The following is a 115,343-nucleotide window of genomic DNA, read 5'->3' on the forward strand; positions in this document are numbered from 1 at the left end:
CTTTTTTGTTCATCGTCTGTCTATCCTTCCCGTTAGGGGTCAATGATAAACAGTTACACAGATTTAATTACAGTCTCTTTACTGAGCATGTGGATGGTGGCAATTCTAGGGCTGGCAGCGCTACGTTTTACCTCTGCTCGACTATTTGAACGTGCGACGCCGGTTCAGAGAACATCATCTATTTGGCTGTATCTGCTATTTGCTTGTGCCTGCTTTTCAGGTTCTGTGCTGGCGTTTTTCGCGATTGTATTTATCCCTGATGAAGCTTTGCGTCAGCAGTTATTGCTGTTAGGTCTGTTATCCATTGTTGCCATCTCATCCAGTATTGCTTTTGCAGTAAATTTTTGGTTGTTTGTCTGTTATGTGATTTGTGGGTTTTTACCCATTATTTACCTGTATTTAAGCGCAGACTCTGAGCTACTGAATGGTCTTGGATTATTACTGCTGATGTACTTGGTCGCAATGACTGCGGCTGTTACACAAGTGAATCGCTTATTGCGCTTGGTTTTACAGCATCGCGCTAAAAATCAGGAGCTCATCCGCACCTTACAAAGATCACAGCAAGAGACCGATGCTGTAAATATCGAGCTGACACAAGAAATTGCTAGCAAACACCTGGTTGAGCAACAGTTATTAACCGTGCAAGCGGGCTTAGAGCAACGTGTGAACAGTCGTACCCTCGAGTTAAAAGATGCATTACAGGCATTGGGGAAAAGCCAAGAACGTTTAGAGCTGGCTTTGGATGTCAGTCAGTTAGCGCTCTGGGACTGGGATTTGGTCAGTGATGAGATTCATCATACTCGCACCAAAGATATTTTTGGTTTAGATGATGATCAGGTTCGTGGTGTGCTCAGTGATTTGCGGCCTCTATTACATCCTGATGATTTACCTGTGCTGCGCAAAGCAATGACTGAGCATATGAAGCAGCGTACTGAAGGTTACATCGTTGAGTACCGCATCAAGCATCATGATGGTCATTGGGTGTGGATTGAAGACCGTGGTCAGGCTGTCGAGCGCAATGCTCAGGGCCGAGTGCTGCGAATGCTCGGAACTCGCCGTGATATCTCACAAAGCAAGAAACACGATGAGCAACTGCTGTTAGCCTCAAGTGTGTTTGATGCGAGCACTGAAAGTATTGTGATTTTAGATCCGCAGTATACAATTTTAGCGGTTAATCAAGCCTTCATAATAGTGACAGGTTTTGCTCATGAAGAAGTCTTAGGTCGCTCTATTTTTTCTTCAGATTTACCTGATGAAGTACGTCGACAGTATCAGCTGATTCGCTCAAGCATCGAAGAACATGGCAGCTGGCAGGGTGAGTCTGTTGCTGTACGTAAAAATGGCCAGATTTATCCACAATGGCTACAGATTCATATTGTGCGTGATAAAGAGGGGCATATTACCCATATTATCGGCTTTTTTACTGATTTGACTGCACGCCGAAAAGCTGATGAACGCTTAAATTATCTGACCCAATACGATGAGTTAACGGGACTAGCAAACCGGGCTTTATTCCATAAACATTTATATCAAGCCGCTGAGCATGCACGCCAAACCAACAGCCCGATGGCTTTACTGCATATTGATTTGGATCGTTTTAAAGTACTCAACGACAGTCTTAGTGTGGAAGTTGCTGATCAAGTTTTACGACATATTAGTCGTCGACTGACGCAGTTATTACCTGAGGCCAATACTGTCGCGCGCTTAGGTGGTGATGAGTTTGCAATTATTCTAGATAGCTATGTATCGATATCGAGCTTGGCGCGTTTAGCGACATCAATTTTATCGCATATTCGTATACCGTTAACGGTCGCTGATAACGAGCTGATTATTAGTGCATCCATCGGTATTAGTATCTTGCCTGATAATGCCCGCGAGCCGACTACATTATTGAGGCAAGCGGATATGGCCATGCAGTATGCGAAGCATTTGGGTGGTGATAATTTTCAGTTTTACAATAATCAGTTGCAAGCCAGTACTTTAGAGCGCTTACAACTGGAGCAGCAGTTACGCCGTGGCATCGACGAAGGGCAATTGCAGGCTTACTATCAGCCTAAAGTAACCTTAGCTGATGGCGCTGTGCGTTCGGCGGAAGCATTGGTCCGCTGGAACCATCCGCAACGTGGTTTGCTGGCACCGGGAGAGTTTATAGCGTTAGCAGAGGAAACCGGCTTAATTGCGGCCATGACTGAACGAGTATTAGATCTGGCTTGTCGACAGGCAGTTTTGTGGTTGCAGCAAGGCATGCCTATTCGTGTGTCAGTGAATGTCTCAGTCGCTCATGTGCGACAAGGTAACTTAGTGACTGTGGTGCAGCATGCTTTAGATAAAGCGGGGTTACCAGCCTACTTGCTAGAGCTTGAGTTGACTGAAAGTCAAATGTTAGAAAACGCACCAAATGTTATTGCCACCTTTAAAAAGCTACGAGAACTTGGGGTGCACTTATCTATTGATGACTTTGGCACGGGTTATTCATCGCTCAGTTATTTAAAACGTTTCCCTGCCAATAGTGTAAAAATTGATCAAAGCTTTATTCGTGATCTGACCAATAATGAAGAGGATGCCGCCATTACTCGAGCCATTATTACCATGGCTCATGGTTTGAACTTGTTGGTGATTGCCGAAGGGGTTGAAACGCAGGCGCAAATAGATTTCTTAAAAAATAATTTGTGCGATGAAGCACAAGGTTATTTCATCGCTCGACCTATGCCAGCTGAGCAACTGACTGAATTTCTTGTCGCACTTGAGCATAGGGTTGAAGTCTGAGTCCTAGTTGATTTGACTCACTAAGACTCAGAGCTAAAACGTCTTACGCGCCGCGGGTGTTACCACTGGTCAGGTTACGCATCAGCAGTGCATGTTCTAGGTTTACGTTTTCTGGGATGGGGATAAACAGCACATGGCCATCGCCCGGAGCGTCATCGCGGCTTTTGCCTTTTTGATCTTCGATGTATTTCAGATCAAAAGTGATGTTGCCTTGAGGTGTCATTAACTCAATCGAGTCTCCGACCGCAAAGCGATTTTTCACAACCACTTCAGCTAAATCACCACGACGCTCACCAGTCATTTCACCGACAAACTGCTGGCGCTCAGAGATCGAGTAACCGTACTCGTAGTTTTGGTATTCATCGTGCACATGGCGGCGTAAGAAACCTTCGGTGTAACCACGGTGTGCTAAAGATTCCAACGTATCCATCAATGACTTATCAAAAGGACGGCCCGCGACGGCATCATCAATGGCTTTGCGATAGACCTGTGCCGTACGCGCCACATAATAGTGCGACTTAGTCCGGCCTTCGATTTTTAATGAGTGTAGGCCCATCTGCACCATGCGCTCCACGTGCTGAACAGCACGTAAATCTTTGGAGTTCATAATGTAAGTACCGTGCTCATCTTCGGAGACGGCCATATATTCGCCTGGGCGCTGAGCTTCTTCCAGTAGGAAGACTTCTTTGGTGGGTGCGCCAACACCGAGGATAGGTTCAGCGGCTTGCATGAGCGCTGGGTCTGCATGCTGTACAGCTGCAATCGGCTCGTACTGATGCACGATATCGCCTAACTCGTTTTCTTTGGCTTCGTGGGTTTTATATTCCCAACGGCAGGCGTTAGTGCATGAACCTTGGTTGGGGTCACGCTTATTGATATAACCAGAGAGCAGGCAACGGCCGGAGTAGGCCATGCACAATGCACCATGGACAAACACCTCAAGTTCCATTTCGGGCACTTCATGGCGAATCTGCTCAATTTCATCCAATGACAATTCGCGCGATAAAATGGCGCGGGTCAAACCTTGACTATGCCAAAACTTCACGCTGGCATAGTTGACTGCGTTAGCTTGCACCGACAGGTGAATATTCATCTGCGGGAAATGTTCACGCACCAGCATAATCAGACCAGGGTCCGACATGATCAAGGCATCAGGGCCCATCGCAATCACAGGCTCTAAATCTTTAATAAAGGTTTTTAATTTGGCGTTGTGCGGTGAAATATTCACCACTACATAGAATTTCTTACCCTGCGCATGGGCTTCATTAATACCGATGGCCAGATTGGCATGGTCAAATTCATTATTACGCACACGCAAGCTGTAACGCGGTTGACCGGCATAGACTGCATCAGCGCCATAAGCAAAGGCATAGCGCATGTTTTTTAGTGTGCCAGCAGGTGACAACAGCTCAGGACGAAAGAGGGTCGACATAACAAAACTCAAGAAAATATAAATATTTGACTATTCTACCAGCCATTAACTGCCCAAGCGTAGTGCTTGAGGCAATTAATAACCAAGTAAACTCGTGGGACTTATAAGGCAGCGTTTTATTTGACTAAATCACGCTGCCTGCAGCATGCCCACTGGCCCATGCCCACTGGAAGTTAAAACCGCCTAAGTGACCACTGACATCCAGGACTTCACCAATAAAATATAAATTATCTTGTTTCTGCGACTGCATGGTTTTCGAGGAGACTTCTTGGGTATCTACACCACCGAGGGTAACTTCTGCGGTGCGATAACCTTCGGTGCCGGAGGGTGTGAGTTGCCAGTTATTCAGCCGCTCACCGATTTCAGTCAACTGTTTAGTGTTGTATTGCTTGAGTGGCGTATTAGTAAACCAGTGCTCGCAAAGCAGTTGTGCCATTTTGCGAGTAAAACATTCGCTGAGTATGGTTTTCAGCTCAAGATTAGGATGCTGCGCTTGTTGCTCCAGCAGCCAGGTGCTGGCATCTCGATCGCTCAGTAAATCAATGCCGATACTGTCACCGGGTTGCCAGTAAGACGATATTTGCAAAATAACCGGGCCACTGAGTCCGCGGTGAGTAAAAAGTAGATCTTCTTTGAAACTTTGACCATTGCACTGCACCACGCAATCATCCACCGCGGTGCCTGATAAAGCCGTGCAGAACTCTTTTAGCTGTGGGTCGGTCATCGTAAAAGGGACTAAACCGGCGCGGGTTGGCAGGATTTTGTGGCCAAATTGCTCAGCGACTTGATAACCAAAACCGCTAGCTCCGAGGGTTGGAATCGACAAACCACCGCTGGCAATCACTAAGGATTGACATTTAAAGGTTTGCTTATTGCATTGCAGAGTAAAACCATCAGCGTGCGCTTGGATAGTATTGACTGGCGTGTTGAGTTGAATGGTCGCGCCAGCATCCGCGCATTCACTCAGTAGCATCTCGAGAATATCGCTGGCTTTATTATCACAAAATAATTGCCCAAGTTTTTTTTCATGATAAGCAATCTGATGCCGCTGCACCATTTCGAGAAAATCCCACTGGGTGTAACGCGCCAGTGCCGACTTACAGAAATGCGAGTTATTTGAAAGAAAGTTATCTGGCTCAGTGTACATATTGGTGAAGTTACAGCGCCCACCGCCAGACATGAGGATTTTTTTACCGGCTTTATTGGCATGATCAAGCACCAATACGCGACGGCCACGCTGGGCTGCGGTCAGTGCACACATTAAACCGGCGGCTCCAGCTCCCACAATAATTACATCCACAGCTTGCACAGTTCGACACCTGAAAAATAAAAATTAAGTTTAACGGCTTTAGCTCGCACAGATGTATAAATCGATTGTTTCTCAACTGGAGAACAGCAATAGCGCAGTATGGCACACGCAAATATTTACAGTCCGCTCTTTGAAGTAGCCCAAATCTGCAGGTCGCAGGCATGGTCAGCTCATACGGTCATGCTAATCCAGCTTGAGGAATGTCCTTATCCTTAACTATGCAAAACAAACTGCCCAGTAAAGCAAGCGCCATCTTGGCCGTCTTCGGTCAAAATACGGCTGCTTAAACTGATCCGTGCTTTACCGTGACGTTGATACATATTGAAAAAACGAGTCCAAATTGCCTCATCTGGTGCATCACAAATAACGGCTGCATTCTTGAATACCGGTAACGGATAATCAATTTGTCCTGCCTGAACCACGATATGTGTGGTATTTATACCTGCATCACGAAGTCGCAAGTGCAACCAGCCCCAGCAAGCGAGAACCCCTGCGCAATAAAGACTACCGCCAAACATCGAATCTTGATGGTTACGGTTTTCAGTCAAAGGTAGATATAGCTGCAAGCGTTGATCCTGCCAGTCATGTACTGCAATGGCCAGCGCAGACGTTAAAGGAATATCGTGAGCAAATACCTTGGCTAAATGCTGGCAAGCACTGGAGTTCGATGGGCTGGGCATAGTAGTCCTCGTTGTGTTCAATATATAAAGCCAGACGTTAGGCTGCGTACAGTAGTCACTGAGTGATTATAAATGCACAAAGTGCCATACATCAGTGACGATAAGCGGTGAACAATTGTCAAAGTTTTAAATTAACGGTTCTCTACAGGTTAGAATTAAAAATCATGTTGTATTGTTTTGTTGATAAAAAGGAGATGCGCTTGTGGATGCTATAGCAACCAATAGTATATTTTTTGTTGGTGGGTTGTTAGTTGCTATCAGTATTCTGGTCAGCTCGGTGTCCTCGCGTGTCGGTATTCCTATTCTGGTTATTTTCATGGGCGTTGGCATGATGGCCGGTACCGATGGTGTGGGCGGTATTGTCTTTAATGATTACTCCTTAACCTATTTAGTCAGTAACTTGGCCTTAGCTGTTATTTTGCTTGATGGTGGGATGCGCACTCGAGTGGCTACCTTCCGCGTGGCGCTCTGGCCAGCCCTGTCTTTAGCGACTTTTGGCGTGATACTCACCGCAGGCTTAACCGGTTTAGCGGCGTCTTGGCTGTTTAATTTAACCCTGTTAGAAGGTTTGCTGATTGGCTCGATTGTTGGCTCGACAGATGCCGCTGCGGTGTTTAATTTGCTCAATGGTAAAAGCCTCAACGAACGGGTCGGTTCGACCTTGGAGATTGAGTCGGGCAGTAATGATCCGATGGCGATGTTTTTAACCGTCACCTTAATTGCCATGTTGGTCGCTGGTGAAACCAGTTTCAGTATGGATTTTTTTAGCAGCCTAATCCGCCAGTTTGGTCTGGGTACGTTATTGGGTCTGGGTGGCGGCTGGTTATTGCTGCAAATTATTAATCGCATCACCGTGGCTGATGGCCTCTATCCACTGCTGGCAGTCAGCGGCAGTATCATGATTTATGCCTTTTCTGGCGAAGTTGGCGGCAGTGGTATTTTAGCAGTGTATGTCTGTGGCATGGTGCTGGGTAATCGACCCATTCGTAACCGTCACGGCATTCTGCACATGTTTGACGGCCTAGCTTGGCTCAGCCAAATTGGTATGTTTTTAGTGTTGGGATTGCTACTGACACCGCATGAGTTACTACCGATTGCGGTGCCAGCTTTATTGTTATCTTTGTGGATGATCTTGTTTGCTCGTCCATTGTCGGTGTTTTTAGGACTCTTACCGTTTCGCGGCTTTAATACGCGTGAGCGAGTATTTATTTCCTGGATTGGCTTGCGTGGTGCGGTGCCAGTTATTTTGGCGGTGTTCCCGTTGGTGGCTGGCCTGCCCAATGCGCAACTGTTCTTTAACGTGGCCTTCTTTATTGTGCTGGTATCGCTGTTGCTGCAAGGCTCGACTTTGTCTTGGGCTGCACGTAAAGCTAAAGTTGATCTGCCGCCTGCGCCCGTACCGATTTCTCGGGTGGGTTTGGAAATTCACGCCACCAGTCAGTGGGAGTTGTTTGTTTACAGTTTGGGCAGTCAAAAATGGTGCATTGATGCGCAGTTACGTGAACTTAAAATGCCGAAAGGCACTCGAATTGCAGCACTGTTTCGTGATAACTGTTTATTGCACCCTAGCGGTAGTACACGTCTTAAGGCCGATGATATTCTATGTGTGATTGGCCATGAAAATGATTTGCCTGCGTTGGGACGCTTATTCAGTAAAGCGCCGCAGCGCGGCTTAGATATGCGCTTCTTCGGCGACTTTGTTCTCGAAGGTGATGCGCAATTGGGTGCGGTTGCTGATGTGTACGGTTTGCAACTGGGTGAACTCAGCCCGCAGTTGAGTTTAGCTGAGTTTATTACTCAAGCAGTGGGTGGCGAAGCAGTGCTAGGTGACCATATTGAATGGCAGGGTTTGACGTGGGCCGTGGCACTGATGGAAGCTAATAAGGTCAGTAAGGTTGGGGTGAGATTCCCTGAAGGTAAGCGTCCTGAGTTGCCTGTTTTTTGATGCTGGCGCGCCTCATATAAAGCACTGCATGGGTAGGCATAGTGCTGTATTGCTTGAACTCACGGGAATATCCTAAGCCGATGAAATATAGAAAACTGTTACTGATGCTGTCAATGATTTGCTGTCTAGTAGGCTTGCCGTTAAGCGTGAGCTATGCTGCTCTAACGGCCAGTGATATGCGCCAGGCACTCACTGATCTCCCAGCGCGTAAACTACCAGAAGCTGAACAACAAGCGGCGCAACAAGCCTTAGAGCAGGCTTTAGCTTGGCTTGATATCGTTGAGCGCACTGAACAAGCTCAGCAACAGTTGCAAGAGCAATTGGCTGGTGCTCCTAAGCAGATCGCTGAAGCGCAGCTGGCTTTGCAACGCCTGTTGACCACTCCGCAAGATGACCTCAGTAAGCGCCTTGCGCAGGCGTCAGTAAGCGAACTTGAGCATCTTTTATCGGAACGCAACCTACAGTTAAGAGCACTGCAGAAAGAACTGAGTGATGCTAATAGTCTAATTGTTACCGCACAAACTCGACCAGAGCGTGCCCAAGCGGAAATCAGCGGTAATCAGACGCGCATTCAAGAGATCAATGCTTTGCTGAAAACAGCAAAAGAGGGCAGTAAAGTTTTCAGTAATGAAAGAATGAGTGCGCTGAAAGCGGAACTATTGGCCTTAGAAAGTAAAAACAATTTACGCCGTGCTGAGTTAGCCGGTAACAGTGTATTGCAGGAACTCGGTAGCCACCGCAATGATTTTTTATTAAATAAGGTGCGTCGACAAGAGCAAGATATTCTGGCTTTGCAATCGTTACTCAATGAAAAGCGTCAAGCTGATTCTGAAAAAACCGTAGCCGAATTATCACTGGAAGTGAGTAAAGCCGGTTCAGACAGTTTGTTATTGCGCGAAAGCAGTTTGAATTTAAAACTGTCCGACTATTTGCTAACGATCACTGAGCGCCGTAATCAGCTCACCCAACGTAATTTACTGGTGCGCCAACAGCTCGATAGCGTCCAGCAAACGGATCAGGCGCTTGAGGAGCAAATCAGTGTTTTGCAGGGCAGTTTGTTATTAGCAAAAATTCTTTATCAGCAAAAACAAGCGCTGCCACAGTTAAGTTTTGACCGTACCTTGGCTGATCAAATCGCTGATACGCGTTTATATCAATTTGAACTGCGCCAGTTGCGCGACACCGTCAGCCGTCCGGATGAGTATGTGCAAAACGCGCTAAAAGATGCGCAGCCGAGTGATGAACAGGCCACTATGCGTGCAAGCTTGTTAGATTTAGTACGCTCGCGGGCGGAGTTATTGGATCGTTTAAACCGCGAGCTTAATGCCTTCTTAAGCGAATCTATTACTCTGCAGCTCAATCAAAAACAGCTGCAAAGTATGACTGCTGCGCTGCGTCTGACTCTTGATGAGCAGATGTTTTGGATTCCTAGTAATAAACCTTTGGATTGGGACTGGTTAAAAGCTGCACCTGCGCGCTTACAGTATCAACTCAGTTCGGTGTTATGGTCAGTTGAAATCAGTCAAATATGGCAGAGTTTAGTCAAGCAAGCGTGGTCGTTTATTCCACTGTTGCTGATGCTATTGTTAGCGGCTTGGAAGCGCTCAGCGATTTTACAAGCACTGCGTAATTTACATGCGGATATTGGTCATTTTCGTAATGATAGTCAGCTGCATACACCGCGAGCAATTGTTTTAAATCTGCTCTTAGCCTTACCAGGCACGATTGTTTTAGCAAGTATTGGGTGGATGCTCCAGGCTGATGGACAGGGGCATAATGTCGAGGTGGGTCGTGCTTTCTGGGGGATGGCGCAGGTGTGGTTGGTGTTTTATTGCGCTTACCGAATACTCGCTCCCAATGGCATGGCCTTGTTACATTTTCGCTGGCCGCGTGCACAAGTCGTCTTCCTGCAACCGCATATCCGCTCGTTAGGCTTAACTGCGTTACTGTTGACTGCGGTGGTGACTATTGCTGAAGCCCAACCCGCTGCGCTCAGTGAAGATGTGATCGGTATTGTCTTGCTGATGATTTGTTTGCTGCTATTGTCTTGGATTATGGGACGCCTGCTGTTGCGTCGTTACAGTAGTGATAACACTTCAGTATTTAGGCGCTTAATTGGTTTAGTGGTCGTGCTCTTGCCACTGCTGTTTGCTGCCGCGTTGATCTCAGGCTATTACTACACTGCACTAAAGCTTAGCGGACGCTTGCTGGACACCTTATCGTTGGTGTTGATTTGGGTACTGTTAGAAGCCGTGTTAGTCCGTGGTCTGGCCTTGGCCGCACGTCGATTAGCATGGAAGCGTGCTCAAGATGCTAAGCAAAACCAACCTAAAGAAGGCCTCGATGGTGAAGTGGCGACAGAAGATATGCTCTTGGATATTACACAAATTAATGAGCAGTCATTACGCTTAGCACGTCTGATTTTGTTGGGAATGTTTTTTATTAGCTTGTATTGGGTGTGGGCAGATTTATTATCTTTATTTGCTTACCTAGACAATATTACACTCTATGAAAATGTTGGAAGCAATGGTGCCGCGGTGCCGATCAGTCTGCGTGATGTCTTGGACGCAGGGGTGATTATCTTGATCACCTTTGCCTTGGCGCGTAACTTGCCGGGCTTATTGGAAGTGTTGTTTTTATCGCGCTTACAGTTAGCTCAAGGCAGTGCCTATGCAACCACTACACTTTTATCCTATGCCATTGCTGCTACGGGTTTTGTCGCTACTTTATCCGCATTAGGGGTCAGTTGGGATAAATTGCAGTGGTTAGTCGCTGCATTATCAGTGGGGTTGGGCTTTGGCTTACAAGAGATCTTTGCCAACTTTGTTTCCGGTTTGATTATCTTATTCGAACGTCCGGTGCGGATTGGTGATGTGGTTACCATTGGTAACTTATCGGGGACTGTCAGTCGGATTCGGATTCGCGCCACCACCATCACTGACTTTGACCGTAAAGAAATCATTGTTCCAAATAAAGTGTTCGTCACCGATCAGCTCATTAACTGGTCGCTTTCTGACACTATTACCCGCGTGATTATTAAGATTGGCGTGGCCTATGAAACCGATTTAGATTTGGCGCGTAAATTGATACTACAGGCCGTTCAGGAAAACCCACGAGTGATGCGTGAGCCAGCTCCGCTTGTGCTTTTTCTAGGGATCAGCGCCAGCACTTTCGATCATGAGTTGCGCTTTCATGTGCGTGAGTTGGGCGATCGTAACCCGTCTACCGATGAAGTTCTGAATCGCATTGTGTTGAGCTTTCGCGAGCATAATATTGAAATGGCCTTTAATCAGTTGGATGTTTTTATTAAAAACACTGATGCTAAAGAACAGCCATTGCTTCACATACCAAACAATCCGCTTACTGATAATCAAGCCCCCACAGCCTAAGTGCTGTGCAGAGCTGGAGTGCCTATCCGATGAAAAGCCTAGACACCCTTGAGTTTGACGCACGTTTTGCGCGCTTAGGTAATGCATTTTCTGCCGTTGTTACACCCTCGGCGACAGAGCATCCACAAATGGTTATTTGTAGTGCTGAGGCTTTAGCCTTGTTGGATCTTCCGCCCAGCACGGCAGATGATAAACGTTTGCTGCAGTTGGCCAGCGGTGAGTGGCATTGGCCGCACATCGAGCCGCGCGCCATGGTCTATTCTGGGCATCAGTTTGGCGGCTATACACCGCGTTTAGGTGATGGTCGTGGACTGCTATTGGGCGAAGTACGCAATAACGCAGGAGAACACTGGGATGTGCATTTAAAAGGCGCGGGACTGACGCCTTTTTCACGCAGCGGTGACGGTCGCGCAGTATTGCGCAGTAGTATCCGCGAGTTTTTAGCCAGTGAGTATTTATATACTTTAGGTATTCCTACGTCCCGTGCTCTGTGTGTGACCGACTCCCAGACTCAGGTCTGGCGTGAGCAGCGTGAAACAGCGGCGACCTTATTACGTCTGGCTCCGAGCCATATTCGCTTTGGTCATTTCGAGTATTTCTATTACAACCAAAAATATACCGAGCTCGAACAACTGCAGACGCATGTTTTGAATGACTTGTATCCTGAATGCTTAACCGCGGATCAACCTTTGGCTGCAATGCTCAGCGCAGTCGTTAAGCGCACAGCAGAGACAATTGCTTTGTGGCAGGCGTATGGTTTTTGTCATGGCGTGATGAATACCGACAATATGTCGATTCTCGGGCTGACCTTTGATTTTGGTCCCTATGCTTTTTTAGATGATTTTAAACAGGCGCATATCTGTAACCACTCTGATAATCATGGCCGTTATGCCTTTAATCAGCAGGTGGCTGTTGGTTATTGGAATCTTACTGCGTTGGCAGAAACCATGACGCGTCATCTGCCGGTTGAACGCTTACAAGATATTTTGGATGACTATGCCGATATCCAGCAGCAGGCTTATTTGCAAGCCATGCGTGCGCGTCTTGGCTTGATCGATAAGCGTGCCAGCGATGCAGCATTGATTGAAAAACTATTATTGCAGCTTAACAATAGTGCTGCGGATTACACGCTGTTTTTTCGCCGCTTGGGTGAGTTGCCGGTAGCTGAGGCACTAACAAGCATGGCTGATGAGTTTATTAATCGAGCTGCGTTTGATGACTGGAGCAGTGAGTTTATTGCGCGCACTGCCAACGATGCGCGGACTCAAGAGCAACGACGTACGCAGATGCATGCGGTGAACCCGCTGTATATGCTGCGCAATTATTTGATCCAAATCGCCATCGAAGCCGCTGAAGACGGTGACTATGCACCGCTGCATCAATTGCATCAGGTTCTTAGTACACCTTTTATCGAGCAAAGCGGCTGCGCAGAGTACGCGCAGCGTCCACCGCAATGGGGCAAGCATCTATCTATTAGCTGCTCTTCATAAGCGCAGTACCGGGTTAAAGTGCCATCTGCGAATGCTCATCTATAGCACCGCAGATGGCTATTAGGTACAGTTGTGCTCCTCTTACGCTTCTTTATAAATAGCAAAATTTCGCTATGGTTTTGCTGTCTTTAGCCGATTTTTAACGACATTTTTTATTGCACACAAATTTTTACTGTGACAGGGTTACTTTTTCGTAAGTGCGTACCCGTGACCAATGGCTGCGTTTTTTTGCATATTGCTGACGGTAAATATGTCTCAAACTGACTGACATTGGCGCTGAAAATTGAGCATAGATAAAGGAGCTCCTACTATGACCTCAGATAAAACGACCACAGATAAGTCGTCTAAAGTTTCTACCATCCTTCTTCCTGTATTTGTCCCTTCGGTCCTGGTCATCGTACTGATGGTGGTTGGTACCATGAGTAACCCTGAAAGAGCAGGGGCGTTGTTTGCCGATGTCTTGGCCTATATCACCACCACTTTTGGCTGGTTTTATATGTTGGCTGTGGCGATTTTCTTGGTTTTTATTGTTTCAGTGGCGTTTAGCAGTTGGGGCAATATCAAGCTCGGACCTGATCATGCCGAGCCTGAATACAGTTTCTTTGCTTGGTTTGCCATGCTCTTCTCTGCGGGTTACGGGATTGCCTTATTGTTCTTTGGTGTCGCTGAGCCGGTCTTGCATTACGCCTCACCACCAACAGGAGCAGCACTTACCGTTGATGCAGCGAAGCAAGCGATGCAGATTGCCTTCTTTCACTGGGGTTTCCATATTTGGGCGATCTACGGTTTAGTCGGTCTATCGTTAGCTTACTTTGCTTTCCGTCACGGTTTGCCGCTGTCGATGCGTTCCACTTTGTATCCGCTGATTGGTGAAAAAATTCACGGACCCATTGGGCATACCGTCGATACTTTTGCGATTTTGGGCACCATGTTTGGTATTGCCACCTCGTTGGGTTTATCCGTGGCGCAAATTAACGCCGGACTGAATTACTTATGGCCGTCGATACCGGTTAATACCACAGTACAACTGATTGCCTTGGTGGCGATTACCGCCTTGGCCACCTTATCGGTGGTGGCCGGTATGGATAAAGGCGTGAAGCGCTTATCCATTCTGAATATTGTGTTAGCTGTTGCGTTGATGCTGTTTGTTTTTGCCGTCGGTCCAACAGTCTTTATTCTCAATACCTTTATGGAGAATACGGGTAGCTACTTGAGCAATATTGTTGAACGCACTTTTAGTTTGCAGGCCTATACCTCGAGTGACTGGATTGGTAACTGGACGCTGTTTATCTTTGGCTGGACCATTGCCTGGGCGCCGTTTGTGGGACTGTTTATCGCCAAGATCAGTCGTGGTCGTACCATTCGCCAGTTTGTCGTTGGTGTAATGGTGGTGCCAACTGTCTTTACCTTTTTATGGTTCTCAGTATTTGGCGATACCGCACTGCATCTGATTATGGTCGATGGTTATAGCGAGCTGATTGGGCAAGTGCAGAACGACCATGCGGTGGCGCTATTTAAGTTATTTGAGCTGTTGCCCTTCACTTCGATCGTATCGTTCTTAACGATATTTTTGATTATTACCTTCTTTGTGACTTCATCGGACTCAGGTTCAATCGTGATTGATTCACTGGCATCAGGTGGTGTGACACAGACGCCGGTTTGGCAGCGTGTGTTTTGGGCTTCAATGCAGGGCCTCGTGGCTGCGGCCTTGTTGTTAGCTGGTGGCTTGAGCGCCTTACAAACAGCCAGTATTGTCAGCGCCTTGCCCTTTGCTGTGATTATGCTGATTGCTATGGTTGGCATGTGGCGTGCCTTGATTATTGAAGGGCATCAAGAGATGAGTCTGAGCCAGCATATGCAGTCCACTCCAGGCGGTTATAAGTCGGGTCCAGGTTATTGGAAAAAACGATTAGCCAACTTGGTTGATTTCCCGCAATGCGAAGCAGTAGAAAAATTTATTCGTACCACTGGTATTCAAGGTATGAAAAAAGTTGAGCAGGAGCTGGAAGCAAAAGGCTGGGTGGCTGAAGTTATCTTTGATGAGCAAAACTTGCGCGCGCAATTTCAAGTATTTCAGGAAGGTAAGCTGGAGTTCATTTATGAAATTCGCTTACGTGCTTATGCCATGCCTGACTTTTCATTCCCGATAACCACTGGCAAAACGGACGATGAGCAGTACTACCGCGCTGAAGTGTTCTTACGTCGCGGTGGTCAGGCCTATGATGTGTACGGTTATGATGAGCAAGATATCATTACAGATATTCTTGATCAGTTTGAGAAGTATCTGCACTTCCTGCATATCTCACCTGGCATTTTGCCGTGGAATATGGCCGAGCATGACGATGACTTGGTGGGGCATGGTGAAATTGGCGATGAAAACGCGCCATCACCTGTACCTGCATCTGCCGTGGAAATATTAGGCAAGCCGCTGTAAGACGGGGGAGTCTTTAAGTAATCTGTAGGTGTGCAATCATGACTGCACACCTACAGCCAGACGTAACAAAAAAGGCGGCCCTGATCAACAGTGCCGCCTTTTTTGTACCCTGATTTTTACCAGCTAAAAATTTCCCACGATGGAATACGTAATTCTGGCTTGTCGGCGCGGATTCAGATGTAAGGCTGCATTTTGCACTACTGGGATAGCGCTGTAACTAAATGGAGCTCGCTTGCCGTAGCAAAGACGTAATATCCATTTTTGCTTACGTCGGCTATAAAATAATCTATTGAGCCCGCCAGTATTGCGGTCATGATAGTGGGTTTAGGGTGTTTACTGAGACTTGGCTGGTGTTTTATACAAAACGAACTGTTATCTGTCAGATAGAAAATAGTTGAAAAAATAAAAATAAAAAAGGCTACTTATTGAGGTGCTTATGAACTCAAGGAAAAGCTTAGGATTAGTAGATACAGAATCAGCAAATAAAAATATTAAACTACTGCGCTCAAATGATCTTGATGAAACGCGGAGTTTAGTGGCTTCTGTTTTTTGTGAGCATAAGTTGCTAGTGAGACATAATGCATTATTAGACTACAGTCATGAACACTTTAACATTGGTGCGATTAGCTTAAGTAATATGAGCTATGGAGCTTATGTAAATATTAAACCAGGACCGCTTGAGAGCTTCTATTTGATCCAGCTTCCGGTTGAAGGTAATGATTTAACTCGTATAAATGGAGTTGAGCACTTTAGTGATAAATCTAATGGTACTGTCCACTCTCCGCAGGAATCCCTAGAGATGAGCTGGAGCCATAATTGCCGTAAGTTGGTTGTTAAAATAGATAAGGAGGCACTCGAAAGGCATGCTGCTAATATTTTCGGATGCCGTATTCCTGGGCAGTTAAGGTTTTCTGCAGATATGAGTTTGATACAACCTTCTGGAATAGCTTGGAGCGGTGCTATTCAACATTTATATGCAGAAATACAAAGCTCTCCTCAGTTATTTGATTTGCCGCTAATTAGGAGCCAATTGGAGCAAAATATAATGACAACGCTCCTTGCTTGGCATCCGCATAATTTTAGTGATTTACTTAAGGACAATAGTCCGAAAATATTACCGAGGCACTTGAAAAAAGCAACGGAATTTATGCAGGCTTACCCCGATCAAATCATTACTATCGAAACCTTAGTTAATATAACTGGTGTTAATGGACGAACATTATTTTATGGCTTTGCAAAATTTCTTGGATTAAGTCCGATGCGTTATCTGCTTGATGTGCGCTTGCAGCGTGTGCATCAGGATCTGCTGGACCCTAGTCAGCCGAGAAATGTCACCGATGTGGCTACTCGCTGGGGCTTTTATCAGCTTGGACGAATGGCTAACGACTATAAAAAGCGTTACGGCGAGAGCCCAAGGGATACATTAATTCGCGCGCATTAAGAAGATAAGTGCATTTTCAGCACAATTGTTGCAGTGAGTGAATATCAGCAAAGAATCCAGTGCTCCATATTGATTTATGTCAAACAGAAGTTGGCCTTAAATTGATAACGGAGTACGACGTCATGAGAACAATAACAATAATTGGTGCTGGACAAGCTGGATTACAACTCGGAATTGGTCTGTTAAAAAACGGTTATACGGTTAATATCGTTTCGAACCGTACTGCTGAGGACATTGCAAAGGGTCGCGTGCCTTCAAGTCAGTCGATGTATGGTATGGCGATCGACATTGAGCGAGATTTCGGGCTGTCATTTTGGGACGATGAGTGCCCAGCGGCGAATGGCTTATATGTGCGTGTTGGTTTTGAAGCGGACGCATTTATGGTTGACTGGAAAGTTAACTGGAAAGATGTGAATTTAACGCCGGTACAAGCCGTTGATCAAAGAATAAAAATGCCTCGCTGGATGGCGGAGTTTGAAGCACTGGGTGGCCATTTAATTTACCAAGAAGCGGGCATCGAAGACCTTGAGTTTTATGCCGACTCTAGCGATCTAGTGATTGTCGCCAGTGGTAAAGGGGACATAAATAAACTCTTCCCACGCGACGATGAACGCAGTGAAATCGATAGGCCACAAAGAAAAATTGCCCTCACCTATGTGCATGGCATGCTGCCAGAAACAGACCACAGCTCAATTAATATCAGTATCCGCCCCGGTATCGGTGAGTATATTAATTTCCCTGGCTTAACGCATTCGGGCCCTTGCGACATTATTAACCTAGAAGGCGTTCCAGGTGGACCAATGGATTGTTGGGATGATGTTAAAACTCCGCAAGAGCATTTACAGCGTGCCGTTGATTTAATCCATGAATTCTTTCCATGGGAAGCGTATCGCTGCAAAAATCTAACCTTAACCGATGATCTCGGCATTCTAGCGGGTAGCGTGACACCCACTGTCCGTAAAGCTATCGGTGTTCTTCCTTCTGGACGCACAGTGCTCGGCATGGCTGATGTGCTGGCTCTAAATGATCCAATGACAGGGCAAGGATCCAATAATGCCAGTAAGTGTGCACATGTTTATTTAGCAGCCATTATTAAGCATCAAGACCGAGCCTTTGATGACGAATGGAAGCACGATACTTCTGAGCAGTTTTGGTCCTATGCGGGATCGGCTGCCAAATTAGTCAACAGCTTTATTTTGCCACCGACTGACAATCTATTGCGTGTGGTTACTGCTGGTAATGATAACCAAGCACTGGTTGAGACGCTGGCGAAGGGTTTTGATGATCCACGAACCTTAGCGCCTTGGTTTTATGATGCAGATAAAACTGAGAAACTTCTTAAGAGTCTTGCTTTGGCAAAGGCGTCTTAATATGAAAACTTATCGATCAACTCACCTTGGCAGCCTGGTGCTTTTAGCGCTAGCGGCTACACCCTTTAATGCTGCTTTAGCAACGCAAGGCACGATGCCTCATGGTTATGGTGTGAAGTCTGAAGGTATGGGTGGGGTTGTTTTGGCCTTACCTCAAGATTCCTTGGTTTTAGCATCCAACCCTGCAGGTATTGCCCGCTTAGGCAACCGCGCTGATGTTGGAGCAGCTTTTCTCAAGGTGGATAATGGTACTGAGTTTGCCGGAACAACCTTTGATGGTTCAAGAGATAAAAACCTCTATGTGATTCCTCAATTTGGTGTGAATTATAACCTTGATGAAACCAGCAGTGTTGGCCTTGCAGTGGTCGGTAACGGCGTAGGCACGGCTTATGGCAGAGACAGTAATATTGGCGGATTATTAAAGCCTAAATCTGAATTCCAACAAATGGTAGCAACACTGGGTTATGCCAAAAATGTGACGCCTGAGCATAGCTTCGGTATCGGTGTTCTATTAATCAGACAACAGTTAGAGATCAGAGGAACCGGCAGTATCGGCTTGCCGGAAGGCAAAGATGACTCGTATGGCTATGGTTTACGTCTGGGCTACTTAGGCAATATTACCGATGACTTAACGCTCGGTCTGAGTTATGCAACCCGTGGTTATATGTCCAAGCTTAAACGCTTTAAAAATCTGCTGGCCGAGGGTGGGGATTTAGATCTACCGTCTAATTACGGTATTGGTTTAGCCTATAAAAATGGCCCTTGGACGCTTGCGGCTGATGTACAAAGAATATTATGGAGTGATGTTAACGCCTTTGGTAATCGCGGTGTTACTAGGGCTTCGGGTGCCCCTGGCGACAGTAATGGTCCTGGCTTCGGTTGGCGTGACCAGACTGTCTATAAAGTGGGTGTTGCTTACGAGATCAACCGCAAGCTGACTGTACGTGCTGGCTATAACGATGCCAATCAACTCCTGCATAGCCGCGATGGCTTTCTCGGGACCTTGGCCCCAGCAGCGAATCATCGACATATTACTGTCGGTAGTACCTATACATTCGAAAATAATAACGAACTTTCAATAGCCTATGCCCGATCCTTTAAAGATAAGGTTTCTGGTCAAGGTGCTGCGCCTGATGCTTTGAGCTCACCCTATATGGGACAGCATTGGCTCTCACTCAATTACAGCTATCTGTTCTAAAAGGAGACTACAAATGATTGATCAAAAATCTCTTCGTGCTGCATTAGGGCATTTTGCGACCGGCGTAACCATAGTGACAACACGTGATTGTGCTGGTCAACCTGTTGGCATGACAGCCAGTAGCTTTAATACTGTCTCATTGGATCCTCCATTGATTTTATGGAGTATTGGGCGCAACGCTTATAGTTATTCTGCTTTTTCTAAAGCAGAACACTTTGCGGTGCATGTGTTGGGCGATGAACATCAGGAATGGTCGAATCGTTTTGGGCGCAGCTCAGAAGAAAAGTTCAGTGGCTTAGATGTCTGTGAGGGTTTAGGCGCTGTGCCGCTGCTGTCTAATTGCCCTGCTCGCTTTGAGTGCAGTGTTGAGCATCGCTATGATGGTGGTGACCACACCATCATTGTTGGCCGTGTGTTGCGTATGGAGCATGTAAAGGATAATGAAGTGAAGCCGTTATTATTTCATTGTGGTCGTTATGCAGTGCTTGCTAACGCTGAATAAATGATCAGTGTCAGCTGTTGTAACTCATGGCATCAGAGTACAGCGGGCCGCTCAGCATAAGCATACAAGATCGATAAAAAAGGCGCTCAATTGAGCGCCTTTTTCGTTAAGTCATTATCTGTTTATTACGACTGATTCGAGAGTTAAACTCAAGCTCAGCTCCCTTACCAGCTAAAAATTTCCCACGATGGAATACGTAATTCTGGCTTATCTGCGCGGATAAAGTTGCCATCACTGCCATCGGCACGCACTAAAAAGTATGGCTTACCTTTTTTAGGCGTTACTTTTACCGCGTATAAAAAGCCATTAACACGGTATTCTTCAACAGTTTTATCGCCCTTTTGTACAATAGTGACATCAGGTTCGCCGCTCACTGATTCCTCGGCAAAACCAATTAGAGGGCAGCCGAGCAAGATACCGGCTAGGGTTAAGCGCTGTAGAGTAGTACGCATAGTCTTTATCCTTTATCGACTGAGTTGGCTTTGTATGGGTTGTAGTTTAGCAAGAGCCTTGCTGCTCGTGTTGAGGATATTAGCCAGTAGGGAAGCTTTGTTGCGTGGTTGACAGACTTAACCCGGTTAAATCAACAGTTTCGCCGCTAATAAGAACTGCTAGTAGCATTGAGGTATAGTAAAAATTGCATCCATAAGCAGTGATTGCTGAGGGAGATGAAGATGACTGATTTGTTACGTAAACAACTATTAATTGTTGCTCACACGCCATCGAAAAATTTACAACGTATGCTCGATGCCATACTGGCGGGGGCACGTCATGCGGATATCGATAATGTCGATGTGCAGCATGTCAATCCATTACAGACTGAACCTGAGCATGTGCTGGCTGCTGATGCGATTATTCTGCTGACGCCGGAAAATCTCGCCTACATGAGTGGGGCGATGAAGGATTTTTTCGATCGATGCTACTATCCCGTTCTAGAAGAGAAACAAGGTTTAGCCTGTGCCTTAGTGGTGCGCGCCGGACATGATGGTACCGGTACTTTGCGTGCGCTCAATACCATTCTTACCGGTTTACGCTGGCAGCAAGTGCAAGAGCCGTTGCTGTGTAAAGGCCCGTGGGATGAGGCGTTTTTAGCGCAATGCGAAGAGTTGGGGATGTCGCTAGCAGCAGGTTTAGAGGCGGGTATTTTTTAGTTTATTGCAGTACTGTGTCGCCCTGAAGGGACGACCTACAACGTATGAGCTGCAAGGACTCGGGTTGTAGGTCGTGGCTTTAGCCCAAAAGGTTACTTACAGGGTGATATAAATACCAGTCGGTTTGCCCTGTGCATCCAGTTGCAACACCTGCAAACTGCCTTTCTTCTCTGGCCCCATTCCCGGTGAGTTCATTGGCATACCAGGCAAGGCTAGACCTTTAATGTCCGGCTGTTCGGTCAGCATCTTGTTGATCGCTGCGACCGGTACATGGCCTTCAACCACATAGCCTTCAATTTCTACCGTATGGCAACTGGCTGCTTGCGCGGTGCCTAAGCGTTGCTTCACCGGGGTCATATTGGCGTGGTCGATTTGGGTGACGTTAAAGCCGTTGTCTTCTAAATAGTGCGCATACTCAACGCAGCAACCACAATTAGGGTCTTTGTGCAGGGTGACGTCGATGGGTGCAGCCACTGCTTGGCTGGCGAATAAGCTGAATGCACCGATTGAGATCAGACGAGTGAATAATGTTTGCATGGTCGTACTCCGTAATTAAAAAATGATGAATTAATTAACTCGAAGTCGTCTTGGGTGGCTGCGTGAGCGGAGTAATGTCTCTGGAGCTGAAAAAATAAGACAGCAGGCTTGAGCGCACTGTGTTGGGCTGAAAAATGGGCAGTGCTTGCTGGCTGACCAGCGCATACAGGCAACAGTGGTGCACAGTGCCGGCACAATCAGCATCACAATCAATCACCACAGAGGCGCTTGACTCATGCTGGCTGTGCATACTGCTGGACTGCGCTGCTGACATAGGCTGTGCGAAAGCGGCCGGCAGCGATAGAAAAATTAACAGCAGCAACATCAGCACAGTGCAAATGTTGCTAGACAGCAGTGCCGCAAGGCGTTGCATTAGGTTGGGCTCGCTAATGGGCTGTTGGCTTGTGCTAAGCCGTCAAGAATCGAACAGGCCGGCTCATCATCGCCGTGGCATTGATCGACTAACCCTGCGAGTTGCTGGCGCATGCTTTGCAAATGCATAATATCTTGATCCAGTTCGGCCATATATTGCTGCGCTAAGGCTTTAACGTCAGCGCTGTGTCGATCCGTATTCTGCCACAAGTCGAGCAAGGTTTTAATCCGCTCTAAAGAAAAACCTAAATCGCGCGCACGTTTAATAAAAAGCAGTTGCTGCACGCCGCTCTCATTGTAGAGGCGGTAACCGGCGTCGCTGCGTGGTGCTGTGGCCAGCAAGCCGGTTTCTTCATAGTAGCGAATCATTTTGCGGCTGACGCCTGAAGCGGCAGCGGCTTCGCCGATATTCATATGGCCTCCAAGGGTGCTGTAAAGCCGCGTAAACGTAGCGCGTTACTCACCACAAAGACGCTGGACAGCGCCATCGCACCTGCAGCCAGTACCGGTGAGAGCAGCGTGCCATTGAAGGGGTAGAGAATCCCTGCAGCCACTGGAATCAAGGCAATATTGTAAGCAAAGGCCCAGAATAGGTTTTGGCTGATATTGCGTAAAGTAGCTTTAGATAAGGCCAGCGCATTGATCACTCCAGTTAAATGCCCAGACATCAGCACTACATCGGCTGCGTCCATGGCAATGTCAGTACCTGTACCTATCGCAATGCCCACATCAGCAGCAGCCAAGGCTGGCGCATCATTAATACCATCGCCGACATAGGCCACCTTGCCATATTTTTCTTGCAGGGCTTTCACTGCCTCGACTTTAGCTTCGGGCAGTACTTGCGCCACCACATGATCAATGCCCAACTGCTTCGCAATGGCGTTGGCGGTGTATTGGTTATCACCGGTAATCATCGCCACCTGTAGACCTTGCTTATGCAGATGGTCAATCGCTGCTTTACTGCTGGACTTGATTGGGTCGCTGACCGCCATCATCACTGCGAGTTGACCATCAATCGCCGCGTACATCGGTGACTTGCCTTGCTCACCCAATTGCTGGGCTTGTGCGGCAAAGTCATCGGTGCTGATATCCAAACTGTGCATAAAGCGGTCAGCACCAATTTGTATTAGCGTGTCGTTGACTGTGGCTTGTACGCCCATGCCAGTGATGGATTGAAACTCGTTAATGGCTGGAATGTGCAGCTCACGTTGTTCAGCCGCTTGCACAATGGCCAGCGCGATTGGGTGCTCGGACTGTTGCTCAACTGCAGCCACCAGAGCCAGAACGCTGTCTTCTTGTTGACCAGCGGTCACGGTAAAATCAGTGAGCTGCGGTTTACCTTCAGTTAGGGTGCCGGTTTTATCCACCGCTATGACTTTGACATCTTTGAGCTCTTGCAGCGCTTGGCCTTGGCGAAACAGGATACCCAGCTGTGCAGCACGTCCGGTACCCACCATAATCGAAGTAGGCGTAGCCAAACCCATGGCGCAAGGGCAGGCAATAATTAACACCGCCACCGCATTGACTAGAGCCAAACTCAGCGCTGGCGAAGGGGCGAAAATCATCCAGACAATAAAGGTCAGTAACGCCGCAACCATCACGGCTGGGACAAACCATAAGGTCACCCGATCGACCAAACCTTGAATCGGCAGTTTACTGCCTTGGGCTTGCTCAACCAGACGAATAATATGCGCCAGTACGGTATTAGCACCGATCTGTTCAACCTTCACCTGCAAGCTGCCGGCTTGGTTGACTGTGCCACCAATCACTTTGGCATCGGTTTCTTTTTCTACTGGCAGCGGCTCACCGGTGAGCATGGATTCATCGACGAAACTTTTTCCAGAAACCACTACGCCATCTAGGGCAATGCGCTCACCGGGGCGGATGTCTAAGATTTCGCCCGTACGGATTTCTGCTACGGGCTTATCAAGACTTTTACCATTGACCAGCACGCGCGCTTCACGCGGCTGTAGGTTGATTAAACGTTTGATCGCATCTGCCGCATTGCCTTTGGCGCGCGCTTCCATATAACGCCCGAGTAAAATTAACGCGATAATCACCGCCGAGGCTTCAAAGTACACATTAACTGTCGACTCGGGCAGCAGTGACGGGATAAAGGTGGCAATCAATGAGTAACTGAAGGCCGCTAACGTACCCAGGGCAACCAAGGAGTTCATATCCGGTGCAAGACGGCGCAAGCCGTGCCAACCCATGATTAAAATTTCGCGGCCGGGACCAAACAACACCAGCGCGGCCAAGATAGCCTGCACATACCATAGGTGTTGAGTGTTAAACGTGCGCTGTAAAAAATCATGAAACGGCGGGATAAAATGCGCACCCATTTCTAAAATAAATAAGGGTGTCGCAAATAAGAACGCGTATTTTAATTTCGTTTTCAGTTGCGTTTGTTCAGCTTCTTGGCGGGTATTCAGGTCATCGGCTTTGCGCTGATTATCGGCCAGTACCTTGGCCGGATAGTTGTGCTCAGTCAGCCATTGGCTAATGATCTCTGGGTCTTCGCCTGCGAGCAGTTGTACATGCGCTTGCTTGGTCGCTAGATTGACTTGGTAGCTGATGGCAATCGGGCTTTGCGCCAAGGCTTTTTCAATACGCCCTACGCAGGAGCCACAGTTCATGCCGCTAACCGCGTAATCAAAACCATGCAATGGCACTTGATAACCGCTTTCTTCTACCGCCTCTACCAGCGTTTTTAAAGGTACGGGCTCGGCTAGGCTGACAATCACTTCACTGGTGACTAAATTCACGACAGCTTGTTCAACACCCGCCACTTTCAGCAGGCCGCGTTCAACTCGACCTGCGCAGGATGCGCAGGTCATGCCGCGAACAGGAATTTGAACGGTCTGTAAGTTGGTCATGGTCATCACTTCTGCGATTGAAATCAGCTTATACGATAAACCTTACCATCAGGTGAAGGTCAAGTGGCAAGTCTAGTATTCAGTAAAGAGCAGAAAATGTTGGCGGGGCGTTGGATCAGTGCAGCAGTCACTGCGGTGTATTAGGCGCAGTGACTGTGCTGTGTATGGATGCGGTGTTACTTTATTTTGCTAGGTTTTTCTTCGGGTTCGTCTTCGTAGCCAGTGATCATCGGTTTAATCATACTGAAAACAGTCTTACCCATAGTCGCCATATACACGTGAGCAATCACAAAAATTAACATCGCGAAAGCGGCAGCAGTATGCACTAGAGCAACGTTTTCTAGGCTTAACCAGCCTAGCCCCCAGTCCGCCCACTGGTTATAAAACAGATATAACAGGCCTGATATCCAGATAACCGGAGAGATACCGAGCTTAAAACCTAAGTAGGCTAAGCGCTGCAGGGGGTTGTGCTTCGCTTGTGTAGTGGCGCGATACGGATGTTCTGCGCCGGTAAAGGTGCCGATTAAGTAGTAATACGCCACTGCACCCAGCTTGTCGGTGGTGGGTATATATTGACGCCATTCACCTGTAGTGATGTGCCAGAATATCGCCAGAATCCATAAGACAATCAGTGCATAAGCGGCCAGTTCATGTAGTTTAGCCGCAGTACCAAAGCTGAAAACCTCGTAACTGCCGTGGATTTCAAAGCCAGTAAACATTAAAAAAAAGATCAACCCCGCTTGGCACCAGTGCCAGAAGCGTTCAAAGCGCTTGTAGATCATGATCCGTTTCATTAGTTTTTTCTCCTACGGCGAGCCAAGAAACGTCCAGCAGCATGCGCCAAGCTACCGACTAGTGTGAGTAGGGCAATGCCCCAGCCTGCGCGATCAAGCCAAATACTTCTGTCTCTGCCAGGCATATAAAAATCAGTAATGGCGGCCAGACGTCCATCACGAGCATGACAAGAACTGCATTCAAGGGCATTTTCGGCTGGTGCGACCATATGCGTGATAGGCCAATGCATTTCCGTTTCTATAAATTGAAACTCACCGCTATAAGGTTGGCCAGCAAATTCAGTCCCTGCTTTGATTGATTTTGCCCAGTCAAAGTTGCTCCAGAGCGCCGTATCGTCGTCTGCGCTGTAAACGTGATTGACGAGTAAGTGCTTCAGAATCGGATCGTAAGGTTGCTTACCGTACATGATTTTAAACGGCCAAATACGCGAGTCTGGATTGTCATGACTGCCTTGTATTTTGTTTATTTGCAGCGGTAGCTGGCTGTCATCGATGGTGTCGTCACGTAATGTATAGCGTGCTTGACCATCGAACCAGCGGTACTCAGGCACCACGTTCTCGCCATGACGGAAGCTACCCTTAGTGCTTAAGTATTCAAGGTTGCCATCTTTGTCGCGAATGGTTTGTGGTTTGCCGTCTTTATCCAACTGTCCTGCTGTTGACCAGTCCCACCAGATTTTGGTGGCAACACCACCGCGTGCAAATTCAGGAATATGACAGGTCTGGCAAGCCACTTGATCGACGTGATCATTCAATTTAGACGATTGGTGTGGTACCGAGCCGTGGCAGGATTCACATGAGGCGCGAGTTTGGTCAGTATGTCCGGGTACATCAATACCTTGGGTATCACGGGCATTGGTCAGATAGCGGCTGCCGGTCACACTGTGCGCGGAGGTGGTATGACAGTCGGCACAAGCTAAGTTAGCACCGTCTTTCGACATATGCACATCAAGCGCGCGCGGAGCAGTCAGTAAAGAGGAGTCTAAATCACCGTGCTTAACACCATCACCACCACCGCCATAGAAGTGGCAACTGCCGCAGTTGCGGCTGCTAGTGGCGCCTATATTGCGCGCTATTTTTGCAAGGTCAGTTTTTCGAGTCAGCGACTTGTCGAGTGGATCAACAAACTCATATATAGGGTGGCCGGCAGCGATGGGTGATTTCTTATAGCCACCAGTGGTGTCATGGCAAATAAGGCAGTCTACGTTACTGCCATCAGTTGGCGGTAGCTGGCGCATATCATCCCAACCATAACCGGTATGACAACTGGTACAGAACGGCTCATTGGATGTCGCTGAACCGCAAAAACTATTGATTACATTGCGTTTACCGAGTATTTGTCCTGTTTCTGGATGCTTATATTCCCATGTCCAGTGTGTTGTTTCTTGCAGTTGTTTAGCTGCCTCAGTGTGGCATTCTAAGCAGGCCTTAGTCACTTCGGGCCCTGAGGTAAAAGGCCCTTGCAGTTGTTTAAATTGGTTATGATCGGCCGTTGAGGGGGCTGAGCGGTCCAATGCCATTGCTGGCAGAGTGCCAAGCATCAGTAGCATGATCGTAGTGATCATCTGCCACAGAGATAGACGAATCAAATACGTCCTCATAGAGCCTCCCTTGACTCATCAGTTGTTCATTTTTTCGCTGGCTATAGGCCGCAAGGATCAGTGCTGCAACATTAGGCTGCTAAATCGGTGGTTTGCATGGCACTGTCATAACCTCTAGTGGTCATTACAGTGCCATGCATGTCAATCTAGAGCGGCGTGTTGATACTCGACATGCAGGTGTTTTTTTGTGTGCAATACAGTATATCATAATGTATAGTATTTTGAAGAAATTAAAACTAATGCTTTAGTGATAAGTGGAATATAGGGTGCCATCAAGTTCTGAAGAGTGGCGCGTTGATGCATGAATCTTATCGTTTGGCGTTAATTTTATTTTTGCGGTAACCAAAGTGCCGCTTGCATTGCGCAAGTGCCTAAAGAGGAACATGTTATGACGCAGACCTCAAACCCATCTTCAAATATAGTGCAAGCTGTTCTGCCAGAGCGAGCAGGTAAACCAGAGCAGGCAGTGGTTATTGTGACCAGTGCTTCACTACAAACACAAGGTATGGCCATGGTGTTATCGCGTGCTATGCAAGAGCAGGGTATGCAGTTAACTATCCTTCTGTGTGATAAAGCGGGTGACCTAGCCATTCGTGATTACCAGAGCGCAACAGCATTGGCGCCGAAGGGTATGAAGCCTGAAGGTTTGTTACAGCAAATCATTGAGGCGGGCGGCCAAGTGGCTGTTTGTGCACTTTACCTGCCCAATAGCGCCTATCAAGAGCAGGATCTACGCACCGGTGTCAGTGTCGCCCAGCCTGCAGCAATGGCACAAATGATGCGTTGTGAAAATAGTAAAGTGTTTAACTTTTAATGCTCACACAGAGCTAAGTCAAGGCTGACTTTGGTACGTACTACACAGTTTAGCTGTGTTGTGTTTATGCGGCTGTTGGACGTCCTGATTGGCCTGATCCTTTAGGAGATTTTATCACATGCAATTCACTCTTTTTATGGACAAGTATCCTACTCATCACTTGGATATTCTTAAAATCGATACAGTCTGCACGTCTGTGGATGAGATTATTAGCTTTTTCCGTGACAAAGTTGAAGCGGATGCACGCGCTTGTTTTATTGCTGAGTTTGATCATTATGCGCACACCAGTTCGCTGCCAGATGGTGAAATTGCTGAGAATATTAAGGCTGCTAAGAATTTAATATTTTGTTTTGGTCTTAAACTGCCAAATCCCTTGGCGATGGCTCCGCGGCCTCGTTCGATTGGTGTTTGTGAACTGGATGATCGTTTTGCCATTAGTTTTCTAGAAGCGCCTAATCCTGCTATGCATCAAATCATGTTGGATTGGGTGGCTGATTTAGAAAAATCTAAAACCCCAGCTTAATTAACGATGCGTGCAGGCGCGGTTTTATATCAGCCAGCAAGTCAGTCGGCGTTGCTTTGGCGCTAGAGGCTTAACTATGCGTTGCGAATAGTTATTGTGGCGGTGTGATAGTCACGCTGTAGGCATCAGCTAAATGGATTGATACAGGCTTACTTGGCGAAACTCTTCAGGTTCGGCAAGATCAGGCAGGGTTTCCCCATATAAAATGTGTTTTTTCATAAACAGTGGGTGTTGAAAATTACGTTGCCTAGAGTCAGCAATAAAGATTTTCTGGGCAACGTCAGGAAAACGTTCGAGTAGTGTTAGATTGGCTGCATCGTAAAGCAGATCAGCAGCAAACAAGAGGTCGTAGGCTACCGACTCGCTAAATAAGTCTGCGCTGTAGCTCAACTGCAGTTGATTAAGTTCGGCATTGGCGCGGCAGGCCTGCAGCGCGACGGGATCTAAATCACAGGCAACAGCGTGACTGGCACCGGCGAGCTTGGCTGCTAAAGCGACAATGCCGCTACCTGCACCGACATCAATCACTCGTTTCCCTGCCACGTGTTCTGGATGCTGCAAAATCCATTGGGCCAACGCCAAGCCGCTGGCCCAGCAAAAGCACCAGTAGGGTGGCTGGTCGAGCAGTTGCTGAGTTTCTTGCGGACTAAACTGGCGCTGCATGCTGCTGGGGTCGATCAGCCACAGCTGCAATGGCAGCCCAGGTAATCGGCTGGCAACTAACTGTGCATCGCTGACTATTTTTTGTAAGGCGCTATTAAGCGGTGTAACTAGGGTGTTGGGCACTGAGTGTTCCGCTGGAGTCTATTTAGCTAATAGTTTACCGCGTATTATGAGCCAATTTCCCAAAGACTAAGAGTATTTAGCAGTATTATAAATGGATGCCTATGTTTTTTTCGTGGCTGGAATTGATCGTGATATAAGTAACTTACTGCTGAGCGTATTACAGTAACCCCTAACACCGCTTAGCTGTATGGAAACATTAAAAGAGCTGAACTAATGAGATGTTTAGCACCTAACCCTAGGGTAGAGATCATCCTGCAAGACTCTGCTGTTAATCAGTAACAACTGTTAAGAATAAGCAATAGTGTAAATTATGCTCTATTGCTATAGGAGAGACTATGTTGAGCAACCTGTCACTAAAATTTGCCGGTTTGGCATTCGGATTCATGTTGGTCGTAGGCTGCCAACATCAAGGTGCAGGACCATCGTCAGATGCTGCGAATGGTAAAAAATCAGCAGAGGTGTCTGCAGTAACCCCTGCACAGCGCTCACAATCGAGTCAGCAGCAGTCGACAGAACAGGCTGAGCAGACGCTGATTACCGTGCACTTGGCTCAACTGAAGGCGGAGCCTGAGTTATTAACTGTGGATTTAGGTGAAGATAAAAAACTCTACGCTTTGCCACAGCCAATATTTACTCAAGAAGATATGCAAGGTGTTACCCCAGTCATTGCTAAGGATGGTAAAAGGTTCATTATCTTTGATATGACTGAACAAGGTCGGGCGAAGCTATCTGAGGTGAGTACACGAGCCAAAGGTCATTTTTTATTAATCAGCGTGAAAAGACAACTGATTGGCGTAGCAAGAATTGATCAGCCTATGACTGAAGGTAAGTTAGTCATGGCGACTGAAAATGCTGAGCATGCTCAGCAAGTTATGCAGTTGCTGCGTTAAATAAAATTTCTGGACTTAATAAAAGCCCCAGCCTCTTGAGCTGAGCCCAAAATGCTAGGCTTTTTTATATGTGTTTCCTGAGCGGCGTAAACACTTGGCGAGTGAGGATTACGCGCTCGCCAAGTGTTGGTTTGATGTTGTAGTGTGGCGTGCTAATAAAGTTGGTAACAAATCTGCTCGCTAAGCCGCATTTTATCGTCTTGAAAAAATCGCATGAAAAAATAAAGTTGGTAACTTTTGGTGCCCTGATGAGATTTTTTGGATAAAAGCGTACTAATAAAGTTGGTAACCTTTAGCGCGTGTGAATGAGTAAGGGTAAGACATCATCGCTGAGTTAATATCAGCTGCTTATTTTGGGTATACGGATTTAATGGTTGATGGGGCACCTTCACCCCATCAATCTGATACCACCCTCAGATGGTTGATAGATCGACTCCGTAGTTGAGTTCCTCTGCGAAGTCCGGCAGTCCGTAACCGATGGTTTTCTTGTAGAAAGGAGAGACCTTCGCAGTCGGTGCCTTCTTCTTGTGCTTCGTGGTGTAGAGCATTCGTGCCCGCATCACCTCGAAGGAGTAACCGCGCCCTTCACGGTTCTTGTCCTTGGCCAGTCGGTTGATGGGCTCCGTGTAAGCGTTGGTGACGGGCATGTCCGTCTCGAAGTAGGTCATGGTCTCTTCGCGCCAGTTTCCCACTGCCCTGACCAGATCGCTCCAGACTTCCTTTTGGCCCTTCGGGATGGTGGCTATCCACTCGTCCAGGGCGGCTTCTGCCTGGAGCCGTGTGGTGGCGTCCCAGATGCCGTAGAAGCGCTCCTTGTGCTCGTAGGCGGCCAGCAGTTGCGGGAACGCGCCTGTCCAGGTCTCCATGATGAGGCGCTCCCGGTCTGAGACTTCGTGAGCGCGTTTCAGCAGGATTTTCCGGTCTCCCTTGAGAGTCCGGCTCTGGGACGGTTTCAGCTCCTTTCTGAGGCCCTTGCGCACTCTCTCTAGGGCATCGTTGGCCATGCCACCACATGGAACTTATCGACCACGATACGGGCCTGGGGCAGCACAGCCTTGACCGCTGCCCGGTAGGGGTTCCACATGTCCATGCTGACGATCTCGACCTTCTGCCGGTCTTTCAGCTTCATCAGGTAGTTGGTCACCACGTCCTGGCGGCGGGTGGCCAGCAGGTCGAGCAGGGTTCGCTCCTCAATGTTGGTCAGAATGCAGCGGTAGCGCTTGTTCAGGTATAGCTCGTCAATGCCCAGGATGCGGGGCGTCTCGAAGCGGTGCCAGCGCCCCAGGAACTCGGCGCGGGCGTTGAAGATGTCGCGCACCGTCTTCTCGTCCAGGCCGGTCTGTGCCGCCACAAAGGTGTAGGGGTGGTTGAAGGATTCCTTCTCCACGTACTCATGCAGCCGCAGTGTCATACGGAATCCGTCCACCATCTCCGGTAGCTGGGGCCTGAATGTTGTCTTGCAGGCCCGGCAGGTGTATCGGCGGCGGACCACCCAGGGGTCGTCTCAGAAAACGGAAAATAAAGCACGCTAAGCCGGTTGCAGAGGCCGTAGCGGCCTGAACTTCCCCGCGCCGATCTTGGCGCTGCTGCGCCATAGGTAATCACCGGTCAGGTTGATGTGCTCCCAGCCGAGTGGCGACAGGTACTGCAATAGCGAGTCATCGACGGCATGACCATTGCCGCGCAACGCATGCGCCGCACGCTCCAGGTAGACCGTGTTCCACAGCACGATGGCCGCCGTCACCAGGTTGAGGCCGCTGGCCCGGTAGCGCTGCTGCTCGAAACTGCGGTCACGGATTTCACCAAGGCGGTTGAAGAACACGGCACGGGCCAGCGCATTGCGCGCCTCGCCCTTGTTCAGCCCGGCATGCACGCGGCGGCGTAGCTCGACGCTTTGCAGCCAGTCGAGGATGAACAGCGTGCGCTCGATGCGGCCCAACTCGCGCAGCGCGACGGCCAAGCCGTTCTGGCGCGGGTAGCTGCCGAGTTTCCTGAGCATCAGCGAGGCCGTCACCGTGCCCTGCTTGATCGAGGTGGCCAGCCGCAGGATTTCGTCCCAATGGGCGCGGACGTGCTTGATGTTGAGCGTGCCGCCGATCATCGGCTTGAGCGCGTCATAGGCGGCATCGCCCTTCGGGATGTAGAGCTTGGTGTCGCCCAGGTCGCGGATGCGCGGCGCGAAGCGGAAGCCCAAGAGGTGCATCAGGGCGAAGACGTGATCGGTGAAGCCCGCCGTGTCGGTGTAGTGCTCCTCGATCCGCAGGTCGGATTCGTGGTACAGCAGGCCGTCGAGCACGTAGGTTGAGTCGCGCAGGCCGACATTGACCACCTTGGTGTGGAATGGCGCGTATTGGTCGGAGATGTGGGTGTAGAAAGTCCGTCCTGGGCTGCTGCCATATTTTGGGTTGATGTGCCCCGTGCTCTTTGCCTTGCTAGCGGTTCGGAAATTCTGTCCGTCCGATGATGATGTGGTGCCATCGCCCCAGTGCCCGGCAAAGGGATGCCGAAACTGAGCGTTGACCAGTTCAGCCAACGCTGTCGAGTACGTTTCGTCGCGGGTATGCCAGGCTTGCAGCCAAGCGAGCTTCGCGTAGGTCGTGCCGGGGCAGGACTCGGCCATCTTGGTCAGGCCCAGGTTGATCGCGTCGGCCAGGATCGTGGTCAACAACAGGTTCTTGTCCTTGGCCAGATCGCCCGATTTCAAGTGCGTGAAGTGCCGGGTGAAGCCCGTCCACTCATCGACTTCGAGCAGCAGTTCGGTGATCTTGACGTGCGGCAGGACCATGGCTGTCTGGTCTATCAGCGCCTGCGCGGTGTCGGGCACCGCCGCATCCAGCGGCGTGATCTTCAAGCCCGACTCGGTGATGATGGCATCCGGCAGGTCGTTGGCTGCCGCCATGCGGTTGACGGTGGCAAGTTGTGCTTCCAGCAGCGTCAGCCGCTCATGCAGATATTGTTCGCAGTCGGTGGCCACGGCCAGCGGCAATTCGCTGGACTGCTTGAGGCTGGTGAACTTCTCGGGCGGTACCAGGTAGTCCTCGAAGTCCTTGAACTGGCGTGAACCCTGCACCCAGATGTCGCCCGAGCGCAGGGAGTTCTTCAACTCGGACAGCGCGCACAGTTCGTAGTAGCGCCGGTCGATGCCGGCGTCGGTCATCACCAGTTTCTGCCAGCGCGGCTTGATGAAGCCGGTCGGTGCATCGGCTGGCAGCTTGCGGGCGTTGTCGGTGTTCATGCCGCGCAGCACCTCAATGGCATCAAGCACGTTTTTGGCGGCGGGCGCGGCCCGCAGCTTGAGCACGGCAAGGAATTCCGGTGCATAGCGGCGCAGGGTGGCGTAGCTCTCGCCGATGCGATGCAGGAAATCGAAGTCATCGGGTTGCGCGAGCTTCTGCGCCTCGGTGACGCTCTCGGCAAAGGAATCCCAGGACATGACGGCCTCGATGGCGGCAAACGCATCGCGGCCTGATTGCTTGGCGTCGATCAGCGCCTGACCGATGCGCCCGTACAGACGTACCTTGGCGTTGATGGCCTTGCCTGACGCCTGGAACTGCTGCTGATGCTTATTCTTGGCAGCGTTAAACAGCTTACCCAGGATGCGGTCGTGCAGGTCGATGATTTCGTCGGTGACGGTGGCCATGCCCTCGGTGGCCAGCGCCACGAGAGTGGCGTAGCGCCGTTGCGGCTCGAATTTGGCCAGGTCGGCGGGTGTCATCTGGCCGCCCTCGCGGGCAATCTTGAGCAGGCGGTTCTGGTGAACCAGCCGCTCGATGCCGGTAGGCAGATCGAGTGCCTGCCATGCCTTGAGGCGTTCGATGTGTTCCAGCATATGCCGCGAATTTGGCTTGGCCGGAGACTGGCGCAACCAAGCCAACCAGGTCGTCTTGCCGTTGTCCCGGCGCTTGAGCAGATCGTCGAGGCGGCGGCGATGCGCGTCCGCCAGTGGTTCGGCCAAGGCGTCGTAGATGCGCCGGTTAGCACGGGTGATCGCCTCGGCACTCGCCCGCTCGACGGCGTTGAGGGCCGGATTGCCGAATGCGACCGATTCGGTCAGTTCGATCTCCAGAAGCTCGGCGGGCAGGGCCATATCGGCCAGCACCCGCTTTACCTCGTCGTCGAACGTTGGCCCAACCTGGCTGGCGGACACATTGACGGCAAGACGGAACGGTTGCCATGCCGGTCCTTGCCACTTGTGCATCTGGCGACAGGCCTCGCCCAGCACCCACGCGCCTATTTCCGGCATCAGGCCGAACGACTCGGCCAGCGGCAGGAACTGGCCGGGCGGCAACAGGCCAAGCCTCGGATGCCGCCAGCGCATCAACGCTTCCGCGCCAGCGATCCGGTGATCGCGCAGATCGACCAGCGGCTGGTAATGCAGGTCAAGCTGTCCGCGCGCCGCCGCCTGCGCCAACTCGGCCGCCGTCCATCCGGCGGGCTGCGAACTCGTCATGATCCGCCCCGGAAGGCGCGCAGCAGCCGCGTTACGGCCAGAACGAACAAGCCGGTCAGCGCGAGCGCGGCAACACCCCAATGCTCGCCAAGGAAGGCACCGGCGGTCGTCCCGGCCAGCACGGCGGCGAGAATCGGCAGATGGCAGGGGCAGGTCAACACGGCCAGCGCACCCCACAGGTAGCCGGAAACGGGTTGGCGCGTCTCGGGCGGCAGTTTGTCAGGGGCGTTCACGGCAATGCCTCCTCGTGCGCCCGCTCGGCTGGCATGGAGGCCAGTTGCGCGTCCAGATGGGCCAACGCCGCGCGCCGCCGCTCGACCAACTGGCGCAGCACGGCAAGCTGCGCTGCGGCTTGTGCGCCGTCCGCTGCTTCGAGCGCACGGCACAGCCGCGCCAGGGCATCCAGGCCGATACCCGCCTCGAAGGCCGCGCGCACGAAGCACAGCCGTTGCAAGGCCGCATCGTCGAACACGCCGTAGCCGCCCGTGGTGCAGGCCACCGGCCGTAACAAGCCGCGCACCAGGTAGTCGCGCACGATATGTACGCTCACCCCAGCGTTATGGGCCAGTTGCGATACCGTGTAGGCGCTCATCGCACACCTCCTTGTCCTCACCCGGCGCAGCAGGAAAGCTGCTTCACATCCTTGTTGAAGGTCTGCGCCGCGAGCTTCAACCCTTCGACCATCGTCAGGTAGGGGAACAAGTGGTCGGCCAGTTCCTGCACCGTCATCCGGTTGCGAATCGCCAGTGCGGCCGTCTGGATCAGTTCGCCCGCTTCCGGGGCCACTGCCTGCACGCCGATCAGTCGTCCGCTGCCTTCTTCAACCACCAGTTTGATGAAGCCGCGCGTGTCGAAGTTGGCGAGCGCGCGCGGCACGTTGTCCAGCGTTAGCGTGCGACTATCAGTTTTGATGCCGTCATGGTGCGCTTCCGCCTCGCTGTAGCCTACGGTCGCCACTTGCGGGTCGGTGAACACCACGGCCGGCATCGCGGTCAGGTTCAGGGCCGCGTCACCGCCGGTCATGTTGATCGCGGCGCGAGTGCCGGCCGCTGCCGCCACATAGACGAACTGCGGCTGGTCGGTGCAGTCGCCTGCGGCGTAGATGTGTTCCACGCTTGTACGCATGCCGGGGTCGATGACGATAGCGCCTTGCGGGGTGAGCGTGACGCCCGTCGCATCCAGTGCCAGCTTGCGTGTGTTGGGCGCGCGGCCGGTGGCGACCAGCAGCTTGTCGGCGCGCAGTTCGCCGTGCGCCGTGGTGAGCACGAATTCGCCGTCCCCTTCACCATTGATATACGCGACCTGGCTGGCCTGGGTGTGTTCCCTCACCTCGATGCCCTCCATGCGGAATGCGGCCGTGACGGCTTCGCCTATAGCTGGGTCTTCGCGGAAGAACAGCGTGCTGCGAGCCAGGATCGTCACCTTCGCTCCGAGTCGGGCGAACGCCTGCGCCAGCTCCAGCGCCACCACTGATGAGCCAATCACGGCCAGGCGCTTAGGAATCGTCTCGCTGACCAGCGCTTCAGTGGAAGTCCAGTACGGAGTGTCTTTCAGGCCGGGAATCGGCGGCACGGCCGGGCTCGCGCCGGTGGCGATCAGGCAGCGGTCGAATGCCACCACGCGCTCGCCGCCGTCGTTGAGTTGCACGATCAGGTTGCGATTGTCCTTAAAGCGGGCGGAGCCGTGCAGCACAGTGATCGCCGGATTGCCCTCCAAGATGCCTTCGTACTTGGCGTGGCGCAGTTCATCGACGCGGGCCTGCTGCTGGGCCAGCAGCGCCGTGCGCTGGATGGTCGGCGTGGTAGCGGCGATGCCGCCATCGAACGGGCTTTCCCGGCGCAGATGGGCGATATGGGCGGCGCGGATCATGATCTTGGACGGCACACAACCGACATTGACGCAGGTGCCGCCGATGGTGCCGCGCTCGATCAGCGTGACACGTGCGCCTTGCTCGACGGCCTTCAGCGCCGCTGCCATCGCGGCCCCGCCGCTGCCGATGACGGCGATATGCAATGCGCCGCTGCTACCCGTCTTGTCGTTTCTGCCCAGCAGATCGCGCATCTTGTCGAGCAATCCGCCCGGCGTCGAAACTGAGGGGGCATCGGCCAGCGTGGCCCGATAACCGAGTCCAGCTACAGCGGCCGTCAGCGCGTCGGGTGACGTGCCGACCTCAATGGCGAGCTTGGCGCTGCCCTTGGCGTAGGAGACATCCGCTGATTGCACGCCGGGCACTTTCTCCAGGGCGTCCTTGACATGCACTGCGCACGAGTCGCAAGTCATGCCGGTGATTTTGAGAGTGCTCATACCATCGTTCCTTATTCGTGTGGGCCGCCGTGTCGCACGGTCAGCCGTCTTTCACAAGCGCTTGGCGGGGAGTTCGCAGCCGTCCGGTCCGCAACGGCGATGCGCCGGCGACACGAAGTCCCAGATCGACACCCCAATCATCAAGGCCAGGCCGACGTACATCAGGTTCGCCGTCCACCAGTTGCCGAGCAGCCAGACCGTGGCCGCAAACACGATGGCCGGGCCGATCATGCCGAGCAGACTGCGCAGCCATTGCCGATGACTGAACCAACCCAGCGCGTTCGCCAGGAAGGCCAGCGCGGCAAACAGCGGCAGCAGGCGGCTGATGAACAGTCCCTCGTACTGGCTCAAGAAGCCCAGCCCGATGGCCGCGCCGAAGCTGGCGAGGGCTGGAAAGCAGGCGGCGCAGCCCATCGCGGAAACGACGCTGCCGAGCGCGCCGGTTTTATCGGCAATGCGTGTCATCAGTCCCATGAAGCGGCTCTCGCTGTTGTCGTTGGCTTGCTGGCTCACTGCTTGACGCTGGACGGATAGCCGGCGTCTGCGGTGGCCTTGGTCAGCTTCTGTACGCTGGCCTTGGTGTCGTCAAAAGTGACGACGGCCTCGCGCTTCTCGAAGCCCACATCGACCTTGCTCACGCCTTCGACCTTGGAGAGCGCTTTCTTGACTGTGATCGGGCAGGCGGCGCAAGTCATGCCGGGAACCGCTAGCGTGACGGTCTGGGTAGCGGCCCACACCGGGGCAACAGCGGCGGCGAGGGCAAGGGAGGCAAACAGTTTCTTCATGATGAACTCCTGGTTAATAGAAAAATGGAACGACATAGGGAAATCCAAGCGCGACCAGGACCAGCACGGCCACGATCCAGAAAATCAGCTTGTAGGTGGCGCGCACCTGCGGAATCGCGCAGACCTCACCTGGCTTGCATGCCTGCACGGGCCGGTAAATCCGCTTCCAGGCGAAGAACAGCGCCACTAGCGCCGCGCCGATGAACAACGGTCGATAGGGTTCCAGCACCGTCAGGTTGCCGATCCAAGCACCGGAGAAGCCCAGAGCGACCAGTACTAGCGGCCCCAGGCAGCAGGTCGATGCAAGAATGGCGGCCAGCCCGCCGGCGAAGAGCGCACCGCGCCCGTTTTGTGGTTCAGACATACGTTGGCCCTTTTGAATTTGGATTGGATAGCGTAACCTTACTTCCGTACTCATGTACGGAGTCAAGCGATATGGAAAATAATTTGGAAAACCTGACCATTGGCGTTTTTGCCAAGGCGGCCGGGGTCAACGTGGAGACAATCCGCTTCTATCAGCGCAAGGGCCTGTTGCTGGAACCGGACAAGCCTTACGGCAGCATCCGCCGCTATGGGGAGGCGGACGTGGTTCGGGTGAAATTCGTGAAATCGGCACAGCGGCTGGGGTTCAGTCTGGACGAGATTGCCGAGCTGTTGCGGCTCGACGATGGCACCCACTGCGAGGAGGCCAGCAGCCTGGCCGAACACAAGCTCAAGGACGTGCGCGAGAAGATGGCCGACTTGGCGCGCATGGAAACCGTGCTGTCTGAACTCGTGTGCGCCTGCCATGCACGAAAGGGGAATGTTTCCTGCCCGTTGATCGCGTCACTACAGGGCGAAGCAGGCCTGGCAAGGTCAGCTATGCCTTAGCGTGCTTTATTTTCCGATTTCTGAGGTGCCCCCACCCAGAGAGTGACCCGCTTGCCGTGGATGGGCAGATCACGATAGGGAACGTCACGCTTGCCGAACCGTACGAACTCACCCTGCACGCCGCATTCCTCGCAGGCGATGGGATCGGGCACGTCCACCTGGAAGTGCATTTCGTCGTCGGTTGATTTGCAGCCCAGTACTTGGTATTGCGGCAGGTGAAGGATGTTGTCGGGACGTTCGGTCATGGTGTTGTATAGGCGTAGGTGTCAGTCAGATCCATCCGGCTCGGCATTGGTGTTTGCTTTTTTACCCAACAAGCTGCTGGAAACGAAAAGTAAGGCACCGAGGACAATTGCAATATCAGCCAGGTTGAAGGCCGGCCAATGCCAGTCTCGCCAATAGAAATCAAAGGAATCCACAACATAGCCGCGAAAGACCCGGTCAATCAGGTTGCCCATGGCGCCACCGAGGATAAGACTGTAAGCGATGGCTTCTCCTTTATGACGATTTTCAAGGATCAGGTTGATCAGAAAAATCGAGACCACTACCGCGATTCCGATAAAAAAGTAGCGCTGCCAGCCTCCACCATTCGCAAAAAGACTGAATGCGGCACCGGTGTTCCATAGGTGCACCCAGTTAAAGAACGGGGTCACCGAAACATACTCGCCATAGGCCATTGATTGCTGCACCAGCCACTTTACAGCCTGATCAGACGCTGCCAGCAGGCCCGATATGGACAATAGGGCATACGGCGAGAGCTTTTTGCCAATAATGAGCATTATTTAACCCTTCAACGCCAAAATGCGTCTGGCACCGTTAAGTACAATGCCCCCCGCGATGGTGCCGATAATCAGATCCGGATAATTGGAACCGGTCCACGCGACCAGGGCGCCGGCGGTGATGACCCCCAGGTTGATCACCACGTCGTTGGCCGAGAATATCCAGCTTGCCTTCATGTGCGCCCCGCCTTCCCGATGTTTGGATATGAGCAGCAGACAACTGGTATTGGCAATCAATGCGACGAATGCGATAGCCATCATCACCAGCGATTCAGGCTCACTACCGAATACAAAGCGCCTCACGACCTCTACGAGTACGCCAACAGCCAAAACCAGTTGGACCACACCAGCAACGTGCGCAACACGGACCTGCCTTTTCACGCTATGTCCAACCGCATAAAGGGCAAGCCCGTACACCGCCGCATCGGCAAAATTGTCCAGGGATTCTCCAATCAGGCCGGTGGACTGGGCGATCAGACCGGCAGTCATTTCCACCACGAACAGAAGTGCATTGATGCCGAGCAACCAGCGCAGGGTCCCGGATTCTTGCTTAGCAGAAGCTGCCGAAAACTCGGCGGCCTTGATGGTCTCCGGATTTGCAGCGACGGTTTCCTGAAGCGAGGCGCCTAGCCCCAAGGTCTTCAGTTTCGAGGTGACGGGCTCGACCTCGCCGTCATGCACGACCTTCAGCCGGCGGTTCGACAAGTCGAAGGACAGCGCCCGAATCTCCTCAAAGCCGTTCAGGGCTAGGCGAATCATTCGTTCTTCTGATGGACAGTCCATCTTCGGCACGGCATAAACACTGACCCATCTCCCTGGCGCCTCGGAGGAGGCCTGTATATCGGTATCCGCTGCGGGCGTTGCATCACCGCCACAGGCGCCACCACAGGATTTGCTCATGATACGACTCCACTTGAACAATGTTGTGGTACCATTTAAAACTATAAAGCTACTATAAGGTCAATAGAGTAAAGAATCCGTTGGGGAGGAGGCTGATGCGCATTGGTCAGTTGGCGCAGTTGGTAGGGGTCGAAACACAGACGATCCGCTTCTATGAACAGCAGGGCTTGTTGCCGCCGCCTGATCGGCAGGACAACGGTTACCGTGTCTATACAGAGAAGCATGGTGAGGGGCTGGCCTTCATCCGTCGCTGCAGAATCCTGGGCCTGTCACTGGCTGAGATTCACGAACTACAGAGCTATCAGGACGACCCTCATCAGCCTTGTACCGCCGTCAACGCCTTGCTCGATGATCACATCTCTCATGTGCGGTCGCAGATAACCGCTCTGCAAGCGCTTGAGAAACAACTCGTTTCACTGAGAGCGAGTTGCAACGATGACCGGGAAGTTGAGGCGTGTGGGGTTCTTGCTGGAATTAGCGAAGGAAACATGCACCAGCAGTAGGTGAAGCATCAACCAGATAATCCGATGAGATGCCGGTCTGTCTCACTCTCATGCAAAGGTAAGATCAACCATTTAATCCGCTTACCCCTTATTTTTAACTGTCTGGCTGTGAGTCATTTTCTTGTAGCAGCTCATGTAATGGCTGCTTAAAACCACAATCATCCTTGCCCAATATGATATTAAAAATCACATAACTCAACGACGACTGGGGTAGGTCGTAATTTCTACTGAACGCTTTCACATCCCAGTCATACGCTAAAGCCTGTTCCAGACTTCGTGATATAGATCGCACTACTGTATTTGCCGCCTGTTTTTTAGAAACATTACTGCGCATGTAATAGGCGGCAGCATCCCGAGTTGCACGCCAAATAAAATTGTAAATCTGCGCTACGCTGAATGACTCTAGGCATTGCCTGATGGTGTTCTGAGTTTTTTCCCCCGGTGAAAAGTAGAGCTGGTGCTCTTCTAGCTTCACAATCAGAAAGGCTATGCACTCTTGTAGCTGAATCAGCTTGCATAGCTCAATAAATTCTGGTGAGTGCCTTATGTTTTGTAAAGCTTCAATGTCTAGAAAACCATCAATGAATTTGTAAATTTCCTGTCTGTCTAACGCGAAATCAAAGCTGGACATGGCTAAATTGATGGTAGCTGTATCATCTACGTTAAGCTCTACAGCTTCTGGGGAGGAATCTAAGTTAATTAATAGCAAATGTTTATCTATCAAGTGCTGAAGAATGCATCGATCAAAAATAGGGTCAGGTGATAGGGTGTAGTCGGGATAATCACTGAGTGGATTAATCGCACTAAAGTCTTCATTGCTCAGTGCATGAATGATAGTCAATAGATAAATACTGCTTTTGAGGTCAAATGTGGCTAAGTCAGGTTTGTTATTGGCTGTTGCTTGCCGAAATTGAAGAAGAAAATTTCGCTTCTGAGCCACAATGTTTTTTCGCGCAGCCTCTGAGCACTTTTGACATATAGAGCCGGCATAGCGATTACGTTCTTGGTATTGGGCTCGAGAGCTAAAGCGATATGGTTCTTCACAATATCTACAGCAAATTGACGCTGACCAGACGTAGGCGTGCTGCTTAACGTACTGACTGATTATGCGTGCTTGAATTTTGTGCTTAACAGCAATTTCTTGCACTTTTAGAACGAACTTACCATCTTCATCTTGTTGCCAGTAGTCTTCGCAGATACTGGTGTATTGTTGATCGTTGGTTAAAATTTCCAACTGCATTTGAATACCCGCGACTATGATAAATAGATGCGGATTATAGTCCGTGGCTTGTGCATCCGCAAATACTGACTATTGCGCCTTCACTTTCAGAGGAGGCGCTCATGCAACAGTTAGCAAAAGCTATAGGGGCAAGAATTCGTATAGAGCGGAAGGCCCGTAATTTATCTCAAGATGCTTTAGCCCTTGCATGCAGTATTGATCGCAGCTATATGGGGCGCATTGAGCGTGGGGAGGTGAATATTACGATACAGAAGCTTTACGTTATTGCTGATGTGCTTGCGTGTGACCCTCATGCGCTCTTACCCGAAGTAAACAAAGATGCTGTCGCTAGTGAACCGGCAGAGGGGGTTCTGTACACAGAACGCCTAGGTTATTTAGCTTTAAATAAACCAAAATAATTTCTTTTCAACTTAAATATGTTGAGAAGAGTCAGAATCTTGGTAGGGTAATCAACAGCTGCAAGACTGGCTGTAAGCGGTGATAAATCACTTACCATCACACTTATATACTTGTTAAAAAGCACGTATTTTTTTAAGTACCATCTTGGATACAGCATGCACCGCTCGCACCCAGTTCGCTGAGTAATGTGCTTGAGCGTGCTACCAATTAAAATGATTACAAGGGACTGTTATGAAGTTCAACGAAGATTCTCGCGTTAAAATACCCGCAATACTGCACCTAATGCGCTTAGGCTATCAGTATTTATCGCTTAAAGGGCAAACTTGGGACATTGACACCAATATTTTTCCACAGTTATTTAAAGCAGCTATTAGTAAAATTAATCCGGGTATAGAAGGCGCTGACGTTGGTCGTTTGTTGGAAGATGTGAAGCTGCTGCTCGACAACGAAGACCTTGGGCGTGCCTTCTTTGAAAGACTAAGCGACCGTTCCAATACCAAGTTGATTGATTTCGAGAACTTCAACAACAATAGCTTTCACGTAGTGACTGAGCTTACCTGCCAGAATGGTGATGAAGAATTTCGCCCAGATATCACCTTGCTGATCAACGGTATGCCGCTGGTTTTTATCGAAGTAAAAAAGCCAAACAATCGTGAAGGTATATTGGCCGAGCGCGACCGCATCAATAAGCGTTTTCAGAATACAAAATTCAAGCGCTTTGCCAACATCACCCAGTTCATGATTTTCTCCAATAATATGGAGTACGACGACGGTGATCCTGAACCAGTGCAAGGTGCTTTCTACGCCAGCAGCTCTTATCACAAGCCAGTATTTAACTACTTCCGTGAGGAAGAAGTATTCAACCTCACCGCGCTGTTAAAGCCAGTGTCTGATGAAGATGAACTCAGGGTTCTAAAAGACAATAATTTAGAAGTGATCAGAAGTAACCCAGAGTTCCAAACGAATAAACAGCCCGAGCGCCCAACTAACCGCATCTGCACTTCGTTGGTCAGTAGAGAGCGGCTCGCTTTTGTTCTACGCTACGCACTGACTTATGTGTCTGAATCTGATGGTCTGCAAAAGCACATCATGCGTTACCCGCAGTTATTTGCCACCAAAGCCATTGCACAAAAACTAGATGAAGGCGTGAAAAAAGGCATTATTTGGCATACCCAAGGCAGTGGTAAAACAGCGCTTGCCTTTTATAACGTCCGATTTCTGACGGACTACTTCCAAAAGCAACAAGTCATTCCAAAATTCTACTTTATTGTCGATCGACTCGACTTACTGCAACAGGCTCAGCGTGAATTTATTGCTCGTGGATTGACCGTACACACCGTTGACTCCCGTGAAGCCTTTACGCGCGATATTAAAGCCACGCAGGTTATTCATAACCATTCTGGTAAACCAGAAATTACCGTTGTGAACATTCAGAAGTTTCAGGATGATCCTGATATCGTCTCGACTAGGGATTACGACGTTAGTATCCAGCGCGTGTACTTTCTCGATGAAGTGCACCGCAGCTACAACCCTAAGGGCAGCTTCTTAGCTAACTTAAGCCAGTCAGACACCAATGCCATTAAAATTGGCCTTACTGGTACGCCGCTTTTAGGTGATGATTACAACTCACGGGTTTTGTTTGGTGATTACATTCACAAGTACTACTACAACGCCTCCATTGCCGATGGTTATACCTTACGCTTGATCCGCGAAGAGATTTCTACCCAATACAAAATCGAATTACAAAAAGCCTTGGAAGAAGCAGAAGTAAAGATGGGTGATGTCGATCGCAAGCTCATCTATGCACATCCTAGTTTTGTCGAACCCATGCTTGATTATATCGTTACCGACTTTGAGAAAAGTCGTGGAGCTATCAACGACGCAACTATTGGCGGTATGGTGATTTGTGATAGCTCAAATCAAGCTAAGCAAATGTTCGATGTTTTCAATGCGATTTACGCTGGTAAACCCGTATTAGCTACAAAAGTGAACACAGTGTTAGAGGCTGCCGAAGCTCCAGCGGTCACCTATGCAGAATCGGTGAAGCAAGCGCAAAAGGTAAAAAATGCGGCGTTAATCCTGCATGACATAGGCACCAAAGAAGAGCGTAAGGACTGGGTAGAAGATTTCAAAGCAGGCAAAATCGACTTTCTGTTTGTTTACAATATGCTGCTCACTGGGTTTGATGCGCCAAGGCTAAAGAAAATTTATCTAGGGCGCGTCATTCGCAAGCACAACCTACTGCAAGCCTTAACGCGAGTGAACCGTACCTATAAAGATTTCCGTTACGGCTATGTAGTGGACTTTGCTGATATCCGTAAAGAGTTTGACGCAACCAACAAAGCCTATTTTGAAGAGCTTCAAGCAGAGCTCGGCGATGAAATGGAGCACTACTCAGACCTGTTTAAGTCGACCGATGAGATAAAGCAGGAAATCGAGCATATCAAAGATGTGCTGTTCCGCTTTAATACCGACAACATGGAAGAGTTTTGCAACCAAATCAGCCAAATACAAGATCGCGATACCGTGCTGGCACTGAAAAAAGCCTTAGCGGATGCGCGTAGCCTGTATAATCTCATTCGTTTGCAAGGCGATTATGAGAGTTTGGCTGAGTTGGATTTTGCCAAGCTCAACGTACTCTATCGCGAAACTAGTAATCACCTGGATTTACTCAATCTCAAGCAAGATTTAGAAAGCGGCCAAGACACCAGCAACTTGCTTAATCGTGCATTAGAAGACGTAATTTTCAAGTTTGTTAAAATTGGCGAAGAAGAGCTCGTACTGGCCGATGAACTTAAAAATACTCTACGCCAAACCCGCGAAGCTTTAGCTAGCAATTTCGACCAGCAAGATCCCAAGTTCGTTACTCTGAAAGAAGAGCTCGAAAGGCTGTTTAAGAAAAAAAACCTCAGCGAGGTGACCCAAGAAGACATGGTGGCTAACATAGGTTCGCTGAATAAAATTCATGATCGTGTCAAAGAGCTTAACCGGCAAAACAACCAGCTACGGCAAAAGTATCTAGGCGATCCTAAGTACACTCGTATTCATAAGCGCCTAGAAGAGCGCCAAATCAGTAACAAGGATATCAGCGAGTCAGAGCGTAAAATTTTTGAAGCCCTTACGGGGGTAAAGCAAGATGCCGATGAGCAAGTACTTAATAACAGCCAGATACTCGATAACGAAGGCTATTTTGAACGTCAAATGATGCCTCTCGTTATCAAACGCTTCAAAGGTGAGCAAGATATACAACTTAACGCCGACGCCTCCCGTTACATCAACCATTTGGTCGTCGCCGAATACCTGAAAGAATTTAATACTGGTAGTCAAACTTGGTAATGCCAGCAGTACTCATTAGGAAGAAAAACGAAAATGGTAGAGCAAGAGTTTCAACAAAAAACCAAAGAGTTGATTGATAGCCTAAAAAGCATCTGTGCCAACTATGGCTTAGGTAACGACGGCAACGAATTTAAAATCATTACCCAAACCTTTTTGTACAAATTCCTGAATGATAAATTCGCGTATGAAGCGAAAAAGATTGACCAAAACATCGCCCAAGTTGAAAAGTGGGAAGAAGCACTTGCTAGCATGAGCGAAGACGATCTCGACATGCTGCAATTGCAAATGGGCGGCGACACCGCGCGTTTAAAGCCGCAGCATTTTATCAGCTATTTATTCAGTCAGCAGAACGCAGCAGATTTTGCCAAGCTGTTCGATGACACCTTGCGCGATATCGCCCTGACAAATAATGATGTGTTCGCTGTAAAAACCGACGGGGGTGCTAAAATAGTACTGTTTGATCGTTTGAGTGAATATATCGCCGATGAATCCAAACGCGACGACTTCTGCCGCGCTATTATCAACAAACTGGTGGAATTTAGCTTCGAGCGCATTTTTACTCAAAAATTCGACTTCTACTCCACTATCTTTGAGTACTTGATTAAAGACTACAACAGCAACTCAGGCGGCAAATACGCCGAGTATTTTACCCCTCACGCCGTGGCACGCATTATGGCGGAAATTTTGGTACCACAAGCCCAGCGTGGCAAAGTAAAAAACGTAAGCTGTTACGACCCATCAGCCGGCTCAGGCACGTTACTCATGAACGTGGCCCACGCCATCGGTGAAAATCGTTGCAGTATTTATACGCAGGATATTTCGCAAAAATCCTCAAATCTGCTGCGCCTTAACTTGATTTTGAACAACTTAGTGCATTCTATTCCGAACGTAATTCAGGGTAATACGATTCAGTACCCTTACCACAAAGATGGTAAAGAGCTAAAGCGCTTTGACTATATTGTTTCTAATCCGCCCTTTAACCTCGATTTTAGCGATTTTAGGGATGATCTGGACAGCAAAGAAAACAAAGAACGCTTCTTTGCAGGTTTACCTAACGTGCCTAAAAAGAACAAAGCTGGTATGTCTATTTATCAGTTATTTCTGCAGCACATTATTTACTCTTTAAAACCTGGCGGTAAAGCAGCAGTAGTTGTTCCAACAGGCTCTATCACAAAATCTGGTATTGATCTAAAAATACGCAAAGAGTTAATTGATAGAAAAATGCTAGCTGGTGTAATTTCTATGCCCTCCAATATCTTTGCCACCACGGGCACTAACGTTTCTATCTTGTTTATTGACGACAGCAACGATGGCGATGTGGTCTTAATTGATGCCTCGAGTTTAGGCGAAAAAATCAAAGACGGCAAAAACCAAAAAACCGTACTCACGCCCGAAGAAGAACAGCAAATTATTGATGTATTTAATGGCAAAGAAACGGTAGAAGATTTGTCGGTAGTCGTTAGTTATGACGAGATTGAAGCTAAAAATTACAGCCTAAGTGCAGGCCAGTATTTTGATGTGAAAATTGAATACGTGGATATTACGCCAGATCAGTTTGCTGAAAAGATGCAAGGTTTTACCAGTAATTTGGATGATTTATTTAGTCAATCTGGTGAGTTAGAAATTGAGATTAAAAAACAGTTGGCGGGCTTGCAGTATGATCAGGTTTGAATCTGTACGTATAGGTGACCTAGGTAAAGTCGTTACAGGAAAAACACCAAAAACAGAAGACGCCGATAACTTTGGCAACGACTATATGTTTATCGGACCGACAGATCTCCATAAACACTTCTTCATAAGTAAGTCTGAAAGGATGATTTCACATAAAGGGTTAGCTTCAATCAAAAGCAATAGCTTGAATGGACTAAGTATTCTTGTAGGCTGTATTGGATGGGATATGGGAAATGTTGGGATTGTTGAAGGACGGTGTGCTACCAATCAGCAAATTAACGCTATCACCAATGTTAAGGTAAAGTATAACCCTCTCTATATTTATTATTGGTTAAAAACCAAGAAAGATTTTCTATTTAGTCAGGCAAGTGTTACTAGAACACCAATACTAAATAAAACGATCTTCTCGGATATAAAGATTAACTTACCAGTAGAAAAAAGTACACAAAATAAAGTTGTAAATTTACTAGCTTCAATTGACAAAAAACTAGAACTAAATAACCGCATCAACGCCGAACTCGAAGCCATGGCTAAAACCCTCTACGACTACTGGTTTGTACAGTTCGACTTCCCCGACGCCAACGGCAAACCCTACAAATCTTCTGGCGGCAAAATGGTCTACAACCCAGCCCTAAAACGGGAAGTCCCCGAGAGGTGGAGTGTTGCATCACTTGTTGATATTGCATCATTTAAAAATGGTATTGCCTGCCAGAGATATTTTCCGAAAGATGACGAAATCGGCGTTTATAAAGTAATAAAGATCAGAGAATTTAGCTCAGGATTAGATGAGAACTCAGATATTGTCGTAGCAGACATACCAGAAGACTTGGTAATTCAGGATGGCGATATTCTTTTTTCTTGGTCAGCAACATTAGATGTAAAAATATGGGCAGGTGGCATTGGTGCTTTAAATCAGCATATTTTTAAAGTTGATTCTTCAGATTATCCAAAATCTTTTTTCTATTTCAAAGTATTGGGATATTTAGAGTATTTTAAAATGGTTGCCGAATTGAGAAAAACAACCATGGGGCATATTACAAGAGAGCATCTTGAACAAAGCCGCATTCCACTTCCGCCCAAAAAACTAATAGAAAAATTAGATCTAATGTTAAGCCCAACACTGGAGAAAATAGTTATTAGAAATAAAGAATCACAGCAGTTAGCTAAACTCCGCGACTGGCTCATCCCCATGTTAATGAATGGCCAAGTGACAGTGGTATGATCAATATCGCATTCCGGCTATTACTAACGTTTAATGCTACATCACTTTTGGTCATTATTTTTCTGGTGCAGAAAGGCTATACGTTGGGCTGTTTTCTGGCGGATGTGGGTTACTTGGGCTGGCTGAGTACATTACCGAACGCGATATCATATGGACTGTATATTTTGGTGCCATTACTCTCCACTGGCTTAAGTATTTTATTAAGTTCACGGCTGGGTCGGGATGCCTTCAAACAGGGCGAAGTAGCCAGTATAGAACATGCGAACAATAGCTTTTTGCCCAGCTATCTAGGTTACTTCTTTGTTGCACTCAGTATCGGCAACTGGGAAACCTTGGCGTTTGTCTATGCCATACTCTTTGCGTTTACGTTTCTGTCACAAGCGCTGTACTTCAATCCGCTATTTTTGATCTTCGGCTACGAGTTCTACAATATCACCACAAGAAATGGCACAGCCATTTTTTTGATCAGTCGCCACAAATACAAAAAGCCAGATGAAGTAGTCATTTCTACAGCTTTTCGCATTAACAACTACACATTTATTGAACGAGGCTAATAGACTTGGATAATGTTTTTGCTAGGGTAAAACGGCTTATCAAGAAGCCTTTCTTCAAGTTAGTGTCTGATCACACCCTATATGAGAGCACAATCGTCACATTGGCAGCCTGCGTTCCTTATTCGCCCGATCACAATCTGGATGAGGACTCATGGTTCAAGATAGAGCAGTTTAGCCAGCAGTCGTTTTGTATTGATTTGCTAAAAAGCAACTTTGATTCAAAAGATTATGATGACCTGAAAAAAGAGCAATTCATTAATATTGCCTATATTTTCGCTATTCAGAGTGACAATTTTTTCTTCCAGAAAGTCACCCCATCTCTTTTTATCAAGAAGAAGATTATCGGGTTTGGAGAGGCTGCAGCAATCGAGGAAGGTAGCAATCGCCTCGTGATTAATGATCAGCCTGATGCCCTATATTTCAAAAAGTCAGATACGCTGGTTTTTCGCAACTTAGCTACCATTTCTAGTATTTTTAAAGGTATTGACACTCTTTACCGTGCTGCTACGCAACCGGAAACAGAAGCCTTCTTGCAGTCAGAATTTATTGACCTGAAAAACAACTATGACGCTAGCCAAGTCTCAAAGCCAAATCGGCAGCGTATCGCTTTAGCAATTGACTCTCTAGCCAAAATGTCAGATCAGGATAAGATCGGCGTTCTTGCTTATATTGGCGATTACTGCGATCAGAAGCTTAAATTCGATCAGGCAACCAATAAGTTTGAGATATCAACAGACGATGAGCTGAAGCTCCTTCTTTACGGAATTGAGCAGCGTTTTTATACAACGCTGTTTGGGCAAGAGAGAAGGCTTGCAAACTCTATTCAGGCTTTGAGTTAGAAGGGAACACATATGTCATACAAAGCAAAGTTTGAAGGATGGGACTCGCTTGCCATCGAAGATCTCCTTATAGCCTATCGCAAGGCAAAAGCAGACTGTTTCTTTGAAAACACCTTCCCCACTGCCATCAAGTTTGCGGAGTACGAGCAAGATCTATTAACCAACCTACAGCTGCTATTAAACAGCCTGAAGAGCGATTCTGGTTTTAAAGAAAATACTGCTTTATTGGGTGATTATCGCCTGCTACCCAAGAAGCTATCTACAAAAAAGAAGTCTAGTAGCGCAGATAATGGCCACGTTCATTTTTCTAAGCCAGAGCGAGCGGTTGAGGATCTTTTCAAAAATTTCAATATCACACCTGAATTCAGAATTGTTGGCGACTTCCCGGTAGATAGTCATGTCGTATCCGCTCTTTGGATCAACATGATTGGCCATAAATTCGACGCAAAGCTAGACAAGAGTTGTTACGGCGCCAGGCTAAAGCGTATTAGAAATGAAGAACTATTCAGTACAGAGGATGATGAGCCATTTCATATCAGCTCAATTGGCTCCTTTGTTCCTTACTTCCAGCCATATCAGCGGTGGCGTAATGATGGTTTACAAGCCATACGTGATGAGCTGGAGAAAGACCGTGACATTATTGCCGTTTCACTGGATCTTAAAAGTTACTATCACTTTATAGATCCAACAGCGGTAGCAGGAGACGCTTTACTTGCTACGCTTGAACTAGAACTTAGCGATTCAGAGCTTGAATTTACTTCTCAGTTAGCACATCTATTAAAACAATGGGCTGATGGTGCAACCAGATTTGGCAAAAAAGTAGCTGGCACAAAATCGAATATTAGCGGTGGCTTGGTTATTGGCTTAACGTGCAGCCGAATCATTTCTAACGCTTTGCTCCATAAATGGGACAAACAAGTTTTAGAGCAACTATCTCCCATTCACTATGGCCGTTATGTCGATGACATGTTCATTGTATTGCGTGATACAGGAGCCATTAGTAACAACCTAGACTTGATGCAACTGCTTCAAGCGAGGATGGGTAAAGAATGCATTGTTCAAGATGCTTCAGATCCTCAAGTATGGGAGATCCACCAAGGGGAGGATATTCAGGGCGATACAAAAATCTATCTTCAGTCAGACAAGCAGAAGTTGTTTATTCTCCAAGGTAGAGCTGGTCTTGATCTATTGGATAGCATTGAAAAAGAGATTTATGAGCTTTCCAGCGAGCATCGACTCATGCCATCACCTGACCAGCTAGAGCATTCGACAGCAGCAAAGGTGCTATCTGCTGCAGGCAGTGTCGGCGAGAGTGCCGATACGTTACGAAGAGCGGACGGTCTTACAATTCGTCGCCTTGGATGGTCACTTCAGCTTAGACACGTGGAAACCCTCGCACGAGATTTACCGCCTAACCAGTGGAAAGAACAGCGCGAGGAATTTTATCAATTTGCGCACAACCATATATTACGAGCAGATAACTTGTTTGCGCACTTTAGCTACCTGCCACGATTGCTTGGTTTTGCGATCAGCATGAACGAATGGGAGCAGGCTGAGCGAATCGCAGTCAAGTCCTATCAGGCTATTGATACTTTGATCGCTGAAGTTGGCAAGGGTAAAAAGATCATAATTAATGGGGGTGAGGCTAAAGTTTCAAAAGATTTTTGGAGTTATATCAAGGGTACTCTAACCTGGTTGTTTATTGATGCCGCGACTCGATTTTACGACCCAGATAAGTTGTTTCTGGGTGAGAGACCAACAAAGAAGAAGCGACTTGCAGACCTTTTTCTTAAGCAAATTGTGGCTAACTTGACTGACTTTGAATCGCTACTTCAGCTGCGTTTTGATGTGGCGGATTTTGAGACTAAGGCACCTCTTGTCGCCTTATCTGATCTTGCAAAAGAGCCTTATAAACACATAGTCAAGAGCCGGTCAGCAGAAGAATTGGTTGGTAAGCGTGATACCAAGAAAGAGAATCAAATATTAAAGCTGCTTGGAAGTTCCGGCTTGTTAGATGCTGGTACCTTTGAACAATTTATTAGCTCTACCCGCAATACCCGGTTGGGTAAGGTAGTGAAAGGTTCACGGAAGAATGACAGCTACCTACCTTATCTTTTTCCGACCAGACCATTAAGCCCTGCTGAAATATCGGAACTTGCACCTGAGTGCGTGGGATTGCCATCGGCATCTGGCAAAGTACCGATTTATGGACCACCAGTAATTTGGGCAAAGTATACCCAAGCACTACGTGGGGTTTGGATAAAACCAACACTGCTTGCTACTGAACAAGATGCGAATGACAAACCAACTGCTTATAGTAAGAAACACCTGAGTATTGGAACTGGCCACAAAGATAAAGTAGTGATCGCTTTGACTAATCTTCGCACCGAAGATAGCGATTGGGCAGCTACTGCATGCGGACAACCAAATTTAACTCGCAAACGTTATCAGAAAATATCCAATCTGGTTAACGACACCTTGAAACTGAAGCCAAGGCCGGATTATGTGCTATTTCCAGAGCTGTCGATACCGCTGCGCTGGCTTAATAGTATTGCTGCCAGGCTTAGCGCTGCGGGGATTAGTTTAATTGCAGGAACAGAATACCGGCACAGTTCTGGCAATAAAATCCTTAGCGAAGCTGTTTTAGTACTAGCAGATAATAGACTCGGCTATCCAACCTTTGTCAAAATCTGGCAACCAAAGTTAGAGCCAGCTGTAGGTGAAGATAAAGAACTCACAGCAAAATTTGGAAAGGAATGGTCGATAGCTGAGAAAGATGCCAGATCAAAAAAGTATACTAAGCCTGTTTACGTGCATAACGGCATCAATTTTGGTGTTATGGTTTGCTCAGAGCTTCAAAACAGTAAAGCGAGAATACGTTTCCAAGGTGCTGTAGATGCCTTGATGGTGCTGAGCTGGAATAGAGATCTGGATACCTTTGCCTCACTAATTGAATCAGCCGCGCTGGATGTTCATGCTTACACCATTCTGGTTAATAATCGTAAGTACGGTGATAGTAGGGTGCGCTCTCCAGCCAAAGAATCGTACCTGAGAGATATTGCGCGTTTGCGTGGTGGTGACAATGATTTTGTGGTGGCTGCCACACTTGATATTGCTGCACTGAGAGCCTTCCAGAGCAGAGCCAAGCGTTGGCCTGAAGAGGGCGATAAGTTCAAGCCAGTGCCTGAAGGGTTTAGACTGCTGGATAACAGGAAGAAACTTCCGCCTAGTTAGAAGTCAAAGAAATAGCATTAACATACTCAACAACCGCTAATCCGACCCTGCAAGAAATTTGGCTTGGATGGGATAGGGTTTTAAGGTTAGTACAGCTAGTCTGAAAATACTTCTAACTTTACTCGCTCTGCCCATTTTCTAATTGACTCTTGATTCAGTAATCCTGGGGTTTCAGGGAGTGACTTGGGGTGTGAAATGCGTTTGTAATTATTGTCTATTGTTCGTGTTAGAAAACTGGTTGGCCACACCAGCGAGTGCTTGATTAGCTGTATTTCCAGCTCTCTAATATATTGACTCCAGCTAAATGAACCATACTTTTGTTTTAGTAACAGAGTCGATAAGCTGCTTGGGTTGTCAGTCGTATCAACCTCAACTAGAGAGTAAAAGTGATTACTTTTCTTAATCACGTGCCATGCAAGATAGCGTGGACTGCCGTCTCTACGTAGGTTTTTAGAATAGCCATAAATAGTTGGCAGCTTACGAATTTCACGATGTATATGAGTGCAATCAGGTGTGCTTACTAACTGCTGAACCATCGCATCAAAAGCTTTAAATTTGTCAGTATAAATATCGGCGTTATCATTTTTTTCGCTAGTTGCGTTGTAGTCTGCAGGCGATAGAGTCCCGTGAATACTCGATTCATCGGTGCTTACTTCTAGGCTATTTTTTTCAAGTGGCTCCGTTTGGACTTCTTTTGTTCCATGGCCTCCTGCTCGGGTTTTTCCTGCTCTGATACGTGTTGTTTTAAATGACTGCGCAAACTCAAATATCACTGCAGGTGCATCAATTTGTAATTCTTCAAGGTCAGTGTTTGGCTCTTCATCGTCATCAATCGTTAGTTCTGCCCCTGTGTTGGATCTGGCTTGCCCTGAGCGGCCTTGCCCTGGCTGTCCAGCTGCGTATCTAGGGTCAACAATGTCTACGTGTTCAGGACAGCTAGAAGGCAGCTTAGAGATGCCATCTATTTCATAAACAAAGAACGCATTTAATTCTGACTCATAGTGACCACGAAGTGCTAGCTCAGCGCCTGCTAACGCTGGCGGGTCAAATTGAAAATCCCATAGTCTATATTTATCACTGTCATAACCATTTTTGAGCTGATAAGTAGCAATACTCTCAAATGAATGCCGTGCATCCTCGTCTAATAGAATCCACGCGAGCCTTTGCCGGAGCGCATCATCTCGTCGGGAGTTCAGTGGCAAGCTAGAGGTTGGTAATATATTAATCCAGACTTTATTTAGTTCACTTTCCTGCTGGACATCGAACTCTTGGGATAGGCCATTGTGGGTGAGCGATAGACGGGCAAGGTAGGCCGTATGCAAAAAAAGTACCCGAGCCAGCTCAATTTGCGGCAGAAAGTATCGAGTGCCATTGAAGTCAAATACAAAGCACCATTGTTTAGAGTCTCCTTGGCGATTTACCGCAGGAATAGGGCATGCTTTGATCCGCTCAGCCTCCCAAAAACGTGTATTCACTACGGTAACACTGCTCTTAAACCCGGCTGGCAGTGATTCCTCGGTTGCCTTGAGTACTCGACGCCTTGCTAATACTGGTACTTGTGAGAAACCGAAATAATACTTCTTTTGGTTAGGCGCTAGTTTGACATTAATATGCCAATCTGAGCCGCCTTGGTGACGGAATATAGATCCTATCTCTCTGATAACACTATTTTTTTCTAAACCTTTGAACTTCATGCGGTGTACTCATCAACGTATCTAAAAAAATTCTAGCTTGTTCTGTTAACCGCTCATCACTGAGGGTAGCATTTCTCAGCAGTCGCCACCGTGGTGGCATATCAAATAGGGTTAGTAGGTCGTTGTGGGCATTTTGCAAGCGTCGAATTTGGTACTGTGCGACGCTTTCCACGTGAGCTGCTAGGAATGAATTGGATAAAGGCATTCGGTGAATATTCTTCTGAACTGTCGAGGCGTTTTCCAATAGGTTGAAAAAGTAGGCTTTGGAGCGACGAGGCCCTTGCGAATTAGACTGCAGAAAAACTATCAGTTGCCGCAAGGCATGCAAATACTCTCTGTCCCGCTTATCCCAGTCCACGCGCATATTGGTGGACTTTTCTTTGGGAGCGGCATGTTGATAGTTGGTATCTAGCAACCAGTCACGGTGCTTACGATAAAGCCGAGCATATAGGGCTTTTGAATTTTGCCGAGCTTGTTTGGGTGGATGTGATGCTAATAAGTTAAGCCAGTCTTCTTGATCAAGTGTCAGATTGATATGGATTGGCGTTTTAACCTGAACCGGCTGTTGTTTATTAGTGCTTGTTGGGTATTTGCTGGCTTCTTTAATGACCTCAGTAATTTGCCAGTTATTTCCAAGTAAAGCTTGATGCACAACAATGTGCTCGAGATAGTTGAAGCTTTTTCGGTGCTTACGAAAGATGCATCTGAGCCAGTCAGACTCATTTGTACTTGAGTCTTGTGGCAAAAGCTGATGCCTGCTGAGCCATTTCACTGGCCAAGTTTGCAAGACTTTGTCTTTTACCGCTTGATGATTTATTTGTGTTTTTCTGTACGTTAAATTGAGTTTGCTGGCGAGGTTGCGATAGTACATTGACCACTGTTCAAAGCTCGGCGAAGTTTGAGCGGGAGACTGCAGTAGTTGTCGCACCTGATGATTGACCCATAGTGAGGCTTGGCTGCCAGCGCGCTGTTTAGTCAGAGAGCAATGCTTTGGAGATGCGGCAATAAAATGGTGACGTTCAATAAGCGGCCTAGCAATACGTGTATTAATTAATACGCCATGCTTAGGGCATGTATCGATTCCTTCTACTTGCCATTCTCTGAGCCAAAAATACTCACCATATTGGTTACGTTGTTCAATTAAGCAGCCCGGGCAGTAGCGGACAAAACGAGGTGTTTGGACTCGTGATGCGGCAACACCTAAAGCAAGGTATGATGCCCCTTGAGAGCCAATTAGCCATTGCATACACTGTTTTCGGCGATCTTCAGGAACAAATGGAGCATAGAGCGGGAATAATGTATGGCTGTAAATCAGTGCTTCAGGAGTGAGCGTGCTGGGTAGCCAGCGTGCAACTTTTTCGATATTGCTAGGCAGGTCAATTGTTGCCATAACATTACGAGATTCAAATACCTCATCCAGTAATTGTTTAGGGCTGATCAGCCCTTGCCGAACACCCGATCGCGCTATTGTGCTGTATAGCAACTCTTCAGGGTAAGGGACTGGGAAATTCAGCATGAGCCTTACCTGAAAGAGTTTATCCACTGCTCGCTATCGAACAGTAGGCCAGCTTGTTGTAGTGATTTATGAATATCTACATCATTGGCGGCCTGGGAGTGCAAGAATCGCAAGTCATCAGAATCTAACGTGTGCCATTCAGTTTTCTTGATACTTTGTGCTTTTGGAGTTGTTGGCTTCGGCTTTTCTGTACCAGCATTTTGATACCAAGTGAGGATCAATGGCATAAGATCCCTAATGAGCATCTGCGGATGATCCGCAAAGGCTTTATTGATCAGAGGTTCAAGTAAATCTGAGTTGTAACCCGTATCAACCAGCATATTGTGCAGGCGGATGGCTTGTTCATTGCCACGATATTTAGCCACTACATCTATATTTTCCTGATGCGACTGCAATAAGTTGCTTAATTCCAGGATTTTACGATCAACGTCGGGGATCGTCAGGTCTGAGTAACGCGCGATTTTAGTAATATCTCCTGATCTCAGGGCATCTATCATCGGATGAATCGGCTTGAGCTCATCTTCATATACTCTTTTCATAAGCTCTGGAGTAATACGCTCGATCCTAGTGACGACAGCCCTGATTTGAGAGAGAACAAACAGCTTGATTACAACATCCATTATTCCTTGTGATAGGTCGTACCATGTTTCTCTAAGCTCATCAGAAATCACAGGCGCTGCTTTAGTCAGCCACTGATACTTCCAGAGCTGGTTGGTGAAAGCTCCCCATTCTGAACGCGATACCTCTTGCTCAGGTGACGGCCTGCTCAATGGCTCCCACAGAATTGAGCCAAACCCAGCACCACGGCGCGCTGAGCGCAGGTCTAATTCAAAAACGGGCTTAGCTTTTGGTGTGCCCACCATGACAACTGGTACTGAAATCTCGTTAACTAGGGTTACAAAGAAATTCAGCATGCGCTCTGAGCCACCAGAGCGTTTGACGCTTAGATGCTGAATTTCATCTATGACAAGAAGGCCAATTGCATGGGTGTTGGCAGTATGCGCCATCATCGCAATCAGGGTTTCTACGCCATGGCGTTTTTCAACGTAGCGGCGTACATAGTTAGTGCCCAGTATTGCGTCAATTTCTCTGAAAAAATTATGGCATAGGCTCTTTAGAGAACCATCATGCGGACAATCAATTTTAAGAAATACGATTTGAGTGAAATTGTATTTTTCGTGATAAAGCAGTTGCGGGTAGGTTGCTAGAATACGGTTTAATGAGCTTGTCTTGCCAGAGCCTGAGCAGCCAATAAATGCCATGCTTTTAGCTGTTGATTCAACATGTTCAAAGCGGAAAACGCCCAGATCACCTTGCATGACACGCTCGTAACCGTTTTGGATATGAGTATTTAAATCACCATTGGCTAAGTTTCTGCCGACATAACCTTGTCGAAGCAGAACAGATAGTTTTGATTCCAGCTCGATATGGCGCGATAGCGGTTGAAAAAAACTATCTAGTAGTTGAGAGATGACGTGAATGCGAGTCTGGGCACCAAGATAGATATCGTTTGGACGAAGTGTAACCTTGCCTGAGAGGCCATCTTTTAATTGAGTCCGATCGAGTATCGGTGGCAGCGCTTCAATAAGAGGGTTTCCATCATACTGGCTGACTCCTGTCTGATGATACATGGCTTGAAGCATGCCTTTGGGTAGAGTCATTCATCATCTCCAAATAAGTCATCAAGAAAGTCAGGAAAAGCACCGTCTTCAGGCGGTTTGTGTAAGTATTTGACTTCAGCTTTTGGTTTCGAAGCAGTAGTTTTAGAGTCGGGTCGGCGTTGCTGCCGTTCAGCATCGCGAGCTTCCAGTCTGCTTTTCTTAATCCCAGCCAATGTTTCAGTTTTCGAGTCACCAAAATAGGCAGGGCGCAGCTTTTCTGCCGCCCGAATTGTTTCGTCAATTACATTTTCTAAAGCTCGCTTGTTTTCTTGTTCAGACAGCTTGGCAGTAGCGATTGTTTTTTTCTGCTGCTGGTTGCTTACCCACATTTCCCACATGGATCTGCCTCTGAACTCTCTAGAGCGATCTGTTAGTGAGCACTCCCAATAGTCTGGCTGGCCTGCATCAGGGAAGACATAAATTACATCGGCCACTGCTGGGTCGTAAGCTGCTATAAAAGAGCTTGGGCGCTGCTGTCGTGTTCTATGCAGCCAGCCCGACTCTACTAATTCTCTGCAAGTATAATAAGCCCCAAAACATTGAATACCGTAGTCTGAAAGGGTCACTTTCTGGCGAGGAAGCAAGGCGATTTTCAATGCAGCTGCAGAGGTGTTTCGTAGACGGCCACTGCGATTTTGAATACCCCAGTGCCAAATATTAATCGGAATAGGTGCCAACGTGTCGGGCATCTCTGGGTCACGGTCATACTTAACTAGAACAGAGTGTTGGTTGCGATGAAGGATAGAGCCAATAATGATTTTGGTGAACTCATGTAGTGTGAGTGTTGCATCCAAGCGATAATCTTTTCCACCGCGTTTCCTAACGATATTTCCTGTCACCACACCAGGTGCAAAAGGTTTAAAATCTGCTTGTAGGGTTCTAAAATTGCGCTCAACAATACCTTTAGCATCGCCTCGATAAGGGGGAGTATTTTCAATTCTCACGCCAAATGCTTGCTCTAGATATTCAATTTGATACCCAAGTAGCTCACCTCTGTCTGCTAAAATAGCATCTGGAATACCTATCGAAGGCCAGTCTTCTGACTCGATGTCATAGCCGTATGACTGGCATAACTGCACTTTGTCAGTCATCGCATTGACCAAAGCTAGCATGGCTGTAACATACGAAGGATTCTCAAGGCCGACATAGAAACCAGCAATCAGTCTGCTGTAAACATCAATAACCGCGTACAACGTTGGGCGACCAATAATGCTTTGTCGGTCAGCTGATAGAAGATAAATATCTGCGATGGTGGCATCGATTTCGTATCGCGCACCTGGGCCATGAACACCAGCTGTTGCTGTACCATGCAGTGGCTTGATGTCTTTTTGGTAGTTGATTTTATTGGCTCTCAGTCGGATACGGTCTGGCCGAATATATTCGCGCTCATAAAAGTGCCGTAACTGTCTGATTGTTGGAAAATTCTCTTTGAGCTCATCAGGGTTTGCTGTTTCAAACATATCTTCAAAGCGGCGGTGCGCATAAGGCAGAGAATGGCTTTTCTCTGTTAAATAATAGCGATCCAGTACAATACGAAACATGCGCTCAATGCTGCTATCAATAATTGCTCCCGTTCCGGGGGCTATACTTCTAGGACGGCCTAATTTCTTATCAGATGTTGCACGCTTTTCGCCACGAGCACCTGAGTTATCGTAGTCTGGTAAAAGAGCGTTTGGGGTGCAGCCACGTTGCCAGTACTGGCGAAGGTGTGAGTACAAGGTTTTTTTAGCTGAGCCAGATGCTTCAATGGCCTGCTTTATGAGGGCGTTTCTACCTGTTCGATAATAAATGTCAGGATGATTTATTAGCATCTCAATAGCGGCAAGACGCTTGTCGCGGACCTTTTGTGCAGTTGAGCCCTGTTCTGGAAGTTGTGCGGCAAGATGCAAAAAAGGATCCTCAACTTTTCTTAAGGCTTCCGATAATATTTCTGCGTCAACTTCTGATAAAGGTATTTGCTCTGGAAAAGCTTTATCAGAGTCAATATCTATCCAAGTATACTGAGTATCGGAGACGACAAGAATTCGATAGCGAGTGTCTAGATACATGACTACATCATTGATTCGCAGCATAGCGCTCCCTCAACGAATGTATGTCGGATGACGCCTGCAGCTCACTAACGCTCAACGATGACCAAGGCTTGGTTATATCAAATAAGAAAACTCGCAAAGCTAAGAGCGAGCGGATTTTTTGTAGTGATTCGCCGGGTGCCAGTGAATATGCTTGGTCAAGGGTCATTGCGGCTTGTGAAATCTGTAGGGTTGGATTTTTTAGAAAAAAATTTAAATAGAATGCCGCCATGCTTAATGCGCTCTCAAGTTCAACGAGAGCAACCTGTGCGGGATAAAGCCAAGCGATATTTTGTATGACTACCTTGGGTATTTGCTTTTCTGTTAGCAAATACCACGGGATATTTTTCTTAGCCCAATATCGTCGTTCAAGCTCTAGTTTTTCGATCGTTCTAGGGTTGGACAGATCAGCTGATGGCTTAACTTGAATAGCCATCCTTGGTTGGTGCGTAATAGTAGTGTCAATGAGAAAGTCGCTAGACATAATCTGCACTTGCCCTTTAAACGCGGGATGGCGAATCCCTGTTTGTGCTGCGAGTTCAAGGGTATCTTCTAGTCTGAGGGGATATTGCTCACGAATATCGGTAGCGAATGGGTTCCAGTCAAATAAAAAGAAAGCGGCTAACTCTAAATCTGAAAGAAGATGATGGGTACGCTGCGTTTGAAACCCCCAAATACGATGGGAGCGGCCAGAAGAGGGTAAATCTCTGACCGTTAGCCAAGGTTGATAGTCTTTTCCGGAGCCAGCTCCACGCCCTTGTTTTATCCACTTCAAAGAACGTGAGTCAAGTGTGCTGCTTGTCATGCTCCGTACCTCAATTTTGAGCATTAAGTGTATGGAGCAAGGTTACCAACTATATTGTCAAGTTACCAACTATATTGTCATGTTACCGACTTTATTGTCATGCCACATGTAGAGCCGCTGTGTGTGTAAGGCTATTCTACTGTGACTGACTTCGCCAAGTTTCTGGGTTGGTCAACATCAGTCCCTTTGAGTACCGCCACATAGTAAGCCAGTAACTGCAGCGGAATAGTGTAGAGAATCGGTGCAAGTACAGGATGAATGCTGGGCATATTGACGACTTGGGTCTGCTCATCTTCACTCAGTTGCGCTTCGCGATCAGCGAACACCAGTAACTGGCCGCCACGGGCGCTGACTTCTTGGAGGTTGGATTTTAGTTTTTCCAGTAGCTCATTATTAGGCGCTACCGTGACCACTGGCATATCACTGTCGACCAAGGCTAGCGGGCCGTGTTTGAGTTCACCGGCCGGATAGGCTTCTGCATGGATATAAGAAATTTCTTTAAGCTTCAGAGCCCCTTCTAAAGCCACGGGGAATTGTTCGCCTCGACCTAAAAACAGCGCATGATTTTTTTCGGCAAATAATTGTGCGGTGCTTTCAATGCTGGCGCTGAGTGATAATGCATCATTGAGCTTAGCTGAGAGACTGCGTAGAGCCGCAATAATATCGTGCTCTTGCTCGACAGCAAGGGTATGCCGCGCGCGGCCTATGGCTAGCGTCAGCAGTAGTAGGCCGACCAACTGAGTGGTAAAGGCTTTCGTTGAGGCCACGCCAATTTCAGGGCCCGCGCGGGTCAGCAAGGTCAGGTCGGACTCACGCACTAAAGAGCTGGTGCCAACATTACAGATGGTTAAACTGGCGAGATAAGCGTCATCTTGGCGGTGACGTAATGCGGCTAATGTGTCGGCGGTTTCGCCTGATTGTGAAATTGTGACAAATAGCGTGTCAGGTTGTACAGCAACATGTCGGTAGCGGAATTCGCTGGCAACTTCGACCTGACAGGGGGTGTTGGTTAGGCTTTCCAGCCAATAGCGCGCGACCATGCCCGCGTGATAGCTGGTGCCGCAAGCGACAATTTGGATATTTTTTACTTGAGCAAATAGCGTACTGGCGTTAGGACCAAAAGCTTCGGGTAATACATGATCTGCAGCCAAACGGTCTTCTAAAGTACGCTGTACTGCCTGTGGCTGCTCATAAATCTCTTTGAGCATGAAGTGCCGGTAGCTGCCTTTGTCAGCACTTTCTGCTTGCTCATGATACTGCACTATCGTGCGCGTGACTGGCGTGCTATGAGCATCATAAATCTGCAAATGCTCGCGCTGAATAACTGCAATATCGCCTTCTTCTAGGTAAATAAAACGGTCGGTGACTTGGCGTAATGCTAATGGGTCAGAGGCTAGAAAGTTTTCACCAATACCTAAACCAATTACCAAGGGACTGCCGCTACGGGCGGCAAGAATGCGGTCGGGTTGTTTAGCGCTGATCAGTGCTAGGCCATAAGCGCCTTTGAGCTGGCTGACGGCAATGCGTAGAGCATCGAGTAAGTCGTGATGAGTTTTTTGTAAATGATGTAAGAGGTGGACGATGGTTTCGGTATCGGTTTGTGAGGTGAATACATAGCCGTAACTCTGTAGCTCAGTGCGTAGTTCTTGATAGTTTTCAATAATACCGTTGTGCACCACGGCCAGTTCATCACTGGAAAAATGCGGATGAGCATTGGCTTCACTGGGTACGCCATGCGTGGCCCAGCGCGTGTGGGCAATACCAATAGAACCGCTCAGCGGTTGCGCTGCTAGAGCTTGCGCGAGTTCCGCGACTTTACCGCTGCGGCGTAGGCGTTGTAATTGCAGTTGCTGACTGTAAACGGCCATTCCGGCACTGTCATAGCCGCGGTATTCAAGGCGCTTAAGGCCTTCCAGTAAAATTGCGCTGACGTTGCGTTCAGCGATGGCGCCAACAATGCCACACATAGCATAACCTCCTGTAACTGAGCTTGAAGAGCACGTCAGCTAGGGTAGTGCTAACGTGCGAGTGTCTGACCAAACACAGCAGGCTAGGTGGTGCCTGTCTGTGTTGTTAAAGGGTGTGCCGATAACAGGGCAGATCAATACAGTATGGCTAAAAGCCCTCTGAACTGTCTATTTTAGAGGACTTTTATTGCTTACTTACAGGTTTTTATGGGTGACACGGCCATTTAATAGGGTGTAACGAACTGCACCAGGTAAAACGTGCCCCATAAATGGGCAGTTACGGCCTTTTGATTGCCAGTTTTCACCCACGATAGTTTGCGCTTTAGGATCAAATAATACGATATCTGCAGCAGCACCGACGCTGAGGCGTCCGGCTTTTAAGCGTAGCGCTGCAGCCGGGCCTGTGGTTAAGCGTTGCAGTGCCGTAGGCAGATCAAAGACCCCTTCTTCAACTAAACTGAGGGCTAGCGGTAACAGTAATTCAATACTGCTGATGCCCGGCTCAGTCGCGGCAAACGGATCGAGCTTAGCATCGGCTTCGTGTGGCTGATGGTGGCTGGCAATGGCGCTGATCACACCACTTTTAACTGCTTCACGTAAGCCTTCACGGTCAGCTAAAGATCGCAGCGGTGGTAGCACATGATAAAAGCTGGAGAAGTCCATTAGGGCTTCTTCAGTCAGTATCAGTTGGTACATTGCTACATCAGCAGTGACTGGTAAGCCGCGCGCTTGTGCTTTAGCAATCAAGCGAGCGCCGCGAGCGGTGGTGATTTGGCTAAAGTGCGCACGTACGCCACTTTGTTCAACCAGTAGTAAGTCACGGGCTAACGCTACAGTTTCTGCGGTTTCTGGAATACCCGCTAAACCACGGAAGGTGGCAACAGGGCCTTCATGAGCAATTCCGCCTTCAGCAAGCGAGGGATCTTGCGGGTGGAATATTATTGTTAAATCGAAAGTGGCTGCATATTCTAAAGCGCGACGTAGTACGCGGTTGCTAGCGAAGGGTACTAAGCCATTGCTGAAAGCAACACAGCCAGCATTACGCAAAGTGACCAATTCAGCCAGTTGCTCACCTGCTAAACCTTGGCTAAATGCTCCTAACGGAAATACTTTGCAGAAGCCTTCATCACGGGCTTTATCCAAAATGAGATCGACTACCGCAGGTGTATCTAAAATAGGTTTGGTGTGCGGTGTACAGCATAAGCTGGTGATACCACCGGCTGCAGCCGCACGAGTTTCAGAGGCGATTGAGCCTTTACGGCCATAACCTGGCTCACGTAAGGATGCAGAAATATCGACTAATCCAGGTGCGGCAATTAAGCCATTACCATCAATCAACTGGTCAGCAACAAAGTCGCGAGGGGTATCGCCAATGGCAATAATTTTACCGTCATCAATAAAAATATCGGCCTGTTGATCCATCTGACTGGCCGGATCAATTAAGCGAGCACCGTTAATCTGTATACGCATTAGAGTGACTCCTGCTTTTCTGCATCCAATTGGCGTTGTTCATTCTGGCCACTCATGGTCATTGATAACACCGCCATGCGAATGGCAATGCCGTAGGTCACTTGGTTGAGGATCATCGAGCGAGGGCAATCAGCCACGGCCGAGTCAATTTCAACGCCGCGATTGATCGGGCCTGGATGCAAAATAATAGCGTCAGGGTGAGCCAAGGCTAAGCGTTGCTCGCTTAAGCCGTAGAGGCGGTAAAACTCACCTTCACTGGGCAGTAAACCACCCTGCATACGCTCGCGTTGTAGGCGCAGCATGATAATCACATCAACATCTTTTAGGCCTTCATTGACGTCGGTGTAAACATTGACGCCATATTGCTCAAGACCAACCGGCAGTAAGGTTTTTGGTGCAATCACACGGATGTCAGGACAGCCGAGAGTTTTCAGGGCAATCATGTTTGAGCGCGCGACCCGTGAGTGCAGAATATCGCCGACAATCGCTACTTTTAACTGTTCAAAATCGCCCTTATGCCGACGAATGGTGAGCATGTCGAGCATGCCTTGCGTGGGGTGAGCATGGCGACCATCACCACCATTGATAATGGCGACATGGGGGCTGACGTGTTCGGCAATAAAGTGTGCGGCGCCTGAGTCGGCATGGCGCACGACAAACATATCAGCAGCCATCGCCTCAAGGGTGCGCAGGGTATCGGTGAGGGTTTCACCTTTACTGGTCGACGAAGTGGATACGTTAAGGGTAATCACGTCGGCGGATAAACGCTTAGCAGCCAATTCAAAGGTGGTACGAGTGCGCGTTGAGTTTTCAAAGAACACGTTGCAGACAGTCATACCGCGCATTAACGGTACTTTTTTAACCGCACGAGCACCCACTTCTAGAAAGGAATCAGCGGTGTCTAATATTTCGGTGAGCATGCTGCGCGGCAGGCCATCGAGTGATAAAAAATGGCGCAGACGACCTTGGTCGTTTAGCTGCAACGGGCACTTAGGGGCAGGAGGCGTCATTGCGAAAGTCTCATAGATTGTCGAGGGTTTGCAGTTGGATAGCCAACGGTTCGGGGCCGGTTAATTTTACCCGCTGATTTTGCTCAAGGGAAAGTGTTGCACCAACAATATCTGGACGAATCGGTAATTCTCGAGCATTGAGATCCAATAAGCACAGCAAGGTGACGCTGGCGGGACGGCCATAATCGAAAAGCTCATTGAGTGCAGCGCGAATCGTACGACCGCTCATCAACACGTCATCAATTAACACCAAATGCTGATCTTCAATTTCAAAAGGCAGTTCAGAAGGGCGCACTTGTGGGTGCAGGCCACTGCGACTGAAGTCATCGCGATAAAATGAGACATTTAAAATGCCTAACGGTTCTTGGCTATCTAATTCTTTTAACAGCGCATTAGCGACCCAGACACCACCGGTATGAATACCTACAAAGCGCGGATTATCGATATTTTGTGCTTGCAGATGGGCTTGCAGTTGGCGAGCCATTGCAGGAATTAATACAGCAGGATCAGGTAAGCTCATTTAGATAAACTCCAAGCATCAATTGCGGTCAGCTGTCGCTATATTGCTCCAGCCAGCCTTGCAGTAATAAAGCGGCTGCCAATGCGTCAACAGGTTGCTCTCGATAGCTGCCACGTTGCTGTCCTTGCGATAAGCGCTGGCCCTTGGCTTCAAAGGTAGTCAGACGCTCATCATGGGTATGGACAGGTAAGTTAAAACGGCCATTTAAACGCCGTGCAAATTTCTCGGCACGCACGCACATATCACTGGGTGTGCCGTCCATGTTTAAAGGCAATCCTACAACAAGTGCATCGGGCTGCCACTCTTTTATCAGCGCTTCGATTTGTTCCCAGCGCGGAATACCATCTTGGGCTTTTAAATTGCACAGTTCACGCGCTTGTCGGGTGATCATTTGCCCTACGGCAACACCAATTTGTTTAGTGCCAAAATCAAAACCTAACAGTAATTTTGGCGCCGCTAGGGTATCGCTCATGCGTGGCCTACTTGATGGCTGAGACGTTCAAGATCAACACCTAACAAAGCGGCGGCGGCACTGCGTCGCTCCTCAATGGGTGTTTCGAAAATAATTCTATGCTCGGCAGGACACGACAGCCAAGCATTATCGCGTAACTCATCTTCTATTTGCCCCGCACCCCAGCCAGCATGGCCAAGAGCAATAAGGCTTTGCTGCGGACCTGTACCTTGCGCAATAGCCAGCAAGGCATCTTGTGACGCGGTTAGCGACAGCTCTGCAAAGGTGGTTGTGCCTTTAAACTGCGGGCCGTGGTTATGCAAGACAAAACCCAACTCGGTTTGCACGGGACCACCACTGAAAATCTCTTGATTATGTTCTTTGCTGAGCGGTGTGTGCTCAGGCTGCAGTTGTTCTAAAACGTCAGTGAGGGTTAAACCACTGTGCCGATTAATAATTAAACCCAATGCCCCGTCTTTGTCATGGGCCAGTAAATACACCACTGATTGTGCAAAAGACGGGTCGGTCATAGTGGGCATAGCAATTAAAAAATGCCCTGCCAAGGAAGGAAATACAGAAGTCATAGGCTTAATTCGTCCTCATCAATAAGCGAAAAAAGAGGCTGCTCAAGAGGAGCAGGATGATTATCGCAGATTATTGGCTGGAAAGACGATCGCCACGCTCAAAGCGCCAAGTGCGAATGATTTCAACTTGATCAAATTCAGCTGCCAATTCGCCTGTGAAAGGTGCAAAAGGCATGGAGGTGCGAACAATGTTTAACGCTGCTTGATCAAGGACTGGATGTCCGGATGATTCTAATACGCGCATCTGTTCCACTGAGCCGTCACGCTTAATCAATACTAAAACGCGCAAGCTGCCATAAATACCTTGGCGTCGTGCCTCTTCAGGGTAGTTCAGGTTGCCAATGCGTTCAACTTTCTTGCGCCAGTCGTCTCGGTACCACGCGCTGATATCACGTTTGGTGGCGGCAGCGTTTTGGCGGCTAACACGCGGTCGCTTAGCGTACTGTTGTCGTTCAAATGACAATTCTGCTTCAAGGCTGGCAATGTCGGCAGACAGTTGGTCGCGGTCAAATACGGGTGTTTTTCGGGTGGGCTGTGGCTTAGGTTGCTCTTTAGGCGTACTCACAACTTTTTGCTTTTGGGGTTGCGGCGTGCTGATCACCTGTTTTATTTCTGGGATCACAGGCCTGGTATCTACTGTGGTTTCAACTTGAACTTTATTAACTTTAGTATCTTGGTAGGGTGCTTTTTCTGTGGTTTTGGGTATGGCTGCTTTATCTAACGTACCGCTTCCTTGTTGGTTATCTTGAGCAATAAAGTCGGCTTTTTCCGGTTTTTTTTCGCTTTTGAAGGTCGCTAAGGTGACATCTAGACTTTTGCTTAAAGGAGGACGATCACTGACGGTAAAGCCCACTCCTAGGATAATAGCGAGATGCAATAGTGCCGCAATAAGTAGCGTAAAGCCTAAGCGGTTAGCAGAGTTCAGCGCGGACTTAGATTCAGCAAAAGGGTTGGCAGCAGAGTTGTTCATAAGCGTATGAGTTACTCGACAGAGGCGGCAGTCTGCCGAGAAACAGTAGAAATTCCATAAAAGGGTTTGCACATTCTGCCATAGACAGTTGTGCAAACCGATTTATTTAACTGCGTTGAGCGAGCTTTTTCGCAATCGCATCCATCAATTGATCACCGATTTTAGTATCGTAAGCGGCATCAATTTCACGGATACAGGTGGGACTGGTGACGTTGATTTCTGTTAAATGTTCGCCGATGACATCCAAACCTACAAAGAGCAAGCCACGTTTACGCAACTCAGGGCCAATTTGTTCAGCAATCCAGCGATCTTTTTCAGTTAGCGGTTGCGCCACACCACGACCACCTGCGGCTAAGTTACCACGCGTTTCTCCCGCAGCAGGAATCCGCGCTAAGCAGTAAGGTACTGGCTCGCCATCAATCATTAGAATGCGTTTATCGCCGTCTTTAATGGCCGGTAAGTACTTCTGCGCCATAATTTGCTGGGTGCCATGTGCAGTCAGCGTTTCTAAAATCACTGATAAATTAGGATCGCCTTTGAGATGGCGGAAAATCGATGAGCCACCCATGCCGTCTAATGGTTTGAGAATCACATCACCATGTTCTGCGGCAAACTCACGCAGAATATCTGGGCGGCGGCTGACTAGGGTTGCTGGTGTGCACTGTGGAAAGAGGGTGGCAAACAGCTTTTCATTGCAGTCGCGCAGACTTTGCGCGCGATTAACCACCAAGCTACCTGCGGCTTCTGCTTGTTCGAGAAGGTAGGTGCTATATAAAAATTCATTATCAAACGGCGGGTCTTTACGCATCAGAATGACGTTTAGGTGTGCCAATGGTTCATCGATTTCATCACCCAGTTCAAACCAATGCTCAGCGTTGTCAAACACCTGCAGAGGGCGCATGCGTGCTCGTGCTTCACCGGCGCGTTGGTATAAATCGTGCTGTTCCATATAAAATAAAGACCAGCCGCGTGCTTGCGCAGACAATAACATGGCCAAGGAGCTGTCTTTTTTGAATGAAATACGATCGATAGGATCCATTACAATCCCAAGGCGAACCTGCATGATAAAGTCTCCAATAAAATTAAGTAGCCAATAATGCACTCTAGTTTAGCCGAATAACAGTGTTAGATTGGCTGGGTGCTACAATCTAGTGTTTTGGGTTTCGCGTACTGGCAAAATCGTCGACACGCATCCTATCATTATTTTTTATCGAGGAAGTTATGGCTCGTATTTTGATTGTGGATGATTCGCCCACTGAGATGTGTAAATTGGCCGCACTGTTAGAGAAACATGGACATCAAGTCTATAAAGCTGAAAATGGTGCCGATGGTGTGGCTTTAGCTAAGCAAGAGCAGCCCGATGCCGTGCTAATGGATATTGTTATGCCTGGTCTTAATGGTTTTCAAGCGACGCGGCAGCTGACAAAAATACCCGGTACACAGCATATTCCAGTGATTATTATCACCAGTAAAGATCAGGAGACTGATCGGGTTTGGGGTAAGCGTCAAGGCGCGAAAGACTATTTAATTAAACCGGTCGATGAAGCGACACTGATCAACGCTCTGGATGCGGTGTTGCAGGGTTAACTAATGGTGGTTTGGCTATTTGCACATTATTACGCCCTGCCTTTTTGGCTGCGTAGAGTGCTTGGTCAATACGTTCGAAGGCTTGCTCAAGCGGTTCATTAGCCGCTATTTGGCCAATGCCTGCTGATAAGGTAATGGTAATAGGTTCGCCGCGAAAGTTGAACGGGCAGGCTTCGATCGCTAAACGTAGTTTATCGAGCAGCTTATAGCCGTCTTCGAGTGGCGTGTCGGGTAGTAAGAGGGCGTACTCTTCGCCGCCAAATCGGGCAATGAAATCGGTTTTTCTTATGCGTTTATTCAGCTCATAAGCAATCACTTTAAGCACTTTATCACCGGCTAAGTGACCGTAGCTATCATTGATACGCTTGAAATGGTCAATATCAATAATGCTGAGTATCAGTGAACTGTTATTGCGCTGGATGCGTGCATGTTCGAGCGCTGAACGTTCATTCCAGGCCGCACGGTTAGCCAGTTCAGTCAGTGGGTCGAGCAACGCCTTTTTGTGTTGATCTTCAAGCTTCACTGACAGTAACTGCGCTTCTTTTTCCATTTGCTTAGAGTAGTCTGACAACGCTTGAAAACGTTCGAAAATAGCTGACTCGTTCTGTTCGCGTTTTTCTTGGTACACCTGCAGCGTATTAATAAAATTATCTAAGCGGGTATCGACGCGTTTTTTTAACTCATTAAGGTCAGTTGAAGTATGCACATCATCTTGAAAGCTGCTGACATGCTGACGTAAGTCACTATCTAGCGCTTTTGCATCCTTAACTGAAGTGGTGTAGTCCGTTGACGTGATTTGTAAATTGTCATGAAATGAGACTAAGCGTTGGTTTAATTGCAGCAGGTAGGATTCGAGTTCATTTTCACTGCCATGAGCAATTTCAAGGATAACGGTAGATAGATCACCTAATAAAGGTGCCAGCTCGTACCAATTAAGCCCTTGGTTAAGTCGTGAGCGTAAGAGCTTAATTTGCTGCTCATGATTTTTGGTAATAGGTAAACCATTTAACAGAGTATTGAGCGTTTTGTGAATGTCTTGCGCCACTGAGCTATAGCTGGCGTCGAGTAACGGCAGCGAATAGCTGTCATGGCTATCCTCAGTGTATCTTTGTGTGTCGCTCTGTTCGCTGTCTTGGCGGGTTGCGTTATGTTCTAAGGCCTCATGGGGCTCTACTGCAGCGGGTGACGGTAAGTTCTGAGGCGTTGCTTTGAATAAGCGAGCCAGTAAGCCGGGTGCTGCTTGTGGTTGGCTTTGTTGCAGTTGCAAGATGCTGTCGACTACGCGGGCCTGCAGCTCTTTTAATTCGCTTAATACGCTATATAAACTGTGCGGTTGCGAGAGCTGTTTCTCTAGGCTTTTTTCAAATAAACGCAGAGCTTTTTGAATGTCTTTGGGTGGTTGTAACTGCAGAAGTTGTTGCACGAAAGACTGCACATTATTGCTGAGTGTCTCTTTACGCTGTAGAAGCGTTTTTTCCGAGGCAAGAAGAGCTTTTTCAAGATGCTCAATATGGTCTTCTAATTCACTGTTGTTGATATCTTTACGCAGTAATCGGCGCAGCAGTTGTAACTGTTGATCGAGTCGATCATCGTTACCCTCTGCCGCCAAACTACTACGAATTAAAGCACGTTTAAGTAGTTCTGCTTGTGCAGTAAACCTGACTTCTATTTGTTCTTGTTGATCCAACAACTGCAAATATTTATTTTTCCAAGCCAAAGCATCGTTTTGCATAGCCAATTCATTTTACTCTACTGCTGTGGAAATTGATAAATAGGAGCAGGTGTTAGGCTCGGCAGTACGATATCCATCGACACCGGTAAATGGTCGGAAATAGGTATCGGTAAAACTGACATATTAGCAACCTCTAACTCTGAACTGATCAGAATATGATCGAGGCAGCGTTGTGGCTTCCAACTCGGAAAGGTTGCGTCCGTTTGCGCAGCGCGCAAGTTAAGACTGCTTAAGGGCGAGTTGATCAAGAGGTTATCAGCTTGCGTGTTCATGTCGCCCATTAGCACAACATGCTGATAATCACTGACAATTTCATGGATGTAGCCCAGTTGGCGATTACGTGCGCGCGCGCCTAATGCTAAGTGCATGGAAACCACGGCAATCGCATCAGGCCCTTGACCAATTTGCGCTAAAATAGCACCACGTCCAGCAGGGCCAGGCAAGGGATGGTCTTCAAGTTTCTGTGGTTCTAAGCGCGACAGTAAGCCGTTGCTGTGTTGCGCAAAAGGCCCAAGGTTACGGTTACGTTGTTGGTACCAATAAGGAAAATTACCCAGTTTTGCCAACTGTTGAACTTGGTTGATATTGCCCGAACGTAAACTGCCACCGTCGGCCTCTTGCAATGCAACGATATCGTAGTCGCTGAGCAAAAAACCGATTTTCTCTAGATTTCTGTAACGTTCTTGATGCGGTAAAATATGCTTCCAGCTACGTGTCACATAGTGACGGTAGGCGCTGGTGCTGATGCCAACTTGTATATTGAAGCTCAACAAGCGAATGTGCCGTTCATTACGTGACAGTACATCCGGGATGCACTGTAGATTATGATTGGCATCACAGCTGATAATTGAGCGTTCTTGGCTAAAGCGACGAGGCATCAGCACGGCAATATCCTATTTTGATTGACGTTCTTTTTGAATCAGTGCGTCAGCAACCTCTACCGTCTCTTGTAGACCGCCAGCCATACCAATATCAAAACGGTATTTACCGTTAATCACGATGGCAGGGACACCACTGATTTGATAAGCCAAGGCTAGTTTTTTGGCTTTTTCCATTTTGCTTTTAACGCTAAAAGAATTCCAAGTTTTTAAGAACAATTCTTTGTCGACGCCTTGCTCTGTCACAAAGCTGGTAATTTCATCCAGTGTTGACAGCTTACGACCGGTATTATGCATGGCATTAAAAATACTGCTATGGACTTTATCTTCGACTTGCATGGTTTCTAAGGTGTAAAACAGCTGGCCGTGCAGGTTCCAAATACCACCGAACATTGCTGGTACGCGAACAAAGTTGACATCCTCAGGTAGTGTTGGCTTCCATGCTGCTAGGGTCGGCTCCAATTGGTAACAATGCGGGCAGCCGTACCAAAATAAGGCGGTGGCTTCGATTTTTTCCGGCTGTGCTGTTGGTACTGGGCTACTTAAGGTCACATAGTTAGTGCCTTCAACCAGTTCTTGCGCAAACACAGTGGATCCCAGCAGGCTGGCACCCACCAATACAGCGGACATAAACAAATTGCGCATTCTAAAACTCCGATAAAATATTAATGTGTCAGTGAACCTGAACGCATACTAATAGACCCTTGGACAGAGCGCCAGTTCCCAGCACAAACTTAGTCTGTGCCGATCTATTGGGCACAGAGTGACTGAGTAAATCGACACCTGACATAAATATTACAACCCGCCTGAACGGCAAATATACTGAGCAATTGTACCAAGGTGTCGCGCGAGGGGTGTACTCGCTATAGAGCTGCTTTATTCAGCAATAATTATACGGTTACGTCCTTGTCCTTTAGCTTGATACAGTGCTGCGTCAGCTCTGTTTAAAAGCTTTTGTGGATCGGGATGACCAATATATTGTGCTAAGCCAATACTAATAGTGATCTTTAAGGTCATACCACGTGGTAAACGGAACTTTTCTGTTTCGACCATGACACGTAGCTTTTCAGCCACTTTAGCTGCTTTGCTTGCGGTGACATCGACTAACAGCATTAAAAATTCTTCGCCGCCCAGTCTGAAGACATAATCGCCACTGCGACAACCGTTACTCAGCAGACTGGCGAGTTGCTGTAAAACCGTATCGCCGGCTTCATGACCGTGGCTGTCGTTAATAATTTTGAAGTGGTCAACATCAATCGCTAACACACAGAAATTACGCTCATGTTGGCGGGCATAGTTAATTTCTTTACTCATCACCACGGGTAAAAATTTTCGGTTGAGTAAGTGAGTGAGTACGTCACGGCCACTTTCCAACTCACTTATTTGAGCAAATAAGGTTTCTAGATGATAAGCGATGCTGCGTGTTTGCTCGTGTAATTGACGCAAGAGCTGTTGGTGACGCTCGGGCTCTGTTTGCACCAGTTTAAACATCGGTAAAGTGACGTTATCGATTGTTTCAATAGCGGCAGTGATCAGTGGCGTCTCATTGCTACCTTCAAAGGCATGCGCGCCTTTATGGCGGAACCATAGACCAAATTCGGAGGCTGATAGAGTGTTTAACTGAGAAAATTGCAGCCCCATGGCAATATCGAACATGACTTGGTTTTCCCAGTCCAGTAACGCTGCACGCTGGCGCTCTTTTTCGTGGGCTGAGTTTTGTGCGATAGAAAATAAGCGATACGACTCTTCGGCACGTGAGTTTTTATCGTGCGAAGCAGAGTAGGCTTGGCTCATGACCTCCATAGCCATATCGATTAACGCAGAAATGAAGCTTAAACAGTCTTGCTGTTGAGCATGGCCGCTGAGTAAGGACGCGACAGTCTCTTTAAGTACACGCGCACCACGTAGCACCAAATGCACTGGAATATTAATTCGCGCATGAACATCACCGACATGCTTTTGCTGCGCGATGATCGGACGTAAATCATCTGCACGAGTTAAGCTCAATAACGCGATAATCCAGCGTTGCATTGAGTTGCTGAGGCGTTCCTGAACTTGCTCATGGGACAAAAATTGCGCGGCGGTGGTGTCTTCAAGCATATGCTTATAAAAGCTTTGTGCTAACTCAGGCGCGTACTGTTGAGCCAATTGTTGGGCGCAGCAGTAAATGCTGTCTGCTGTGTTATCGAGCAGTGTTTGCCACTCTTTAAGAAGTTGTTCAGTTGATATCTGCGTCATGGTCAAGAGTCGAGTATGATTTTAGTTGTGATCTAAAGAGTATAGTAATTTGTGCAGATGTCTGCGTAATTTAAATTTAATCAATAAAAAACGCGTATTGCATCAGGGTGGTTAAAGTCGGTTATGGATATAGAACTCGCACGTACATTTTTAGTTATTGTTCGTTGTGGCAGTTTTATTGCTGCGGCAGAGCAGTTATGCGTGACTCAGACCACGGTGACCGCCCGGGTTAAAAACCTTGAAGCCCAACTCAATTGCTCTTTATTTGTGCGTAACCGGGCCGGTGCAAGTCTGACCGTCCATGGTGAGCACTTTGTTCCTTATGCCCATCAGCTGGTGCAAACGTGGGAAGCCGCGCGCAGGGCGTTACCTTTTCCAGAGAAGCTGCAGGTGCAAGTGCGTTTGGCTGCGGAAAATAGCCTATGGAACCCTTTGCTGAAAGATTGGTTTATGCAGCTTTCTCAGCAACACAGTAGTTATGCAGTGGATGCCAGTGTGCATGACGCGACCACTCTGCGAGCAAAACTAGAAAGCGGCGAGCTCGATGCAGTATTGATGCATGAGCCGCATTATTGGCCAGGTTTGCAAGTGGAACAACTGCTGGAAGAGAAACTGGTACAGGTACAGTCGGTTGTCCAGCCTGATCCTTATATTTACGTCGATTGGGGAACGTTATTTCGCCAACAGCATGATGCGATATTACCTGAACATGCGCACAGCGCCTTGCGTTGTAATTTAGCACCGCTGGCTTTGTATACCATTTTGCAAAAAGGTGGCCGTGGCTATTTCAGAACACGCGTGGCTGAGCCATATATTGAGCAAGGCATACTCGAACGTGTCGCACAGGGGCCTGAGTTTTCTTGGCCGGTCTATATTGTGTATGCGAACTCGCAGCCCAATCCGGCATTGCAGCATGCCTTAACCGTATTGAAAGCACTGATGGAAAAAGAAGCTGATTGGCTGCAAATACAAGATCGCTTGGTCTATTAACCGCGAGCGAGCCAGCCACGATAAAGTGCTGCAATCAGATCAGTCTGAGTAATGATACCCGCCAGCTGCCGATGCTCATCGATTACCGGCATATAGTGTAAGCCGCGGTCGGTGAGTAAGGTGACCAGATCAATCAGGGGTGTATCAAAATTTACGCTAATGACTGGAGTGGTCATAATGTGTTTTAGACGTTTGTTACGTAAGTACCGTAGACGATGAAAGCGGCTGATCGGCGCATCCAGCTCAAAATATTTTAATAAGTCGATCAAGGTGATAATACCGACTAAGCGGCGGTGTTGATCCACTATAGGTAAGGCCTTTAAACGGTGTTCTTTTAAGCGAATCCAAGCCTCTTCAATGGGCATTTCTGGATGACCTGTACGTAAGTCGCGCGACATAATCGATACGGCCGTTAGATGATCGGTACGGCGCTTAAAGGTGTGCTCTTCGGTCAGGCGTAATAGATCTTCCAGGTCTTCGCGACGAATATCCACATAGGCGCCGAATTCATTCAGTGCTTGATCTAAGTCGTCCTCATTAAAACCAGTGCGTGCAATCGGCAGCGGGTCAGCGGTGTTGTGGATGTTTTGTTGAGGCGCGGCAGCTACGCGAGGGTAGGCGGTGCCGGTTAAATTATTAAATATTAACGCGATACCTAGCAATAATAATGATTGGCTCGCGATCGGTATCAATACATCAAAACCGAGTGCAGTTAAGGTTGGGCTCAGTGCGACTGCTAAGGCCAATGCGCAGCTGGGAGGATGTAAACAACGTAACGCCAGCATGCTCACAATCGCCAAGCAAACGGCTGCGGCAGCGCGTAATGCGGGCTCGTCAATATACAAGACGCACAACACGCCAACGCAGGCTGCCAGTATATTACCGGCCAAAATTGACCATGGATGCGCTAAGGGCGTGGCCGAGGTGACGAATAACAGAACAGCTGATGCGCCAATAGGTGCAACTAGACTTAAAGTAATCTCACTGCCAAACAGCCAAAGATTGCAGATAACGCATGCCAGAACGCCAAGAAACGCACCACTTGCAGCACGCAGCCACTGCTTTGTTGGAATATTTAAAGACAGCGGGGTAAAAGCTTTAATCCATTGAGCGCGCACGGGCGAGTATCCAAACAGTAGGCTTATATACAAAGACAACGGCACGCAAGGTGCCGTTGTTGGGTGTTAATAATTGCGTTGCTGATTTGTCAGGCTTAGGCTTGCAAAGCAATTTTTTGAGCTAAATGCTCAGGTAAACAAGCGCGCCCAGTTTCTTGTTCAACGCGTTTCGCAGCCTCAGGATCATCGGCAAAAGGCAACATGGCAGCCTCTTCCATTTGCAAGAGACTCATATGCCGTAGGCTCCAGTAGCCCGCTGCGATCAGGATAATGCTTAAGATAATAGGCATCAGTTAAACCTCCACAGGTTGTAGGGCAGGGACATGTTGCTCAGCGGGTCGACGTAAGGTTAACCAGGTATTGAGCAGCATAACTAGCATGCCGAGCACAAACAGTGAGCCGCCAATTAAGCGAGCGATATAGCCTGCATGCGAGGACTGTAAAGCCTCAACAAATGAGTAGGACAAGGTGCCGTCATCATTGATTGCGCGCCACATTAAGCCTTGGGTTAGACCGTTAACCCACATCGCTGCGATATAAATCACCGTACCGGCCGTGGCCAGCCAGAAGTGCATGTTAATTAAGCGTGAGCTGTACATTCCGGCATGGTTCCACAGTTTAGGAATCATATGGTAAAGACTACCCACACTGATCATTGCCACCCAGCCCAATGCACCAGCATGTACATGGCCAATGGTCCAGTCGGTGTAATGCGACAGTGAGTTGACGGTTTTGATTGCCATCATCGGACCTTCAAAGGTCGACATACCGTAAAAAGCTAAGGCGACGACAAGAAAGCGCAGAATCGGATCGCTGCGTAACTTATGCCACGCACCAGACAGCGTCATCATGCCGTTAATCATCCCGCCCCAACTCGGTGCCAGTAGAATGATCGACATCGCCACACCTAAACTTTGTACCCAGTCAGGTAGCGCTGTGTAATGTAAGTGGTGCGGACCGGCCCAGATGTAAATTGAGATAATCGCCCAGAAGTGCACAATCGATAAACGGTAAGAGTAGATCGGACGACCGACTTGCTTGGGCACAAAGTAATACATCATGCCTAAGAAACCGACGGATAAAATAAAGCCCACTACGCTATGGCCAAACCACCATTGCACCATGGCATCGGTGGCGCCGGCATACAGCGGATAGGACTTCATCAAAGTAACGGGAATAGCGGCGTGGTTAACAACATGCACCATCGCTGTAACCACCATAAACGCACCATAAAACCAGTTGGCCACGTAAATATGTGACGTTTTACGACGCATTATGGTGCCAAAAAACAACCATATATACGTGGCCCAAAGTACGGTTAAGGCGATAGCGATGGGCCATTCCATTTCCGCGTATTCTTTAGTGGTGGTGTAACCGAGTGCATAGCTGATCACTGCGGCAATAAGCATCACTTGCCAGCCCCAAAAGAAAAAACTCGCGGCAATATCTGAAGGCAGACGCGCATAACAGGTACGCTGCACAATATAGAAGGATGTAGAGATCAGCGCACAGCCACCAAAAGCAAAAATTACCAAGTTGGTATGGATTGGGCGGATGCGACCAAAGCTGGTCCAAGGTAGATCAAAGTTGAGTTGCGGCCAGACCAGCTGAGCGGCAATAAATGCGCCCATACTCATCCCTATAACGCCCCAGATTAAAGTCGCAATGGTAAATTGCCGGACTACTTTGTAGTTGTAGGCGGTTGCCTGCTCAATTGTCGTATTCATAATATTTCTAGCGCAGGTGCTCGCACACTGAGCAATGAGCTTGAGCAGTAACGAGCAACGCCATCCTCCTTCAGTGTTGAAGATGTCTGCTGTGATAAGGCTGAGGTTTTAACGCTTATCAGACGGCAGTTGACTTAAGTCAATACAGCTATGCTAGAACGCAGCTTGATGATAAACAAATGAATATTATGAAGTTTTGATATCAATATTTATGATTTTAAGTGATTTTTCTAAAGCAACTGTCGAGAGCGTTGCTGAGGAGAGCTTAGTAATTATCAGCGTATTGCTGTTGCTTAGACGAAAAATATTCAGTAAGACATCCATACACCTTTACTTTGCCGCTCACAGGCGGGTTTAAGGTAGCGTGCATCGGTGTCGACACCGTAGTAATGAATGTCTTGCCGATAGCCTATGCCGCCCGCTTGTGCATTGCGACAGATACCAAAGGCACCGATTGGACATTGATCGACAAAGGTGACGCTGGTTTTCTGACCCTTGAGTTGTGGTTGGCAAAAACCACTTTTAAATAGATGTTCAGGAATACTGCGGTTCTGCTGACAGATTTTCACCTTAACCCGTTGATCAACGGATTCAATCACACAGGCCTGAGCAAAAATAAGAGGGCTCAAGAGCAAGAGCAGCAGTGCAGAACAAATACGCATAAACAACTCCAAGATTTTGAATCAACACGGCCATCTTAACCAAGTGATTGGATCAGGTGAAGTATCGCGCATGCGGAAAGTGTTTTTGCTAAGGTAGCGCATTCTTTTAGCTTTATTAGGAGCGACTGCGGCTATGTTGCAGCATATCCCCACCCATGTCATTGCCGGCACTTTAGGCGCGGGTAAAACCAGTGTCTTGCGCAGCTTACTAGCGCAGCGTCCTAGCACCGAGCGTTGGGCGATTTTGATTAATGAGTTTGGTGATATCGGCTTGGACAGCGCGTTACTCGACGGCAATCAAGACGGTGTAAGTTTTACTGAAGTAGCGGGGGGGTGTGTCTGTTGCGTGAATGGCGTGCCTTTTCAAGTCGCGCTGGTGCAATTACTGCGTAAAGCTAAGCCGGATCGGTTATTTATTGAGCCATCCGGTTTGGGCCATCCTTTGCAATTGCTTGAGCAGCTACGCGATGTGCCGTGGCTTGATGTGCTTGCCGTGCAACCGATAGTGATGGTGCTTGATGCGCAAAAAGCGACAGAGAGCACAATGATTGAACCTGCATTGCTGGCGCAAACTGGGTTGCTGCTGCTGAATAAGTGCGACAGTGTTACGCCCGAACAAGAACAACAGTGGCAACAGGCTTTTGCACCCTTGCCACTGTTGTGTACGCGTCAAGGCCAGCTGGTCTATAGCGCGTTGCCCGGTCACGATCAGCAAGCGGGTCAACAGCCCTTGGACGATACATTTGCCGCGTACAGCCCCAAGATGAGCGTGCTCTGGCGTGATCCACAACAGCCGATTTGTTCAGTTAATGCACAAGAGGATGGTTGGAGTATTGGTTGGCGTTGGCACCCTTCGCAGCAGTTTGAGTTGATGCGCGTACAGTTTTGGTTGATGCAAATGCCTTGGCGTCGTGCTAAATGCGTGCTGCAGACGAATGCGGGCTGGTTGTCAGGGAATGCTTTGGATGGACAAAGTATTCACTGGCAAAGCAGTGAGTGGCGCAAAGATTCACGCTTAGAATTGATTTTTACTGAAGCACAAGACCCGCAGCAGTTAACCGCTGAGCTGGCCGCTTGCCGAGTCAGCCAGTCATTTAGCGTTTAAAATAATAAGGAATAGCACCGCATGAATTTACAAGCATGGTCCTACCGCACTTGCGCACAGGTTACTTTGCGTGGCTGGCACAGCATCCCTTCGGGCAAACCTGTTTTGCATTTTTTGCATGGTAATGGCCTGTGTGGTCGGGTGTATACGCCACTGCTCGAACGCTTAAGTGCCGACTTTGATTTATGGTTGTGTGATATTCAAGGGCACGGTGACAGTGATGCAGGACAGCATTTTTTAGGTTGGAATCGTAATGCTGAGTTAGCGGTTGAGGCCTTTCAAGCGCAGCGCAGCCTGTTCGGCGCTGTGGCTGTGTATGCCTGTGCGCATAGTTTGGGTGGGGTGTTAAGCAGTTTAATCATGGCGCGACATCCGCAGTTGTTTAGTCGTGCAGCGCTGTTAGACCCTGTGGTGTTTCCACCAGGCTTGCAGACCTATATGAAAATTTCTGAGCACTTACGCTTTACTGCTTTTAATAAGCTGGCGCAGCGCACCTTGCAGCGTCGGACGCATTGGCCTGATCGTCAAGCAGCGTATGCCAGCTTAACAGGGCGCGGTACTTTTAAAGGTTGGACGACTGAGGCGCTCAGAGCCTATGTGGATTACGCCTTGCGCCCAGCAGATGAGGAGGCTGTGCAGTTAAAATGTCCACCGTGGTTGGAAGCGGCTATTTTCAGTACTGCTCCGAATAACTTATGGACTGCGTTGACTGAGGTGCAAACACCAGTGTTATTTTTGTATGGCACCAGCACCTACCCATTTGTAATTAAATCAGCGAGGTTGTGGACACAACGCAACAGCTACGTGCAGCCTGAACAGGTAGTTGGCGGGCATTGCTTTATGCAGGAATACCCTGAGGCAACAGCGCAGCGCGTGCGAGATTTCTTATTGCAAGATTAGTGATTAAATTGCGTTGCTAAGGCACGCAAAGCTTGCTCTGCACCGAGGACACGTTGCAAGGCCAACTGTGCGTTGTCTTCGTTCAAGCCTAGACGTTGATATAAATCTTCAGAAATATGATTGTTCGCCGTCAGGCCATCCTTGTTCTGTGCCAATAAGCGCTGGGCTAAACACGTGAGGTTGGCATAGGTTGCGTATTCACCCTGATAGTCTGGGGTGTCTTGATAGCGCAAGGCATAGACCAGTTCATCGGGAACCTGCCAACACTGCATCAACCAAGCACCCATTTGCTCGCGGGTAACGCCTAAAAGATGATGTTCAACGGTGCTGTGGCTTAAATGTAAATTGACTTCTAATGTGCGACAAACCAGAGAAAAGTAAGGCGGGAACACGTGTGCCAACAAGGCAAAGCCAAAATTGTGTAGTAAGCCTGCTAGATAAGCGAGGCCTGTTTCAGGCTTTTTCTTGACCGGCATCAGGCGGGTTAAGCCTTCAATCAGCGCTGCAGTATAAATAGCTTGCTGCCAATAGGGGGTACAGTGCTGCGGTTGATCGTTGGGCAGGGTGAGATTCTTACCCAGTGATAGACCCAGAGCTAAGTTAATCACCAGCTCAAAGCCTAACACTCGCACAATCGCATCTTCTACCGAGCGAATTTTACTGGGTGCAGCATAGTAAGGTGAAGCAGCCCAGCTCATGACCTGTGCCGCCAAAGGGGGGTCTGTTTCTACAACAGCAGCCAGCTCATCAATACCTGCCATAGGTTCATTACGCAAACGCAGTACTTCTTTGGCGGTGCGACTGAGCACAGGGATCTCTAAGGTTTCCTGTAAACGCTGATGGATTCTGCGCGAGGTGAGCCGCACGACGGCCTGCTGAATCTCTACGACATCACTGGCTACTGAATCGTTATTGGGTGGCTGTGGCGGGATAGGCTCAGAGCAGAGGATGCGTTGGCTAGAGGAAAAAAGCTTATCTAAGCTTGCTGCCTTTAGACCAATAACCAGCCCCGATACGCCACAATCGAGATAAGCGACAGGCTGCATAAAAACAGCAGGGTCGCATACGCTTTGCAGGTTAAATAACGTTGGTAGAGTCGCTAGATTATCGAGGTGATAAGAGGCGAGTAAGGAGAGCACGCTGCTGTTTGCAGCTGCTTTCCAAGATCTTTCTGTGATTGCATTGAGTTGTGCCAGATCTAGGATATGGGTGCGTGGCACGATGACGAGTAATTGTTCGTTTAAGTGCTGAACAAGCACCGCATGCAAATGCAATGCGGGATCAATGGTGTCGGTGCGATGAACACTAAACGCTATATCTGCAGCTTCTAAGGCGTGCCAGATAGCAGAAGGTAAAGATTTCTCTGTTACAGGTGCTGTTTTTGAGTCAGGCATAAAAGCACTCTACATCGATACGGCTTACAGAGGTCAAGAGTACAGTAACAACGCGGGTTACGTTGCTTAGACTTGCCCATATTGCTGACCCTGTTTGAGCCAGCGTTCTAACAGCGGACTGACATGCTGTGGCCATTGCTCAAGTAATTGGCAAGCCGCTGCACGTACCGCAGGTAATAATGGCGCATCACGCATTAAATCAGCCACTTTAAATTGCAGCAACCCCGTTTGTCGGGTGCCGAGCATTTCCCCTGGGCCGCGCAGTTCTAAATCTTTTTCGGCAATGATAAAACCATCGTTGGTTTCACGCATAATTGCTAAGCGCTCACGACCTATTTGTGACAATGGCGCATGATAGAGCAGCACGCAATGGCTGGCAGTGCTGCCACGCCCCACGCGGCCACGCAATTGATGCAGTTGTGCCAAGCCTAAACGTTCCGGGTTCTCAATGATCATCAAGCTGGCATTGGGCACGTCCACGCCGACTTCAATCACTGTGGTGGCGACTAATAATTGCAGCTCGCCCTGTTTAAAAGCATCCATCACTGCCGCCTTTTCTGCAGACTTCATCCGCCCATGAATCAGACCGACTTTCTGCCCCACTAGGGCGAGCGTTAAATCTTCAAAAGTGCTTTGCGCTGCTTGGCAGGTCAGTTCTTCAGATTCTTCAATCAAGGTGCACACCCAATAGGCTTGACGGCCGTCTAAGCAGGCGGCACGTACCCGTTCAATCACTTCCGGGCGGCGTGTATCACTGAGTACTAGAGTGTTAACTGGCGTACGTCCGGGCGGCAATTCATCGAGTACCGAGGTATCAAGATCAGCATAAGCGCTCATGGCTAACGTACGTGGAATCGGTGTGGCGGTCATAATCAACTGATGCGGACTGTAAACGCCATCGACACCTTTTTTGCGCAAAGCCAAACGTTGCTGCACACCAAAACGGTGTTGCTCGTCAATAATCGCCAACGCTAAATTTTTAAACTGCACTTCATCTTGAAACAAGGCGTGAGTGCCAACTACCATCGGTGTGCCAGCAGCGATTTGCGCTAAGGCACTGACGCGCGCTTTACCTTTTAGTTTGCCTGCGAGCCACGCCACTTCAATATTCAGCGGTTTTAGCCATTTAGTGAAGTTAATAAAATGCTGTTCAGCGAGAATTTCTGTCGGCGCCATCAGAGCCACTTGATAACCCGCTTCCAACCCTTGTAACGCGGCAAGCGCTGCGACTACTGTTTTACCTGCACCCACATCTCCTTGCACGAGGCGCAACATGGGTGCGTCTTGCTGAAGATCCCAAGCGATTTCTGCGCCGACGCGTTGCTGTGCGCCGGTCGGGGTAAAGCCTAAGTTTTGTAGAAACAGCTGCGGTAGTTTTTTTGCCGCGGGTAGTTGCGGTGCACGTTGCTGGCGCAAACTTTCACGGACGCGTTGCAAAGACAGCTGGTGCGTGAGCATTTCTTCAAAGGCTAAACGCTGCTGCGCCCAGTGCACACCTTCGGCTAATTCTTCTAAATCGGCATCCGGTGGTGGCTGATGTAAATAACGAATCGCTTGCTCGAGCGAACCCAATTGGTACTCTTTGCTCATCTCGGCTGGTAACCAGTCGGGCAAACTGCGCGGGTTAAGAAAGCTCAACGCCTGCAGGCAAAGGTCGCGTAAACGGAGCTGGGTTAAGCCTTCCGTGGTTGGATAAATGGCGGTAAGCGTGCTGTGCAGCGACTGCTCTTCATCGGGGTTATGCACGCGATATTCAGGATGGTAAATTTCCAACCCCGTTGCCCCTGGGCGCACTTCGCCATAACAACGGACTTGTGCGCCTTTTTCTAGCGCATTTTTTTGCGCCATGCTGAAATGGAAAAAACGCAAAGTCAGGCCGCCACTGCCATCTTGGATGCGCACCAATAAACTGCGGCGTTTACCCATGACAATATTAGCCGCGATCACCACCCCTGCCACCACTGCATCTTGCCCTGGCCGGAGCGCGCCGATTGGGGTGATTCGTGTGCGGTCTTGGTAACGTGACGGCAGATGAAACAGCACATCCTGCAGATTTTCTAAGCCGACCTTAGCCAGTTTTTCAGCGACAGCAGGGCCTACGCCTTTAAGTACGGTGACCGGAGTGTGGACCAGCAAATCTGTCATGACTAAGGCTCGCGGTAAGCTTGTGCGGCATCACACTGGCGAATGGCATCCATCAACACATCAATGGCTTTCGGGCGTGGAAAAGTTGCACGCCAAGCAATGGCGACCGTACGGGTCGGGATTGGCGCTGTAAACGGTCGTACGGCAATCACCCCTTCGGCATAACGATGATTATCTACCGCAGACAATGGCAATACTGAGACGCCTAGCCCAGAGGCGACCATATGGCGAATGGTTTCTAATGAGCTGGCTTCGACCGTGGTATAGCGGTTTTCTGGATTACCTTGTATTGCGGTTGGGCAAGCTTCTAAGACCTGATCGCGGAAACAATGGCCTTCACCTAATAGCAGTAAGCTTTTGTCATTGAGCATCGCGCTGTCGATACTGTCCTTGGCGGTCCAAGGGTGTTCTGCCGGTAACAGTACACAAAAAGGCTCTTTATAAGCCGCTTTGGTCAGTACATCGGCGTCTTGGTAAGGAAGAGCGATAATAATCACATCCAACTCACCTTTACGCAGTTTTTCGCGCAAGACATGAGTGAAGTTTTCTTCAATATAGAGTGGCATTTCCGGGGCGCTACGATGCAAGAATGGAATCATTTGCGGGAATAAATACGGGCCAACAGTATAAATAGCGCCGACGCGCAAAGGTGCGGCCAATTGGTTTTTACCGGCTTGAGCCAGCTCGCGAATGGTTTGTGCTTGTTCTAGGACGCGTTGTGCTTGCGCAACAATGGCTTCACCGACAGGCGTAACACGCACGGCGCTTTTGCTGCGCTCAAAAATCAGCACGCCTAAGTCTTCTTCAAGCTTTTTTACCCCGACTGATAAAGTCGGTTGGCTGATATGGCACATTTCCGCAGCGCGGCCAAAATGTTGAGCTTGAGCTAAAGCAACAATATAACGCAGTTCGGTGAGAGTCATAGCCAATTCCCATTAGGATTGCCATTAGCATAGCTGTTACATTAAATTGTGACCAATAAATCTTATTGTGGTTAGGCCAGCAGGGGAGTCAATCAGAATGCACAGACAGTTGCGAGTCGTGGTGGTGGGCTGTGGTGATATCGGCAGTCGTGTGGCTTTATTGTTGAATCAGCAAGGCTGGCACGTGCATGGTTTACGACGTAACCCGCAGCGCTTGCCAGCAGATATCTTACCGATTGCAGCAGATCTCACGCAGCCTGAGTGTCCGAGTGCTTGGCCAGAAGGACCGCTTGATTATGTCGTGTATGCAATGGCTGCGCAGAGCATGACAGAGGCCAATTATCAGCAAGCTTATGTGCAAGGCCAGCAGCATCTGTACAGCTGGCTAGAGCAACATCAGCAACAACCCAAACGCGTGATCTTTGTCTCCAGTACCAGCGTTTATGGACAAGATGATGACAGTTGGGTCGATGAAGAATCAGTCGTCGAACCCAAGCGCTGGTCTGGTCAGATTATGCTTGCTGCAGAGCAGTGCGCGCTGAATAGTGGTCATCCCGCTACCGTAGTGCGCTTAACCGGTATTTATGGTCCAGGACGCGATATGTTGATCAGGCGTGTACGCGAGGGCTATCACACTGCGGATTTGCACAATTTTACCAACCGTATTCATGCGGATGATGCGGCCGGGTTAATTGCCACTGTTTTACAAGCGGATGCACAGGGCAAAGCAGTCGAGTCGGTGTATTTGGGTGTAGATAATGAGCCGGTCGAACAGGCTGAAGTGGTGGCGTGGTTGCAGCAGCAACTAAAGGTTAGCAGTGTGGCAGATTTGCTATTAACGCGCCGCGCAGGCAGTAAGCGTTGCAGTAATGCCCGTGCGCGAGCCTTGGGTTGGCAGCCACAGTACAGCAGTTTTTGTGAAGGCTATGCGGCGCAGTTAGCTGCTCTTTAACAGTTGATTCTGCACCGCGTTAGGGCATTTAGCCTAAGTACAATACCGCATCCATTTCCACGCAGGAATTGCGTGGCAGCGAGGCCACGCCAACCGCCGCGCGTGCTGGGTAAGGTGCGCTAAAGTAGCGGCCCATCACTTCATTAAGGATGCCGAAATTATCCAGATCGGTTAAGAAAATATTCAGCTTAACGATATCAGACAGTGAGCCACCAGCCGCTTCAGCAACGGCTTTTAGGTTTTCAAAGACTTGTACGGTTTGCTGTTCAAAACCTTCAACCATTTCCATGGTGGTCGGATTCAATGGGATTTGACCTGACAGATACACAGTATTTTCGACGCGCACGGCTTGTGAATAAGTGCCAATGGCGGCTGGCGCATTTTCAGTGCTGATAATGGTTTTGCTCATAATCTACTCCGTTGTTTAGAAAACCCGCACGCCAGACCGATACAACAAGCCCACAGGCGCACGGTATAAAAGCAGTTAAGCACGCATGCGGGTAATACGAGAGACACCAGCAAGACCGCGTAACTTACGAATGATACGTGCCAAGTGCACACGGTCGCGTACGCTAATACCCAATTGAATCACGCTAATACGGCCGTCACGTTCATCAACACTGATTTTTTCAATATTGGCATCGGCTTCACTGATGGTACCGGCCAGCAGAGCGATTAAGCCGCGTTGATGGGCCAGCTCAATGCGTAACTCAACGTTGAACTCGCTATCAATGTCTTTGGCCCACGTCAGTGGTACGCATTTCTCAGGATTATTGCGGAATTCACTGATGTTTTTACAGCTGTCGCGGTGCACGACCATGCCTTTACCGGCAGAGAGGTGACCGACAATCAGGTCGCCTGGGATCGGTGTGCAGCAGCGCGCATAATTGAGGACTAAGCCTTCAGTACCACGAATGACCAGCGGGCCGTCAGCAGCTAATGGGTTCGCATCTGACTCTTCGGTGGATAATAAGCGCCTTGCTACCACGTGAGCAGTGCGGTTACCTAGACCAATGTCCTCGAGAAGATCATCACGCTCATCCTGATTGTTTTCCTTGAGTAGTGTCTGCAAGCGCGCTTCAGAAATATCCTCAAAGCGTGCACCGACATTGTCCAAGGCTTTGCTGAGTAAGCGTGTGCCTAGGCTCACCGACTCTTCGCGGCGTTGTTGTTTTAGTGCATGACGAATATGGGTACGTGCTTTGCCGGTGACAACAAAATTAAGCCAGTTTGGATTGGGTTGAGTATTGGGTGCCGTAATGACTTCAACCGTGGCACCACTTTCTAACGCTTGTGATAACGGCGCGAGGCGACGATTGACACGGCAGGCAATGCAGGTGTTACCCACATCAGTATGCACAGCGTAAGCAAAGTCAACCGGTGTTGAGCCTTTTGGCAATTCCAAGATGCGACCTTTGGGGGTAAACACATAGACTTCATCAGGGAATAAATCAATTTTAACGTTTTCAATAAACTCTAAAGAGTTGCCTGCGCTTTGCTGCAACTCCAATAAGCCCTTGACCCACTGGCGCGCACGCGCATGGTTATTACGTTGACCGTCTTCTTTGGTTTTGTATAACCAATGGGCAGCAATACCGTTGTTAGCCAGTTCTTCCATTTCACGGGTGCGGATTTGAATTTCAATCGGTACGCCGTGCATGCCAAATAAAGTGGTGTGCAGCGATTGGTATCCATTGGCTTTAGGAATGGCGATGTAGTCTTTAAAGCGCCCAGGGAAGGGCTTGTATAAATTATGCACGGCACCGAGGACGCGATAGCAGGTGTCTACTTTGTCGACAACAATCCTAAATGCGTAAACATCCATAATTTCGTTAAAGGCTTTACGCTTACCACGCATTTTTTGATAAATGCTATACAGATGCTTTTCACGGCCACTGACTTCGCCAGGTAAGCCTTCACGCTCTAAGCATTGAGTAATGGATTCTTGAATTTTATTAACGATTTCTTTGCGATTGCCGCGTGAGCTTTTAACGGCTGATTGAATACGTGCGGCGCGCATGGGGTACATGGCTTTAAAACCGAGGTCTTCAAATTCAGCATAGATACGGTTCATTCCCAAGCGGTTGGCGATGGGTGCGTAAATTTCTAAGGTTTCTTTAGCAATGCGACGACGTTTTTCAGGATTCAATGCGCCAAGGGTGCGCATGTTGTGTAAACGGTCAGCCAGCTTGACTAGAATGACACGAATATCGCGCGCCATGGCCATCGCCATTTTACGGAAATTTTCTGCTTGTGCTTCGGCTTTAGTGCCGAATTTCATCTGTGTTAGCTTAGTGACGCCATCGACCAGTTCGGCTACGCTTTCGCCAAACTGAGCGACAATAGCTTCTTTGGGAATGCCCGTGTCTTCAATCACATCATGCAGCATGGCAGCCATCAAACTCTGATGGTCCATGTGCATATCTGCCAAAATAGTCGCAACGGCCAGCGGGTGAGTCACATAGTGCTCACCACTGCTGCGCAATTGACCGTCATGCGCTTGCTCCGCGTAATAGTATGCGCGGCGTACAGCATTGACTTGGTCTTTGCCTAAATAAGTAGATAGCTGCCCAGATAGGCGATCTAAAGCAGGCATAGCTCACCCCCTGATAGCGATACATCCTTATTCATACAGTCAGCGACCTGCGCTCGCATAAGCGAGTTTAGTTAGCGTTATCGTCAAAGGCTGCAAATAAAGGCTCTTCAGCTGTCATCGCTTCTTCTGCAGCAATCACTGCATCAGTGATGAGACCTGCGGCAATTTCACGCAGCGCTAAAACAGTTGGTTTATCATTTTCAACAGGCACTTTAGGCTCTTTTCCGCCGGTTGCTAATTGGCGTGAACGCTTAGTGGCCAACATCACTAAAGCAAAACGGTTTTCAACGTTTTCTAGGCAATCTTCAACAGTAACGCGAGCCATAGTATTCCTCACAGAAAAAAACAGCGCCAAAAAGGGCGCATAAACACAGACAGTTTAAGAAATAATGCGTAACAAAGAAAGTAACTTACCGACTCGTCACGCAGATAGAGCTATCGTAGCAGGTCGCACAGCAGTTGTGTGTGCCGTTTTTGCTGACTACTCAGCTGTAATTGATTGCAACGGAAAATTGCTTTTAAATCTTCGAGAGCGGTTGAGAAGTGATCATTGATAACAATGTAGTCATATTCCACATAATGACTCATCTCGGCAATTGCTTGTTGCATGCGTAAATCAATGACATCGGCAGCATCTTGGCCGCGATTATTTAAGCGTTGACGTAGATCTTTGTGCGTCGGCGGCAAAATAAAAATAGATTTTGCTTCAGGCATCAATCGGCGCACTTGCTGTGCACCCTGCCAGTCAATTTCTAGAATTAAATCATAACCTTTAGCTAGGGTTTCTTTGACCCACGAATGCGAGGTGCCATATAGATTGCCAAAAACTTCTGCATGTTCTAGAAAATCACCTTGCTCAAGTAAGGCAATAAACTCTTCACGCGGAGTGAAATGGTAATTGACGCCATCAATCTCGCCAGGACGCATCGCACGCGTGGTATGTGATACTGAGACACGGACTTGCGCCATGCTATCGATCAGTGCTTTAACTAAGCTTGTTTTCCCCGCGCCCGATGGCGCAGAGACGATATAAAGCGTCCCGGTAGTGGTCATGCAGTACCTATAAAAAAATCAAAACGCTGCGGACAAGAAAAAGTGTGAGCTATGCTGCTTTTTGACCTCGAAAGGTCGGCTAAGCACTTTTTATAGGGCGATGCGTTATAAATGAATATGCCTATTCTAACAGCAAATGCTGGCATGCTTCATCTGTAATTGTTCTTGGAACTGAGTCTGTGCTCAGTCACATGCAGAAGCAATCAAGTTGACCATACGATCTGCCGCACCAATATGGGCCAGTAGGTGAATGGTTTTATCAGGCCACTTAGCCTGTGCTGCGGCTATTTCGCGGGGTAGATCGCTGACCACATGACTGCCTGAGGCTAAAAAGTAGGGCAGCACGCTGACTTCATTGACACCACGCTTAAAACAATCATCTAAAGCTGTGGCTATGGAGGGTAACGCCAATTCTAAAAAAGCGACTTGCACCTGTTCGGCAGACCATTGCAAATGCTGAGCCACTTGCGCCGCCAGTACTCTCACTTCATCGTTGGAGGCTGCACGGCGACTACCGTGCGCGACAATCAATAACTGTTTCATGCTGGGGTTTCCTGTATGGGCAGGTGCTGATAAGAGCCTGTAATTATAGCTTTGGCTGGCTGCTGAAACGTGCGGATTGAGCAATAAAATTAAATTATTGGTATAGCGTACAGGTTGTTTAACAATATTTCGCAGAATTTCCCCACCTCTTAGCGGGCGGGATCAATGCGCTGCTTTGGGCTTGCTCTTGTGTTGAGTCGTGTTCACTCGTGGTAATGTTTTATGCAGTCTTAAATGCTAAGAGTTAGCCTATTCCAATGAATCTTGATACAAATGCTCATTCAGTCTTTTCACTCAATTAATAAATAACAACAAGGTCAATCCACAATGAGTGCTTATTACCAATTCATCAACAAAACCACAGACGCAGCAGGCGTCGTCACCGCGACCTATCGCTCTACGATGCATGCGCAAGGTGCGTGGAACGAACATGAACAACATATGGCTCCGGCCAGCGGGATTATCGCCGCAGAGTTAGAAGACTTTCAGCCCCGTGACGATGTACGTATCGGCCGCATCAGTTATGATATTTTCGGCTTAATTGCGGCGGGTGAGTTTTCCATTAGCACGCGCGTGATACGTCCGGGTAAAACCATCGAGTTGCTTGAGTCGCAGATGCAAGCCAATGGCAAAACCTGCATTGTTGCCAGAGCTTGGCGCATGTGCACCCAAGACAGCTCTGAGATCGCCGCACTCGAAGATCAGGTCGTGTATCACCCAGAGACGCTGCCAAACTGGGAGGGTATGCTGCGTTGGCCTGGTGGTTATATTAAAAGCCTTGAGGCCAAAGCCAATGAAAAGCACCGTGCCGGTAAAGGTATCGTTTGGCTTAATAACGCCAAAGACATGGTCGAAAACCAACCCACCAGTGATTTTGTGCACTTAATCGGCATGGTGGATACCGCGAACGGCGTAGCGCCTCGTCAAGATGATGCGTTTACTTGGGGGTTTCCGAATTTAGATCTGCAAATTCACTTGTATCGCTACCCTGTAGGCAGATGGCTCGGCTTAGAAACCGTGCAACAATACGGTAGCGACGGCATCGGCTTGACCAGTTCGATCTTGCATGATGCGCAGGGTCCATTTGGGCGCAGTGAACAGATTTTGACGCTGAGAAAAATGGGCTAAGCCTCTAGTGCTGAAGCGCTGTTAAGCTCTAGCTGGCGATCCTGGCGCCGCCGCTGTGCCTCGCCTCTTGACTGATAGCCTGCTGACAGACGGAGTAGTGCGGTGCTGTCGAACACATGTTTACTGGACTGAGCTTTATTGATCCGCCTCATCGGTGCGCTTGAGGCGGTAAGCTAAAGCCGCACGGGTTAAGCCCAATGCGCGGGCAGCGCTTGAAACTTTTCCAGCAGCATTTTCCATAGCCTTTTCAATCAGTGCTTCTTCAAGTTCTGGCAGGCTAATGTGATGCTGCAACACTTGTTCCGCGAGTTCTGTTTTCAGCGAGCCTTTACTGTCGATGCTTTCGATCAAGCCTGACTGCTGATTGAGCGTATGAGTTTCGCTGGCTGTACTGCTATCCAATGATCGGCTGGCATTAAATAAGCTCTGTTCGGTAATTGAGTGATTCTCATCAGTGAGGATGATGCCGCGTTGGACGGCGTTTTCCAGCTCGCGAATATTGCCCGGCCAATCATGGCTGTGCAATGCTTGCATGGCAAAATCAGTAAAACCAGAGGTGGTTTTCTTATAGTGTTTTTCATAACGTTTACGAAAGTGTTCAGCGAGCAAGACAATATCATTTTTGCGCTGGCGCAAAGGTGGAATAACCACGGTATAGGCATTTATGCGATAAAAAAGGTCTTGACGAAAACGGCCACTTTTAACCGCTTCTGCTAAATCTTCGTTGGTGGCGGCCACGACTCTGACATCAATGGAACGGGTTTGGCTATCACCGACGCGCTCGATTTCGCCTTCTTGTAGCGTGCGCAACAATGCCGCTTGTGCTCGGGGGCTCAACTCAATAATTTCATCGAGAAAAATAGTGCCACTGTTAGCTCGCTCAAAACGCCCCTGGCGAGACTGAGTGGCACCGGTATACGCGCCTTTTTCGACACCAAAGAGTTCTGACTCAATTAACTCTGGGGGAATTGCCGCACAGTTTACCGCCACAAAGGGCTTGTCATGCCTTTTACTCATACTGTGCACTCGCCGTGCCAGTACTTCCTTGCCGGTGCCTGTTTCACCCAGCAATAACATGGTGACTTCAGAGTTGGCGCCGCGATCAATCATTTTTAAGGCACTGGTAAATGGTGGTGCTTCACCCAGTGCTGGGTGCATATTATCGGTGTTGGATGATAGCGAAAGCTCGAGGTCTGCAATACGTGATTGCAGCTTATACAACTCATCAATTAAGGGCGCTTCTCTAAATAAGTAGCTGAATTCTTCGTGGTCTGGCCATTCTGTAGCAACTTTTCCGACGATACGACAGCGGTGATCACCTTGGCCGCAGCATTCAACTTCGCGGTATTGAATATCCATGCCGGCAAAATGACTGGTATAGGCACAGGCGTAACCCAGTAAAATCCAGCAAACCGGCTCATTGAGTTGGCCAAAGGCACTGCGGCAGATCTCAACTTCAAAAGAGTCAATCCATTCAAACTCGGCATAAAAATGCTGTTTTTCGGGATCGTATTCCAGTGCTAAAGGAATCGCTTTAACCATCCCGCGTAAACTATGCAAGAGCGGGCCGATCAGGAAGGCTTGTTCTATATTGGAATCCTGCCCTAAGTTGCGTGCTAGTTCTGCATCTTTTGCGCCTGAGAAATAACCTAGGCGCATGAAAAATCCCTTCCCGCGTTCCTGCCCTAAGGTGGTGAGAATTTCCTTTCTAAAGCTGGAGAGCGCGCCGAGCCCCATGAGTACTGAGCGTTGCTCTGCGAGCCAAATCTTACCTTCTTCTGGGTGGAATTTAAGTTGCTTGAGCAACAGAGCCAACTCGGGCATTTGTAAATTAAGTTTAGTCACTGCGTCTCCGTGTTCATAGTGGTGCGTGGCCGGTGCGTATGTTCCTCGTGAAACTTAAACTTTGCTGGACGAACCCTGCAAGCGGATCGCCGCGGCCACTGTCCATTTGCTTGGAGCATGTTGCTAAGATGAGTACATTTGCCTATACCGCAACCGCGGAATAAAGCCTGAGCTTAACAACAAAACACATTTAGTGTAACCATGCGTTCTTAGCCATTAGTCTTTCAGAAAATCCAGCATAAAATTCTGCATCAAATGATCAATTAGTCTTTTTCGATTGCTCAAATCATCAATTCCTCAGTTTGATTGAACTGCCCTACGCTGTGCTTGTGGCTTTTCTAAATCTCTTTTTATCTAAATAATATATTGAAAATCAACGGCTTACATATATTTATAGTTTTCTGGCATGCATGTTGCAAATGTTCTTGGTGAGTGTTTAGAAAAATAAAAATTAGAGGACTTCGGAATGCCACATTCACCGAGCGAACCCGAGCAACAGCCAAGAGCTAAAAACAGCTTTAGAGATTTGACCAAATACATCCGGGTCCGCAGTAAGCCGGATGCCCGTTTTGTCGAGTTTGACTTTGCAATAGGAGAGCCCTCTCTGTTTGTAGAGTTAATCATGCCACCCGCCGTCTTTGAAGACTTTTGCACTAATAATAACGTGATCCATATGAGTGCTGAGCAGATGGCGAATGTCGATCTAGAACTGGAAAAATGGCGATATGGCGAAGACACCCTGATGTCTCGCAACCGTGATCGTGATAGACCCACTGAATAATAATAAAACTACTGAAGAGGTATAAGCTGATGGCACTTGAAATAAAAACAGCAACTTTGCAGCCTATCCGTAATACTTTTGCCAATATTGAGCGACGTTTTGGTGATAAACCCGCCTCTCGATATCAAGAAGCAACCTATGATTTGCAGGCAGAAACGAACTACCATTACCGCCCACTGTGGCAGCCACAGCATGAGCTGAATGATAAAAGCCGCACACAAATTGTCATGGCAGACTGGTATGACCTGAAAGATCCGCGCCAGTTTTACTATGGCACTTATGTGCAGCAGCGCGCTCGCCATCAAGAAGCCGCTGAAACCAACTATAGTTTTTTTGAAAAACGTGGTTTGGCTGAGCATTTGCCTGAAGCTGTCAGGGCGCATTTGATCAGCTACCTTATCCCTCTGCGTCATGTCGAACACACCGCCAACCTGAATAATATGTATGGCTGCTCTTTTAGCTATGGTGCGGCGATTAGCCAAGCTCTGTTGTACAACGGCATCGACCGCCTCGGTAATGCTCAGTACTTATCTAAAATCGGTTTGATTTTAGATGGTAATACCGGTGACTCCCTCGCTGCAGCCAAACAAGAGTGGATGCAAAATCCTGCTTGGCAAGCCATGCGTGCCTTGTGTGAACAGATGACCACAGTCGAGGACTGGTTTGAGGTGTTTGTTGCGCAAGATCTGGTGGTTGACACCCTAGTCTTTAATCTTTTCTACGAGCAACTTGATCAAAAACTTGCCTCGATGGGCGGTCGCGATGTCGCGCTGCTCACTGAGTTTATGCAAGTGTGGACCAAAGACAGTAGCCGCTGGTTAGACAGTGTTCTGAAAACAGTGGCCAGTGAATCAGAAGACAATCGAGTGCTGCTGGCTGGTTGGGTTAAACATTGGCGCGAAAAAACGCTGCACGCTTTACATCCCCTAGTCACAGCAATGCTGGATGACAGTGAAGCGTTATCCATAGCCGATGGGCTGCTCGAAGAACGCCTGAAGAAAATAGGCATTATCCAATAAGGAGTCACCATGTCTAAGGTTTATTTAGCGCTGCAGGATAACGACGATTCTCGCTATATCGTTGACGCCATTGTGGATGACAATCCTGAAGCTACAGTTATTCATCAGCCAGCGATGATTCGAATTGAAAGTGAAAGCGGTTTGGTGGTGCGCCGTACGACGGTGGAAGAAAAAATAGGGCGTGATTGGGATGTACAAGAATTGCATCTAAGCCTTATCACTATCGGCGGCAATGTTGATGAAGATGAAGATCAATTTAGCCTGAGCTGGAATTTTTAGTAAAACACAATAATAAGAGGGTAAACACTATGGTTGCCAAAAAACTGAATCTTAAAGATAAGTATAGTTTATTAACCCGTGATCTTGACTGGGATTACGATTATGCCGATCGCAAAGAAGCATTCCCCTATGAAGATTTTGAAGGCATAAAAATTACTGACTGGTCCAAATGGGAAGATCCTTTCCGTTTAACCATGGACTCGTACTGGAAGTATCAGGCTGAAAAAGAGAAAAAGCTCTACGCTATTTTTGATGCGTTTGCACAAAATAATGGCCATTTAAACGTTACTGATGCGCGCTATGTAAACGCTTTAAAGATTTTTTTGACTGGTGTTTCACCATTAGAGTACCAAGCCTATCAAGGCTATGCGCATGTGGGCCGCCAGTTTAGTGGTGCCGGCGCACGGATTGCTTGCCAGCTGCAGTCGATTGATGAACTGCGTCACGTGCAAACTCAGATTCATGCGATGAGCCACTACAATAAGTTTTTTGATGGCCTGCAAGACTGGACACATATGCATGACCGTGTCTGGTACTTGTCGGTGACTAAATCCTTCTTTGATGATGCCCGTTCAGCTGGACCTTTTGAGTTCTTAATTGCCATTAGCTTTAGCTTTGAATATGTTCTCACCAACCTGTTGTTTGTGCCCTTTATGTCAGGCGCGGCGCACAACGGTGATATGGCCACCTGCACCTTTGGTTTCTCCGCGCAGTCGGATGAAGCACGCCACATGACCTTGGGTCTAGAAATCATCAAGTTCCTGCTTGAACAGCATGAAGACAACGTGCCGATTGTGCAGAAGTGGATTGATAAATGGTTCTGGCGCGGTACCCGTTTGTTATCCATCGTCGCGATGATGATGGACTACATGCTGCCCAACAAAGTGATGTCCTGGAAAGAAGCGTGGGAAGTCTACTTCGAAGATGCTGGTGGTGCGCTGTTTAAAGACTTAGCCCGCTACGGTATTCGTATGCCTAAATTTGTTGAGACTACTGCCAAAGAAAAAGAGCATATCTCTCACCAAACCTGGTGGATTTTCTATAACTACGGTCATGCTGCAGCATTCCACACCTGGATTCCCAGTGAAGAAGAGTTGGATTGGCTCAGTGAAAAATACCCTGACACCTTCGATAAATACTACCGTCCACGTTGGGAGCTGGCCAGAGAAATGGAAGAGCGCGGTGAGCGTTTCTACACTCAGGAATTGCCACAGCTGTGCACCACGTGCCAGATCCCCATGGCCTTTACGGAAATGGATGATCCAACCATGATTTCCTACCGGGCGAGCGATTATGAGGGTGAGAAGTACCACTTCTGCTCTGATGGTTGTAAGCACATCTTTGATCAAGAACCAGAGAAATTCAGCCAGTCATGGCTGCCAGTTAACCAGATTTATCAAGGTAACTGTGGTGGTCCGGGCGTTGAAGATGTGTTGCGCGATTACTACAAGATCAATTTAGGCCATGACAATATGGACTTTAATGGGTCGCCGGACGAGCAGCGCTGGAACGCGTGGAAAGGCACAGAAAAAGATGCCAAGAATAAAGACGCCAAGGATAAAGACAAAGACGTTGCTTAATAACCGATTACAACTCGAACAATAATAAATAAAGCTGCTCAGCCAAAGTTGACTGAGCAGCTCCTAGAACAGGAAATAAAGACTATGCCAGTAGTAGCTATAACACCTGACTATAAGTTTCCAGCCAGAGACCGCGTGGAAAACTATGACGGCAATCAACTCGTGTATGTGGGTTGGGATCATCATCTGATGTTTTGTGCGGCGTTCACATACTTGATCGCACCGACCGCGACCTTTGCTGAATTACGCGACGGCATGTTGCCTAAAGGTTTTTCGCTGCACCCTGAGTACAGCAAAATCAATTGGGATAGCGCAACGTGGTTGCTTGACGGTGAGCCCTTCACGCCACAGCTCGATAAAAGCCTGCAAGAGCAAGGCATTGGTCACAAGTCATTACTCAGGTTTCAGACACCAGAACTAAAGGGTTATCAGAACGCGGGCGTTTGAGGAGAAAGCTATGTCTTATCAGGTTACGGTTGAACCAACAGGCGATGTGTTTGAGGTTGAAGAGGGGCAAACCCTGCTCGATGCAGCGCTTAGGCAAGGTATATGGCTGCCTTTTGCTTGTGGGCATGGCACCTGCGGCACTTGCAAAGTACAGGTGCTAGAGGGCGATGCTGACGTCGGCGCTGCTTCCCCTTTTGCTCTGATGGATATGGAGCGTGACGAAGGAGTAGTTCTGGCGTGCTGCGCCTTACCTGAATCCGATTTGGTTATTGAAGCAGATGTCGATGTTGATCCGGACTTTTCTGGTTATCCGATTGAAGACTACCAAGCAACGGTGGTGGCCATGGAGGATCTTTCGCCAACCATTAAAGGTGTGCGACTGCAATTGGATCGGCCGATGCAATTTCAGGAAGGTCAGTACGTCAACCTTAACCTGCCAGGCGTAGAAGGAACACGTGCTTTTTCAATCGCCAACTCGTGTGCTGATGCCGGCTATATCGATTTACATGTGCGCTTGGTGCCAGGCGGCAAGGGTACCAGCTGGATCCACCAATCAATGCACACGGGCGATGAACTTAAAATTTCAGGCCCTTATGGACAGTTTTTTGTCCGTAAATCAGATGACAAGGACGTTATCTTTATTGTCGGTGGGTCAGGGCTGTCCAGCGCTTTGTCGATGATTCAGGGCATGCTAGAAACGGGTGATACTCGACAGATTTTCCTCTTTCAAGGCGCAAGAAACCTCGTTGAACTTTATAAACGAGAAGTGTTAACAGCACTGGCCGAGCAATACAGTAATTTTCATTACATACCGGCTCTGAGTGAAGTGTCAGAAGCGGAGCAATGGAATGGTTTTTGCGGTTTTGTGCATGAAGCCGCTAACAGTCACTTTGATGGTCGTTTAGCGGGCCATAAGGCTTATCTATGTGGGCCGCCACCGATGATTGATGCCGCCATCACCATGTTGATGCAGGGGCGGGTGTTTGAAGCAGATATCCATATGGAGAAGTTTTTAACCGCTTCAGATGGAGCAAAAGCTGATTCAAGGTCGGCTTTATTTAAACGTATTTAGCTGGCTGGAAGATGACTTATGGCTATAGAAAACGTTTATCAAATATCGGTGATCAACCGTCAGCAAGTGTTCTGGTTACCTCAGGGTGAGCCTTTGTTGATGGGGATGGAAAAAGCCTGTCAGCACGCGATTAACGTGGGGTGTCGAGGCGGAGGCTGCGGGCTTTGCAAAATCAAAGTTTTGCAAGGTGACTATCAAACCAAACGAATGAGTCGCGCCCATATTAGCGAGGAAGAACAAGCTTTGGGTTTCGCCTTAGCCTGTCGGTTAACACCCTTGAGTGATCTGGTTATTGAATCAGACCATTTTAAGCTGCACACGCAGCAACCAAAAATAAGCTAGATAACAAAAACAATGAGGAATTTATCATGAGAAAAGGTGTAATGCGCCCCGGCCATGTACAGATCCGTGTTTTGGATATTGAAGAGGCCGTTAAACACTACGTTGACCTAATTGGCTTGATCGAAACAGATCGTGATGAGCAAGGTCGTGTCTATCTTAAAGGCTGGACGGAAGTCGACAAGTATTCAGTGGTCCTGCGCGAAGCCGATGAGCCTGGTATGGATTTTATGGGCTTTAAGTGTGTTGATGAAGCCACAATCGATTCGCTCGCGGAAGATGTCCGCAAGCTGGGGATTGAGGTCAAAGAAATACCTGCGGGCGATTTAAAAGACTGCGGTCGACGCATGCAGTTTGTTGCGCCAACCGGTCACACTTTTGAGCTGTATGCCACTAAAGAACAGACCGGCAAATGGGGCGTCAGTAACGTTAACCCTGAAGCATGGCCGCGTGATTTAAAAGGTATGAAGGCCACTCGTTTTGACCACTGCCTGCTCTATGGTGATGACCTCGAGGGTAACCTTGAACTGTTTGAAACCTTAGGCTTTGGCTTAGCTGAGCAAGTGCTCGACCCAGACAATAATCGAGTGGCGCTGTTCTTAACCGCTTCGATGAAAGCGCACGACGTGGCGTTTATTAAACACGCTGAAAAAGGCAAGTTTCACCATGCGTCTTTCTACCTCGACACTTGGGAGAATGTGCTACGTGCCGCGGATCTTATTTCGATGACCAATACTTCCTTGGACATTGGTCCAACGCGACATGGTTTAACCCACGGGCAAACCATTTACTTCTTTGACCCGTCCGGCAACCGTAACGAAGTGTTTTGTGGCGGTGACTACTACTATCCGGATCACGAGCCAACCACCTGGAAAGCTGAAGATTTAGGAAAAGCTATTTTCTACCATGACCGTCAACTGAATGAGCGTTTCTTGTCGGTTTTAACGTAAGTAACGTTTTGGCGTCAGCTTTAATGAGCTGACGCCATGCTGGCTTGCTGGGGAAATAAGCTCAATACGGGAAAATTTTATGAAAGAATTTAAGCACTTTATCAATGGTCAGTATGTTTCTTCCGCCAGTGGTAAAACCTTTGACAACCGTAGTCCGGTCGATAATAGCCTGATCGGTACAATACATGAGGCCGGTCGTGAGGAAGTTGACGCAGCAGTACAAGCCGCTAAAGCCGCGCTCAAAGGACCTTGGAGCAAGCTCACTCAAGTCGAGCGTACGCAATTACTCAATAAAGTCGCTGAGCGAATCAATGCACGTTTTGATGAGTTTTTAGAGGCAGAGTGCTTAGATACGGGTAAGCCTCGCTCTATGGCTGCACAGATTGATATTCCACGTGGTGCCGCTAACTTTAAAGCTTTTACGGAAACAGTGGCTAATTTGCCCACTGAAGGTTTCCGTATGGATACCCCCGATGGCAAAGGTGCGATGAACTTCGGCCATCGAACGCCCAAAGGTGTGATTGCCGTGATTGCCCCGTGGAACTTACCGCTACTACTGATGACTTGGAAAGTGGGACCTGCTTTAGCCTGTGGTAATACCGTGGTCGTTAAGCCTTCGGAAGAAACACCGATGACCACCACTTTACTGGGTGAAGTGATGAACGAATGTGGGGTTCCACCGGGCGTCTTTAACGTCGTACACGGCTTTGGTCCTGACTCTGCGGGTGAGTTTTTAACCACGCATCCGGATGTTAACGCCATTACTTTCACCGGCGAAACCCGCACTGGTGAAGCGATTATGAAAGCTGCTGCAGTCGGTTTACGTAACATCTCACTAGAATGTGGCGGTAAAAACCCAGCACTGGTGTTTGCTGATTGCGATCTAGAAAAAGCCGTTGAAGGCACCATGCGTTCAGCGTTTGTCAACTGTGGTCAGGTGTGTCTGGGTACAGAGCGAGTCTATGTTGAGCGTCCTATTTTTGCTCAATTTGTTGCGCGCATGAAAGAAGAAGTAGCCAAGCTTAAGCTGGGTCGACCTGAAGATAGCGAGGCAAACTTTGGTCCGTTGGTGAGTCTCGAGCACCGCGCAAAAGTGAAATACTACTATGACCTTGCCGTTGAGGAAGGCGCAACCGTAGAAATCGGTGGTGGCATTCCAGATATGGGTGAAGCGCTGAATGCTGGAGCTTGGATCGAGCCGACGATCTGGACCGGCTTAGCTGATGACGCGCGGGTGATCCGCGAAGAGATTTTTGGTCCTTGCTGTCATATCCGGCCTTTCGATGACGAAGAAGAAGTGATCGCCTTAGCCAATGATACTGATTATGGCCTTGCCGCCGCTATTTGGACTGAAAACACCTCGCGTGCGATTCGCGTTGCTGAGCACATGGAAGCCGGTATTGTTTGGGTTAACTCGTGGTTCTTGCGTGATCTGCGCACCTCGTTTGGCGGTGCTAAGCAGTCAGGTATTGGCCGTGAAGGTGGTATCCATGGTATGGAGTTTTATACCGAAATGAAAAACATCTGCATCAAACTATAGGTGAGAACGTAATGAATAAAGAACTTATTCAAAGCTGTGGCGATGAGCTGTATCAAGCAATGATAGAACGCCGAGTGATTCGACCCTTAACCGAACGCTATGCCAACATTACGATTGAAGATGCTTACCAGATTTCTTTGCGCATGCTTGAGCGCCGTCTTGCTGCTGGGGAACGAATCATCGGCAAAAAAATCGGCGTGACCTCGAAAGCGGTGCAGAACATGTTGAATGTGCATCAGCCTGACTTTGGTTATCTGACCGATAAAATGGCTTTTAGTCAGGGTGAAGAAATGCCGATCAGCCAGATGCTGATGCAGCCGCGTGCTGAAGGTGAGATTGCCTTTATTCTCAAAAAAGACTTACTGGGACCGGGCATCACAACGGCCGATGTCCTTGCCGCAACCGATTGCGTGATGCCGTGCTTTGAGGTGGTCGATTCACGCATTGACAACTGGCAAATAAAAATTGAAGACACCGTTGCTGATAATGCTTCCTGTGGCTTGTTTGTTCTCGGTGATAGGGCAGTGAGCCCTACTCAAGTTGATTTAGCTACCTGCGGCATGGTGGTGGAAAAGAATGGCTCAATTATTAGTACCGGAGCCGGTGCAGCAGCCTTAGGTAGCCCAGTGAACTGCGTGGTTTGGCTGGCCAACACATTGGGGCACTTTGGTATCCCTCTAAAAGCCGGCGAGGTCATTCTCTCTGGTTCTCTTGTTCCTCTAGAGCCGGTGCAAGCCGGTGATTTTATGAGCGTGAGTATTGGTGGTATTGGTAACGCTTCCGTGCGTTTTGTTTAAGTTACCCACCCAGTGGAAAATAATATGAATAAGAAACTTAAAGCAGTGATTATTGGTCCCGGTAATATCGGTACTGATCTACTGATGAAAATGCAGCGTTCCGAATGGATCGAGCCGGTATGGATGGTTGGTATTGATCAGACTTCTGAAGGTCTAAAGCGGGCTGCCGAGATGGGCATAAAAACCACCGCTGAAGGCGTTGATGGCATGTTAGCGCAGGTGATTGCAGACGATATCCGTATCGCTTTTGATGCCACTTCAGCCTATGTTCACGCCGAAAATAGTCGCAAACTTAATGAGTTGGGCGTGATTATGATTGACTTGACGCCTGCTGCGATCGGCCCTTTCTGTGTGCCACCAGTGAACTTGACTGAGCAAACTAAAAACTTGGCGATGAACGTCAATATGGTCACCTGTGGCGGCCAAGCCACCATCCCTATGGTGGCGGCCATTTCTCGAGTGCAGCCAGTCGCTTACGGTGAAATTGTTGCCACCGTATCGTCGCGCTCGGTGGGCCCAGGTACCCGCGTCAATATTGATGAATTTACCCGCACCACTGCCAGTGGCGTAGAACAAGTCGGTGGTGCGAAAAAAGGTAAAGCCATCATTATTATTAATCCGGCTGAGCCGCCGTTAATGATGCGCGACACTGTTCACTGCCTCACTGAGGACGAACCTGATCAAGCGGCTATTACTGAATCCATCCACGCAATGGTTAAAGAAGTGCAGCGTTATGTACCCGGTTACCAGTTAGTCAATGGACCGGTGTTTGATGGCAAGCGCGTCTCCTGTTTTATGCAGGTTGAGGGCCTAGGTGATTTCTTACCTAAGTATGCGGGCAACCTCGACATTATGACCGCGGCAGCGCTGCGTACCGCTGAAATGTTTGCGGAAGAAGCGGCCAACAACACCATCACTTTGCCAACACGCGGCTAGGGAGATATCAGATGAATCTGCAAGGTAAAAAAGTCACGTTGCACGACATGAGCCTGCGCGATGGTATGCACGCTAAGCGTCACCAAATCTCTATTGAAGAAATGGTCAACATTGCTAAAGGCTTAGACCAAGCCGGTATGCCAATGATTGAAGTCACCCATGGTGACGGACTCGGCGGTGCTTCGGTGAATTATGGCTTCCCAGCGCACAGCGATGAAGAGTATCTCAAAGCCGTTGTGCCACACATGAAACACAGCAAAGTGTCAGCTCTTTTACTGCCGGGTATCGGTACAGTCGAACATTTAAAAATGGCCAACGATTGTGGTGTCAGCAGTATTCGCGTGGCCACCCACTGTACCGAAGCCGATGTTAGTCAGCAGCATATCGGCTTGGCGTCGAAAATGGGTATGGACACTGTCGGCTTCTTAATGATGGCACACATGGCCACTCCAGAAAAAATCCTGGAACAAGCGCAGTTGATGGTCAGTTATGGCGCTAACTGTATTTATGCCACTGACTCCGCTGGCTATATGCTGCCGGATCATGTCACGGCGCGCATCGGATTATTGCGTAGCGAGCTACCTGCCAATGTCGAAGTGGGCTTTCATGGTCACCACAACCTTGGCATGGGCATTGCTAACTCGCTTGCCGCTATTGAAGCCGGTGCCAGCCGTATTGATGGTTCTGTAGCAGGTTTGGGTGCTGGCGCAGGCAACACACCTTTAGAAGTGTTGTGTGCGGTGTTGGATCGCATGGGTGTCGAGACGGGTATTGATCTATTCAAAATTATGGACGTTGCCGAAGACCTAGTGGTGCCAATGATGGACCACCCAGTGCGCGTTGATCGCAACTCACTCACCTTAGGTTATGCCGGGGTCTATTCCTCCTTCTTGCTGTTTGCTAAACGAGCTGAAGATAAGTACGGCATCTCGGCACGTGACCTACTGGTTGAACTCGGCCGCCGCGGTACGGTGGGCGGACAAGAAGACATGATTGAAGACCTGGCATTGACCATGGCAAAAGAAAAAGGGTTGATCTAATGGACAATAATTTAACTAAAGAACAAATTGATGAGTTAGCGACCTACTGCGAAGACGCTGAGCTTAAAGCCTATGAAATCACCAAGGTCACCGATAAATATCCAGAGATGACCTACCGTGATGCGTTTGATGTGCAGTGGGAAGTGCGTCGTCGTAAAGAAGCGCGCGGCCACAAAATTGTTGGGATGAAAATGGGCCTTACTTCTTGGGCGAAAATGGCGCAAATGGAAGTTGAGCACCCTTGCTATGGTTATTTGGCCGACTACTTCAGCGTACCTGAAGGTGGCGAAATTAAAATAGATGAGCTGATTCACCCGAAGGTTGAAGCAGAAATTGCTTTTGTCACTAAAACAGCTCTGAAAGGCCCAGGTATACATATCGGTGATGTATTAAGAGCCACCGACTTTATTATTCCTGCTGTTGAAGTGATTGATTCACGCTACAAAGATTTTAAGTTCGACTTAAAAAGTGTGATTGCTGATAACTCCAGCTCCTGCCGTTTTATCACCGGTGGACGCATGGCGCGCTTAGAGGATGTTGATCTTAAAAATCTTGGCGTGGTGATGGAAATTAACGGTGAAATCGTTGCCACTGGTGCCGGTGCCGCTGTGCTCGGTCATCCTGCTGCGTCAGTGGCCATGTTGGCCAATATGCTCGGTGAGCGCGGCGAAGAGATTCCAGCGGGTACTTTTATTATGACCGGTGGTATTACCGCGGCAGTCACGGTTAATAAAGGTGACTCCATCAACATACGTTATCAAGGTTTAGGCAGCATTACGGCTAAGTTTGTTTAATCCGTCTGCGACTCTGAACCTAAAAACAGGACAAGGATGTCCAGCAAGTACACACAAAAATAATAAAAGGTGGCCTATGAAAACTAAATTTAATCAGCTCGCGGCAGCTGTTGTGACCTCGTGTTTAGCAATCACTGCTTTTGCTTCTGACTCCCACTATGTGCCCGGCATTGAAGGGATCAAGGCCAGTGCTGTACCACCGCCTGGTGTGTATTACAGAGGTTATGCTGTGGATTACCGTGCGACTAAGTCAGATGGCTTACCGTCCGATAGTAAAGTGACTGTGAATGCGCTAGCGCATCGTTTGATTTGGGTGACAGAGCAAAAGGTACTGGGCGGTGATTTAACTTTCGAAGCTATTTTGCCCATGATTCGAACTGATATCAGCATCGCTGGTGGTGCGCTGAAAGATAAAGAATCAGGCTTTGGTGATGCCTTTTTAGGCAGTGTTATTGGTTGGCACGGCGAGCGCTGGGATGCAGTCGGCGGCATCGGTTACTGGACGACCAGTGGTAAAAGTGGCTCTTTAGCCAGCCCAGGAAAAGAGCACAAATCGGTGATGCTGACCTATGGCGGTAATTTTAAGCTGAGCCAAGCGCATGATATTTCTTTTAGCGTCTTGGGACGTTATGAAATGCCAACTAAAAGTAAGCTCGATGACGAAATGATCCTCGAGTGGGGCTTGAGCAAAAGCTATGGCGCGCTGGATGTTGGTTTGGTCGGTTACAACACTAAAGAAACCGGCGGTGGTAAAGGCGAACGTAATGCTGTCGGTGCTTCTGTGGGTAACTTCTGGCCGAGCTTGATGTTGGGTGCCGAGTTGGCCGCGTATCGTGAAGTGTCTGTTCGAGATAATTTTAAAGGCCGAGTCATCCGCGCGTCATTGACCAAGGTATTCTGAAAACAGCATAGGTTAAAGCCTTTGCGCCCGAAAGTTGGCGTCGGCCTGAGTGTAGAGGCTTTACCTGTAACATATATTTTTTAAATTAAAATATCGGAGATAATTATGCCAATTGCACAACTTTATATTCTAGAAGGTCGCAGTGATGAGGTTAAAGAAGAGTTAATCGCTGAGATCACTGAGGCTATAGTGAAAACGCTGAAAGCACCCAGAGAAGCGGTGCGTGTGATTATTACTGAAATGCCTAAGCAGCACTTCGGGATCGCTGGCAGTTCAGCTAAAAAGCTTGGCAGGTAAGTGGATTTTACCTACATAGGTTTGCATGCAGATAAGGTAGGAATAAATCATGAACCATGTCACCTCAGCCACTGAAGATATCGATAAAGTGGTTACCGTTGTTGTGTCTCGGCGAGTTAAGCCCGGCAGTGAAGCGGAGTTTGAGAAACTAAGTACAGCGATGTCGATGGCAGCAACTCAATTTCCAGGCCATCTGGGCAGCAATATGTTCCGTCCGGCGACAGCTGATGACCCTGAATACCGTATTGTCTTTAAGTTTCGCAGCCAAGAGGACCTTGAGCACTGGCAAAATTCTCCTGAGCGCTTAGCGCATCTAGAGAGTTTTGAAAAACTGCTGGTTGCTCCAGCGAAAACTGAAGTGCTCTCAGGGATGGTCACTTGGTTTACTTTACCGACACAAAATCCAGTGCAGCCACCCGCTAAATATAAAATGACCGTAGTCAGCTGGCTGGCCCTCTATCCCACAGTCTCTATCATTTTTTTAGTGTTTGGTGGGCTGCTTGAGCCGCTACCATTGTTGCTGCGTACGATGATGATTACCGGCGTTCTAATGCCATTAATGTCGTATGTGTTGATGCCACGCTTCACGCGCTGGTTTGCGTTTTGGCTGTATCCAAAACAGGAGCAGAGTCGCAGTTAAAATGTATTTTTAAGCAAGAAAGCATCATTAACGGCTAGGGGTGTCTCCTTTTACCCGAGCAGTTAATGATGCTGCTCCCGACCTGCAGCAGTTTTGTGCTAGTCGCGCGAGCATGATCGCAAGCGCAATATACATTCATCTTGCCGGCCAAGCGTGATATATGCCAGCTACTCTCAATTAAAGAAGCGCAGAAGATAAGCGCTAATTGTATTGGCATCAAACCGCGTGCTGATCTATAAAACAGAGCTGTACAGCTGTGTCGTTCTCCACTGAGTTGCGCCGGTTTTGGTTGCTGTCTGAGCAATGCGCTCTGATAAGTTTTCTGTTAGCCCTTTTAAACAAAGTCAATACGCTGGTATAACTGACCTTTACGTAAAGGACGTGAACGCAGTTCTATTGCATTTAAAACACATTCTTCTTGTAAGGCTTAGAAAAAATCTGCTGGAAATTGATCATGACGCAAAGACGTCAGGCGTGACGCTTTTCTGATAAAAAACATAAAAAAGGAAAACCCATGAATACTCTCGTACAAAAACCAACGGTTTTACAGAAAGTAAGTCAGTTCTTTGTCACCTTGGTACAACGTTATCTTCCGGATCCCTTTATTTTCGCTATTGTGCTGACCTTTGCTGTGTTTTTATTGGTGATGCCAAGTACCGGACAAAGTCCGATGCAAGTAGTGAATGCTTGGGCCGGAGGGTTTTGGGATTTACTCAGCTTCTCGATGCAGATGGCAATGGTGGTGCTGACTGGGCATGCCATGGCCAGTGCACCGGCGTTTAAACGTAAGTTAGCCATAATGGCAGGTATCGCAAAAACACCGGGTCAAGCTATTATTTTAGTCACCATGGTCAGTGCTTTAGCCTGCTGGGTGAACTGGGGTTTTGGTCTAGTGGTCGGGGCAATTTTTGCTCGTGAGATCGCCGCCCGTGTACGTGGTGTGGATTATCGTTTGCTAATCGCTTCTGCTTACAGTGGCTTTTTGTTTTGGCATGGCGGTTTGTCTGGCTCGATTCCTTTGACGATTGCTGGTGGTGCGGATCTTTCTAAGGTGACCAATGGCGCTGTGACTGCGGCTATTCCAACCTCGGAAACGCTTTTCTCGCCAATGAATCTGACGATTTTAGCGGTGATGTTTATTACTATTCCGCTCTTGAATCGCTTGATGCATCCGGCACCGCAAGACGTTATTAGCATTGATCCAAAACTGCTTGAAGAAGAAGTAGAGGTTGTTGTTGTCACTGGCGGTAAAATGACGCCCGCTGAACGCATGGAAAACAGTCGTGTTCTGTCGATGACGCTCGGTGCGATGGGCTTTGCTTACATCATTTATTACTTTATTAACAATGGCTTTGCACTGAACCTTAATATCGTCAACTTTATCTTCTTGTTCACTGCGATTGTGCTGCATGGCACGCCAAAAAGCTTACTGGGTGCGGTCTCGCAAGGTGCCCGTAACTGTTCCGGTATTTTGCTGCAGTTCCCGTTCTATGCAGGCATCATGGGGATGATGACCGCAGTGGGGCCTGATGGCGCATCCTTAGCTGGGGTAATTTCGCAAGCATTCGTCTCGATCTCCAACGAAACGACGTTCCCACTCTTCACTTTCTGGAGTGCCGGGATTGTTAACTTCTTTGTCCCTTCTGGCGGCGGTCAGTGGGCCGTACAAGCGCCAATTATGATGCCGGCTGGCGCAGCACTCGGCGTTGATGCGGCAAAAACCGCGATGGCGATTGCTTGGGGCGATGCTTGGACTAATATGATCCAGCCGTTTTGGGCGCTACCAGCGTTGGCCATTGCCGGTCTTAGCGCTAAAGATGTGATGGGTTATTGCTTAATGGCCTTGATTGGCTCTGGGGTGATTATTTCGCTGGGATTTTTGCTGTTCTAAAATCATTCGCGTGTTCTGTCGCGTGTTAAATAAAGCCATTGCCTGAGGATTCTTGGGCAGTGGTTTTTCTTTTTCTAGCCCATAAAATCATCAACTGGTGATGGCATATCGGGTGCCTACCGCCAGCTCATTTATAATCAACTAGATCTTGCCGCTGCCAACCCTGATATAGATTAGTAGATTGAGCTTGCGTTGAGGCTTTTCGGTGATGCTGATACTCGTCTTTCGAGTGCGCTGCCCGAGACTAAAAGACTGCGGACCGGTGGTAAACGTTCGAAGGACTAGCGGCAGCGGGGAACGGACAGAATCTTGGCGACTTCGTTATGGGCTTGATGACTGTGATCGGAGTACTAGCTTGCGACCTTCTGCCGCAGCTAAAAGACACATTGCTCTGCGTTACTATGCATTGCTTGTTTATTTCTATGGATGGATAACACCTTGTCTCATACGCAACTCGTTCGATATTGCAGTCGGCTTGGCCTGTTGGCCATGTTGTTGCTGCTGGTCGGACCGTTGTTGGGGCAGGGGTTAAGCTGGCGTAACGAGCAGGCCTGCAGCGATGAGCATACTAAGCCTTCAAATGTCAGTCATGAGATGGACTGGGCGAAGTGCGGCTATTGTAACCTGCTACTGAGTTCACCAGCCGTTCCCAGCAGTGTGCCACAAGCGCAACCCTGTCTAGCGCCGCCTATTCTGACAGCGCCGCCTGCGCCGCTGGTGATATGTCGTGACACCGTATTCATTGGCGCGCTGACCCGCGCTCCACCTATTTCCTAAGTGCTTTGGCAACCATCAGTCGCCATCTTTGTTGTTTGCCGCTTGATCGTCGTGCAGCCTTGCGTCTTGGCTACGCGTGCGGATCTTGCGGTGCTCATTACTTATGCCTAGAGAAATATTCTATGTCTCATATCCGTTTTGAATGTGCCATGAACCGTCCGCGTGCCGACTACCGCGCTTGTGCCACCTTACTGTTTTTGTTCAGCCCGCTAGCGCTTGCCGTTGAAGCGGTTAACTCTGACCAGCACGCTGGCCACACAATGTCACCGCCTGTTGTGACTGAGGCGCTACAGCTTGAACCCGGTGTGGTTAAGGCGGAGCAAGAGCCGCTCGGTGCTACTTCGGTTTCGCAGCAAACCCTACGTAATCTGAGCTCTGCGACTAGCGACACAGCTACGCTACTGCGTGGTGTGCCCGGTGTTAGCCTCAACGGTACCGGCGGTATTTCTAGTCTGCCAGTTATCCGTGGCTTAGCGGATGACCGCCTGCGCATTAAGGTCGATGGTATGGACTTGGTGTCTTCCTGTCCTAACCATATGAACCCAGCTTTATCCTACGTTGATCCGAATAACCTCGACACACTGCAGGTTTTTTCCGGCATCACCCCGGTCAGTGTTGGTGGCGATAGCATCGGTGGCACGATCATCGCTGAGAGTGCTAAGCCCGAGTTTGCAGAGCCGGGAGCGGCGAGCATTAACAAGGGTGAGATCGGTGCCTTCATGCGCAGCAACAACGATGCGCGAGGCGGTAACTTCTCTGCGACGCATGCCAACGATGTCTTTAATATTCGTTACGCTGGCAGCTACAGCAAGGCCAACAACTACATGGCGGGTGGCAAGTTCAAAAGCAGCCGTGCCACCGGTCGTTATGGTGAAACAGCTGCGCTGGATGAGGTGGCCTCCACCGCCTATGAAACAGCAAACCATGATCTGAGCATGGCACTCAAACTGGGTGAGGATCTGTTAGAACTCAAACTCGGCTATCAGAGCGTACCGCAGGAACTGTTCCCCAACCAGCGCATGGACATGACCGATAATACTCAGGAGCGTATTAATCTACGTTACCTCAGCCAGTTCGACTGGGGTGCTTTGGAGACACAGCTCTATCACGAAAAAGTTGAACACAAGATGAATTTTGGCCCAGACAAACGTTTCTGGTATGGCGGGGCGTCAGGCGCCGGCAGCGCTTGCAGCCCGCTAGGCCCGACCTGTGCCGCCGGTATGCCAATGGACAGCGAAGGCAAGACTTTTGGCGGCAATGTTAAGGCCAGCATTGATCTGAGCGAGCGTGAATTGCTCCGTATCGGTGGTGAATACCAGCGTTACCGCCTCAATGATTACTGGCCCGCATCAGGTGGTGGCATGTGGCCGAATACCTTTGAAAACATCAAAGACGGCGAGCGCGATCGTCTCGGTCTGTTCGGTGAGTGGGAAGTACAACTTAATCCGAGCTGGCTCACCCTCGTCGGCGTGCGTTATGAGCATGTCGCCAGCGATGCTGGACAAGTACATGGCTATGGCGGCGCGCAAGGCAACCAGATTCCCGAAGCTGCCGCTTTCAATGCCAGCAATCGTAGCCAGAGCGACAACAACTGGGATTTGACCGCTCTCGCGCATTACAGCCACGATACCAACCTTGATATCGAATTCGGCGTGGCGCGCAAGGTGCGTTCGCCTAACCTGTATGAGCGTTATAGCTGGTCGACTTGGGCCATGGCCGCGACGATGAATAACTTTGTCGGCGACGGCAATGGTTATGTCGGCGACGTCAATCTTAAGCCGGAAGCAGCGCACATCGCCTCGGTTACTTTTGATTGGCACAGCGCTGATCGCGAACATGAACTCAAAGTCACGCCGTTCTACACGCGGGTCAATGATTACATCGATGCGGTGAGTCTGCCGGGTAAAACGATCACCCCGAATCAGTTTAATGTGCTGCAGTATGCTAATCAGTCGGCGCGTATCTATGGTGTGGACATTGCTGGACGCATGCCACTGCTCAGCAATGAGCTGGGCCAGTGGGGCTTAAGTGGTGTAGTTAACTACAGCAACGGTAAGAACCGCGATAGCGGCGATGAGCTGTATAACAGCATGCCGCTCAATGCCACTCTGACCCTAACGCAGCAACTGAGTGGCTGGAATAACAGTCTAGAAATGCTCAGCGTGCAGTCGAAGAACCATGGTTCCGATGTACGCAATGAGATCCAGACGGCCGGCTACACACTATTCAACTTGCGCTTCAGCCACAGCTGGGACAAGGTGCGCTTGGACTTCGGGGTGGAGAATTTAGCTGACAAATTCTACTACCTACCTACCGGCGGTGCTTACACTGCCCAAGGCCGAACCATGTCGATGAATGGTATTGAGTGGGGCGTCGCTGTGCCGGGAATGGGCCGCTCCTTCTATACAGGCGTCAATGTGGCCTTCTGATTCTGGCGGCAAGTCTGCACGGCCTGCTGTGCAAACTTGCGTTTCTGTCGGCCTACAAGGCATAAGTTGCTTGGCGTGTTCTGAATAGAGTTACATAAAGCCACTGTCTGGGGATGCTTGGGCAGTGGCTTTGTTTTTACTGTAGTTACAGCCTCAACGGGTGATGGTATATCGGGTGCTGCGCCCGCCGCGAGGTAGCTTTATCAACACACCTCACTCAACTAGCGCTACGAGATGGCGGGTTGCGGTGGCTTGACTGACCTTAACCACGCGCTGATATTGAGTGGCGTGGATGCCTTGCGCAAAATCACCATCAAGTAAACGGTTGAGTACCTTACGCTGTGATTCAATCAGTGTTTTATCTGCATGCTGCAACCAAAAATTTGCCTTAAAAACCGTGCGATCGATTTTTCTTAGCGCACCATCCAGCGCACCCAGCTTGGGCTGCACAGCGCATTCCTGCCAAGCAGAGTCAGACCGATGAGGCTGCTGCCAGATCCATTGTGGGGTGGTTATAAAGGTGCCCTGTTTGTGCTCGGAGTAGGTATGAGTCGATTAGATCGATTATTCGACTCGCTGAATGAGCCAAAAGATAGCACTAATGGGCTCAGGGGCAAGGTGTGTGGAGCAGGTCAGCTGCTGAGGGTGAAGCGCGAAGCTTTTAGAGTTTTTTCTTTATATTGGATATAATGATGTCTATTATTTGTATTTTTTATGTATATTAGACATCACTGTGTCTATTTAGAGGTGGTGATGCGTCTTTCATTGCTAGATGATACTGATGTGAGTCAAGCGTATGCCGCATATTTGCTTGGCTTGCGTAAACAAGCCAAGCTGTCGCGCGAAGCGCTGGCTAAGCGTAGCTGTGTACCTGCTTCGACCATTAAGAAGTTTGAGCTTACCGGACAAATCTCATTTCGCCAGTTATTGTTGTTGTGGCAATCGCTCGATTCACTTGATCGACTTTATCAGCTGACTCAAGCCAGCACTGATCATGCAACTATGCCAACCAGCATTGCTGAGGTGCTTAAAGATGAGTTTTAAACCCGTTCGGAAGCTGGATATTATTCGTACTCTTAGCACCGGACAGCGCGTGTCAGTCGGGGTTTTAGCACAGAACCTACAAGGTGTCTTTTTTCAATATGATGAAAGCTACATCAGCCAGTTTGGTAATTTATCACCTTTCACTTTGCAAACAGATACACGGCTGCAGGCAGCACCGAAGCAGCCACATCAAGGCATACATGGTGTGTTCGGTGACAGTCTTCCCGATGGCTGGGGAATGTTGCTCCAAGATAGAGTGTTTCGTCAAAAAGGTATTTTACCCAATCAAGTGACAGCAATGGATCGGCTGGCTTTTGTGGGCAACAACGGTATGGGCGCCTTATCCTTTCTACCTGCTTCTGAACTTTCACCTGAGGTTCGGACAGATATTGATTTAGCAACCTTAGGATTAGAGGCACAAACCTTATTTGATGAGTCTTTATCTAATCATAAAACGCATGATGAATTAGATGGCTATACCCAAAAGGTGCTCGCGGCTTTAGTGGCCGTAGGGAGTTCTGGCGGCGCGCGACCCAAAGCACAAATCTACATGCAGGCGGGTGATACGAAGCAATGTCGAATCTTTGCGCAGCCGAGCGATGAAGCTTGGCTGGTCAAGTTCACCTCGAAAAACTTAGCGCTGGGTCACGAAGAAGGCTTATGTGAAGCAGTGTATTTACAGATGGCAAGCTATGCAAAATGCCAACCGCCCATTTGGCAGCTCATCGAAGCCCCAGAAAATAGTGGTGCACAAGCTTGGCTTGCACTTAAGCGTTTTGATTATTTGCCAGTCAATCAAGACGTACCAAACAGACAAAGTGTTGGCCGTTTACATATGCACAGCGCTTGCGGCCTGTTGGATGCTGATTTTCGCAGCCCCAGTCTTGATTATGTTGATCTAATCAAAGCCAGTCGCCAACTGTGCAAGTCACCTGCGGCCGGTCAACTGCAATTTCGGCGCGCGATATTCAATCTATTGGCGGCTAACCAAGATGATCACAGTAAAAACTGGGCTTTTTTACAGGCAGATGATGGTCAATGGCAACCTGCACCTTTTTATGATGTGACCTATAGCCCGCATCCATTTAATGAACATGCCACAGCATTTGCTGGTTACGGTAAAGCGCCACCGCTTAAAGTCATGCAAAAATTAGCAGCCAGTGCCGGTTTTGCTACGTGGAGCGATGCGCAGCAATGTATTCATGAAGTGGCTGATGCGCTCAATCAGTTTACTACCCTTGCAAAGCAGCATGAGGTCAGCAAAACAACGATGTTAGCGATTGAGAAAACAATGCACCAGAGGCGACAGGAGAACGCGGTGCTTTTTAATTCAGATTAGTAATATGCCTAGAGCGTTTAAAAGTGTGGAAGAGTTAGGGTATGTAATTCTAATGTTTTAGAATAAGCAAAATTAAAAGAACGAGCTAAAATATCAGATATTTTTAGTCTTAGTTTAAGGGATGTATATGAGTTTAAAACGACTTCTATTAGAAATCTCTAATGGCTGGGTAAAAGCTAAAGGTGAGCAGTTCACAGGTCACCCAGTAGCAACATTGCTAAGACGAGATTTAATTTCAACAATTAAAAATAAACTAGATCCCAAAAGTAATTATTTGTTAAAAGCCAGTGCAGGAGCTGGTAATTGGGCAGATGTACCATGGCTTTCAATCCTAAACCCTGCAATAACACTATCCACTCAGTCAGGAATTTATCCGGTCTATTTATTTCGTGCTGATGGCAGTGGTGTTTATTTGTCTTTAGGCTTTGGAGCACATGATCTGAAGAAAAGGTATGGAACAGGGCTAGCGAAGCAAAAAGCAAAAGAGTTGAGAGAAAATATACGCAATTCAGATCCTAGATTAAATAGTTGGGACGATAGAGTCGACCTTCGTTCCAGCACAGCATTAGGTCAATCTTATGAGTGGGCTTCTGCGGGAGCAAGATTTTATCCATTAGAAAACATGCCAGAAGATAGTGTTCTAGTCGCAGATCTAACGGAGCTTTTGGAAATATATAGCAATATTAATGTAGAAACTCCAAAAACAAACAGCCATACGAATTTGTTTACTTATCCGCTCTCCAAGCCCTTCCTCCTCCTAGCCGGCATCTCCGGTACAGGTAAAACCCGTTTTGTCCGCGAGCAGGCCAAAGCCTCAGGCCAATTTAATGAA

101 protein-coding genes and 4 pseudogenes (1 of these 105 running past the window's edge) are annotated in these 115,343 nt (G+C 48.4%); 50 read left to right on the forward strand and 55 right to left on the reverse strand.

Translation table 11 applies throughout. The features are described from left to right. Nucleotides 1-42: 42 nt before the first annotated feature. The gene (locus JYJ62_RS13655) at nt 43-2,766 is read left to right on the forward strand and encodes a putative bifunctional diguanylate cyclase/phosphodiesterase (RefSeq protein ID WP_205342796.1); all 2,724 of its coding nucleotides are present in this window, start codon (nt 43-45) and stop codon (nt 2,764-2,766) included. A gap of 43 nt (nt 2,767-2,809) precedes the next feature. On the opposite strand, the gene yegQ is transcribed toward JYJ62_RS13655, so the two are convergent. The 3 genes from yegQ to JYJ62_RS13670 form a co-directional block, all read right to left on the reverse strand. After that, nucleotides 2,810-4,198, reverse strand: coding sequence for a tRNA 5-hydroxyuridine modification protein YegQ (gene yegQ / locus JYJ62_RS13660; RefSeq protein WP_205342797.1), 1,389 nt, complete (start codon nt 4,196-4,198; stop codon nt 2,810-2,812). A gap of 124 nt (nt 4,199-4,322) precedes the next feature. Continuing rightward, on the reverse strand, nt 4,323-5,459 hold the full coding sequence (locus JYJ62_RS13665; RefSeq protein WP_420042850.1) for an NAD(P)/FAD-dependent oxidoreductase: 1,137 nt from the start codon (nt 5,457-5,459) through the stop codon (nt 4,323-4,325). 260 nt (nt 5,460-5,719) lie between these two features. Next, a complete protein-coding gene (locus tag JYJ62_RS13670; protein ID WP_205342799.1) occupies nt 5,720-6,187 on the reverse strand; it encodes a YiiD C-terminal domain-containing protein in 468 nt (155 codons plus the stop codon). Between the two features lie 202 nt (nt 6,188-6,389). Between JYJ62_RS13670 and JYJ62_RS13675 the strand changes: the two genes are divergently transcribed. The 8 genes from JYJ62_RS13675 to JYJ62_RS13710 all read left to right on the forward strand — a co-directional run bounded on the left by JYJ62_RS13675 (nt 6,390) and on the right by JYJ62_RS13710 (nt 19,956). Next, nucleotides 6,390-8,132, forward strand: coding sequence for a potassium/proton antiporter (locus JYJ62_RS13675; protein ID WP_205342800.1), 1,743 nt, complete (start codon nt 6,390-6,392; stop codon nt 8,130-8,132). Nucleotides 8,133-8,212: 80 nt separating this feature from the next. Further along, nucleotides 8,213-11,521 (forward strand): mechanosensitive channel MscK, encoded by a 3,309-nt coding sequence (gene mscK / locus JYJ62_RS13680; protein WP_205342801.1) that lies wholly within the window; start codon nt 8,213-8,215, stop codon nt 11,519-11,521. Between the two features lie 29 nt (nt 11,522-11,550). Next, a complete protein-coding gene (locus JYJ62_RS13685) occupies nt 11,551-13,011 on the forward strand; it encodes a protein adenylyltransferase SelO (protein WP_205342802.1) in 1,461 nt (486 codons plus the stop codon). A gap of 310 nt (nt 13,012-13,321) precedes the next feature. After that, complete coding sequence (locus JYJ62_RS13690; protein ID WP_205342803.1) at nt 13,322-15,445, forward strand: BCCT family transporter; 2,124 nt, start codon at nt 13,322-13,324, stop codon at nt 15,443-15,445. Between the two features lie 436 nt (nt 15,446-15,881). Further along, nucleotides 15,882-16,886: an AraC family transcriptional regulator gene (locus JYJ62_RS13695; RefSeq protein WP_205342804.1), complete on the forward strand. Its 1,005-nt coding sequence runs from the start codon at nt 15,882-15,884 to the stop codon at nt 16,884-16,886. Between the two features lie 122 nt (nt 16,887-17,008). Next, nucleotides 17,009-18,256 (forward strand): styrene monooxygenase/indole monooxygenase family protein, encoded by a 1,248-nt coding sequence (locus JYJ62_RS13700; RefSeq protein ID WP_205342805.1) that lies wholly within the window; start codon nt 17,009-17,011, stop codon nt 18,254-18,256. 1 nt (nt 18,257) lies between these two features. Beyond that, nucleotides 18,258-19,454: an OmpP1/FadL family transporter gene (locus JYJ62_RS13705; RefSeq protein WP_205342806.1), complete on the forward strand. Its 1,197-nt coding sequence runs from the start codon at nt 18,258-18,260 to the stop codon at nt 19,452-19,454. Nucleotides 19,455-19,467: 13 nt separating this feature from the next. After that, complete coding sequence (locus JYJ62_RS13710; RefSeq protein WP_205342807.1) at nt 19,468-19,956, forward strand: flavin reductase family protein; 489 nt, start codon at nt 19,468-19,470, stop codon at nt 19,954-19,956. Nucleotides 19,957-20,120: 164 nt separating this feature from the next. Here JYJ62_RS13710 and JYJ62_RS13715 read toward each other — a convergent pair whose 3' ends face one another. Continuing rightward, entirely contained in the window at nt 20,121-20,408 is a 288-nt protein-coding gene (locus JYJ62_RS13715) for a DUF2782 domain-containing protein (protein WP_205342808.1), read from the reverse strand. 222 nt (nt 20,409-20,630) lie between these two features. On the opposite strand from JYJ62_RS13715, the gene JYJ62_RS13720 reads away from it, so the two are divergent. Next, nucleotides 20,631-21,107: a flavodoxin family protein gene (locus JYJ62_RS13720; RefSeq protein ID WP_232365803.1), complete on the forward strand. Its 477-nt coding sequence runs from the start codon at nt 20,631-20,633 to the stop codon at nt 21,105-21,107. Nucleotides 21,108-21,203: 96 nt separating this feature from the next. Here JYJ62_RS13720 and JYJ62_RS13725 read toward each other — a convergent pair whose 3' ends face one another. From JYJ62_RS13725 to JYJ62_RS13750, 6 genes are all read right to left on the reverse strand, one after another. Next, on the reverse strand, nt 21,204-21,644 hold the full coding sequence (locus JYJ62_RS13725; RefSeq protein ID WP_205342809.1) for a DUF411 domain-containing protein: 441 nt from the start codon (nt 21,642-21,644) through the stop codon (nt 21,204-21,206). A 34-nt stretch (nt 21,645-21,678) separates the two neighbouring features. Then, complete coding sequence (locus JYJ62_RS13730) at nt 21,679-22,017, reverse strand: hypothetical protein (protein WP_205342810.1); 339 nt, start codon at nt 22,015-22,017, stop codon at nt 21,679-21,681. Beyond that, a complete protein-coding gene (gene cueR / locus JYJ62_RS13735; protein WP_205342811.1) occupies nt 22,017-22,430 on the reverse strand; it encodes a Cu(I)-responsive transcriptional regulator in 414 nt (137 codons plus the stop codon). Before cueR ends, JYJ62_RS13730 begins: the two co-directional genes overlap by 1 nt. Then, entirely contained in the window at nt 22,427-24,892 is a 2,466-nt protein-coding gene (locus JYJ62_RS13740; RefSeq protein ID WP_232365804.1) for a heavy metal translocating P-type ATPase, read from the reverse strand. The genes cueR and JYJ62_RS13740 overlap by 4 nt, the downstream gene beginning before the upstream one ends. Before the next feature lie 176 nt (nt 24,893-25,068). Beyond that, complete coding sequence (locus JYJ62_RS13745) at nt 25,069-25,686, reverse strand: cytochrome b/b6 domain-containing protein (protein ID WP_205342813.1); 618 nt, start codon at nt 25,684-25,686, stop codon at nt 25,069-25,071. Continuing rightward, nucleotides 25,686-27,287, reverse strand: coding sequence for a tetrathionate reductase family octaheme c-type cytochrome (locus JYJ62_RS13750; protein WP_232365805.1), 1,602 nt, complete (start codon nt 27,285-27,287; stop codon nt 25,686-25,688). The genes JYJ62_RS13745 and JYJ62_RS13750 overlap by 1 nt, the downstream gene beginning before the upstream one ends. Nucleotides 27,288-27,675: 388 nt before the next feature. Here JYJ62_RS13750 and JYJ62_RS13755 point away from each other — a divergent pair, with 388 nt between their 5' ends. Together JYJ62_RS13755 and JYJ62_RS13760 are read left to right on the forward strand one after the other, a co-directional pair. Beyond that, nucleotides 27,676-28,101 (forward strand): hypothetical protein, encoded by a 426-nt coding sequence (locus JYJ62_RS13755; protein WP_205342814.1) that lies wholly within the window; start codon nt 27,676-27,678, stop codon nt 28,099-28,101. A gap of 118 nt (nt 28,102-28,219) precedes the next feature. Next, complete coding sequence (locus tag JYJ62_RS13760; protein ID WP_205342815.1) at nt 28,220-28,624, forward strand: DUF6858 family protein; 405 nt, start codon at nt 28,220-28,222, stop codon at nt 28,622-28,624. Nucleotides 28,625-28,753: 129 nt separating this feature from the next. On the opposite strand, the gene JYJ62_RS13765 is transcribed toward JYJ62_RS13760, so the two are convergent. Continuing rightward, nucleotides 28,754-29,410 (reverse strand): class I SAM-dependent methyltransferase, encoded by a 657-nt coding sequence (locus tag JYJ62_RS13765; protein ID WP_232365806.1) that lies wholly within the window; start codon nt 29,408-29,410, stop codon nt 28,754-28,756. Between the two features lie 335 nt (nt 29,411-29,745). On the opposite strand from JYJ62_RS13765, the gene JYJ62_RS13770 reads away from it, so the two are divergent. Continuing rightward, complete coding sequence (locus JYJ62_RS13770) at nt 29,746-30,300, forward strand: hypothetical protein (protein WP_205342816.1); 555 nt, start codon at nt 29,746-29,748, stop codon at nt 30,298-30,300. 413 nt (nt 30,301-30,713) lie between these two features. Here the strand turns inward: JYJ62_RS13770 and JYJ62_RS13775 are convergent. The 9 genes and pseudogenes from JYJ62_RS13775 to JYJ62_RS13815 all read right to left on the reverse strand — a co-directional run. Continuing rightward, nucleotides 30,714-31,795 (reverse strand): annotated as a pseudogene (locus tag JYJ62_RS13775) (ISL3-like element ISPpu12 family transposase); the annotation flags it as partial. Nucleotides 31,796-31,828: 33 nt separating this feature from the next. Further along, nucleotides 31,829-34,327 (reverse strand): annotated as a pseudogene (locus tag JYJ62_RS13780) (Tn3-like element TnAs3 family transposase); the annotation flags it as partial. 18 nt (nt 34,328-34,345) lie between these two features. Then, nucleotides 34,346-34,750 (reverse strand): annotated as a pseudogene (locus tag JYJ62_RS13785) (EAL domain-containing protein); the annotation flags it as partial. Then, nucleotides 34,747-34,983, reverse strand: a complete 237-nt coding sequence (gene merE, locus JYJ62_RS13790; protein ID WP_000993386.1) for a broad-spectrum mercury transporter MerE — start codon at nt 34,981-34,983, stop codon at nt 34,747-34,749. The pseudogene JYJ62_RS13785 and the gene merE, both read right to left, overlap by 4 nt. Beyond that, on the reverse strand, nt 34,980-35,342 hold the full coding sequence (gene merD / locus JYJ62_RS13795; protein WP_205342817.1) for a mercury resistance co-regulator MerD: 363 nt from the start codon (nt 35,340-35,342) through the stop codon (nt 34,980-34,982). Before merD ends, merE begins: the two co-directional genes overlap by 4 nt. Nucleotides 35,343-35,359: 17 nt before the next feature. Beyond that, nucleotides 35,360-37,054 carry a mercury(II) reductase gene (merA, locus tag JYJ62_RS13800; RefSeq protein WP_005303916.1) on the reverse strand — a complete coding sequence of 565 codons (1,695 nt, stop codon included), beginning with the start codon at nt 37,052-37,054 and terminating at the stop codon, nt 35,360-35,362. 51 nt (nt 37,055-37,105) lie between these two features. Continuing rightward, nucleotides 37,106-37,528, reverse strand: a complete 423-nt coding sequence (gene merC / locus JYJ62_RS13805) for an organomercurial transporter MerC (protein WP_001340589.1) — start codon at nt 37,526-37,528, stop codon at nt 37,106-37,108. Between the two features lie 35 nt (nt 37,529-37,563). Further along, nucleotides 37,564-37,839, reverse strand: a complete 276-nt coding sequence (gene merP, locus JYJ62_RS13810) for a mercury resistance system periplasmic binding protein MerP (RefSeq protein WP_000732292.1) — start codon at nt 37,837-37,839, stop codon at nt 37,564-37,566. Between the two features lie 13 nt (nt 37,840-37,852). Beyond that, the gene (locus JYJ62_RS13815) at nt 37,853-38,203 is read right to left on the reverse strand and encodes a mercuric transport protein MerT (RefSeq protein ID WP_001294663.1); all 351 of its coding nucleotides are present in this window, start codon (nt 38,201-38,203) and stop codon (nt 37,853-37,855) included. 71 nt (nt 38,204-38,274) lie between these two features. On the opposite strand from JYJ62_RS13815, the gene merR reads away from it, so the two are divergent. Continuing rightward, nucleotides 38,275-38,709, forward strand: coding sequence for an Hg(II)-responsive transcriptional regulator (gene merR, locus JYJ62_RS13820; protein ID WP_205342818.1), 435 nt, complete (start codon nt 38,275-38,277; stop codon nt 38,707-38,709). A 32-nt stretch (nt 38,710-38,741) separates the two neighbouring features. Here the strand turns inward: merR and JYJ62_RS13825 are convergent. The 3 genes and pseudogenes from JYJ62_RS13825 to JYJ62_RS13835 all read right to left on the reverse strand — a co-directional run. Continuing rightward, nucleotides 38,742-38,954 (reverse strand): annotated as a pseudogene (locus JYJ62_RS13825) (transposase family protein); the annotation flags it as partial. Between the two features lie 21 nt (nt 38,955-38,975). Next, complete coding sequence (gene lspA / locus JYJ62_RS13830) at nt 38,976-39,488, reverse strand: signal peptidase II (RefSeq protein ID WP_089140475.1); 513 nt, start codon at nt 39,486-39,488, stop codon at nt 38,976-38,978. A gap of 3 nt (nt 39,489-39,491) precedes the next feature. Beyond that, on the reverse strand, nt 39,492-40,388 hold the full coding sequence (locus tag JYJ62_RS13835) for a cation transporter (protein ID WP_205342819.1): 897 nt from the start codon (nt 40,386-40,388) through the stop codon (nt 39,492-39,494). Between the two features lie 95 nt (nt 40,389-40,483). Between JYJ62_RS13835 and cadR the strand changes: the two genes are divergently transcribed. Continuing rightward, on the forward strand, nt 40,484-40,891 hold the full coding sequence (cadR, locus tag JYJ62_RS13840) for a Cd(II)/Pb(II)-responsive transcriptional regulator (protein ID WP_004364961.1): 408 nt from the start codon (nt 40,484-40,486) through the stop codon (nt 40,889-40,891). Nucleotides 40,892-40,985: 94 nt separating this feature from the next. Here the strand turns inward: cadR and JYJ62_RS13845 are convergent, their stop codons facing one another. Continuing rightward, entirely contained in the window at nt 40,986-42,131 is a 1,146-nt protein-coding gene (locus JYJ62_RS13845; protein ID WP_205342820.1) for a hypothetical protein, read from the reverse strand. 101 nt (nt 42,132-42,232) lie between these two features. On the opposite strand from JYJ62_RS13845, the gene JYJ62_RS13850 reads away from it, so the two are divergent. From JYJ62_RS13850 to JYJ62_RS13880, 7 genes are all read left to right on the forward strand, one after another. Next, nucleotides 42,233-42,529: a helix-turn-helix domain-containing protein gene (locus JYJ62_RS13850; RefSeq protein ID WP_205342821.1), complete on the forward strand. Its 297-nt coding sequence runs from the start codon at nt 42,233-42,235 to the stop codon at nt 42,527-42,529. Nucleotides 42,530-42,761: 232 nt separating this feature from the next. Then, on the forward strand, nt 42,762-45,866 hold the full coding sequence (locus tag JYJ62_RS13855; RefSeq protein WP_205342822.1) for a type I restriction endonuclease subunit R: 3,105 nt from the start codon (nt 42,762-42,764) through the stop codon (nt 45,864-45,866). Between the two features lie 33 nt (nt 45,867-45,899). Beyond that, complete coding sequence (locus JYJ62_RS13860; RefSeq protein WP_205342823.1) at nt 45,900-47,537, forward strand: HsdM family class I SAM-dependent methyltransferase; 1,638 nt, start codon at nt 45,900-45,902, stop codon at nt 47,535-47,537. Further along, entirely contained in the window at nt 47,524-48,759 is a 1,236-nt protein-coding gene (locus tag JYJ62_RS13865; protein ID WP_205342824.1) for a restriction endonuclease subunit S, read from the forward strand. Before JYJ62_RS13860 ends, JYJ62_RS13865 begins: the two co-directional genes overlap by 14 nt. Then, the gene (locus JYJ62_RS13870; RefSeq protein ID WP_232365807.1) at nt 48,756-49,313 is read left to right on the forward strand and encodes a hypothetical protein; all 558 of its coding nucleotides are present in this window, start codon (nt 48,756-48,758) and stop codon (nt 49,311-49,313) included. Before JYJ62_RS13865 ends, JYJ62_RS13870 begins: the two co-directional genes overlap by 4 nt. A gap of 5 nt (nt 49,314-49,318) precedes the next feature. Further along, complete coding sequence (locus JYJ62_RS13875; RefSeq protein WP_205342825.1) at nt 49,319-50,152, forward strand: ATP F0F1 synthase synthase; 834 nt, start codon at nt 49,319-49,321, stop codon at nt 50,150-50,152. 12 nt (nt 50,153-50,164) lie between these two features. Continuing rightward, nucleotides 50,165-53,386 carry a hypothetical protein gene (locus JYJ62_RS13880; RefSeq protein ID WP_205342826.1) on the forward strand — a complete coding sequence of 1,074 codons (3,222 nt, stop codon included), beginning with the start codon at nt 50,165-50,167 and terminating at the stop codon, nt 53,384-53,386. Nucleotides 53,387-53,481: 95 nt separating this feature from the next. Here JYJ62_RS13880 and JYJ62_RS13885 read toward each other — a convergent pair whose 3' ends face one another. The 13 genes from JYJ62_RS13885 to gshB all read right to left on the reverse strand — a co-directional run bounded on the left by JYJ62_RS13885 (nt 53,482) and on the right by gshB (nt 69,166). Beyond that, complete coding sequence (locus tag JYJ62_RS13885) at nt 53,482-55,080, reverse strand: Tn7-like element transposition protein TnsE (protein WP_205342827.1); 1,599 nt, start codon at nt 55,078-55,080, stop codon at nt 53,482-53,484. Then, nucleotides 55,052-56,596 carry a TnsD family Tn7-like transposition protein gene (locus tag JYJ62_RS13890; protein ID WP_205342828.1) on the reverse strand — a complete coding sequence of 515 codons (1,545 nt, stop codon included), beginning with the start codon at nt 56,594-56,596 and terminating at the stop codon, nt 55,052-55,054. Before JYJ62_RS13890 ends, JYJ62_RS13885 begins: the two co-directional genes overlap by 29 nt. Nucleotides 56,597-56,601: 5 nt before the next feature. Then, nucleotides 56,602-58,257 (reverse strand): AAA family ATPase, encoded by a 1,656-nt coding sequence (locus tag JYJ62_RS13895; RefSeq protein WP_205342829.1) that lies wholly within the window; start codon nt 58,255-58,257, stop codon nt 56,602-56,604. Continuing rightward, nucleotides 58,254-60,329 carry a Mu transposase C-terminal domain-containing protein gene (locus JYJ62_RS13900; RefSeq protein ID WP_232365808.1) on the reverse strand — a complete coding sequence of 692 codons (2,076 nt, stop codon included), beginning with the start codon at nt 60,327-60,329 and terminating at the stop codon, nt 58,254-58,256. The genes JYJ62_RS13895 and JYJ62_RS13900 overlap by 4 nt, the downstream gene beginning before the upstream one ends. Continuing rightward, nucleotides 60,313-61,131: a TnsA endonuclease N-terminal domain-containing protein gene (locus JYJ62_RS13905; protein WP_205342830.1), complete on the reverse strand. Its 819-nt coding sequence runs from the start codon at nt 61,129-61,131 to the stop codon at nt 60,313-60,315. The genes JYJ62_RS13900 and JYJ62_RS13905 overlap by 17 nt, the downstream gene beginning before the upstream one ends. A 131-nt stretch (nt 61,132-61,262) precedes the next feature. Continuing rightward, a complete protein-coding gene (gene glmS / locus JYJ62_RS13910; protein WP_205342831.1) occupies nt 61,263-63,098 on the reverse strand; it encodes a glutamine--fructose-6-phosphate transaminase (isomerizing) in 1,836 nt (611 codons plus the stop codon). A 195-nt stretch (nt 63,099-63,293) separates the two neighbouring features. Further along, nucleotides 63,294-64,568: a dihydroorotase gene (locus tag JYJ62_RS13915; RefSeq protein ID WP_205342832.1), complete on the reverse strand. Its 1,275-nt coding sequence runs from the start codon at nt 64,566-64,568 to the stop codon at nt 63,294-63,296. Beyond that, entirely contained in the window at nt 64,568-65,578 is a 1,011-nt protein-coding gene (locus JYJ62_RS13920; protein ID WP_205342833.1) for an aspartate carbamoyltransferase catalytic subunit, read from the reverse strand. Before JYJ62_RS13920 ends, JYJ62_RS13915 begins: the two co-directional genes overlap by 1 nt. Nucleotides 65,579-65,588: 10 nt before the next feature. Continuing rightward, nucleotides 65,589-66,098: a bifunctional pyr operon transcriptional regulator/uracil phosphoribosyltransferase PyrR gene (pyrR, locus tag JYJ62_RS13925; RefSeq protein WP_205342834.1), complete on the reverse strand. Its 510-nt coding sequence runs from the start codon at nt 66,096-66,098 to the stop codon at nt 65,589-65,591. 28 nt (nt 66,099-66,126) lie between these two features. Then, nucleotides 66,127-66,570: a Holliday junction resolvase RuvX gene (gene ruvX / locus JYJ62_RS13930; protein ID WP_205342835.1), complete on the reverse strand. Its 444-nt coding sequence runs from the start codon at nt 66,568-66,570 to the stop codon at nt 66,127-66,129. Then, entirely contained in the window at nt 66,567-67,133 is a 567-nt protein-coding gene (locus JYJ62_RS13935; RefSeq protein WP_205342836.1) for a YqgE/AlgH family protein, read from the reverse strand. Before JYJ62_RS13935 ends, ruvX begins: the two co-directional genes overlap by 4 nt. Nucleotides 67,134-67,203: 70 nt before the next feature. After that, complete coding sequence (locus tag JYJ62_RS13940; RefSeq protein WP_205342837.1) at nt 67,204-68,103, reverse strand: energy transducer TonB; 900 nt, start codon at nt 68,101-68,103, stop codon at nt 67,204-67,206. A gap of 106 nt (nt 68,104-68,209) precedes the next feature. Continuing rightward, entirely contained in the window at nt 68,210-69,166 is a 957-nt protein-coding gene (gene gshB / locus JYJ62_RS13945) for a glutathione synthase (RefSeq protein WP_205342838.1), read from the reverse strand. 158 nt (nt 69,167-69,324) lie between these two features. Here gshB and pilH point away from each other — a divergent pair, with 158 nt between their 5' ends. After that, nucleotides 69,325-69,690: a twitching motility response regulator PilH gene (pilH, locus tag JYJ62_RS13950; protein WP_205342839.1), complete on the forward strand. Its 366-nt coding sequence runs from the start codon at nt 69,325-69,327 to the stop codon at nt 69,688-69,690. Here the strand turns inward: pilH and JYJ62_RS13955 are convergent. From JYJ62_RS13955 to JYJ62_RS13970, 4 genes are all read right to left on the reverse strand, one after another. Then, nucleotides 69,659-71,422 (reverse strand): GGDEF domain-containing protein, encoded by a 1,764-nt coding sequence (locus tag JYJ62_RS13955; RefSeq protein WP_205342840.1) that lies wholly within the window; start codon nt 71,420-71,422, stop codon nt 69,659-69,661. The genes pilH and JYJ62_RS13955 overlap by 32 nt on opposite strands. Before the next feature lie 17 nt (nt 71,423-71,439). Next, nucleotides 71,440-72,300: an endonuclease/exonuclease/phosphatase family protein gene (locus JYJ62_RS13960; protein WP_205342926.1), complete on the reverse strand. Its 861-nt coding sequence runs from the start codon at nt 72,298-72,300 to the stop codon at nt 71,440-71,442. Nucleotides 72,301-72,315: 15 nt separating this feature from the next. After that, nucleotides 72,316-72,945 (reverse strand): thiol:disulfide interchange protein DsbA/DsbL, encoded by a 630-nt coding sequence (locus tag JYJ62_RS13965; RefSeq protein ID WP_205342841.1) that lies wholly within the window; start codon nt 72,943-72,945, stop codon nt 72,316-72,318. Nucleotides 72,946-73,176: 231 nt separating this feature from the next. Beyond that, a complete protein-coding gene (locus tag JYJ62_RS13970; RefSeq protein ID WP_205342842.1) occupies nt 73,177-74,538 on the reverse strand; it encodes a diguanylate cyclase in 1,362 nt (453 codons plus the stop codon). A 123-nt stretch (nt 74,539-74,661) separates the two neighbouring features. On the opposite strand from JYJ62_RS13970, the gene JYJ62_RS13975 reads away from it, so the two are divergent. After that, the gene (locus JYJ62_RS13975; RefSeq protein ID WP_205342843.1) at nt 74,662-75,528 is read left to right on the forward strand and encodes a LysR family transcriptional regulator; all 867 of its coding nucleotides are present in this window, start codon (nt 74,662-74,664) and stop codon (nt 75,526-75,528) included. Here the strand turns inward: JYJ62_RS13975 and JYJ62_RS13980 are convergent. The 4 genes from JYJ62_RS13980 to JYJ62_RS13995 all read right to left on the reverse strand — a co-directional run bounded on the left by JYJ62_RS13980 (nt 75,525) and on the right by JYJ62_RS13995 (nt 79,035). Then, on the reverse strand, nt 75,525-76,646 hold the full coding sequence (locus JYJ62_RS13980; protein ID WP_232365809.1) for an HPP family protein: 1,122 nt from the start codon (nt 76,644-76,646) through the stop codon (nt 75,525-75,527). The genes JYJ62_RS13975 and JYJ62_RS13980 overlap by 4 nt on opposite strands. Nucleotides 76,647-76,741: 95 nt before the next feature. Continuing rightward, nucleotides 76,742-76,936, reverse strand: coding sequence for a hypothetical protein (locus JYJ62_RS13985; RefSeq protein ID WP_205342844.1), 195 nt, complete (start codon nt 76,934-76,936; stop codon nt 76,742-76,744). A 3-nt stretch (nt 76,937-76,939) separates the two neighbouring features. Beyond that, nucleotides 76,940-78,373, reverse strand: coding sequence for a cytochrome-c oxidase, cbb3-type subunit I (gene ccoN / locus JYJ62_RS13990; RefSeq protein WP_205342845.1), 1,434 nt, complete (start codon nt 78,371-78,373; stop codon nt 76,940-76,942). 308 nt (nt 78,374-78,681) lie between these two features. Then, nucleotides 78,682-79,035: an NADH:ubiquinone oxidoreductase gene (locus JYJ62_RS13995; protein WP_205342846.1), complete on the reverse strand. Its 354-nt coding sequence runs from the start codon at nt 79,033-79,035 to the stop codon at nt 78,682-78,684. 133 nt (nt 79,036-79,168) lie between these two features. Here JYJ62_RS13995 and JYJ62_RS14000 point away from each other — a divergent pair, with 133 nt between their 5' ends. Together JYJ62_RS14000 and JYJ62_RS14005 are read left to right on the forward strand one after the other, a co-directional pair. Beyond that, complete coding sequence (locus JYJ62_RS14000) at nt 79,169-80,140, forward strand: CobW family GTP-binding protein (RefSeq protein ID WP_205342847.1); 972 nt, start codon at nt 79,169-79,171, stop codon at nt 80,138-80,140. Nucleotides 80,141-80,161: 21 nt separating this feature from the next. Beyond that, complete coding sequence (locus JYJ62_RS14005; RefSeq protein WP_205342848.1) at nt 80,162-81,040, forward strand: alpha/beta hydrolase; 879 nt, start codon at nt 80,162-80,164, stop codon at nt 81,038-81,040. Here the strand turns inward: JYJ62_RS14005 and JYJ62_RS14010 are convergent. The 3 genes from JYJ62_RS14010 to JYJ62_RS14020 all read right to left on the reverse strand — a co-directional run bounded on the left by JYJ62_RS14010 (nt 81,037) and on the right by JYJ62_RS14020 (nt 85,502). Further along, on the reverse strand, nt 81,037-82,434 hold the full coding sequence (locus JYJ62_RS14010; RefSeq protein WP_205342849.1) for an HDOD domain-containing protein: 1,398 nt from the start codon (nt 82,432-82,434) through the stop codon (nt 81,037-81,039). The genes JYJ62_RS14005 and JYJ62_RS14010 overlap by 4 nt on opposite strands. Before the next feature lie 66 nt (nt 82,435-82,500). Beyond that, on the reverse strand, nt 82,501-84,579 hold the full coding sequence (gene recG / locus JYJ62_RS14015) for an ATP-dependent DNA helicase RecG (RefSeq protein WP_205342850.1): 2,079 nt from the start codon (nt 84,577-84,579) through the stop codon (nt 82,501-82,503). A 2-nt stretch (nt 84,580-84,581) separates the two neighbouring features. Continuing rightward, the gene (locus tag JYJ62_RS14020; protein WP_205342851.1) at nt 84,582-85,502 is read right to left on the reverse strand and encodes a hydrogen peroxide-inducible genes activator; all 921 of its coding nucleotides are present in this window, start codon (nt 85,500-85,502) and stop codon (nt 84,582-84,584) included. A 97-nt stretch (nt 85,503-85,599) separates the two neighbouring features. Here JYJ62_RS14020 and JYJ62_RS14025 point away from each other — a divergent pair, with 97 nt between their 5' ends. Next, nucleotides 85,600-86,454, forward strand: coding sequence for an SDR family oxidoreductase (locus JYJ62_RS14025; RefSeq protein WP_205342852.1), 855 nt, complete (start codon nt 85,600-85,602; stop codon nt 86,452-86,454). A 28-nt stretch (nt 86,455-86,482) separates the two neighbouring features. Here the strand turns inward: JYJ62_RS14025 and JYJ62_RS14030 are convergent, their stop codons facing one another. From JYJ62_RS14030 to JYJ62_RS14050, 5 genes are all read right to left on the reverse strand, one after another. Further along, a complete protein-coding gene (locus tag JYJ62_RS14030) occupies nt 86,483-86,863 on the reverse strand; it encodes a RidA family protein (RefSeq protein ID WP_205342853.1) in 381 nt (126 codons plus the stop codon). 75 nt (nt 86,864-86,938) lie between these two features. Continuing rightward, the gene (gene spoT, locus JYJ62_RS14035) at nt 86,939-89,050 is read right to left on the reverse strand and encodes a bifunctional GTP diphosphokinase/guanosine-3',5'-bis pyrophosphate 3'-pyrophosphohydrolase (RefSeq protein WP_205342854.1); all 2,112 of its coding nucleotides are present in this window, start codon (nt 89,048-89,050) and stop codon (nt 86,939-86,941) included. A gap of 67 nt (nt 89,051-89,117) precedes the next feature. Then, nucleotides 89,118-89,375 carry a DNA-directed RNA polymerase subunit omega gene (gene rpoZ, locus JYJ62_RS14040; protein WP_205342855.1) on the reverse strand — a complete coding sequence of 86 codons (258 nt, stop codon included), beginning with the start codon at nt 89,373-89,375 and terminating at the stop codon, nt 89,118-89,120. Between the two features lie 110 nt (nt 89,376-89,485). Next, entirely contained in the window at nt 89,486-90,103 is a 618-nt protein-coding gene (gmk, locus tag JYJ62_RS14045) for a guanylate kinase (RefSeq protein WP_205342856.1), read from the reverse strand. Nucleotides 90,104-90,286: 183 nt separating this feature from the next. Beyond that, the gene (locus JYJ62_RS14050; RefSeq protein WP_205342857.1) at nt 90,287-90,646 is read right to left on the reverse strand and encodes a sirohydrochlorin chelatase; all 360 of its coding nucleotides are present in this window, start codon (nt 90,644-90,646) and stop codon (nt 90,287-90,289) included. A 327-nt stretch (nt 90,647-90,973) separates the two neighbouring features. On the opposite strand from JYJ62_RS14050, the gene JYJ62_RS14055 reads away from it, so the two are divergent. Next, nucleotides 90,974-91,774, forward strand: coding sequence for a thioesterase family protein (locus JYJ62_RS14055; protein WP_205342858.1), 801 nt, complete (start codon nt 90,974-90,976; stop codon nt 91,772-91,774). A 135-nt stretch (nt 91,775-91,909) separates the two neighbouring features. Here the strand turns inward: JYJ62_RS14055 and JYJ62_RS14060 are convergent, their stop codons facing one another. After that, complete coding sequence (locus JYJ62_RS14060) at nt 91,910-93,619, reverse strand: sigma 54-interacting transcriptional regulator (protein WP_332461638.1); 1,710 nt, start codon at nt 93,617-93,619, stop codon at nt 91,910-91,912. A gap of 466 nt (nt 93,620-94,085) precedes the next feature. Here JYJ62_RS14060 and JYJ62_RS14065 point away from each other — a divergent pair, with 466 nt between their 5' ends. The 19 genes from JYJ62_RS14065 (at nt 94,086) to JYJ62_RS14155 (ending at nt 112,128) form a co-directional block, all read left to right on the forward strand. Further along, nucleotides 94,086-94,400, forward strand: a complete 315-nt coding sequence (locus JYJ62_RS14065) for a phenol hydroxylase subunit (protein ID WP_205342859.1) — start codon at nt 94,086-94,088, stop codon at nt 94,398-94,400. Between the two features lie 29 nt (nt 94,401-94,429). Next, entirely contained in the window at nt 94,430-95,419 is a 990-nt protein-coding gene (locus JYJ62_RS14070) for an aromatic/alkene monooxygenase hydroxylase subunit beta (RefSeq protein WP_205342860.1), read from the forward strand. A 9-nt stretch (nt 95,420-95,428) separates the two neighbouring features. After that, nucleotides 95,429-95,698, forward strand: a complete 270-nt coding sequence (locus JYJ62_RS14075) for an MmoB/DmpM family protein (protein ID WP_205342861.1) — start codon at nt 95,429-95,431, stop codon at nt 95,696-95,698. A 29-nt stretch (nt 95,699-95,727) separates the two neighbouring features. Then, a complete protein-coding gene (locus JYJ62_RS14080; protein ID WP_205342862.1) occupies nt 95,728-97,278 on the forward strand; it encodes an aromatic/alkene/methane monooxygenase hydroxylase/oxygenase subunit alpha in 1,551 nt (516 codons plus the stop codon). Nucleotides 97,279-97,362: 84 nt separating this feature from the next. After that, nucleotides 97,363-97,725, forward strand: a complete 363-nt coding sequence (locus tag JYJ62_RS14085; protein WP_205342863.1) for a phenol hydroxylase subunit P4 — start codon at nt 97,363-97,365, stop codon at nt 97,723-97,725. 10 nt (nt 97,726-97,735) lie between these two features. Continuing rightward, complete coding sequence (locus JYJ62_RS14090; RefSeq protein WP_205342864.1) at nt 97,736-98,797, forward strand: NADH:ubiquinone reductase (Na(+)-transporting) subunit F; 1,062 nt, start codon at nt 97,736-97,738, stop codon at nt 98,795-98,797. An 18-nt stretch (nt 98,798-98,815) separates the two neighbouring features. Beyond that, nucleotides 98,816-99,139 (forward strand): 2Fe-2S iron-sulfur cluster-binding protein, encoded by a 324-nt coding sequence (locus tag JYJ62_RS14095; protein ID WP_205342865.1) that lies wholly within the window; start codon nt 98,816-98,818, stop codon nt 99,137-99,139. 26 nt (nt 99,140-99,165) lie between these two features. Beyond that, entirely contained in the window at nt 99,166-100,086 is a 921-nt protein-coding gene (locus JYJ62_RS14100; protein WP_205342866.1) for a catechol 2,3-dioxygenase, read from the forward strand. 79 nt (nt 100,087-100,165) lie between these two features. Beyond that, complete coding sequence (locus JYJ62_RS14105; protein ID WP_205342867.1) at nt 100,166-101,626, forward strand: 2-hydroxymuconic semialdehyde dehydrogenase; 1,461 nt, start codon at nt 100,166-100,168, stop codon at nt 101,624-101,626. Nucleotides 101,627-101,637: 11 nt separating this feature from the next. Continuing rightward, complete coding sequence (gene dmpE, locus JYJ62_RS14110) at nt 101,638-102,423, forward strand: 2-oxopent-4-enoate hydratase (protein ID WP_205342868.1); 786 nt, start codon at nt 101,638-101,640, stop codon at nt 102,421-102,423. A gap of 24 nt (nt 102,424-102,447) precedes the next feature. Further along, a complete protein-coding gene (locus tag JYJ62_RS14115; RefSeq protein WP_205342869.1) occupies nt 102,448-103,359 on the forward strand; it encodes an acetaldehyde dehydrogenase (acetylating) in 912 nt (303 codons plus the stop codon). A gap of 11 nt (nt 103,360-103,370) precedes the next feature. Then, on the forward strand, nt 103,371-104,399 hold the full coding sequence (gene dmpG, locus JYJ62_RS14120) for a 4-hydroxy-2-oxovalerate aldolase (RefSeq protein ID WP_205342870.1): 1,029 nt from the start codon (nt 103,371-103,373) through the stop codon (nt 104,397-104,399). Next, nucleotides 104,399-105,193: a 2-oxo-3-hexenedioate decarboxylase gene (gene dmpH / locus JYJ62_RS14125; protein WP_205342871.1), complete on the forward strand. Its 795-nt coding sequence runs from the start codon at nt 104,399-104,401 to the stop codon at nt 105,191-105,193. Before dmpG ends, dmpH begins: the two co-directional genes overlap by 1 nt. 76 nt (nt 105,194-105,269) lie before the next feature. Next, nucleotides 105,270-106,094, forward strand: a complete 825-nt coding sequence (locus JYJ62_RS14130; protein WP_205342872.1) for a SphA family protein — start codon at nt 105,270-105,272, stop codon at nt 106,092-106,094. Nucleotides 106,095-106,199: 105 nt separating this feature from the next. Beyond that, complete coding sequence (locus JYJ62_RS14135; RefSeq protein WP_205342873.1) at nt 106,200-106,391, forward strand: 2-hydroxymuconate tautomerase; 192 nt, start codon at nt 106,200-106,202, stop codon at nt 106,389-106,391. A gap of 49 nt (nt 106,392-106,440) precedes the next feature. Next, the gene (locus JYJ62_RS14140) at nt 106,441-107,031 is read left to right on the forward strand and encodes an antibiotic biosynthesis monooxygenase (protein ID WP_205342874.1); all 591 of its coding nucleotides are present in this window, start codon (nt 106,441-106,443) and stop codon (nt 107,029-107,031) included. 514 nt (nt 107,032-107,545) lie between these two features. Beyond that, complete coding sequence (locus tag JYJ62_RS14145; RefSeq protein WP_205342875.1) at nt 107,546-108,922, forward strand: short-chain fatty acid transporter; 1,377 nt, start codon at nt 107,546-107,548, stop codon at nt 108,920-108,922. 438 nt (nt 108,923-109,360) lie between these two features. Continuing rightward, the gene (locus JYJ62_RS14150) at nt 109,361-109,699 is read left to right on the forward strand and encodes a DUF2946 domain-containing protein (RefSeq protein WP_205342876.1); all 339 of its coding nucleotides are present in this window, start codon (nt 109,361-109,363) and stop codon (nt 109,697-109,699) included. Between the two features lie 122 nt (nt 109,700-109,821). Beyond that, nucleotides 109,822-112,128: a TonB-dependent receptor plug domain-containing protein gene (locus JYJ62_RS14155; RefSeq protein ID WP_205342877.1), complete on the forward strand. Its 2,307-nt coding sequence runs from the start codon at nt 109,822-109,824 to the stop codon at nt 112,126-112,128. Between the two features lie 213 nt (nt 112,129-112,341). Here the strand turns inward: JYJ62_RS14155 and JYJ62_RS14160 are convergent, their stop codons facing one another. Next, a complete protein-coding gene (locus JYJ62_RS14160; protein ID WP_205342878.1) occupies nt 112,342-112,578 on the reverse strand; it encodes a hypothetical protein in 237 nt (78 codons plus the stop codon). Between the two features lie 303 nt (nt 112,579-112,881). On the opposite strand from JYJ62_RS14160, the gene JYJ62_RS14165 reads away from it, so the two are divergent. The 3 genes from JYJ62_RS14165 to JYJ62_RS14175 form a co-directional block, all read left to right on the forward strand. Beyond that, nucleotides 112,882-113,172 (forward strand): helix-turn-helix domain-containing protein, encoded by a 291-nt coding sequence (locus tag JYJ62_RS14165; RefSeq protein WP_205342879.1) that lies wholly within the window; start codon nt 112,882-112,884, stop codon nt 113,170-113,172. Next, nucleotides 113,162-114,511: a type II toxin-antitoxin system HipA family toxin gene (locus JYJ62_RS14170; RefSeq protein WP_205342880.1), complete on the forward strand. Its 1,350-nt coding sequence runs from the start codon at nt 113,162-113,164 to the stop codon at nt 114,509-114,511. Before JYJ62_RS14165 ends, JYJ62_RS14170 begins: the two co-directional genes overlap by 11 nt. 127 nt (nt 114,512-114,638) lie before the next feature. Beyond that, nucleotides 114,639-115,343, forward strand: partial view of an MrcB family domain-containing protein gene (locus JYJ62_RS14175; RefSeq protein ID WP_205342881.1) — the 5' end (the start) only. Its footprint extends 1,167 nt past the window's final position; 705 of the gene's 1,872 nt are visible here — the first part of the coding sequence; it begins with the start codon at nt 114,639-114,641; its stop codon lies off the right edge, out of view.

This window comes from Denitrificimonas caeni (assembly GCF_905120345.1).
In the GTDB taxonomy this organism is placed as follows: domain Bacteria; phylum Pseudomonadota; class Gammaproteobacteria; order Pseudomonadales; family Pseudomonadaceae; genus Denitrificimonas; species Denitrificimonas caeni_A.

Excerpts from the sequence above, each read along its gene's own strand:
- JYJ62_RS13755 (WP_205342814.1), top strand. The coding sequence starts at position 27,676 with ATGACGCAGACCTCAAACCCATCTTCAAATATAGTGCAAGCTGTTCTG.
- JYJ62_RS13940 (WP_205342837.1), bottom strand. The coding sequence starts at position 68,103 with ATGAACAACTCTGCTGCCAACCCTTTTGCTGAATCTAAGTCCGCGCTG.
- JYJ62_RS13870 (WP_232365807.1), top strand. The coding sequence starts at position 48,756 with ATGATCAATATCGCATTCCGGCTATTACTAACGTTTAATGCTACATCA.
- JYJ62_RS13890 (WP_205342828.1), bottom strand. The coding sequence starts at position 56,596 with ATGCTGAATTTCCCAGTCCCTTACCCTGAAGAGTTGCTATACAGCACA.
- JYJ62_RS13770 (WP_205342816.1), top strand. The coding sequence starts at position 29,746 with ATGTTGAGCAACCTGTCACTAAAATTTGCCGGTTTGGCATTCGGATTC.
- JYJ62_RS13730 (WP_205342810.1), bottom strand. The coding sequence starts at position 22,017 with ATGCAACGCCTTGCGGCACTGCTGTCTAGCAACATTTGCACTGTGCTG.
- cadR (WP_004364961.1), top strand. The coding sequence starts at position 40,484 with ATGCGCATTGGTCAGTTGGCGCAGTTGGTAGGGGTCGAAACACAGACG.
- JYJ62_RS13855 (WP_205342822.1), top strand. The coding sequence starts at position 42,762 with ATGAAGTTCAACGAAGATTCTCGCGTTAAAATACCCGCAATACTGCAC.
- dmpH (WP_205342871.1), top strand. The coding sequence starts at position 104,399 with ATGGACAATAATTTAACTAAAGAACAAATTGATGAGTTAGCGACCTAC.
- yegQ (WP_205342797.1), bottom strand. The coding sequence starts at position 4,198 with ATGTCGACCCTCTTTCGTCCTGAGCTGTTGTCACCTGCTGGCACACTA.
- JYJ62_RS14030 (WP_205342853.1), bottom strand. The coding sequence starts at position 86,863 with ATGAGCAAAACCATTATCAGCACTGAAAATGCGCCAGCCGCCATTGGC.
- JYJ62_RS13960 (WP_205342926.1), bottom strand. The coding sequence starts at position 72,300 with ATGCCTCGTCGCTTTAGCCAAGAACGCTCAATTATCAGCTGTGATGCC.
- JYJ62_RS13880 (WP_205342826.1), top strand. The coding sequence starts at position 50,165 with ATGTCATACAAAGCAAAGTTTGAAGGATGGGACTCGCTTGCCATCGAA.
- JYJ62_RS13665 (WP_420042850.1), bottom strand. The coding sequence starts at position 5,459 with ATGTGTGCACTGACCGCAGCCCAGCGTGGCCGTCGCGTATTGGTGCTT.
- JYJ62_RS13815 (WP_001294663.1), bottom strand. The coding sequence starts at position 38,203 with ATGTCTGAACCACAAAACGGGCGCGGTGCGCTCTTCGCCGGCGGGCTG.
- JYJ62_RS14010 (WP_205342849.1), bottom strand. The coding sequence starts at position 82,434 with ATGCCTGACTCAAAAACAGCACCTGTAACAGAGAAATCTTTACCTTCT.
- JYJ62_RS13955 (WP_205342840.1), bottom strand. The coding sequence starts at position 71,422 with ATGCAAAACGATGCTTTGGCTTGGAAAAATAAATATTTGCAGTTGTTG.
- JYJ62_RS14085 (WP_205342863.1), top strand. The coding sequence starts at position 97,363 with ATGCCAGTAGTAGCTATAACACCTGACTATAAGTTTCCAGCCAGAGAC.
- JYJ62_RS13885 (WP_205342827.1), bottom strand. The coding sequence starts at position 55,080 with ATGAAGTTCAAAGGTTTAGAAAAAAATAGTGTTATCAGAGAGATAGGA.
- JYJ62_RS14055 (WP_205342858.1), top strand. The coding sequence starts at position 90,974 with ATGAGTGCTTATTACCAATTCATCAACAAAACCACAGACGCAGCAGGC.
- JYJ62_RS13935 (WP_205342836.1), bottom strand. The coding sequence starts at position 67,133 with ATGACTTCTGTATTTCCTTCCTTGGCAGGGCATTTTTTAATTGCTATG.
- JYJ62_RS13900 (WP_232365808.1), bottom strand. The coding sequence starts at position 60,329 with ATGCTGCGAATCAATGATGTAGTCATGTATCTAGACACTCGCTATCGA.
- JYJ62_RS14165 (WP_205342879.1), top strand. The coding sequence starts at position 112,882 with ATGCGTCTTTCATTGCTAGATGATACTGATGTGAGTCAAGCGTATGCC.
- JYJ62_RS13920 (WP_205342833.1), bottom strand. The coding sequence starts at position 65,578 with ATGACGCCTCCTGCCCCTAAGTGCCCGTTGCAGCTAAACGACCAAGGT.
- JYJ62_RS13975 (WP_205342843.1), top strand. The coding sequence starts at position 74,662 with ATGGATATAGAACTCGCACGTACATTTTTAGTTATTGTTCGTTGTGGC.
- JYJ62_RS14170 (WP_205342880.1), top strand. The coding sequence starts at position 113,162 with ATGAGTTTTAAACCCGTTCGGAAGCTGGATATTATTCGTACTCTTAGC.
- JYJ62_RS13705 (WP_205342806.1), top strand. The coding sequence starts at position 18,258 with ATGAAAACTTATCGATCAACTCACCTTGGCAGCCTGGTGCTTTTAGCG.
- JYJ62_RS14075 (WP_205342861.1), top strand. The coding sequence starts at position 95,429 with ATGTCTAAGGTTTATTTAGCGCTGCAGGATAACGACGATTCTCGCTAT.
- JYJ62_RS13865 (WP_205342824.1), top strand. The coding sequence starts at position 47,524 with ATGATCAGGTTTGAATCTGTACGTATAGGTGACCTAGGTAAAGTCGTT.
- JYJ62_RS13695 (WP_205342804.1), top strand. The coding sequence starts at position 15,882 with ATGAACTCAAGGAAAAGCTTAGGATTAGTAGATACAGAATCAGCAAAT.
- JYJ62_RS13700 (WP_205342805.1), top strand. The coding sequence starts at position 17,009 with ATGAGAACAATAACAATAATTGGTGCTGGACAAGCTGGATTACAACTC.
- JYJ62_RS13995 (WP_205342846.1), bottom strand. The coding sequence starts at position 79,035 with ATGCGTATTTGTTCTGCACTGCTGCTCTTGCTCTTGAGCCCTCTTATT.
- JYJ62_RS14050 (WP_205342857.1), bottom strand. The coding sequence starts at position 90,646 with ATGAAACAGTTATTGATTGTCGCGCACGGTAGTCGCCGTGCAGCCTCC.
- JYJ62_RS14105 (WP_205342867.1), top strand. The coding sequence starts at position 100,166 with ATGAAAGAATTTAAGCACTTTATCAATGGTCAGTATGTTTCTTCCGCC.
- JYJ62_RS13685 (WP_205342802.1), top strand. The coding sequence starts at position 11,551 with ATGAAAAGCCTAGACACCCTTGAGTTTGACGCACGTTTTGCGCGCTTA.
- cueR (WP_205342811.1), bottom strand. The coding sequence starts at position 22,430 with ATGAATATCGGCGAAGCCGCTGCCGCTTCAGGCGTCAGCCGCAAAATG.
- merA (WP_005303916.1), bottom strand. The coding sequence starts at position 37,054 with ATGAGCACTCTCAAAATCACCGGCATGACTTGCGACTCGTGCGCAGTG.
- JYJ62_RS13720 (WP_232365803.1), top strand. The coding sequence starts at position 20,631 with ATGACTGATTTGTTACGTAAACAACTATTAATTGTTGCTCACACGCCA.
- merP (WP_000732292.1), bottom strand. The coding sequence starts at position 37,839 with ATGAAGAAACTGTTTGCCTCCCTTGCCCTCGCCGCCGCTGTTGCCCCG.
- JYJ62_RS14135 (WP_205342873.1), top strand. The coding sequence starts at position 106,200 with ATGCCAATTGCACAACTTTATATTCTAGAAGGTCGCAGTGATGAGGTT.
- gshB (WP_205342838.1), bottom strand. The coding sequence starts at position 69,166 with ATGCAGGTTCGCCTTGGGATTGTAATGGATCCTATCGATCGTATTTCA.
- JYJ62_RS13860 (WP_205342823.1), top strand. The coding sequence starts at position 45,900 with ATGGTAGAGCAAGAGTTTCAACAAAAAACCAAAGAGTTGATTGATAGC.
- ccoN (WP_205342845.1), bottom strand. The coding sequence starts at position 78,373 with ATGAATACGACAATTGAGCAGGCAACCGCCTACAACTACAAAGTAGTC.
- JYJ62_RS14140 (WP_205342874.1), top strand. The coding sequence starts at position 106,441 with ATGAACCATGTCACCTCAGCCACTGAAGATATCGATAAAGTGGTTACC.
- JYJ62_RS13655 (WP_205342796.1), top strand. The coding sequence starts at position 43 with ATGATAAACAGTTACACAGATTTAATTACAGTCTCTTTACTGAGCATG.
- JYJ62_RS13915 (WP_205342832.1), bottom strand. The coding sequence starts at position 64,568 with ATGCGTATACAGATTAACGGTGCTCGCTTAATTGATCCGGCCAGTCAG.
- spoT (WP_205342854.1), bottom strand. The coding sequence starts at position 89,050 with ATGCCTGCTTTAGATCGCCTATCTGGGCAGCTATCTACTTATTTAGGC.
- lspA (WP_089140475.1), bottom strand. The coding sequence starts at position 39,488 with ATGCTCATTATTGGCAAAAAGCTCTCGCCGTATGCCCTATTGTCCATA.
- JYJ62_RS13905 (WP_205342830.1), bottom strand. The coding sequence starts at position 61,131 with ATGACAAGCAGCACACTTGACTCACGTTCTTTGAAGTGGATAAAACAA.
- JYJ62_RS14115 (WP_205342869.1), top strand. The coding sequence starts at position 102,448 with ATGAATAAGAAACTTAAAGCAGTGATTATTGGTCCCGGTAATATCGGT.
- dmpG (WP_205342870.1), top strand. The coding sequence starts at position 103,371 with ATGAATCTGCAAGGTAAAAAAGTCACGTTGCACGACATGAGCCTGCGC.
- JYJ62_RS14090 (WP_205342864.1), top strand. The coding sequence starts at position 97,736 with ATGTCTTATCAGGTTACGGTTGAACCAACAGGCGATGTGTTTGAGGTT.
- JYJ62_RS13845 (WP_205342820.1), bottom strand. The coding sequence starts at position 42,131 with ATGCAGTTGGAAATTTTAACCAACGATCAACAATACACCAGTATCTGC.
- merR (WP_205342818.1), top strand. The coding sequence starts at position 38,275 with ATGGAAAATAATTTGGAAAACCTGACCATTGGCGTTTTTGCCAAGGCG.
- JYJ62_RS14020 (WP_205342851.1), bottom strand. The coding sequence starts at position 85,502 with ATGACTCTCACCGAACTGCGTTATATTGTTGCTTTAGCTCAAGCTCAA.
- pilH (WP_205342839.1), top strand. The coding sequence starts at position 69,325 with ATGGCTCGTATTTTGATTGTGGATGATTCGCCCACTGAGATGTGTAAA.
- pyrR (WP_205342834.1), bottom strand. The coding sequence starts at position 66,098 with ATGAGCTTACCTGATCCTGCTGTATTAATTCCTGCAATGGCTCGCCAA.
- JYJ62_RS13725 (WP_205342809.1), bottom strand. The coding sequence starts at position 21,644 with ATGCAAACATTATTCACTCGTCTGATCTCAATCGGTGCATTCAGCTTA.
- JYJ62_RS14130 (WP_205342872.1), top strand. The coding sequence starts at position 105,270 with ATGAAAACTAAATTTAATCAGCTCGCGGCAGCTGTTGTGACCTCGTGT.
- ruvX (WP_205342835.1), bottom strand. The coding sequence starts at position 66,570 with ATGAGCGATACCCTAGCGGCGCCAAAATTACTGTTAGGTTTTGATTTT.
- JYJ62_RS13670 (WP_205342799.1), bottom strand. The coding sequence starts at position 6,187 with ATGCCCAGCCCATCGAACTCCAGTGCTTGCCAGCATTTAGCCAAGGTA.
- JYJ62_RS13745 (WP_205342813.1), bottom strand. The coding sequence starts at position 25,686 with ATGAAACGGATCATGATCTACAAGCGCTTTGAACGCTTCTGGCACTGG.
- merC (WP_001340589.1), bottom strand. The coding sequence starts at position 37,528 with ATGGGACTGATGACACGCATTGCCGATAAAACCGGCGCGCTCGGCAGC.
- JYJ62_RS13895 (WP_205342829.1), bottom strand. The coding sequence starts at position 58,257 with ATGACTCTACCCAAAGGCATGCTTCAAGCCATGTATCATCAGACAGGA.
- gmk (WP_205342856.1), bottom strand. The coding sequence starts at position 90,103 with ATGACCACTACCGGGACGCTTTATATCGTCTCTGCGCCATCGGGCGCG.
- JYJ62_RS14095 (WP_205342865.1), top strand. The coding sequence starts at position 98,816 with ATGGCTATAGAAAACGTTTATCAAATATCGGTGATCAACCGTCAGCAA.
- JYJ62_RS14080 (WP_205342862.1), top strand. The coding sequence starts at position 95,728 with ATGGTTGCCAAAAAACTGAATCTTAAAGATAAGTATAGTTTATTAACC.
- JYJ62_RS13750 (WP_232365805.1), bottom strand. The coding sequence starts at position 27,287 with ATGAGGACGTATTTGATTCGTCTATCTCTGTGGCAGATGATCACTACG.
- JYJ62_RS14145 (WP_205342875.1), top strand. The coding sequence starts at position 107,546 with ATGAATACTCTCGTACAAAAACCAACGGTTTTACAGAAAGTAAGTCAG.
- JYJ62_RS14065 (WP_205342859.1), top strand. The coding sequence starts at position 94,086 with ATGCCACATTCACCGAGCGAACCCGAGCAACAGCCAAGAGCTAAAAAC.
- JYJ62_RS14005 (WP_205342848.1), top strand. The coding sequence starts at position 80,162 with ATGAATTTACAAGCATGGTCCTACCGCACTTGCGCACAGGTTACTTTG.
- JYJ62_RS13740 (WP_232365804.1), bottom strand. The coding sequence starts at position 24,892 with ATGACCAACTTACAGACCGTTCAAATTCCTGTTCGCGGCATGACCTGC.
- recG (WP_205342850.1), bottom strand. The coding sequence starts at position 84,579 with ATGACAGATTTGCTGGTCCACACTCCGGTCACCGTACTTAAAGGCGTA.
- JYJ62_RS14070 (WP_205342860.1), top strand. The coding sequence starts at position 94,430 with ATGGCACTTGAAATAAAAACAGCAACTTTGCAGCCTATCCGTAATACT.
- JYJ62_RS13760 (WP_205342815.1), top strand. The coding sequence starts at position 28,220 with ATGCAATTCACTCTTTTTATGGACAAGTATCCTACTCATCACTTGGAT.
- mscK (WP_205342801.1), top strand. The coding sequence starts at position 8,213 with ATGAAATATAGAAAACTGTTACTGATGCTGTCAATGATTTGCTGTCTA.
- merD (WP_205342817.1), bottom strand. The coding sequence starts at position 35,342 with ATGAGCGCCTACACGGTATCGCAACTGGCCCATAACGCTGGGGTGAGC.
- glmS (WP_205342831.1), bottom strand. The coding sequence starts at position 63,098 with ATGTGTGGCATTGTTGGCGCCATCGCTGAACGCAACGTCAGCGCAATT.
- JYJ62_RS13835 (WP_205342819.1), bottom strand. The coding sequence starts at position 40,388 with ATGAGCAAATCCTGTGGTGGCGCCTGTGGCGGTGATGCAACGCCCGCA.
- JYJ62_RS14100 (WP_205342866.1), top strand. The coding sequence starts at position 99,166 with ATGAGAAAAGGTGTAATGCGCCCCGGCCATGTACAGATCCGTGTTTTG.
- JYJ62_RS13850 (WP_205342821.1), top strand. The coding sequence starts at position 42,233 with ATGCAACAGTTAGCAAAAGCTATAGGGGCAAGAATTCGTATAGAGCGG.
- JYJ62_RS13970 (WP_205342842.1), bottom strand. The coding sequence starts at position 74,538 with ATGACGCAGATATCAACTGAACAACTTCTTAAAGAGTGGCAAACACTG.
- JYJ62_RS14000 (WP_205342847.1), top strand. The coding sequence starts at position 79,169 with ATGTTGCAGCATATCCCCACCCATGTCATTGCCGGCACTTTAGGCGCG.
- JYJ62_RS14025 (WP_205342852.1), top strand. The coding sequence starts at position 85,600 with ATGCACAGACAGTTGCGAGTCGTGGTGGTGGGCTGTGGTGATATCGGC.
- rpoZ (WP_205342855.1), bottom strand. The coding sequence starts at position 89,375 with ATGGCTCGCGTTACTGTTGAAGATTGCCTAGAAAACGTTGAAAACCGT.
- JYJ62_RS13715 (WP_205342808.1), bottom strand. The coding sequence starts at position 20,408 with ATGCGTACTACTCTACAGCGCTTAACCCTAGCCGGTATCTTGCTCGGC.
- JYJ62_RS13985 (WP_205342844.1), bottom strand. The coding sequence starts at position 76,936 with ATGCCTATTATCTTAAGCATTATCCTGATCGCAGCGGGCTACTGGAGC.
- JYJ62_RS13710 (WP_205342807.1), top strand. The coding sequence starts at position 19,468 with ATGATTGATCAAAAATCTCTTCGTGCTGCATTAGGGCATTTTGCGACC.
- JYJ62_RS14155 (WP_205342877.1), top strand. The coding sequence starts at position 109,822 with ATGTCTCATATCCGTTTTGAATGTGCCATGAACCGTCCGCGTGCCGAC.
- dmpE (WP_205342868.1), top strand. The coding sequence starts at position 101,638 with ATGAATAAAGAACTTATTCAAAGCTGTGGCGATGAGCTGTATCAAGCA.
- JYJ62_RS13690 (WP_205342803.1), top strand. The coding sequence starts at position 13,322 with ATGACCTCAGATAAAACGACCACAGATAAGTCGTCTAAAGTTTCTACC.
- JYJ62_RS13965 (WP_205342841.1), bottom strand. The coding sequence starts at position 72,945 with ATGCGCAATTTGTTTATGTCCGCTGTATTGGTGGGTGCCAGCCTGCTG.